The sequence below is a fragment of the Roseofilum sp. genome (genome assembly GCF_982964205.1).
Genome location: NZ_CEZBFX010000007.1, coordinates 1 through 83,813, shown reverse-complemented (window position 1 = coordinate 83,813; position 83,813 = coordinate 1). Strand labels below are relative to the sequence as shown.

Here is an 83,813-nt window from a genome sequence, read left to right as displayed (position 1 = left end):
CTGGTGGCAGTGGTAGTGACACAATAACTGTTAGCGGTGGTGGATTCAATTCTATCTCTGGTGGCAGTGGTAGTGACACAATAACTGTTAGCGGTGGTGGATTCAATTCTATTTCTGGTGGCAGTGGTAGTGACACAATAACTGTTAGTGGCGGTGGCTTCAATTCTATTTCTGGTGGCAGTGGTAGTGATACCATCGCTGTTAGTGGTGGGGGAAACAATTCTATTTCTGGTGGCAGTGGTAATGATACCATCACTGTTAGTGGTGGGGGAAACAATTATATCTCTGGTGGTATTGGTAATGATGTAAGTATATACAATGGAAATTACAATGACTACTCCATTACTATTGATGGAACAAGGGTCACTGTAACTGGTTCATTAGGAACAGATACCCTAGAAGATATTGAAACGCTGCAATTTCTGGATAGAACGGTTGATCTCGTACAAAATACCAATAAAAATTTATCAACTAATTCCTTCAATGTAGTAGAAAGCTCACTCAATCCTGGCGATAATTTGAATGTTGAGTTGAGCCTTCAAAATACTGAAGCAGGAGAAGCCAGTGCTTTTGATGTAGAGTTTTACCTCTCCAAAGATTCTACGATTGGTAACAATGATGATATTCTTCTGGATACTCGCTCTATTGACGGTCTCACTGGCAATACCACAACAGAACTACTGACGCAAAACTTAACCCTACCCGATGCTAATCATTCCTTCTGGACTGGAGATGGCACTTATCATATTGGTATGGTCATTGATTCGGGTGATGTCATTAGCGAGACCAATGAAAATGATAATACTGATTCTGAAGCCATTGAAATTACTACTCCCATAACTGTGGGTGAAATTCAAGGTTTGAAGTGGAACGACCTTGATGGAGATGGAGTGCGAGACTCGGGAGAACCCGGACTAGCAGATTGGACAATTTATCTCGATGAAAATCAAAATGGTCAACGGGATGCTGGTGAATTATCAACCCTCACGGATGCTAGTGGTAATTATACATTCACCGATCTCGCACCAGGCACGTATTATGTGGCAGAGGAGATGCAGAGTGGTTGGGAACAAACATACCCAGAACCACCTAGCATTTTTCCAGCTCCTATTGAGAACTCTAATACAACTATAGATGCGCGACAACTCAGAGAAAATGTCGATCCTGGCCCTGAAGTCGTATTTTACGATTTTCTGGACAATGGTACTTTAACTGGAGGAATTACTGAGTTAGAGACGGATAACTCAACCCAGAATAACGGTATTCATTCTCCCTTACAACCAACTCCATGGAATGTTTCTACATTACTCGATAATGGCCCCACAGATAATCGAATTGATATTGTCTTTCTTGGAGACGGATATACAAATTCTGAGCTAGGAACATACCAAGATGATGTCAATAATCTTCTCTCTCCATTCTTTGCAGAATTGCCCCTGGATGATTACTCAAAATTCTTCAATGTACATCGAGTAGATGTTATTTCCAATGAATCAGGGGTAGATAACGATCCAAATGGAGTATTGAAAGATACAGCATTGGATATGGGTTTTGGGGGAGGAGGTGTCGATCGAGGATTAATTCTCGATCTCGATAAAGCGAAATTAGCTGCAAACAATGCTCCCGATGTCGATCAGATATTAGCGATCGGTAATTCAACAAAGCATGGCGGTGTTGCTTGGCCAAGTGAAGACGTTGGTACGGCTTCTGCGAGAACTACTTTTGCCAGCGAAATACTTTTGCATGAATTTGGCCATTCATTTGCCAATCTGGCTGACGAATATGACTATGGTGGTCCTGTCAACTATACAGGACCAGAACCCGAAGTAGCTAATGTCAGCATTTATAATGCTAATGAGATGGAAGCATCACAGACCAAATGGTATCGTTGGTTAGATGAACCCAATGTTGGCACATTTGAAGGAGCTAATTACAGCGAACAAGGCATTTATAGACCCACAGAAAACTCTAAAATGCGGAGTCTGGGTCAGCCTTTTGAACAGGTCAATATAGAGCAATTTATCCTAACTGCTTATCAAGTTGTTCAGCCCATTGATAATGCTACTCCATCAGGATTTTATGGTGTAGATGATACGTTTTTTGTCGATCCCGTCGATCCAGTTTCGCACGATCTAGACGTTCAGTGGTTCTTAGATGAAGTGCCTATATCAGGAGCAACAAGCACTACATTCGATCGAGCATCAACTTTGAATTTAACACCAGGAACTTATACGCTCAAGGCAGAAGTTGTAGATAATACAGACCTGGTACGCGATGAAGAAATGCGTGCTCAGTGGATGACCGAAGAGCGTTCTTGGACTCTGAGAGTAGAGGGAGAAGAACCACCAGTTGCCAGAAGCCACGAGGTCATCCTCAACCCCGGCGAAGTTATTACTGATATTAATTTTGGCAACCGCCTAATTGAGGAGACTCCTGATGAGGTTAACTTAGTAAGTAATTCCTTCAATATAGTAGAAAACTCACTTCATCCAAATGAGAACTTCCAAGTTGAGTTTAGTATTCAAAATACTGAAGCAGGAGAAGCCAGTGCTTTTGATGTAGAGTTTTACCTCTCCAAAGATTCTACGATTGGTAACAATGATGATATTCTTCTGGATACTCGCTCTATTGACGGTCTCACTGGCAATACCACAACAGAACTACTGACGCAAAACTTAACCCTACCCGATGCTAATCATTCTTTCTGGACTGGAGATGGCACTTATCATATTGGTGCGGTCATTGATTCAGGTGATGTCATTAGCGAGACCAATGAAAATGACAACACTGATGCTGAAGCCATTGAAATCACTACTCCCGTAACTCTGGGTGAAATTCGAGGCTTGAAATGGAACGACCTTGATGGAGATGGAGTTCGAGACACAGGAGAACCCGGGCTAGCAGATTGGACAATCTATCTAGATGAGAATCAAAATGGTCAACGGGATGCTGGTGAATTATCAACCATCACGGATGCTAGTGGTAATTATGCATTCACCGATCTGGCACCAGGCACGTACTATGTGGCAGAAGAGATGCAGAGGGGTTGGAAGCAAACATCTCCAGGTAATATCGGACTTCCTACACCTAGATTGCAGAACAAGGGTTTCAGCTCAACAGAATTAGCAATTGCTAGAGCCTCTAATCTAGAAACTTATGAATCGAATAAACTAAGTTCTGTAACTGAATGGGTGGTAAGTTTGGAGCCTAATCAATCTCCAGATGACTTAGCTAGAAGTTTAGGAGCAACTAATCTAGGGGCAACAGGATTTATCCCCAATACTTACCGTTTTGAATTCCCCGAACACTCTCATGGACTTCAAATACAGGATGAGTTGAATTCCTTATCAAATATAACCTTCTTCTTCCCACTGGTAGAGCAACAACTCAAAAAACAATTCATTCCAAATGACCCTCTTTTTAGCGATCAGTGGCACTTAGTGAATACAGGTCAAATGGGTGGAACTGTTGGAGCTGATACGAACATAGAAACAGCTTGGGATTTGGCTCAAGGAACGGGTGTAGTTATCGGAATTGTTGATGACGGACTGCAATATGCACACCCCGATCTTAACTCCCGTTATCGACAAGACTTAAGCTACGATTTCAATGATAACGATGCCGATCCATCACCAGTTTTTAGCTCTGAAGTTCATGGAACAGCCGTGGCAGGAGTAGCAGCAGCTAGTGGCAATAATGGTATTGGAGTGAGTGGTTCAGCACCAGAAGCGTCCCTCGCTGGACTGCGGTTAAATGCTGGCCCTTCCAATGATTGGATGAATGCAAATGCTTTGTCCTACATGAATCAAGACATTGATATATATAACAACAGTTGGAAACCAGGAGCCTCTTTTTTGAGTCCCGGCCCATTAACTCTAGCAGCAATGGAAGATGGAGTGATTAATGGTCGAGATGGATTGGGAAGTATTTATTTATTTGCCGGAGGAAACGATCGACAAGATGGCTTAAACGTCAACTACAATGGCTTGGCTAATTCTCGTTACACTATTGCTGTTGCAGCAATCGATCATAATGGGAAACAAGCTATTTATAGTGAATCAGGAGCACCACTTCTAATCTCTGGTTATTCTAGTGCAGGTTTGCCAGATACTCCAGGGATTGCAACGACTGATTTGTTAGGCTCTTATGGATATTTTTCTGGCGACTATACAGATAACAGTGCCAATGGATTTGGTGGGACATCATCAGCCACTCCTTTAGTTGCTGGTGTTATTGCTCAACTATTAGACATCAATCCAAATTTGAGTTGGCGAGACGTACAACATATATTGGTAGAAACAGCCGAACACAACGATCCATCTGATTTAGATTGGACGACCAATGGAGCTGGACATCTGGTTAATCATAAATATGGTTTTGGCGCAATTGATGCCACAGCAGCAGTAAAGGCTGCTACTGATTGGGTGACTGTAGGACAAGAAATCTCAACAACTTCTGGACGACTCGATGTTAATCAAGACATTCCGGATAATAACCCCACTGGAATTTCTTCAACTTTTACCATCAATGATGACATTGATATTGAGTGGGTTGAAATTGTATTCGATGCGACTCACTCGGCACGAGGAGACTTAGAAATTGTTCTTATTTCTCCAGACGGTACTGAATCAGTTCTAGCGGAATCTCACAAAGACTCACAAGATAACTACTCAAATTGGGTATTAACTTCTGCTCGCCATTGGGGAGAGTCCTCTCTAGGAGAATGGACTTTGAAGGTCTCAGATGAACAGTCTGTAGACATTGGTACTTGGAACTCTTGGCAGTTAAATATCTATGGAACTTCCAATAATGTACACATTGAAGGTACACATACAGTAACGCTAAATTCTGGTGAAATTGTTACTGGTATCGATTTTGGCAACCATAATGAAGAGCCAGAAGAACCCGTCAACCCCGCAGCCATTGAAACTCAAGACCAATCCTGGACGGTTGCTACTACGGCTGACTTCAACGCTGACAACAAAGACGATGTGCTGTGGCGCAATAGTTCTGGAGATAACGAACTCTGGCTCATGGATGGCAGTAGTGTCTCCTCCACCGTTAACCTCAGTAACTCAACTCTAGAACTGGTCGGAGCCAATGACTTCGATGGCGATAATGATGCGGACTTAATGTGGCGCAATACCTCTACCGGAGCCAATGAACTGTGGACGATGGATGGTGGTAGTGTCACTAGCACTGATGCCATCCGCTCTGCTGCCACGAATTGGGAAGTGCAAGGTACGGAAGACTTTAATGGGGATGGCAATGCCGATATCTTCTGGCGCGACCCCATCACGGGACAAAACGCTATCTGGTTCATGGATGGTAGCTCTCGCGTCAATAGCGGTAACTTCCGCTCTGTCGGAACCAACTGGGAAGTTGCAGCTCTCGATGACTTCAACGCTGATGGCAAAACTGACATTCTCTGGAATGACTCCAGCAATGGAGCTAATGCTATCTGGCTGATGGATGGACTGTCTCTGGTCTCTGGTAGGCGTATCAGGCGTACCAATGCCGGATGGGAATTGCAAGGTACAGAGGACTTCAATGGGGACAATAAAGCCGATCTTCTGTGGCGTAATGGCTCTGGAAGCAATGCGGTGTGGTTCATTGATGATACCACGATCGCCTCTGGACAGAACCTCAGTGGGGCGATCGCCCGATGGGATGTGCAGGGGCTAGGAGATTTCGATAACAACGGTTCCCCAGATATCTTCTGGCGCGACAGTGCCACGGGGGATAACGCTCTCTGGTTAATGGATGGTACGACCCATTCCGGTGGCGCGATGTTGGTATAAACCGATTTCAGGCAGCAAAGGGAGTTCCTCTGCTGCCTGTTGATTTTTGTTGTTGACTTAAATTATTAGAGCCTAAACTCTGACCCATAATAACTAGGCTGTTTTTACAAAAAGAACAATTAAATGTGGGCTATATGACTCGCTTTTTATTTGATAAATTACGGTATCTAACTTGAGCTAAACTTCATTTTATTTCGCTAATTAAAGCGATGTTTTGCTACAAGAGAACAATTGACTTGACCTTTACTCATAGATTAATGGTGTCATCATGAATTCTTTTCCGAAGTCTGTCACTGTAGTTATTCCTGCCTTTAACGAAGAGGGAAACCTGAAACGACTGTTTCAATTTCTAGAGGAAACTTTTCACCAACTCGGCTATCAGTTCCCTGTCTTATTGGTCGATGATGGCAGTGAGGATAACACCCCCTTAATTGTTGAAGATCTCAAACAGCGCTATGATTTTCTCACCGTTGTGCGCCACCCCCATCGACGAGGTGTTGCCGAAGTCTGGAAAACCGCCTTAACCCGCGTCAAAACGGATTGGATTTTTTGGGGACAGGCTGACCTAGAAAGTGACCCACGCAGCGATATTCCTTTGCTTCTCTCTGCTTGGTCTCCAGGAGTAGATGGAGTAGCGGGTTGGCGACAAAACCGCCAAGACGGAAAGCTCTTCACTTCCAAAATTGCTAACAAAGTCTGTCGCTCTTTCTTAGGCTTAAAAATTCACGACATGAACTGGATTAAATTAGTGCGACGAGATTTAATTTCTCCTGAACTCTTAGACCTAACCACCCATCGTTATCTGCTGGCTGCCTTAGCTGGATTTGGACATACCATCATTGAAGTGCCTACTCCCTGGCATACCCGATATTCTGGAACTACTAAGTTTGGTAAAGGTCGATTATTGACTTCTGCTCTAGATTTCATCAAGCTACTGAGTTGGTTTATTCAGTTTAAGATACAAGAAAAAATCAAGTTATCAGTAGATCAATTGATTCCCATTAAAGTTGATGATATCCACTAATGATGATACACGATCTAGAGAAAAAAAGAATTCTCGTCGTTTCCTCGGTTTATCCCCTGACTGCTGATGGCAATCATGGAGCCTTTATTCGTGAAGTGATTCTCAAACTTCAACCCACAGGAGCTAACTTTTATGTGTTTGCCCCTGCCTATGAAGGTTGCCCTCACTATACCCTGGATAATGTACTCGTCTATCGATTCCGCTATTGCCCTAAACCCTTAGAAAACTTAGTCCGAGATGGTGCGCCCACCAAGATTCAGCGCCAACCCTGGTATCTGATTCCAGCCGCTCTTTATATCCTCTTGGGAACCGTGCAACTCTTTGGGTTGTGCTGGAAACTGAAACCCGATTTATTGCACATTAACTGGCCATTTCCCCATGGTTTAATGGCTTTCCCAGTAGCTAAACTCTTGGGAATTCCCATGGTGTTTAGTTTTCATGGAGGAGAATTGCTGTTAGCAAAAAAATTTGGGTTTGTTGCCCGTATTTTGCGTCAGTTAATTCCCGAAAGTCAAGGGGTAACAGCTAATTCTTCCTTTACTCAAGCCTTGATTGGTAACCTCAGTTCTGAACCGGTGACGGTAATTCCTTATGGGATTACTATCACGCCTCAACTAGAGTCAGAAATCCCAGCTAACCCGATTCCGCAACTGCTGTTTGTGGGACGTTTGGATGAACGCAAAGGGGTTACTTATCTATTGCAAGCCTTGCCCCTAATTTTACGAGATCGTCGAGTGCAATTACACATTGTCGGTCAAGGAATCTTAGAAAGTGAACTTAAGGAAGAGTGCAAAGCGCTAGGGTTAGAAGCGCAAGTTAAGTTTTTAGGGGTACTCTCTAAAGAAGCCTTAGCCCAGGAATATGCCACTTGCGATATTTTTGTCTTGCCTGCCATTGTCGATCGCAAAGGAGATACGGAAGGATTAGGAATTGTGATGATTGAAGCCTTAGCCCATGGTAAACCGGTAGTCGCGAGTGATGTGGGAGGGATTAAAGATGTAATTATTGATGGCGTTACCGGCCGGTTAGTCCCGGAAAAAGATCCCCATCAATTAGCAGAGGTAATTACAGATTTACTAAATTGCCCCGAAGAAAGACAACGACTAGGTTGCCAAGGATTAAAGCATATCCAAACCCAGTTTAACTGGAGCCGAATTACCCATCAGTGGTCTCAGGTTTTCGCTCAAGCCCTAAGCAACAGTAACTCCTCAGAGATCATAGCAGATGACTCTCTTATTTTCTAGCTATGACTTCTCCGAATTTGCCTTCCCAAATGTATCGCACAATTATCTGGGGACTTGTGATTACCATTCCTTTAGTCATCATGATTAGTTTAGGGTTTACTGTCCTATTACCAGCTCTGAATAATCCCCAATCTCGTATTTACTTCTCTCAATTTGGGGTTCCCAGTCGCTACCGAAGTCAAGGAAAACCGATTCCAGTGGAAACCGTTTCTGTTCAAAGTATTCCTTTAGAAACTCGTTTAGCTGGGCCAGGGGAATTTGTGCCTTTGCAACAAGTGGATGTGCGTCCGTTAGTTTCTGGGCCGGTGGAAAAAGTCTATGTGGTGGAAGGGCAAAGGGTGAAAAAAGGCGATCGCCTCGTTGAGCTGTATTCTATTCCCTTTGAAGAACGAGTCAATCAAATTCGTAACCAATTGGCGATCGCCGCAAAAAGACAACAAACCCTAGAACTCTCGGCTCCAGAGCGCATACAAGAGTTAGAAGCAGATGTGGCCATTGCGCGATCGCGGCTGCAAGAAGCCCAAGAGAGAGTCGAACAAATCCAAACCCTTGCCCAGCAAGAAATTGAGGAAAACGTAGAAAAGGCTCGCGAGCGCATGAAGGTGGCCGAACAAAAGCTCAAACAAATGGAAGAGTTGTTTCTAGAAGGGGCAATTTATGAATTTCAAGTCCTGGAAATGCAAGACCTCTATGCTCTACGTCAACAGGAATGGTTAGAAGCCCAACGGGGACAAGTGATCGCCCAAGACCGCCAGTTTAGTAATCAGGATTTCTATCTGGATCGGGAAAACCAACTAATCGCAGCCCAAAAAGCCCTCAATCAAGCCAGGCGCGACTTTGACGAGCAATTTGCCGTCAATCAACTGGAAATTGAAACCTTGCAACTGGAACTGCAAGAGGCGTTGAGAACCTTAGATCGCTCTGTTATTTATGCCGAGACCGATGGCTTAGTCAGTCGGATGTATATCCATCCCGGAGAAATTGCTGAACCTCAAGCTCCTGACCCTTTAATGACCCTAGCAGAAGATATGGTCTTTAAGGCATTTATTGACCAAGCCCAACTCAATGCCATTGAAATCGGCGATCGCGCCCAAATGAATTTTACTGCCTATCCAGGAAAAACCTATACAGGAGAAGTCATTCGCGTCAATCCCACCATTGAAACCCAGGCCATTACCCCAGTAAAAATTGGCATCGATCGCCAGTATACCTATTCCGTTTGGATTGCCGTGGATGAGGCGCAAATGCCACCAGGGTTACAAGGAGTCGCCAGTTTTCAGTCCAGTGACTCCAGTTTGGTGATTCCAGAGAGCGCAGTTAGCGAACTTTCTGGAGCTAGAGGGATGGTGATGGTGGTGGAGTCAGGACAAGCTATTCTGCGTTCTATCGAGTTGGGACGCACCTATGGCAATCAGCGCGAAGTCCTGGATGGTCTGACTGCTGGGGAAATCATTGTGGTCTATCCCCAAGGTTTACAACCGGGCGATCTTCTCGAACCCATCCCCACCAGCCAACCCATGCTTTAATTACCCATTTGTAATTCTTACGGAGGATAAAACCTATGTTGCAAAATTTAGAACGTCTGACCAAGGGACTGTATAAATGGGCGATCGCGCCCTGGATTTATGGTCAAAATGGGGATTATGATGCCCAGCGCTATTGGGGCGATCGCCTGACGCGCTATGGTTTATCGTTACAGGGAGTCGGCCATGAGGGGCGATCGGAACTTGAAAACCAGGAAGAATACACTCAAGCGGGTCAACTTTTTATTCAAGCTTGTACTCAAGCCAACATAAACATTTCCCAAGCTCGTATTCTAGAAGTTGGCTGTGGCACAGGATTTTACACCCAAATCTTGGCAGATTTAGGAGCAAGAAACTATCTAGGCATTGATATTACTGATGTCTTATTTACAGACTTGAGAGATAAATTTCCTCAGTTCTCATTTCAGAGACAAGATATCACTCAATATCAAGAAATAGGTCGATTTGACTTAATCGTTATGATAGATGTGATTGAGCATATCGTTATTGAAAAGAAAATAAAAGATACTCTGTGGAATCTCCAAAACTATCTTAATCCACAGGGCAAGATAATCATTGCGCCTCTTGTGCTTCAAGAAAAGAGGTCTTTGTTTCATGTCAATTTCTGGTCAGTCAAAACCCTTCAAGAAATCATGGAGACTTGTAAAACAACCTATGCCTTAAATTTCAGGAATGGACAATTAATGATTCTGGAAAAACTCTAGTGTTTAATTAATAGTGTAATCCTATGGAGAAGAAGTCAAACTTTTGAGAGGTATAGAAATGGAGCAGATCAGGCTAATATTAGCTCAGATACAGCGAAGTCACTTGTTGATGGCGATCGCCACTTTATTCCTGCTCAAAAGTATTCTCAACCTGTGGTATACCCTGCCCCCAGAAACCTTAAGCGCCTTTGATGTTGATCTAGCCAATCTCAATCAATGGCGTTATTTAGGGTTGATTCCCCTAGGATTGATGCTTTCTGTCCTATTGGGATGGCACAATACCCAATTGCATCAACGGCTGACTTGGATGTTACTGATCTTAGTATTATTGTATCCTTACTATACGATCACTTGGTCGCCGCGTATCTTCTTTTTAGCTAAATCTCTCTACCAACAACGGCAACCCATTACTCTGCACGTAGAGCAAAACTTTCCTGAAATTAAATCTCAATGGAAACAGAACATCGAATTGGGAATTTATCAACCAGTTCCCTCTATCTTTGAAAGTCGAGTTAGAGACCGTTATGTGTTTCAACCCTCCTCTTGGGAATGGATGGTCAAATCAATCTTTGGTTATAGCGATGCCTTTTTTAACTCCATTGGGCGCGGTTGGAGCTTGGCCATTCTGGGATTAAGCTTTAGCCTTTTAGCCTATTATCTCCAGTTAGGCGATCGAAGATTATCTGCTTGGATTGATGATATTCGCAGCTTATCCCCCTGGATAATCTCGATATTCCTGCTCATTCTTGGCTCCACATTAACTGTTAACTTGCTCAACCATCACCTAGAGACCGAGTTTGCTAAGGGACACTACAAGCAAGTCATGGTGCAATCCCAACGTTTAGCCCGTTGGTATCCCCTCGTGGAAGGAGATCGATCCTTTCTAGAGCGATGGGCAAAAGCTGGATGGTACAGTAAGCAACCCAATCCTGCTCTGATTGCCTTTACCCAAGGATTAGAACGGTATCGTTTAGATAATTATACCCAAGCCATTTCTTACTTTCAACAAGCCTTGCGCCTCAATCCCCATTTTTATTTAGCCCAAGGGTATTTAGCTACTACTCAACTCAATCAAGGGATCGATCAATTCAAGCAACCTGTTGTGCCTAAAAGACAACGGGATAAGCCCTTTCCCTATACCTACGACCTCTTAGATAGCCCCAATTATCAAAACCGAGCTAGACAACCCAATAATGCCAAGCCAATGTTAACAGCTCAATACTGCGAAGAAAGTTTAAAATCTTTTCCTAATCATTTAGAGGCTTTATATACTTTGATGGTCATTCGAGTAGTTAATTGGGACTTTCCTGGATCGGCCCAAATTGCCAAAAAGCTAATCAATTTACAACCTTATTTTCAGCAACCCATGTTAGCAGTCGTTGGCCAGGCCTATTTACATTTATCTTGGGAAAATTATCACGACCAAGACCTGGATCAAGCTTGGCAACGCTATCGTCAATCGGTCGATCGCAAAATTTGGGAAAAATTCATCGATCCTACCTCATGAAACATTCCTTTTCTTGGCTCTCTATCATTTCAATTGCCATTACCGGTTATCTGGTGGGAATGTTGGGGTTCTCTATTTGGGATCAGCCTCCAATGCTACCCACTCCGGTCAATTGGTCTCCTCAAGTGACCTGGATAGGCTTACCCAACCCTAGCTATCGTCTCTACACTCGTCAAACCCTTAATTTACCCGATCGCGTCAAAAGAGGGTGGTTGCGCCTGAGCGCGGATAATGATTTTCGGCTATATGTGAATGGAAAGGTATTGACTCAAGAAGTGAGTATCCTACGCAATACGCTAGGATTAGGGGGATTGGTGCAAGACTGGCCGCAAAAACTGAATGATTTCCGTCCATTTCCCTCCCTACGTCCGGAATGGGTTTATTTACGGGCCCCCAAAGATTGGAAAGTCACGTATTATGTCGATCTGACCCACTATCTGCAACCGGGAAAAAATGCGATCGCCGTTGAAGTGCAAAGTTCCCAACAGCATCCCCGTTTACTCTTAGAAGGGAAAATTTATCCAGTGGGGGATCTGGAAAAGGCGATCGATATCAGCACGGGAACCAGTGCCTGGAAAGTGTCTGAACGGTTCCAGAGTCGGCAACGGCTACACTGGTTTGATGCTGACTTTCCCGATCAAACCTGGCCTCTAGCCACCACTCTCGATCCCCCCAATGAAGCCACCTATAGCCGCTTAAGCCCCCTGGTATTTGACCGTCCCTTAACAGGACATTGGATTACCAGTTCTCTGAGTCCCTCTGGCGAAACCTGGCTGAGAACCTCTTGGTCAGTTTCCGTTAAACCCCAACAGGCTTGGATGCGATGGGTCGCTCAGAATGAATGTTCACTCCTGATTAATGGGTTGCTGGTTCAGCATTATCCGACTGAAGATAGCCAAACCCTGCATTTATCAGAGGTGAGTCGTTTTTTACATCCGGGAATCAATACCCTAGCAGTTCATTTAACGCCACCATTAACGGAAGATTGGCATGTAGCTTTTAATGAACCCCCCCAACGGAAAATTGTCTCTCAATTTTGGCTCGATGGATGGGTGGAAAATGCTCAAGGAACCCCTGAATCGATTATTCAGACGGATTCGAGTTGGCAGAGTCTGGAGTCCCCCATTAGGGGTTGGGAACAAGGAATAGGCGCTGCTGAAGCGGCCATTCAACTCAATTTACCAAATCCTGACCAATTTTCGCGATCGCTTGAGGGAGATAGCTATGCTCTCAACTATCCCCATTGGTTATGGCATCAAAGTATATGGTGGGGCTTAGGATGTCTATTCATCTCTATTTATAGCTTCGTTCTGGGAGTGTTTTGGCGAGATACAGCAGGAATAAAAGGAGCAACGTTAGACATTGGTACAGGTTTGCTCTTTCCCGGAACAATGTTTTTAAGCGTAATGGAATTGCTTAAACATCGCTATGGCATTTCCGAACGATGGCTAATATTTGCCCAACCCCATAGTGATGTGCTGATTTTACTGGGATTTGTGGGAGTGGTTTGCTTAACCTTACTCTGGAGTTGTATTGTTAATCGCCATCTAGGGTTATCTCCTACACCCATCAGTGGGGTCATCCTATGGAGTCTGTGGTTTATCTTAACCTGGATTGGGGCGATCGCCTTGGGTTTAGCTTTAGCAGACAATACAGCTCAATGGCCCATGGTGTGGATAGTCGCTAGTGGATTCATTTTATGGGGTCTAGCTCTACTGTTTTGGCAACAGACTCAGCGCATCTGGACTGATGGCATTACCTTCTGGCAACAACACTGGCCTCAATGGGGATATTACATAATAGTAGTGGCCATTACCCTAGGAGGGTTCATCCTCAGAGCTTACCGTCTTGATGCCATGGATTTAGAAGCCGATGAATATACCTCCTTAGATGCTACCAGAGGCATTTTAGCCACTGGCGCACCCGTAACCACTTCTGGCATTTGGTATACCAGAGGCCCCATCTTTCACTATCTTTTGGCTCTCTGGTTACGGTGGGTGGGGGACTCTGCGATGAATGCCCGGTTTTTGTCCGTACTATTTGGTACTGCCACTTTAGTCGTTGTCTTTTTTCTGACTCGTGCCATTACCGGAAAAACCGGGTTAGCCTTAGTGGTGACGGCCATTTTGGCGATCGATCCTTGGGAATTATGGTACTCGCGCTTTATCCGATTTTATCAAGTGTTGCAATTTGTAACCCTCATCAACATTTGGTTCTTAATTAAAGGTTTTATTGAAGGAAAACAGAAACGCTACCAATATCTATTTTATGTTGGAGTAATCATCATGTTACTCATTCAGGAAGGTAGTTTAACCCTACTTCCTGGATTGTTTCTCTGCTTTCTGTGTAGTTACTTTCCCTTGGAATGGCGTGAAGATAAGTCCATTGCGATCGGCTGTTTTGCAGTCATGGGAGTGTATGCTTACAACATTGGCTTTTTTATAGTTAAATGCTTAACACCAGTCGTTGCTATTTCCACAACCACAGATTCTTACTTGAAACCGAGATTATCAGACGTAACGGGATTTTTTACCAATTTCTTCATTGGCCCGAATTGGATGAATTTGATTTATACTGTTTTATTCATAGCTGGGCTAGTGTATTTTCTCCAATATCCCCAGAAAGTAATCCTGTGTTTGTATACTGTAATTGGCGTTAATCTTCTCTGTCAAACCCTTCTCGTCTATGTAGTGGCTGCCCGATATTTTTATCCCATCTATCCTCTATGTATCATCCTCTCTCTCTATGGCGCAACTTGTTTGATTGGGACTATCAGTCAACCCTGGAATCAACAATTAAGCAGTCAGCGTGTAATTCAGAAAATGACCTGGATTTTTCTAGCCATTCTACTCCTAGGAAATCTAGAGGTCGAAAAAGTTGTGGGTGCTTATTCAGATGCGATCGCCATCCGCAACACAGAAATACTTGATTATATTCAATCCCACAAACAACCTGGAGATATCATTATATCCAACACTTCTGCTGTATATACCTCCATTGGTGGATTAGATTATTATATTCCCCATCGTCTTTCTATTTTTGATGCAGTATATGCTCGCAATGGAGAAGTCATTGACCGTTGGGGAGGGGGTAAACTCTTAACCGATCTCGATCAACTCAACAGTATATTATCCAATCACAATAGAGTATGGATTCATCAATTCGATCGCTTGCAACCGCCTAAAAGTTTTCTTCATGCAAAAGAGCATAATCTTTATAAGACTTTGGGTGACTCTCAGTTTGAAACCTTCGGCGCTCAGGTGAAATTATGGAAACCAGAGAATTAAAACTTTCCTATACTCCAAAATGAATAATTATGAATAAAATCAAACAGACTGCGATTAAGGCTCTGATTAGCCTATCCATAATTGTTGCGATCTTTAGTCTAGTTAATCTGGAACAGATCTGGGCAAAAATCAGTGATTTATCGATTGGGTTTATTATATTTTGTTTATTCTATTATACCCTATTACAATGGATTAGTTGCTTGCGTTGGCAAGTTATTTTGAAGTCGAGTGGCTATAAACTCCCGATTATTTATTTACTCAAGAGTTATTTTTGTGGCATGTTTCTCAACTTGTTTCTTCCCGGATCTTTCGGGGGAGATGTCTATAGAACTTTTCAAGTCTCTAGAGAAACACAAAATGCCGAAGTCGCAGCAGCTTCGGTACTGCTGGAGAGATTTACAGGTCTCATCGCTCTTTGTTTTTTAGCCATGCTGGGGTTGCCTTTTGCTTGGAGGCTGATCGATCAATGGGATATCCTTTTAGTGTTTATGATTACTACAGGTTTTTTATGTATGGTATGGTTAACACTTACCAGCCCTAGGTTGTTTAACATAACTAAAAGAGTATTTACATTATTTCCTCTTGAAAATCTAGGCAATCGTTTAAGCAAAATTCAACAAGCTGGTATTTCTTTTCAGCGCAACTCACGAGTGTTTAATTTATCCCTATTTTATGCGACATTATTCATTTTAGGTGTAATTTATTATCATTATCTAGTCGCTCAACAACTCAACATTGAGATTTCTTATTTTGAGCTTCTAGTTTTCATTCCAATGATTACCATCGTTAGTCTCTTACCTTTTTCATTAGGCGGATTAGGAATAAAAGAAGGATTCTGGGTCTATCTATTTCTACGCATTGACTTAACCGCAGAATCTGCCGTAATCCTTTCTTTAACAATTACGGTTTTAGCTTGGATTATTTCATTACCCGGTGGTCTGCTGCTGATATTTTCAAAAAAATTACCCTTGTTAGATTAAGCTCAAGAGGAAAACCCATGAATAAAAATTCCGTATTATCCATTTATGAACAGTTACTCAGAAAGCGGTCTTTGTTCTTTAAGATCGTTTCCCCTATCCTGAAAGTATCAGCACTCTGGTATGCAGGCGATCGCGTATTGTGTCCGTGCTGCGAACAGCAGTTTCGGACGTTTCTACCTTTTGGAGCAAATAAACGCCCGAATGCCTTGTGTCCTGGATGTCTATCTCTAGAAAGACATCGATTGATGTGGCTGTATTTGCAGAATAAAACCTCTTTGCTTTCAGAGCAGTTAAAGGTTCTGCACATTGCTCCAGAATATTGGTTGCAAAGACGATTAAAAACTGTGCCTAACTTAACCTATTGGACTGCGGATATCCAACCTGGAGAAGCGATGCTGCAAATGGATATCACTAAGATTGATTATCCAGATAGCTCCTTTGATGTTATTTTATGTAGTCATGTCTTAGAGCATATTCCAGATGATACTCAAGCAATGCGTGAACTATGCAGAGTGTTGAAACCTGGGGGATGGGCAATTTTACAAGTCCCTCTCGATCGCGATCGAGAAGAAACGGTTGAAGGAACCCGTGACTTAACTCTCAAGGAGCGGAGACAACGCTTTGGTCATCACGATCATGTCAGAATGTATGGTCAGGATTATCAAACTAAATTGGAACAAGCGGGTTTCTCTGTTTTTGTCGATCGCTATCCGGAGGAGTTAGGTATCAATCAGATTGAATACTATGGATTAATGCCTAGTGAAGATATTTATCTGTGTACACTTAGTAGAAGAAAAGCAAGAAATTGTGGATTTAGGGCAACGAGTATTTCCTTTATAAAAGACGCTCGACCATTTGTTTAATTGCCTATGTTATTGACAGTTTCCAGACCGATAATTTGGGTCGTGCCATTGTCGGATTTATGGTTTGGGGTATTCCTTCGGGTTATTTAGCAGTCATGGGTAAATATCCATCCTGGGGAGCAGCATCAGCAGGATTGAATCCTAAAGACGACCAGAGCAAAATTGAGAAAGTATTTAATTATACTAATTTATCAAAGCGCTATACATAAAAAAATCGGTACAGCCTAGAGACTATCAGGCTGTACCGATAACTAATGGAATTATCCATTACCAGCGCGTAGCGCTAAATCTAGTTGAGGGCTTCGGCTCCACCGACAACTTCTAGGAGTTCTTGGGTAATGGCAGCTTGCCGAGCCTTGTTATAGGATAGGGTGAGCGTGTTGATCATTTGACTTGCATTATCCGAAGCACTACTCATCGCTGTCATCCGAGCAGCTAATTCACTAGCGGCTGATTCTTGCAGGGCGCGTAGGAATTGATTTTTAACGAATAGGGGTAAGAGGGCTTCCAGGATTTGTACAGGATCTTGCTCAAAGATCATATCTCTGGGGAAACTCTCTTCAGAGGAAGACGTAACTTTTTCTCTGGCAACATTGAAGCTACCATTGGCTGTGGTTAAGCGAAAGACTTCATCATCAACGACTTCTAACCCTTGGGGAGTTAAGGGAAGTAGGGTTTGAATAACGGGTCTGGAGCTAATTAAGGAGACGAATTTGGTATAGATGAGTTCTACCCGGTCTACCTTACCAGAGATAAACCATCCGAGAATGTTATCTACAATTTCGTCTGCTTCTTCAGCACTGGGTATTTGTCCTAGGTCTGTGCGGGTAGTAGCAATGGGGACATCCCGACGCTGGAAGTATTGAACAGATTTACGGCCTAAGAGGGCATATTCGTAGTTGAGGCCTTCTTGTTCGAGTTCTTTGGCTCGCATTTCGGCGCGACGGATGACGTTACCATTGTATGCGCCACAGAGGCCGCGATCGCCGGAAAAGACAATTAAGCCAACAGTTTTTACATCCCGATTTTTGAGCAGTTCGAGGTCAACATCTTCAAACTGAAGGCGACTTTGCAGGCGATACAGGACTTGAGCCAAACGGTCAGCAAAGGGACGGGTGGCTAACACTTGTTCTTGGGCGCGACGCACTTTTGCTGCGGCCACCAAACGCATAGCTTCCGTAATTTTGCGAGTATTTTTAACGGATTTGATGCGATCGCGGATCGCTTTAAGATTTGGCATAGGAAAGACAAGGAGATAGGGACAGGGAATAGTGGATAGGGATCGACTATCCACTATCTGAAGACTAGGCAGACACCAAGAAGGTTTGCTTATATTCAGCGATCGCTTCTTTTAACAAGCCTTCTGCTTCATCGGTGAGTTTCTTCTCACTCTGAATCACTTCGCCAAACTTGGGTTTGCTCGATTTCAAATAATCCCGCAATCCTTGGGCAAACGTTGCGACTTTTTCTACCGCAATATCATCAAGATATCCATTTAATCCTGCATATACACTAGCCACCTGTTCGGGTACACTCAATGGTGAATTTTGGGGCTGTTTGAGTAACTCTTGCAGGCGCTGTCCCCGTGCCAATTGGTCTTGGGTTGCCTTATCTAAGTCAGACGCAAACTGGGCAAAAGCTCGCAGGTCATCATACTGAGCTAATTCCAGTTTCAGTTTCCCAGCCACTTTTTTCATGGCTTTGGTTTGAGCTGCCGATCCCACACGGGATACGGAGATACCGGCGTTAATCGCTGGGCGTAAGCCAGAATTGAATAGGTCAGCCGATAAGAAGATTTGACCATCGGTAATCGAAATTACATTGGTGGGAATGTAAGCCGAAACATCCCCAGCTTGGGTTTCGATAATCGGTAGAGCCGTCATACTACCGCTACCCAGCTCGCTATTGAGTTTAGCTGCCCGCTCGAGCAGACGGGAGTGGAGATAGAATACATCTCCAGGATAGGCTTCACGACCGGGAGGACGACGCAAGAGCAGGGACATTTGACGGTAGGCTTGGGCTTGCTTACTCAAGTCATCGTAGATTACGAGAGTATGTTTGCCTTTGTACATGAAGTATTCCGCCATACTTGCTCCAGTATAGGGAGCAATATATTGTAGGGTGGCGGGGTCACTGGCGTTAGCGGCAACCACGATGGTGTAGTCCATGGCTCCCTTTTCTTCCAGGGTAGCAACGACTTGAGCTACCGTAGAAGCTTTTTGACCGATCGCCACATAAACGCAAACTACATCCTCGGACTTCTGATTGATAATCGTATCAATAGCAACGGTGGTTTTTCCGGTTTGGCGATCGCCAATAATCAGCTCCCGTTGGCCGCGACCGACGGGAATCATGGCATCAATTGCCGTAATTCCCGTTTGCAGGGGTTCGCAAACCGATTGACGGGCAATAATTCCAGGAGCAGGAGATTCAATCAACCGACTTTCGCTAGTATTGATGTCGCCTTTCCCATCGATCGCTTCACCCAGGGGATTGACCACCCGGCCAATCATGGCATCACCAACGGGGACTTGGGCAATCCGGCCGGTAGCGCGAACGGAGCTACCTTCTTGGATATTGGTTCCATCACCCATCAATACCGCCCCCACATTGTCCTCTTCCAGGTTGAGGACAATACCAACGGTTCCGTCTTCAAATTCTACAAGTTCTGCGGCCATGGCGTTGTCTAAGCCATAAATCCGCGCAATACCATCACCAACTTGAAGAACTGTACCGACTTCAGAGACTTTTACATCTTGGTCGTACTGTTCAATTTGTTGTTGGATAATACTGCTAATTTCGTCTGGTCTGATAGCTACCATATGCGTCTATTTTGGGATATAAGAGGTGCTGTGTGTACTTCAGATTTTGAGCTTTAGGACGCTCAAGTCTCCAGGGAGGAGACCCTAGGCCAGAGCTAAACCAATGCGCCGCAGTTGGCCTCGCAGACTGGCATCAATCACTTGAGATCCCACTTGGATGATTACGCCACCAATCAGGTCTGGATCGATGCGAGTTTCGATTTCTACATGCCTAGCGTTGGTCATCGCTTGAGTGCGCTCGGCGATCGCTGTGCGTTCTTCTTCCCTCAGTTCTACGGCTGAGGTCACCTGGGCCAACACGGTTTGATTCAGTTTCCGCAATAGGGCCAGGTAGGTTTGGCAAACGCCATCTAAAAATTGGATGCGTCCGCGATCGACCAGCAGGAAGAGGAACCGTTGAACATAAGCATCCGTTCCCTCTTCTGTAATTTGTCTGAGAACCCCTTTTTTTGCATCGGGGTTCACTAAGGGATTACCTAAAAACGAGCGGAGCTGTTCGCTGCTCTCCCACATTTCTAAGATCAGACGCACATCATCACCAAACTTATCGGTCAGGTCATGATTTTGGGCGATGGACATTAGCGCTTGGGCATAAGGTTCTACAATTGAACCTATCATGGAACTATTTGCCATTAGTTTCCTCCTACCCTAGCAATGCTGCGATCGATCAGTTGATGCTGAAGATCGTCATTTAATTCATCTCTAATTTGGGATTCCACCCGTTGCATCGCTAAAGCTACCACCCGTTTCCTAAGTTCAGCAATCACTCGACTTTGTTCAGCGTCTAGATCTTGGGCGGCTGTTTCTTGTAATCTTTGGATGTCTTCATCCGATTTAGCCAAGATGGTGGCTTTTACCGATGCGGCTCGTTCACCCGCCTGTTGACGGATTTTTTCCGCTTGAGCTTGAGCCTGAGCGAGATTTTGTTCTTGTTCTTTGAGCGCAGATGCCGCTTTTTGTTGTCGCTCTTCGGCATCTTTAATGGCGTTTTCAATGGCTTCGCGCCGGTCGGCTAAGGTTTTACCCACTGCCGAGCGACCGAAGTACACCAGCACTCCGATAATAATACCGAGGTTAATGAGGTTCGTCTCAAGTACATCAAAATTGAGTCCGAATCCACCTTTTGTTGCTTCTGTTGCCAGCAACCACAAATTACCCATGCTAGGAAAGTCCATTTGAGCGCAGTTTTTCTACAGGTTTTCCTCGTTTTCGACCCAGGATTGGGACACAAACGAAGTCCGAAATGTTATGTGGGTATCGAAGGTTAAGCAGCAAGATCCTTAACAGGTTTTGAGCAGCTTATCGAGGATTTGGCGACTGAGTTGGTCTACCTGTCCTTCTAAAACGCCTAGGGTTTCCTGTTTTTGTCGATCGATTTCTTGCTGGGCTTGTTCGCGTTTGGCTTGAGCTTCTTGCTGGGCCTGAGCCATGTTCTGAGCTGCAATTTTATCGGCTTCAGCTTGAGCTTGAGCAATCACAGCTTGTGATTGTTTACGAGCGCCTGCGAGTTCTTCTTCGTACTGATTCGCGAGCTGTTCAGCTTTGGCTAAACGTTCGCGAGCTTCGGTTAAATTAGAACGGATATAGTCGCTCCGTTCATCTATAGCACTGCCGAGAGGCTTATAAAAAATCTGATTCAGTAGAGCTGCTAAGATAAGGAATTGGATAGCCATTACAGGTAAAGTGGCATCTAGGTCAAAAAGACCTCCTGCTTCCTCAGCCGCTGCTTCTACTGCAAGAAGTATTGTCCCATCGATCATTGGCGATCGTCCCCAGTTTTTAACGATTTGCTCTGGTTTTACACTTATCCTGTTCTTGGTTAACAGAGCAGGGTTTCCCTAGCGTTTCTAGGGAGTTTGGCCTAATCTGTAACGGAACTGACAATCTCGGCGATTGGCTTTCGTTAGATTAGGGTAGAGATAGAAAGCGTTCCTATCTCTACTGTTCGTCAGCGCGATCGCTTACGAGAAGGGGTTAGCAAACAAGAGTACGAGGGCAACAACCAGACCGTAGATGGTTAGCGCTTCCATGAATGCCAAACTCAGCAGGAGAGTGCCTCGGATTTTTCCTTCAGCTTCGGGTTGACGGGCAATACCTTCTACGGCTTGACCAGCAGCGTTTCCTTGTCCAATTCCAGGACCGATAGCAGCTAAACCAACAGCAAGGGCAGCAGCAATAACGGAAGCAGCAGCAATTAGTGAATCCATGATGGGTTCAATCTCCTTTTTTAAATTGAGTACACTTGATAGGATTTTTTCTTTCGGCTTGAGACCGAAGATCGGCAGAGTGAGCTTCTCTCTCTGTTGGGATGGGGATGAGCCTTGTCCCTTGACGGCTAGCTATGTTCTTCTTCGCCATGATGGGGATCTTCTAGAGCTTCCCCAATGTAGGTGGCTGCCAAGGTAGCAAAGATGAGGGCTTGAATGGCACTTAAGAATATTCCCAATGCCATCACAGGTAAGGGAATAAACAAGGGAACCAGTAAGACTAACACCCCAACCACCAGTTCATCAGCCAGAATGTTACCAAATAGACGGAAGCTCAGGGATAGAGGCTTAGTGAAGTCTTCAATTACCTTGAAGGGGAGCATGAAGGGCACTGGCTCAACGTAGTGAGCAAAGTATCCTAAGCCCAGCTTTTTGAGACCGGCGTAAAAATACGCTAGGGAGGTCAAAAGAGCTAGGGCGACCGTGGTATTGATATCGCTGGTTGGCGCAGCTAGTTCACCTTCTGGCAAATGGATGATTTTCCAGGGAACTAAGGCCCCTGACCAATTTGACACAAAGATGAACAAAAATAAAGTACCGACGAAGGGAACCCAGGGTCGATATTCTTTTTCACCCATGGCATTTTTGGCCAGGTCTCGAATAAATTCCAAAGCGTACTCCATGAAGTTTTGCATTCCGCTGGGTACTCTTTGGATGTTTCGAGTGGCGGCGACTGAGGCAATCACAAGCAATCCAATCACAAACCAGGAGGTGATCATGACTTGCCCATGAATTTTGAGATTACCGATTTCCCAATAGAGATGCTTACCGACTTCAAGCTCGGCGAACGGGAGGCTATGATAAGCGTCCAGGAAGTTAAGCATATCCATTATTAAAGAGGGTTCAGAGTTAGGGTACTGATCGAAGTGGCTTGCCTTTTTACAGGATTTTACCGATCATCCATGGGGCGATCGCTCGCTGATTATGGAGTTAAGGTGGTCCTGAGAACATAAGCGATGATCGCAGCTTTGTAGGTTAAAAATCCCAAAAAAATGGGCACGATTTCTAGCTGTTTCCATTGGAAGGCGACAATCATCACGCCAATGAAAATGGCTAAACCGGTATTGCCAAGACGTTGCTTTGCTCGTCCGAGTCCTTCTACGTTTTTAGCCAACAGTCTGAGGTAAACTATCCCCGCACAGGAGCCGATCAGATAACTGAGGGCGGTTCCCAGGGAATAAAAGAACCAGACAGACACGAAGGCAACTCCTGTCATTCCCAATGTCCAACCATACAATTGAGTTTGTAGTTGATAATACTCTTCCATTGCGCCCGGTGAGGCACTGGGGAGAGGGGTTTGGGGCAGGTCTTCTGCTGTTAGCGTTTCCGTTTTCGGAGATTCGTCGGAGGTGTTCACTTCGACTGGTTAACCTGAGTTGTTGGTCTGCGTTTTTCCATCACCGCGTAAAAAGGGATATTCCTTTGCGGGAAAAGGATTCTGTGGAGTTTTCTCCGTCAGGAGAGCCACAGAGGATCTAGCCAAACGTTCTTTCAGGTGACCCTGAGAGGTCTGTTCGTAGACTCCCTGGAAATCATATCACGGAGAGGGATCAGTTTCTGAAGAAAGTGTTAATCCTTTGAGGGCATCAGGAAATAGGGAATTATCCTCAAAGATTTGTGGGGTTATCTTCCGAGATTGGGGGCGTTAAAAGAATCAAGTTTTGCTCTAGGAGAAATCGCATCTGTTCTAGGTTGTGTTGGGTTTCGCTCAGAATCTGTGCAATGGTTTGTTGACCATTACAGGCTTGAAGCAGTTGGAATTGTTCCTCGGATAGGGTAACGGGTTTATAGTCCTGATTGAGAAGGCTTCGGGAGGGCCATCCATGGAGACAGGGATTGGGTTCAGCAATCGCTGCGGCCAGACTTCGATCGTCCGACCAGTCGGTGCGATCCAGGGGAGGACGAGCAAGGAAGAATTCGTAGTGGGTCAGTTCTGGGTCAAGCAGTTCAATCAAGTGATAGCGTTGGCGTTCGCTTAGGCTCTCTACTCGTTTCATCAGGTCTGGGGCTTGCCCAAGCAGGCGTTCAATGGTCCAATACTGGGGATTGGAAAAGCCCACAAAGGCTAATCCGGAAGCATCGATCAATTCAAACAGAGTCTCAATGGTGTAATCAATTTCTTGGGGATGAACGTACATATCGGCAAAACATTCATCTTGATGATTTTCCAAGGCCCAGCGCCGTTTGTCTTCCCGCACGATGCGGTTATCTTCCGGTAATACGGAAAACAGATCGCGTCCAATTTTTACGCCATCCTGGTAATCTCCACGATGTTCTCCTTGCAGCAGAGCGATCGCCTGTTGCATCAGTTGAATTTCAAATCGTCCCAAGTGGGCGTAAACAAAAATATGGAGAATTCCCCCAGGCGCTAACTTACAAGCTAGGGATTGAATGCCACGAATGGGATCGGGGAGGTGGTGTAAGACTCCCACACAGTTGATGAGCTGAAACTGTCCCGGTAATTGGGCCACATCGTACAAACTGAGGTGATGAAACTCCACTCGGTCAGCCCCCGATCGCTGGCAACGCTCCTGAGCCACAGCGATCGCTCCAGCACTCAAGTCAATGCCCACTACAGAGGCTTGGGGATTAAGATGAACCAAATATTCTGTACCGACACCCGTGCCACATCCAGCATCCAGGATACGGATATCTTGACGAGGAGGTTTACGTCCCGTACAAAACTGGTAAGCCGTCAGCCAATTCCAGCGCCAGTTGTATCCCGGAGGAGGTTCATCAAGGAAGGGTTCTGGAGGAAAGGGATAGGTATCGTACAGTTTCGCGACGGCGTTACTAATAGCTTGAGCTTCAGACATAGTGAGGAGCGTATGATTTCTGCCAGATCTGATTATCCAATATTTGGGCCACAGGGATCATGAGAAATTTTGCCCATCAGGAGTAGGATAAGAGCGGCTAGAGCGGGGGAAGAGAGGATTCGATGACTCCTAGAGCTGTTAGAAGTTGTTGATAACGTAACAAAACTTATCTTTTTTCTCAGTCAGGGGACTGGGATCGCCTATGATGTAGAATCGTTACGCTTTTTAATAAACAAGGGGAGTCAACCCAGACTACTCTTAAGATCAAACACCAATAGCTATTCAAGGATCGGTCCAATGGACTGGCCATGGATAGCCAAAAGCTGTTTAACGCATTAATGCAATTGCTGTAAACATCCAAAGGGAGCGAAGAAGAGCGCATGACTATCAAGGCAAGTGGTGGAAGCTCCGTTGCTCGTCCGCAACTGTATCAAACGGTAGCTGTTTCAACAATTTCTGTTGCTGAACAGCAAGACCGTTTCTTAGGACGGACTGAACTCGGTGAACTTTCAACCTATTTCGAGTCGGGTCTCAAACGGTTGGCGATCGCCGAAGTCCTCACCAAAAATTCTGAACTGATTGTTTCACGAGCAGCCAATCGGATCTTTACCGGTGGATCTCCCATGGCTTTCTTGGAAAAGCCTGCCGATCCCGAACCCATGCTCGTTGGAGCAAGCCAACGCACGCAAGGCACAGAAACCTTTATAGAAAGCAAGTCCGGTGGTGGACTCTTTTCTGGATTCGGGTCTTTATTTAGCGGTGCCAGTGCCGGCCCCGTTCCTCCAGGATTCCGTCCCATTAACGTTTCCCGTTATGGGCCGGCAAATATGACCAAATCCCTACGGGATTTAAGTTGGTTCCTGCGTTATATCACTTATGCGATCGTTGCTGGAGACCCCAATATTCTCTCCGTCAATGTCCGAGGACTCAGAGAAATTATTGAAGGCGCTTGTTCTACGGCTGCAACCCTCGTAGCCCTACAGGAAATGCGAGCTGGCGCTTTAGCATATGTTAAAAATGACGCAGAAGCCAGTGATATCGTTGGACAATACTTTGACGTAGTGATCTCAGAATTCAAAGCTTCCACACCGTCAAACAAAATCCGTCAACGCCAGACCTTAGATCAACAAGGACTCACACTCCCTCAAATCTATTTCAATGCGTCTGAGAGTCGGCAAAAATTTGTCATGAAGCCCGGATTGTCCTCTTCCGAAAAACAGGAAGTGGTCAAGGCAGCCTATCGGCAAATCTTTGAACGAGATATTACTCGTGCCTATTCCCAATCCATTTCTTATCTAGAATCTCAGGTGAAAAATGGCGACATCTCCATGAAGGAGTTTGTACGTCGTTTATGTCTGAGTCCCCTCTATCGCCAGCAGTTCTATGAACCGTTTGTCAATAGTCGGGTCGTAGAACTAGCCTTCCGTCATATTCTCGGTCGAGGTCTGTCGAGTCGGGAAGAGTTCCAAAAGTATTTCTCCATTGTTTCTGATGGGGGACTCCCCGCTTTAGTGGGTGCTTTAGTCGATTCCCAAGAATACGCCGATTACTTCGCAGAAGAGACGGTTCCTTACTTGCGCGGTTTAGGACAAGAAGCCCAAGAGTGCCGCAACTGGGGGCCCCAACAGGATCTGTTTAAGTACAGTGCCCCCTTCCGCAAAGTACCCCAATTTATTACCACCTTTGCGGCCTACAACGGTCCCTTACCGGATCGGCATGTGTATGGTTCGGGTAACGATCCTCTAGAAATTCAGTTTGGAGCAATTTTCCCGAAAGAAACCCGCAATCCCAGTAACAGTCCTGCACCCTTTGGTAAGGATACGCGCCGTTTGTTGATTCATCGAGGCGCAGGGATTGATAGCCAGATTTCAGCTCCAGGAGCACGGGGTAAAGCACCCGGTAGTTTAGGGGCGAAGGTCTTTAAGTTGGATCAAGTCCCGGCAACGGTGAGTAAAAAAGCGGGAACTAATATCAAGTTCTCGGAAACTTCCACCCAAGCGGTAATTCGCGCCTGTTATTTACAGGTCTTTGGCCGGGATGTTTATGACGGTCAACGGCTGAAGGCGATGGAGACTCGCCTGGAAAATGGAGAGATTACAGTTCGGGAATTTATCAAAGCGCTGGCTAAGTCAGATGTTTTCCGCAATCTGTACTGGAGTTCTCTGTATGTGGTGAAGGCGATTGAGTATATCCACCGTCGGTTGTTGGGTCGTCCGACCTATGGCCGTCCGGAAATGAATCAGTATTTTGATTTGTGTTCTAAGAAGGGTTTTTATGCTCTGGTAGATGCAATTATTGATTCCGTTGAGTATGCTGAGTCCTTCGGAGAAGATACCGTTCCTTATGAGCGGTATTTGACTCCAGCAGGGTTGTCCTTACGCTCGATGCGGGTAGGTACTCTGCGTGAAGATATGGGTCAACTGGTTAAACCAGAAGAGACTCCACGCTTTATTGAGCTAGGCGCGGTCACTTCACCACGGGGTGAAATCGAGGTACAAGAGCGGATTACTCAAGGGGTTCGCAAACAACGGGAACAACGTAAGGTCTTTAAGTTAACCAATTTGACAGATGTTCCAGCCGTGAAGATCTTGATTGGTGCCGCTTATCGTCAAGTCTTTGAGCGCGATGTAGCACCGTTTGTGGTCAGTAATGAGTTCTCTAGTTTAGAGAGTCGTTTGGGTAATGGTGAGACCACGGTCAAGGAGTTTATTGAAGGGTTAGGTTGTTCCGATCTGTATATCAAGGAGTTCTATACGCCTTTCCCGAATACGAAGGTGATTGAGCTGGGAACCAAACATTTCTTGGGTCGTGCGCCTTTAGATCAAGCGGAGATTCGTAAGTATAACCAGATTTTGTCTAGTGAGGGTATTCGTGCCTTTATTGGGGCAATGGTTAATAGTATGGAATATCTACAAGCCTTTGGTGAAGATGTGGTTCCCTATTGTCGGTACAATACGCTTCCTGCGGCTAACTTCCCGAATACGGAGAAACTTTATAACCAGTTGACGAAGCAAAGTAAGGAGATTGTGATTCCTAGCTTTGAACCGGTCTAACGACAATCGAGGTTGAAATTTGAACTCAATCCCCCTAGAGGGTGAGAGGGATGTCCATTGGGGAAGAGTTAAGGCTCAATCCCTGATGGACTTTATGGTTTATGGGAAAAAACGTGAAGTTTTGTAACAACCGATCGAAGCACAGGTCAATGGTCTTAAATACCTATGCTAACCGGATGAGAGAAGGGGTCAAAATGAGGGTAAATGTTAAAAAATATTAAGAAGTGATTTAGGATGTGAACTCCATGCCTGACAATGAGTTCGGACGGATATAAAACCAATGAGTTATATCGGAGGTTAATGTCCGGCGATCGCTGAGTCAAACTCTGTGTTTTTAAGCTAATTTCCTTGAGCTATGCCAAGGTCTCTTAAAAAAAGCAAGTTCATAACCGAAGTTGCAACACAATTAGACTCAGACCCTTTGGCGCAAGCCATCTATATAAGACCCAATTGGTGACAATTTCTATTTTGGAGGACTCCACAACATGAGTATCGTCACGAAGTCCATCGTGAATGCTGATGCTGAAGCTCGTTATCTCAGCCCAGGCGAACTGGATCGGATCAAAGCTTTTGTAACATCTGGTGAGCAACGTTTACGGATTGCCCAAATCCTCACTGACTCCCGCGAGCGCATTGTTAAGGAAGCTGGTGACCAACTCTTCCAAAAACGCCCGGATGTGGTTTCTCCTGGTGGAAATGCTTATGGCGATGAAATGACCGCAACCTGCCTGCGGGACATGGACTACTACCTGCGTCTAATTACCTATGGAATCGTGGCTGGTGATGTCACCCCCATCGAAGAAATCGGTTTGGTTGGTGCAAAAGAGATGTACAAATCTCTGGGCACTTCCATAGATGCAGTGGCTGAAAGTGTTAGTTGCATGAAAGCTGTCGCAACTTCCCTGATGTCAGGTGAAGATGCAAATGAAGCCGGTTCTTACTTCGATTATGTCAAAGGTGGTCTGACCTAGACTTCACCCAAGTTTTAGCCAAGGCTCAGGTTTTGAGCATTAACTACAACTGACCATTTTAAGTAACTTCATCAAGAACACAACCATGCAAGACGCAATTACTGCTGTTATCAATTCTTCTGACGTTCAAGGTAAGTACCTTGATACTTCCGCTCTAGACAAGCTCAAAGGCTACTTCCAAACAGGTGAGCTGCGGGTTCGTGCAGCTACGGCAATTAGTGCTAATGCTTCTACCATTGTGAAAGAAGCAGTCGCTAAGTCTCTGCTGTACTCTGATACCACTCGTCCTGGTGGTAATATGTACACCACCCGTCGCTACGCTGCTTGTATCCGTGATTTGGATTACTACCTGCGTTATGCCACCTATGCAATGTTGGCTGGAGATCCTTCTATCTTAGATGAGCGGGTTCTCAATGGTTTGAAAGAAACCTACAACTCTTTGGGTGTTCCCATCGGTTCCACGGTTCAAGCCATCCAATCTATGAAAGATGTTACGGCTAGCTTAGTTGGTGTTGACGCTGGTAAAGAAATGGGCGTTTACTTCGATTACATCTGCTCTGGCTTAAGCTAGGCTAAGTGCTTCAACTGAAGGTGGTACTTTATCAACTCCCTTCAGAAGTGGAGTCTGGGAAGTCTAGGGTAAGTCCTAGACCGTTACAAGCCTAATCTATGGAAAGGGTTTGTCTCGGTGATTAATAGCCGATCGCAATGGTCTAGAATTGGCTCTTGACTCCCAGACTTTGGAGGGTAAAGTAAAAAGGTTTTAATACCATTTTTTCTGCATTTTTGAATCACAATTAGGAGAGATTAGCCCATGCGGATGTTTAAGGTAACGGCTTGTGTGCCCAGTTTAAGCAGAATTCGGACGCAACGAGAACTTCAAAATACCTACTTCACAAAGTTGGTTCCTTATGATAATTGGTTTCGCGAACAACAGCGAATTATGAAAATGGGTGGCAAAATCCTCAAAGTGGAGTTGGCTACGGGTAAAGTGGGAACCAACGCTGGTTTGATCTAATTCTGTATCAGTTGCGCTCCGGATGAGGGTTTTCCCTGTTGACAAAACCTGCACAAGAGTTTTCTAACAAAGCAAAAGTAAGGGTTAAAGCTTTACTTTTGCTTTGTTGTTTGTTAGAGTCCAGAGAGAATTGGGTGGATACAGTAGCTTCCTCTACCTGTGGAGTAGGGTCTAATTTTCATTTGTGCCTGTACCCCAAGCTATTCCCTATTCCCAGTTCTTTGTTCCCCAGCACGAAGCTCTATAACAACAGTCCTTGAAGTTCCAACAGTTAATTCTTTTGATTGACCCCTCGGTGAAGGAATGGGCAATAGAAGCCAGACTATTGCGGTGGTTAACATTCCTTTGGTTGTCGGTTGGGTTGATGATTCTGTTTTCTGCATCCTATCCCCTGGCGAATAGCTACTATGAGGATGGGTTTTATTATGTAAAGCGGCAGATGGCTTGGGCTGTTTTGGGCTGTGTGGGGTTTAATTTCATGGTTCATACGCCGTTGAAATCGTTGATGAGAGTTGCCCAATGGTTTCTACTGCTGTTTCTGGGATTGATTGGGGTGACGGTGATTCCTGGATTGGGAATAACGATTAATGGGGCCACTCGTTGGTTATCTTTGGGGGCGTTTCCGATACAACCTTCGGAGTTAATTAAGCCATTTTTGGTTCTGCAAGGGGCGCAAGTGTTTGGTTTATGGCCGTCGTTGAAACCGGCAATTCGCTGGCGATGGTTGGGAATTTTTGGGGCTGTGTTGGTGGGGATTTTGCTGCAACCGAACCTGAGTACGGCGACGTTTTGTGGGATGACGTTGTTTGCGATCGCCGTGGCTTCTGGTTTACCCTATCGCTCCTTGCTCACAACTGGGGGAGTAGGATTGGGTTTGGGGATGTTGAGCTTGAGCATTAATGAGTATCAACGGCAGCGGATTATGACGTTTTTAGATCCTTGGGCCGATCCGATGGAGAATGGTTATCAATTAACTCAAAGTTTGATGGCGATCGGCTCAGGAGGGTTTTGGGGAAGTGGGTTAGGACTCTCTCAACAAAAATGGTTCTATTTACCCATTCAGTACACGGATTTTATTTTTGCGGTTTATGCTGAGGAATTTGGCTTTGTCGGCAGTCTACTGTTGTTACTTATGCTGGGGGTGTATGCCACTCTAGGGTTGGTGGTGGCGCTCAAATGTACGGATAAGTTTCATCGTTTAATTGCGATCGGTGCGACTTTTCTGCTGGTGGGACAATCATTGATTAATATTGGGGTGGCGACTGGAGCATTACCAACGACTGGTTTACCCTTACCGATGTTTAGTTATGGGGGGAATTCGATGATTGCCAGTCTGTTATCTGCGGGGTTATTGGTGCGAGTGGCTAGAGAGAGTCGTCAAGCGCAGGTGGTGTCTCTGGACGATCGCCGTAGGAGACAGACACAGCTCAAATAAGATTAATTTTGGCGAAGGTATTATGTAGAGGTGAGAAAGGGAGCGATCGCCTCACAAATCCGTTCAAACTCAAAGTTATTGACTCGTGTCATTAACCACTGGGAAATTTGTACATCTTCAATTTCACTGGTGAGATCGAGAATAGATTCATGATCGGCTTCAATAGCATGTTGATGAAGGGCCCATAAGCTCTCCGATGATAAGGTTGGCCACGCTAAATCTCCGATTGAGGCGATCGTCGGTGGAGTCGGTTTGGTGTCCATGGGTTCAACCGTTGACTCTAGGGAACCGGTTTCATACAGATACCGAACGCCTAAATGATGAGCAATTTTCTCTAATAGCATATCTCCTTGAAAGGGTTTGCTGATAAAATCATCACATCCAGCCGCTAAAACCTGTTCTCGATCGTCCTGAAAGGCATGAGCGGTAAGTGCCATCACCACGGTGGCTTGACCTTGGATAGTCGCCTTAATCTGATGAGTTGCATCTAAGCCATTAAGGACAGGCATCCGCATATCCATGAGGATCAGATGGGGTTGCCAACTTTGCCAAATGGCGATCGCTTCTTTACCATTTTGGGCAGTCTGAACTTCAAAGCCCACATGACTTAATAAATGCAACATCAATAAGCACTGATCCCGTTCATCATCAACAACTAAGATGCGATAAACCGGTTGATCTGGAGCTAATCCAATGATCGCTTGTAGAGGATGAATAGAAATAATAGATTCAGCTTGTCCTAGCTGCAAGGGAATCTCAAAAAAGAAGGTACTCCCTATCCCCAGAGTCGAGTTTACCTTTAATTGACCTCCCATTAATTCAACAAAGTGTTGACTGATCGCTAATCCTAATCCTGTTCCTTCTTGATCGTTATGCCCAGAATCAGAAATTAGAGTTAATCCCTTACTTTGGACAAACGGTTTAAACAAAACTTCAATATTTTCAGGAGCAATACCGATCCCCGTATCAGCCACACTAAACCGGAGAGTATGTTGATTGGGATCGCTTGCTAATGTATCCGATAGCATGACTTCTAGGGTAACTGAACCTTGAGGGGTAAATTTAATACTATTATCCACCAAATTTAGGAGGACTTGTCCTAATTTATTTTCGTCTCCATACATATATTGAGAGACTTTATCTTCAACTTTTATTTTCAGTTCTAACCCTTTAAGACGAGCTTTAAGCTGTAATATATTTTTAAGCTTCTCTACACTTTTGAGTAAATCAAAATGAGTATAATTCAAGGAGATTTTTCCAGACTCTATTTTAGACATTTGTAAGACATCATTGATTAAGTTAAGTAGATGTTCGCCACTTTGATTAATTATTTTGAGTTGTTCTTGCTGAATAGAAGATAACGATCCATCACGTCCCATAACTTGTGCAAATCCTAAAATTGCATTGAGAGGAGTCCGGAATTCATGACTCATTTTTGCTAAGAAAGAGCTTTTCGCTCGATTAGAAGCATCGGCACGATCTTTAGCAATTTTTAGTTCTTCCGATTTGGTCTGAATTTGATCCACTAATTGCAACTGTTGAATTCCCAGACTAATCTGGTGGGCAATATACATGGCTACTTGAATTTCATCTTCTTGCCATTGACGAGGATTTTTATTTTGATAAATCCCTAATAATCCCCATAGCTTTTGAGAGGAAAATAAGGGAATAATCAGATAAGATCTAGCTTGTATTTTTTCGATAAATTTTAGATACTCAACTTGAAATCCTGCTTGATAAATATCTGTTATACATAGGTATTGATAGTGAGGATAAGGAGGGATATCTGAACCAATCAATCTTAAAGGATGAGGGGATTGACTTGGAGTATCGATCCAGAATTTAATGGCACAACTTTCATCATTAATTAATTCGGAAGAAGCAGAAAACCGATCTCTTATATCAACGATAGAATCCCATTCTGAAGCCACTGAATCAGCAATAAATTGACCGCTCCAATCTGGGTTTAATTGATAAACAGCCACCCGATCGCTATTAAATAGGTTTCGGATTTCATGGGTGGTAGATTTTAATATTTTATCGAGATCTAATAGGGGTTGCATCTGTGCCAATATTTTAGCGATAGACCGTTCTTTCTGAGCTATTTTCTCTAATTTCTCTTCAGAAATCTTTCGTTCTAATTCTGCTTCTGCTCGGGCTGAGAATATATCGAGAATGACTTGCTTTTGGGAGTCTATTTCCAATGGTCTTGTATCTAATATGGCCAGATAACCAATAATTTCTTGGTGGGTATTTCTTAAGGGTAAACCCCAATAGCTTTTGGCTTTTAGTCTAGAAATTAGTGGATGATTTCCAAATTTTTCTTGTAATTCATCTCGATAGTAAACTGATTCTCCAGATAAGATTTGATCGCAAGGGGCATCTAGAGTCTCAAACTCATCAATTTTCTCTAATTCTATGGAATTCCAAAAAGCTAAAATATTTACCTTGCGAAGCTTGGGATCGGAGACTTTGGCCAGTAACGCGTATTTGACTTGTAAAACATTAGCTAAATATTGAGTACAACTATTAAAAAATTCATTGCCAGTAGCAGAAGCAATACCTTCAGCAATCAACTTTAAGCCTAACTCCCGTTGCTTTTGTGCTGTGATATCAACACCAAAGGCTTGAATATCAACTAAAGTTCCCCAACGATCGACAATGGGTTGATTTGTCCACCTTAACCATCGATGTTCTCCGGTCCCTGAGCAATACTTATATTCCCAACTTTTGGGATTTAGAGTAGTTAAGAGTTCGAGAATATTATCTTCAACTTCTTCGACTGACTGGGCATTAACCAACCATGAGTTAAGTTTTTTGCCGATTAAGTCTTCAGCATTATGATTGAAAAAATGACAAAAGTATTGATTGACAAAAGTGAGTTCTGTATCGGGTTTCCAGCGGCAAATTAAAACATCTTTTTGTACTTCAATTAGTTCCCGATATCGCCTTTCACTCTCTTTGAGTGCCCATTCTATTTTATGAGTTTCTGTGATATCTTCTACCATGCCAAAAACAAACTGGATTTCATCTTTATCTTGAATCGATGAAACCGTCAGTCTTCCCCATCTGATCTCCCCATTTTGGTGAATATAGCGTTTTTCGACTTGATAGGATTGAATTCTACCGAGTAATAAATTTTGAAAGTTGGGATCGTTTTGATAGTCATCGGGATGAATAATATCTTTAATTTGAAGGTTTTGAAGGTCTTGTGAAGTATAGTTGAGGAAGGATTCAAAGGCAGCATTGGTTTGTGAAATCTGGCCCTCTAAAGTAGTAATATATATGCCAATACCCGCTTGTTCAAAAATGGCTTGAAACCGGGCTTCACTGTGTTGAAGGGCGGTGGTTATGGTTTCTAGAGGGGTAATATCTCGAACGACTAACAGGACGGTTTGGTGAGATAAGGGGGAAATTTTAGCGGATAACCAAATCCGTCGATCGCCAATCATGAGGTGATATTGAAGGGTTTGGGTTTCTCGGGTGGCGATCGCCTGTCGGATAGCCGTTAAGTGGGCATCTGCTTGGGCTTCGGGTAAACAGTCATACAAGCTTTTATCTAATTTACTTTCCGGCGGTTTCTGGAGAAATAAGGGATTATTGGTCATGAATTTCAGACAAATCCCTTCCTGGTTATACACCATGACTGCATCATCCATAGCCATGAGCATCGCTCTTTGCTCGGCTTCAATCTGTTTTTGGCGGATTACAGTTCCGAGTTGGGAGGCGATTGCCGAAGCAAAGGCCAGTAATTGATGGGATTGATGGTGAAAATCTAAGGTTGAGATTCCCGACAGAAATAGCACCAACACTGCGACAACTTTTTCTTGCTGTTGCTCTGCTGAGACGGAGAGAATGGGAATCCACAACCCTTGCTGGATATGGCACAGAGCGGCTAAATCCTTGTGTTGACAAATGTCCGGCGATTTCTCTGGCACATCCGGCACATATTGTGCCTTTCCCGTTACCCAAACTTTCCCGAGCAAACCCGTTCCACTCCTCCAAATCTGGCCTTGACGAACTAAGCGAAACCGTTCTAAATGACTCAAGACCTCTGGCGGTTCCTGTTTGTGGGAGTACCAAGCTGGACTAAGGGTTAAACTGCGACCCTCATCACTCGGTAGCCAAGCTTCACCGTAGCTCCAACCGCTGGCTTCACAGAGATGTTCCAGGGCAGATTGAAGGGCACTCTCAAAATCCGGCGATCGGCTAATCGCTTGAGTCACCTTGAGTAATAATTGAGTCTCCTCTTCTGCCTGTTGCCGTTTCAGAGCCGTTTGTCGAATCCCAATCCACTTGCCTAACCCTTGAGCCATTAGCTCTAGAATTTCTTGAGCTTGAGTATCTAATGTATTTAGGGCATCATGAGTTGACCCAAATACCAAAACACCATAAAGTTCATCCTGTACCCAAATGGGTGTACCAATAAACGATTCCAAAGTGTAGTTCCCCAAATGGAGGGGTTTGTGTTGTCTAGACCCTTGATTGGGTTGTTCATGGGTTATGGTTTTTTCCCTGCGAATCACCCAATCTAAATAAGTATCTTGAAAGTCGAGTTTCGAGCATCGACTGATACCGTCCAGGGTGGATTCCACAGCATCAATCACATACAGATCCTCTTCTATGTGACCGATCGCGCCAACCGAACATCCTAAAATAGAACATCCCGTTTGCAGATAATCCCGAAACAAAGCTTCAATCGTGCGATAATGGGATGTATCTAAACGGTGGATCTGTTTCAGATGAAAGCTAAAGCGCTCCAGTTTTGCTTCCATCAAATGACGATATTCAATTTCTTCTTGTAGACGTAAATTCTGAGTGAGCAGTTTTTGTCGGGTTTGAGAGGCTCTGACATGATAGTCAATCCGGGCAAGCACCTCAGACTTTAGAAAAGGCTTAGTCACATAATCAACCGCTCCGACTTCAAAGGCTCTCACCTTATCGATTTCTTCTCCTAGGGCACTAATAAAAATAATCGGGATATCCTGGGTTACGGGATCGGCTTTCAGCAAGGAGCAAACTTGATAACCATTAAGTTCTGGCATTAGAATGTCAAGTAAAATTAAGTCAGGGGGTATTGCTTTAGCACCCGATATTGCCAATGCACCTGTGACTGCCGATCGCACCTTATAGCCCTCTTGAGAGAGCATCTTAGCAAACAAATGCAAGTTGGCTGGGATATCATCAACCACAAGGATATTGGGTTTAACTGAGATAGGTTCCTGCTTAATCATCAGCGATCGGTCAGACAATGAATGCCAAAGGGGAACTTGGTTTGAGAGACAGAAACAGAGCGATTGTGAATCTAAAGTTATTTTTGATTCATAACATATCTGTGATTGCCCTCTATTGTAAGTCTCTATGGATATTTTTGCCATAAATTCAGTTGATCCTAGAAGACAAAATAAGAATCCCCCTATAGACGTTCAGAAGTTTCGTTGTTTTTAAAAATTAATCGAGTGCTAAATTTATGACCTCTAATCGAGTTATCCTCTGTGTCGATGATAACCCCATTATTTTAGATAGCTTAAAGCGACAACTGAAAGCATGGTTGACTTACGGTTATTTTATCGAGCAAGCTGAAAGCGGAATGGAAGCTCTAGAAATTGCTGAAGATTGTTTGTTGGATCAAATGGATATTGCTTTAATCATTTCCGATCATATGATGCCGGAAATGTCGGGTGATGAGCTATTAATTAGAATCCATGATTTATCTCCAAAAACATTGAAAATATTATTAACGGGTCAAGCTAGTGCCGATGTTGTGGGACGAGTGGTTAATTATGCTAAATTATATCGATATATTGCCAAACCTTGGGATGAGGAAGATCTGAAGTTGACGGTCCTTGAGGCATTACGAAGTTATGACCAAGATCAAAAATTAGCCCAGCAAAATCAAACCTTACAACTGATCAATACAGAACTCAGGGAACTGAATCAGGATTTGGAGAAAAAAGTTTATCAAAGAACCCAAGAGTTGGAACTGGCAAAACAAGCCGCAGAATTAGCGAATCGGGCTAAAAGTGAGTTTTTGGCTAATATGAGTCATGAGCTGAGATCGCCTTTAAATGTGATTTTAGGCTTTTGTCAATTAATGGGCCGTTCTCCTGTTTTACCAACAGAACATCAAGAGAATGTTCGGATTATGAATCGGAGTGGCCAACATTTGTTGACTTTAATTAATAATGTTTTAGACTTATCTAAAATCGAATCAGGGAGAGTTACTTTAGATGAGGGCTGTTTTGATTTTAGGAGGATGATTGACGATCTGGAGGATATGTTTAAGCTCAAAGCAGAACAAAAAAATATAGAATTAATTTTTGCCATCGATCGAGAGGTTCCAGACTACATTTGTGCAGACCAAGTCAAATTGCGCCAGGTCTTGATTAATTTGCTCAATAATGGAATTAAATTCACCCAAAAAGGGCAAGTCTTTCTCCGTGTTTTAGCGATCGAGAATGAAGAATTAAACCTCTCAAAAAAAGTGGCTCTGCAAGTGGAAGTAGAAGATACTGGTCCTGGAATAGCTCCAGAAGATCGGCAAAAGTTATTTGAGGCATTTGTGCAAAGTGAAACGGGAAAAGTGTCTCAAGAAGGAACGGGTTTAGGCTTGACTATTGCCCAAAAATTTGTTCGGCTGATGAACTCCACAATCACTCTTAAAAGTCAAGTGGGTTATGGGAGTAAATTTCAGTTTACGATTGAAGTCTGTACGGTTGATGCAAATGAAGTCGTCCCGAGCAGTGGAAGTCGTCGAGTAGTGGGTTTAGCACCAGAACAGTCTGTGTACCGAATTTTGATTGTGGACGATCAGTGGGAAAATCAGCAACTTTTGTTACAAATTTTAGAACCGATCGGTTTTGAAGTGAAAATGGCAGAAAATGGACAAGAGGCGATCGCCATTTGGGAAAGTTGGAAACCTCACTTAATTTGGATGGATATCCGGATGCCAGTTATGAATGGAGATCAAGTGACTGAGCATATTAGAGCGAATACACCAGCAACCGATCGATCCCCCATCATTATTGCCTTAACTGCAAGTATTTTAGAGGACGAACTCGAGCGTATAGTCAGGGTAGGGTGTAATGATTGTGTGCGGAAACCCTTCACAGAAGCTCTGATCTTTGAAAAGATTGCCCAATATCTAGATGTACGTTATATTTATGATTATCATTTAGAACAGCCAAGGGAAAAATTAATCACTACTTCTCTATCCCCATTTATTCTCACAGCCCATAGCCTAAATGTTATGCCCAATCAGTGGCTAAAGGCATTATATCAGGCAGCAGATGCCATTGATGACGATCGGCTTTTACAGTTGATTGACCAAATTCCTGAGCCGCATTTTGCTTTAGCTAACGCCCTAACTGATTTAGTAAAAACCTTTCGCTGCGATCAAATCTTAAGTTTGATTGAGGAGAGCGATATTGATATTCTTGATTAAGATGAGGAGCTAGTTTGTAAAAACTGTGGATACTTACAAAGGGAATATTTTAATTGTTGACGATCAACTGGAAAATCTCCAGGTCTTATCTAAAACGTTGTCTGAGGCTGGATATAAAGTTAAAGGAGCGGTGAAAGGAGAAATGGCTCTCAGAGCTTCGCGATCGGGAAATCTGGATTTAATCCTTTTAGATATTAAATTACCGGATATGAATGGCTATGAAATTTGTCAGGAGCTAAAAAAAGACGAACAGACTCAGAATATTCCTATTGTCTTTCTCAGCGCATTAGATGAAGTTTTAGATAAAGTCAGGGCGTTTCAAGTTGGAGGCGTAGATTATATTACTAAACCGTTTCAGGTGGAAGAAGTTTTAGCTCGCATTGAACATCAATTAACGATTCGACGATTGCAAAACCAGCTAGAAGCGCAAAATAAAACTCTGCAACAGGAAATTCAAGAACGTAAGAAAGCTGAAGAAGAGGCCGCAGCAGCGTCTAAGGCTAAAAGTCAATTTTTAGCGAATATGAGCCATGAACTCAGAACCCCTTTAAACTCTATTTTAGGGTTTACTCAAGTGATGCTTCGGGATTACCAAACTAATGATGAACAGCGAGAATATTTAGAAATCATTAATCGAAGTGGCGAACATTTATTAGATTTGATTGATGATATTCTTGATTTATCAAAAATTGAAGCAGGAATTATTCATTTAAATGAAAAAGACTTGGACATCTACTATTTATTAGATGGCTTAGAGGATTTATTTGAAATCAAAGCAGAATCTAAAAATATCCATCTAGAATTTAATGTTGATCCTCAAGTTCCACAATACATCAAATCAGATGAGCAAAAGCTACGGAGTTGCTTGATTAATTTGATCGGCAATGCAATTAAGTTCACAGCACTCGGTCAGGTGAAACTGAGTGTAACGCTCCAACAAAACAGGGGTCATAATGGGAATATTGAATTTATTGAATTTAAAGTGAGTGATACAGGCCCAGGGATTATACAGGAAGAACAACAGGATTTATTTAAGGCTTTTGTGCAAACGTCAACCGGGATAAGTTCTGCTCAAGGAACGGGTTTGGGTTTATCGATTACCGATAAGTTTGTGCGTTTAATGGGAGGAGAAATTTCTGTTAGCAGTGAAGTAGGAAAAGGAACAGTATTTGTGTTTGATATTCCCCTAAAATTAGGCCATCAATCTTTACTTAATTTTAGGGAAACGGATACTCGCCAAGTCGTAGAGTTAAGTCCTAATCAAAAGATGTACCGTGTTTTAGTCGTTGATGATACCCCAGAAAATCGCAAGCTGCTGGTCAAGTTACTTTCCCCTGTCGGTTTTGAAGTAATTGAAGGGACGAATGGTCAAGAAGCGATCGCTCTTTGGCAGAGCTGTAAACCTGACTTGATTTTCATGGATACTCGGATGCCTGTGGTTGATGGCTTAGAAGCGACTCGCATTATTCGGGAGCAAGAACAGCAGCAGGGTCTAAAGTCAACAGTGATTATTGCCTTAACTGCTAGTGCTTTTGAAGAAAGGCGTACAGAAATTATACAGGCTGGTTCCGATAATTTTATTTGTAAACCCTTTAAGAGTCAGGTGATTTTTAATAGTTTATCTCGTTATTTAGAGGCTTCTTACATTTATGAAACGATGCCAAAATCTAAAAGGAAGCTTAAAAAACATCGGGTACGCAGCGATCGCTTCTGGGGAGAACAGTTTACTCAAATGTCACCAACCTGGGTACAGGCTCTCTATTCTACTGCTAGAGAAGTGAATGAAGAACAAGTTGAATTCTTGATCCAATCAATTGCCCCGACTCACCCAGCCCTATCTGAAGCACTGACTGCTTTATTTGATAACTTTCGCTTAGATATTATTATGCAAGTAACCCAGGATTATTTGCAGCGATCGCCCTAACCTATTGACGATCCATAATGCCTCGTCTCGGAAGTGGTGACGAAAGAATAATAGAAGTCGAAGTTTGTCCAAACTCACTCAGTTGATTGATTATCTCCTCTAAGTGCCCCATTGAAGATACCGTCACTTCCATAAAGAAAGAGAAGTTACCCGTTACATGGTGACACGATCGCACTTCTGGCAACATTTCAATCAGGGCTAAGATCTGCGGATACTTCTGAGGAGTCGTGGTGAGGGCAATAATAGCAGCAATAGCATAGCCCACTTTTTCCGGGTTGACCTGGGCTTGATATCCTATAATGATACCCGCTTCTTCCATTCGTTTTACCCGTTCGGCGATCGCTGGAGCAGACAACCCCACCTTTCTCCCTAACTCCGCCAACGATATTCTTGCCTCCTCTTGCAAGATCTCCAGAATCCGCCATCCGGTTCGATCGAGCAGTTTTTCAGAATCAAAAGTCATTACTCAATTTTACCTTATAATTCTCCAAAAATCGCTTCATTTTCCTTCAAATCTCTATTCAATTCCGCTTTAGACTTAGTTATTCTAAAACACAGTAGGAGCAACCCATTTCCCATTCCCTATTCCCCAGCGCATAGCACAATAATTCCCCATGGAACTTTCAGTCATTCTCAAAGGATTAATCATCGGTTTATCCATTGCCGCACCCGTTGGCCCTATTGGCATTTTATGCATTCGTCGCACCTTAAGCCAAGGCAGAATCGCCGGATTAGTCTCCGGTTTAGGGGCAGCCACTGCCGATGGTTTCTATGGCTGTATTGCCGGATTTGGATTAACCTTCATCTCCAATCTTTTCATCGAACATCAAATCGCATTACGCCTCATTGGTGGACTTTTCCTCTGTTATTTAGGTATCCAAACTTTTCGCTCGTCTCCCAGTAAAGAAGAAGCTAAAATTGACGGTAAAAACCTATGGCGAGCTTATATTTCTACCCTCTTTCTAACCTTAACCAATCCCTTAACTATTCTCTCTTTTGCCGCTATCTTTGCCGGATTCGGAGCTGGAAATACTAACGGACACTATGGGTTAGCTCTTATCCTCGTTCTGAGTGTATTTTCTGGGTCAGCTCTGTGGTGGTTCGTCCTGGTTACCGCCGTTGGCTTCATGAAAAATAAAATTACCCCTCATCGCTTGCGCTGGATTAACCGTATTTCTGGAGTCATTTTATCCGGATTTGGCTTAATTGCTCTTCAGGTTAGTATAGTCGAGTTATACATGAAGTAGAAAATATGAATGTCCTTAACCGTCGCCTGGGACTAGAACAGGAATTTTTTCTGATACAGGAAGAAGGAATAGGGACTGAGGTTGAAAGGCGATCGCGGCTGGCATCTTTCCTGTAACTCTTCCAGGGTAATATAAAATGGTGGCGAGATAGCCCTGTGAGGCACAATGATGGTTGTCCAAGCTTCCCCTCAATCTAAACCCCTATGGGTCCAACTTCCCCAAGAATTGACGCTGCATGTGACACCGGAGCAGTTTGCCATGCTGGCTGCGGCCAATCGCGAACTTCGACTGGAGAGAACTACAACAGGAGAATTGATCGTGACCCCACCAACGGGTAGTGAAACGGGCAATCGCAACTTGAAACTCAGTTACTTCCTCGCCCGGTGGATTGAAGAAGAAGGGGGTCATGGTTTGGCTTTTGATTCTTCAAGTGGGTTTGAACTGCCGAATGGGGCGAACCGTTCTCCTGATGCTTCATGGGTACGTCAAGAGCGTTGGGATGCTCTCACCCCAAAGCAACGCAAGGGTTTTGCGCCCCTATGTCCGGACTTTGTGGTTGAATTGCGATCGGAAACTGACACTCTCAAGGAACTGCGGGCAAAGATGCAGGAATATTTGCAGAATGGGGCGCAGTTGGGCTGGTTAATTGACCCGAAAAATAAGCGGGTGGAAATTTATCGTCTAGGTCAAGCTGTTGAGGTGTTAGAGAATCCGAACCAGCTATCAGGAGAGCAGGTTTTGCCGGGGTTTACACTGACGCTGAAGCGGGTTTGGGCATGAAGAAAGTATTCTTTTACCGGGCAAACCCAACATTTCGTCAGAGGAAGAGTGCGGATACGAAATAGAACTGGGACGGGCGATTGAGTGATAAAATAGGGAGATACTCTGCTTTGGTCAGTGGGTTATGACAACAACGAAAGAAACTGTCCGCTCTCTCCTTGAGAGACTCCCAGATGATTGCTCTTTTGAAGAAATCCAATACCATCTTTACGTTCTTGCCAAAGTTCGGCAAGGTTTGGAAGCAGCAGATACTGAAGGAACAATCTCTCAAGCAGATGCAGAAAAACGTTTGAGTCAATGGCTGTAGTAAACTGGTCTTCAAAAGCATTGGATGATGTGGATGCGATCGCTGCATATATTGCTCGTGACTCTACTGCGTATGCTTCTGCTGTCGTCCAAGAAATTATTGACGTTACCCGAAATTTGCAGCAATTTCCTCTGAAATCCTGTCGGATTGCCCAGATTGATGACACGCCCTAATTCATAGACTTAACTCAGCACGCTTTTACCAAGCTTGCATAATCCAGCCATAACGCTCAGCCCTAATAGAGAGATGAAACTGCTAGGTTCAGGAACCGACGTTGGTGCCTTGGGGTCACCATTGACCTCTGCTTGCATGAAAAATGCTGTGAGTTCAACCTCATCCACAGGAAGTGCAGCCGGGTCACCCGTGTTGGTGTTGTTCACGTAAGCGATAAGCTGATTAACACCTCCATAAATAAAGTTTTCGCTCGTCACTAAAGGGTCGCCCTTTAGCCAATTGCTACTGCCTGTGAATTCAAAATCAACCGGACCACGACCATCACCAAAATCATGGACACCTGAGCCGACGCTGCCGAAGATGACAGCGTTGGCTCCAGGAATAACGGTTCCATTCAGACTCAGGACAACACGATCGTCAACGCCAATATCAAAGATGGAGAGCGATACATTCTCAACGTCATCAGGGACAAAGAACTCGAACATTCCTTGCCAAACCCCAGGTGTCCCAAATGGATCGGGCCAAAGGGCATTGCTATCCAACCTTGCAGTCGGTGAAATATACGATGCCCCACCATCGTTAGAAATCTGCCATCCTTCCAGACTTGTACCGGTACCTAAATCAACCATAAACGCTTGTGCTGGAGTTGCCATGCTTGCAACTAACAACGTCGATGCGCCCATGAGTAGAATGTTTCTCATAAAACAAAAATTCAAGAAAAAACTAACTCATCACATAATATACCTCATTCTATCACTCTGGGAAAAGCACCCAAATCCCGCCGCTCATATTGCATTGCCGGAGTCTCTGGCATGAGTTCGTCGGCATAACTCACCGTACTGCCGTGACACGACTAAAATGAGGCAATAGGATAACGATAGCAAACCAATTAAAGCACTGAGATCGGTTATTGATACGGGATATACGGGTGATTTGATGCTGCCAAGGGCGATCTGTTGGGAATTAAACTTTTGAGCAGTTTGGTTATCTCCTAACCCTTCTTTTCTGCTTAGGGTAAAATTTAGGGACAATCTTGCAACCGAGGTTCAGTCTATGGCAGTTCGTCAACCCCGCTATAGCAAAGAAGAGTTTGCTCGGCGTGGCGATGAGATTTATGAGTCTCAGGTGCGTCAACAGGCCGAAGAAGGCAACCAAGGCAAAATTGTGGCGATCGACATCGAAACAGGAGCTTTTGAGATCGCTGACGATCTACTCACAGCATCAAAACAGCTCTCAGCAAGAGTATCAGATGCTCAAACCTGGTTTGTTCGCATTGGACATCCAGCAGTCGATCGTTTTGGGGCACGGAGTTTGAGACCAAAGCAATGATGCAAGGGCGTGTGAATCAGAGTTGTGAAGCAATGTTGGCGATCGCCGTTAGGAATAATCAGACAACGCAAAGGGTAGATGCCGTAATTGATACAGGCTTCTCTGGTTTTTTAACCTTGCCATCAGAGATGATCTCGACATTAGCACTCAGTTGGGAAGGTCGAGATATGGCGACATTAGGCGATGGAACTTTTTGTACTTTTGAAGTTTACCTTGGGCTGGTAATTTGGGACGGGCAATACCGTGAGGTTTATATCAATGAGTCAGAGACGGTTCCTCTGATTGGAATGCAGCTATTGCGAGGTTATGATTTGCGAATCCAAGCAATCGAGGGTGGTCTAGTGACGATCGAGGCTTTGTCTCTCTAATCGCTATCGGTCATTTCTTCTTTTCCATACTGGATTCTAAAGGAAACTGGTATTCATGCAAAAGCAATCTGCCACCGCTCATCTTGGTCGTTTTGCCGCTCACTCCTTGATGGAGATAAAATGCTAAACTTTACACTGCGCTTGAAGCGATCGCTCTCACTCCCTTCCCCACTGAATTTTCTTCAAAAGCATGAGTATCAATATATTCACGACAATAGGCTCGATCGCACGTTGGGTTGCGATCGTCATGACTATTGTCATGGTTGAAGTATTTTGGATTGCCCGTCCAGCAGTACCGCGCGGAGATTTGGCAACCCTCGAAAACTATTTGATCCAAAAACTGAGTCAGCCAGGTAAGCCGAAACTGGGTAGTGCAGCTCTCATTCTGATTCAAAAGGGTGAAGTTGTTGCAGCCCATCCTTTTGGGATTGCAAATGCCGCCAAAAAAATTCCCGTCCAGATCGATCGCACAATCTACCAAATGGCATCCGTGAGTAAGATGGTCACCGCTTGGGGGGTCATGAAGCTCGTAGAAGAAGGACGGATCGCTTTAGATAAGCCTGCCAATCAGTACCTGAAACGCTGGCAATTTCCCGTGAGTCAATATAGCGATAAGGTAACCATTCGACATCTACTCAGTCATACAGGAGGATTAGACGACCTTTTTGGCTACGCTGGTTTTCTGCCCGGTGAATCGATTCAATCCCTTGAAGAGTCGCTGACTTTGACCCAAGATTCTATGTCAGGAAAACCTCGTGGAGTGACAGTTGCTAGAGAGCCTGGAAGAAACTGGCTATATTCTGGCGGTGGTTACACCGTCTTGCAATTATTGATTGAGGACGTCACGCAAGAGTCTTTTTCGGACTATATGAAAAAGGCTATTTTAGAACCTTTGGGTATGAGAGAATCAAGTTTTGACTGGGAGGCGATCGCTGCTTCTGGTCGTACAGATCGGCTAGCAACCAGCTTCGATGAAAAACTTCAACCGAGTCCTCATCGTCGATACACAGCTACAGCAGCGGCATCTCTTTACGCAACGCCTCAAGATATGGCTCGCTTCGTTCAAGCTTATAGCCGAACGAACTTAGTTCTAAAACAAGAAACACTAAAGCAAATGATCAACCCTCAGCCAGGGGCACATCAGGATTGGGGTTTAGGACATACTTTGTATGTTGCTAATGGTGCTGATGAATATACTGTAGGTCATGATGGGGGGAATTTGCCGGCGTTAGGGCATACGGTGCGGGTCAATCCTGCTACAGGCAATGGTATCGTTCTCCTCATTTCAGGAAACTTAGAGTTGGCAAGCCAGTTAGGAGATGACTGGGTTTACTGGGAAACCGGGAAGCTACCGATGAATGCAAAGTGGCGAATTTTGGGCAGCCGTTTAGTGCCAGCGCTTGTTGGAATTGGGTTAGGGGCGCTGGCGATCGCAACTTGGTCTGTTCAGTAATGGTTTGCTAATGAGGTGAGGAAATCAGTAAGATAGGAGTAGTGTAGGAGTGCTTTGAACAAACTGTATCAATATAAGTATAGAGCTACCTCCAGATTTAGAAGATGAACTATCCACTGAGGCATCTCAACTCAAGTTGCCTTTAGTAGAGTATATTTTGCGCGTCCTCTCATTTCGCCCTTTCCTTCAAAATCCTCCTAAAACCGGTGTAGAACTCGTGGCTTACTGGGAAAGCATCGGGGTGGTTGGTTCCCGATCTGATGTCATTGATAGTCAGGAACACGCGCGTAGGTTGCGTAACCAGACAGAAAACCGAGAGCGGGCTTAGGTAGCGAATGTATTTAGTTGATACAGATGTCATGATTGACATCCAGCGAGGTTACGCGCCTGCGCTTGCGTGATTCGCCTCTGTCTCAGAACTGCCAAGCATTCCTGGGTTTGTTGTCATGGAACTGATTCACGATGCTCAGAACAAGCAACAGGTTCGTAAAGCTTTACAGATGGTGGCTCCGTTGCAAATTATTTGGCCTACTGAAACCGATTGCGCTCGTGCTTTGTCTGATTTCACAGCCTATTATCTGTCTCATAAGGTCGGCCTAATTGATGCATTGATTGCCGCTTGTGCCGTTGGCCGAAATGCTACTCTCTGTACTTTCAACGTAAAGCACTATCGAGTCATTCCTGGCTTAAACGTTGATCAGCCATATAGTCGTTGAAGCCGCCTAACATTACGTTGGTGCGGACGCAATAGAGATTATCGGTTAGAGTTAAGGTTGTAAGGGTCGATCGCACTTTATGGGGAGTCACTCAGCATTCAAAGGTCAACCCTGATCGCCCACAAAATTAGGGGTATTGGCATCAGCACGGATGAGGAGATCGTAATCAACATCATGGATTCCATTGAGTCTTGCCTTTAGCGATTTGTTGGATGGCGCAACCAGCGTTTTAATTCAATCATGCTAGGTAGGGTTATCCCTACCTTCATAGTAGTTCTTAGGTACTAACCTAAAGATAAACTAGATCGTTGTGTAGTGTTACTAAACTCAGAAAAAAACTACACATAGAATGAGACACCTGGAGTAAGCTTTACATGCACGCCTATGCAACAAACGCTTCTGAGCGAAAATCGACTCCAATTTGGCTGGCGTTCTTTGCTATAGTGGCTTCTTTAATTTTGAGTTCTGGGTTGCAGTTGACGAAATTGCAAGCTCCTTGGTGGCTTGACTCGCCATCAGTCATGGGGTTTTACGGCCTAATTTATCAGTGGTTTGATAAATATCTGTGGTGTCAACAATTTAAATTCATATCCTTCTCATCGATCCCAAATCTTCAAGGTACTTGGGTAGGTGTTATTCACTCATCTTATAGTGGTGAAACTAATGTTCCAGATACAACAACCGATATCCCAGATGTGATTTTGTATGTTCGGCAAACCTGGACACAGTTAAACGTGCGTTTGACTACTCAAAATTCCAGTTCGTATTCTATTATGGGAACAGTCAATACACATAAATCTTCAGAGCCTTGTTTGAAGTATGAGTATATGAATGAACCATCTGCTCTAAGCATCGATACTATGAATGCTCATCGAGGTACGGCTAATTTACAGCTATCTCCAGACGGTCAGGAATTGGCTGGAGATTACTTCACTGGTCGTGGGAGGCAGAATATCGGAAAAATGGAATTCAAGCGTGTCTCTCGTGAGTATTTGACACGAGTAGAGGCTTTAAGAAGAGTAACTCAGTAATTTTGATGACGATTCTAATCTTATGGCTATATCTCAATCCCAACTTCAAACTTGGTCTCATCAAGGAGCAACTGTATCGGCGAAAAAAACTCATGAGTCTATTAGACATGCCCTACAAAGTTATCAGTGGACTTTAGATATCTATTACACCACCTACTTGCAAGGATCATATAGGAATTCAACCAATATTTATGGTGATAGTGATGTAGATCTTGTAGTAGAACTCACTTCTAGTGTTTACTCAAATTTAACCACAGAAGAGAAATCGAAGTTGGGAATGTTCCCTGTTGGCTATACTTGGTTTGACTTTCAAAAGGATGTAATTTCTGCATTATCCAGATATTATGGTTCTCAATATATTGATACATCAGGTAGTAAGTCAATCAAGTTGCTACCTCATAGTGGGCGGATCAAAGCAGATATTGTTGTGTCGGCAACTTATGAGCATTATGAGAAGATGCAATTAGTCGCAGAAGGTATGACATTTTGGACAAGACCTGGAGAGCAACAAATTTGCAACTTCCCAAAACGCCATTATGATAATGGTGCAAATAAGAACTCCAAGGAACAGACTGGTGGGTGGTATAAGCCTACAGTTCGAGTTTTCAAGAATGCTAGAAATTGTATAAATGCAGGTTTGCATGTTCCAAAGCAATTTCCCTCTTATTTTATTGAGTGTCTTTTATACAATGTCCCAAACCATAAGTTTAGCGGTAGTTTTCAATCGACATTTGAAAATTCACTTAATTGGCTAAGTACCAAGTTAAAGAAGGGTGATTGCCAAGATTTTGTATGCCAAAACGAAATGAGTTATCTATTTGGAAATTCACCAGTTCAATGGAATCCTGATGATGCTCGTGATTATGTACAGAGGTTGATAAACCTTTGAAATACTTAAGTTGATTGGTTCAGAGGATGACAACAGGCTTGAATCTAAGACTAAGCTTGATTATGAGCATTTTAACATGGCGAAAAAATCTCAACGATTTTTCGGGCAAGTAACCCTCTAACCTGATGTTATCGTTATGTGATCTCCACATTTGAGCTGCCTTGTCACCCCTTGAGTAGTCCATTCAGTCTTGGCTTAAGATAGAATTACAGAAAGTAGAATGATAATCATCATCACAAGTGAATTGAACGAGATTAGAAAGTGATGTGTAATTGGAAGACGGCCCCCTCAAATGGAACGGTAGACCAGGTAGATATTGCCATAATTGGTGCGGGCCCCCAGGCGTTAACATTAGTGACGCATCTGCTGCAAAAGAAGGAGTCCATGCGCAACCGCTTTGTGGTACTCGATCCAGCGGGGGATTGGCTACAGCAATGGCAACACCAGTTTGCTGCCTACAATATTCCCCACCTGCGATCGCCGGTAGTCCATCATCCCGACCCCAATCCCCATGCCCTGCGAACCTTTGCTGAATCCCGTTCATCGGAACTCTTTGCTCCCTACGACCTACCGGGAACCCAACTCTTCCATGACTTTTGTCAAGAAGTGATTCGGCGCTGGGAATTACACGAGCGAGTCATTCCAGCTCGGGTACAGCGGATCGAACTGTTTCGTCAGCAAGGATGGCAGCGGTTTCGATTGGAACTCGCCGACGGTGGAGTGCTGACAGCCAAGCGGGTTGTGTTGGCGATCGCCGGCGGTCAAGCCAATATTCCTGCATGGGTACAAGCCTTGCCCTCAACCCCCCCAAAAAATCGCCTCCTGCACTCCAATCAGGTCGATCTGCGCGATTGGCCGCAGTTAACCGGAGAAACGATTTTAATTGTCGGCAGTGGGCTGACGAGCGGACACCTAGCATTGGGGGCGATCGCTCGGGGCGCAAAGGAGATCGTGATGGCGCGGCGCACCTTTTACGAGAAACTCTTCGATGCCGAACCGGGATGGCTCGGCCCCAAATACCTCAAAGGGTTTCACGCCGAACCGGATTGGGAAACGCGCTGGCGGATGATTCAAACTGCCCGTAATGGAGGTTCCCTAACCCCAGCCGTTCTCACCCAATTGCGACGCAAAGAACGACAGGGCAAGCTCTCGTTTTACGAGCAGTGCGAAGTTCAGTCCGCCACGTGGCAAGAGAATGCCTGGAGAGTAACCTGCAACCATCCGGGTATTCATCACTGCATTGCCCAACAAGCGATCGACCGCATTTGGCTGGCAACGGGTAGTACGCTAGATGTGGATCGCTGGCCCCTATTAGCCAATATACGGGCGACTCACCCCTTACCCCTGGTTAATGGCTTACCCGTGTTAGATGCTCGGCTTCGCTGGGCAGGACGCAATCTTTTCATTATGGGGGGAGCCGCAGCATTGCAATTGGGGCCGGTGGCTCGCAACTTATTTGGGGCTAGGCTGGCGAGTCACCGCATTGTCCCAGCATTGATCAAGGACTTTAGTGGGCGATCGTACTCCGCAGTATAACTGTGTTGGTGCAGAGTGATTGCTGGGAGTTCAAGGTTATCGTTACTGCACTGGGACTATTTAGGCTGCTTGGGGGTTATTGTCAAGGTAAAATAAATAGGGTATATTACTCAGGCTCGGTTCTAGCGCCTGATACCCGCTAGAGGTAACGGGGAAAGTCCGGTGTAAATCCGGCGCTGTCCCGCAACTGTGAGGAGAGACGCAACTCTTTAAGTCAGAATGCCCGCCGAGGTGTAAACCCATCACATAAACATCTGCGAGGTACAGATGATGAAGACTTCAAATTTTTGCGATCAGCTTTTTGTCAAACATTTAAGGTTGTAGCGTTCTAAGTTGAACGTCAGGTTGATATTCAATCAAGCTATCTGAGTAAAGGTAGCCAAGTTTTGTGCTGGCGATCGCATCTAGTACCCTCACTATATCTAACTATGGGCTGTTTACCAATCAGAAGACAGCTAGTATTTAGGTTGACTTACAGAATTTTAGGAAGCGATAACTGATGACCATTCAAGCTACAACGCTGGGGTATACCCGCATTGATAAAAATCGTGAAGTTAAAAAGGCATTAGGAGCCTTTTGGAGCTGCCGGGAAGAAGTGATTCCGGCTCTGAAAAACAGGGTGGCTGCCGCAAAATTTATTCAGGAGGAGAGCCATGGGACTCAGGAATGATATATGGCAGGGCGATTGCGGCTACTGGCAAGACCTATTTATTCGGGAAAACCTGTTACCCTTAGGACATGCAGCATGGCAGGGGTTTATCACTGAGGGACGGGGCATGGTAGCTTGCGATGTGGCCGCGATCGATACTGGATCTGTAGATTATAACAGTGACATAGTTGAGCATACTGTCCGGTTTGTTCCCCTGTTGCATGTCTCAGCCTATTTGCAAACGCTCCATCTAAAAACAACAGTTATTGAACGGCTGCTTGATACGGTTCAAACCTATGATCCCGTTCAAGAAATTCTGTTGTTAATTGATGAAGACGGACAGGCAGATATTAACCTACTGCGAAACCTCAAAGTTGCTCCAGTTGATTGTTACCAACAGGTGCAACGGCGTTGGGTAGAGTTCCAACTCGATCAATCCCCTGGAGATTTGTATGAACAAAAATACTGAATAGATCCCAATACCGGCTCATCCCTTTTTTAAATATCAATTTTCCCGTCAACTAAAACCACCGAAATATGCTCAGAAAAGCTAATTTTGTCTTGACTCCATACATCAACAGCAGCAACCTGCGGGCAACTTACCAAATTCTTAATACCGTTGTGCCTTATGTTCTCTTATGGATTTTAGCCATACAGGCTCAATCAATTTCTCTATGGCTATTGCCCCCAATCCTTGTACTCCTAGTTCTCTTTTCACTGCGCTGTTTTTCCTTGATGCATGATTGTGGACACAATTCTCTCTTTCGGTCAAAATCAGCAAACCGTATTATTGGGTTCCTGCTGGGTGCGATCAATGCGATTCCCCAATATGGCTGGTCAAGAGATCATGCCTACCATCACAAAACCAATGGCGACTGGGAGCGATATCGAGGCGTTGCCGATTTCTTGTCCACCGAGGAGTTTTCTCAGCTCGATCCTTTCCATCAAAAACTATATGAAGTCCTGCGACATCCACTTATGGCGATTCCCGGCGGCTTCTTCTATCTTGTCATCAAGCCTAGGCTGATTTTGAGCCTAGGAGTTTATGATTTAATCCATCATATATTTACTGATTTAAAGCAGGGTTCGGAGTTTAAATTAGCGCAAATGATTTCTGCCCACCAGTCCAAATACTGGCAGTCATCTGCTGAATTTTGGGATCTCCTGCTCAACAACATCTTTGTGGTCAGTAGCTGGATTATTTTAAGCTCTTTATGGGGATTTGAATTGTTTTGGAGTATTTACTCTATGGTCATCATTTGTTCTGCCACGATCTTTATCTGGATCTTTTTTGTCCAGCACATTTTTGAAGGTGCTTACGCTCATAAAACGGAAGGCTGGGACTATATTTCAGGTGCAGTTAAGGGCAGCAGTTATTTAAAATTACCAGCTATTCTCAGATGGTTTAGTGCAGACATTGGCTATCACAATATTCATCATCTTTCCGAAAGAATTCCCAATTACTATCTCGCCGCTTGTCATCGTGAAAATAGTCATCTGCTTTCGGATGTCAAGATTCTCCGAATCACAGATTTATTTGACTGTGCCCAATTCATTTTGTGGGACGCAGATTCAAATCGTTTAGTTTCGGTTGCATCCTTTCGTCAAGCTGCGGAGGCTAGGGCAAACTTTAATTGATTCGCCGGACTTGATATTACCCCCTTTTAGGGAAAGTGACAGAAGAGGATAAATATATTTCTTATTATTTTTTGGGTTTAAACTATTGCCTAGTGTGAAGTGCTATAGAGCTATGTCTGTTGTTTAAGTTCCATTTATGAAAAGTTCTCCACTTTTTCGTCACAGTCGCCTTCGTTTAGCGTTTTGGTATGCCTTAGTGATGGGGGCAATTTTAAGTGTATCGGCGTTGGGTATGTATCGTTCCCTGGTGCGATCGAATTGGCAAGCAATGGAACGGGAAATGGAGTCGATCGCGGGAACACTTCACGATAGCTTAGAACCGATGTTGCCTGCCTCAGAAAACCCCACCACTGTGTTAAGGCAGATTTTGCCTGAATTGTGTTTAGTGGGACAACCGTGTAATTTTAATCCGACTTTAATTGAAAGACATACCATTGGTATTAGCGATCGCAGCACCTATTTCCTACGGCTGTTTAATCATCAGGGGCAACTGCTAGCTTTTTCTCCCAATCAACCGGCGAATCTTTCTGGCATCTTAAAGGATACTCCCTGGCAAACTCTCACCAGTGAGGGGATTCGTTATCACCAATTTACGATTATTTTACACAGTGCTTATCCTCATTCCGTTGGCGATCGCCACAAGCACAAATCATCTTGGGGTTATTTGCAACTGGGACGAACTTTACAACCCTTTGATGCTGAAGTTAGACGCATACAAACGATCTTAGCGATCGGGTTTCCCCTAATTTTAGGGATAGTGGTGATGTCGAGTTGGTGGCTTTCCGGGTTAGCCATGCAACCGATTTATCAATCGTATCAACAACAACAACAGTTTACCGCTAATGCCGCCCATGAGTTGCGATCGCCCCTAGCTAATTTGTTAGCAACCATAGAAGCCATGTTAAGAATACCCTCCTCAAAACCCGAAGATTTAACCCCAATGTTGCAAACTCTAGAAAGACAAGGAAGACGCTTAAGCCATCTAATTACAGATTTACTCTTATTAACTCGTCTGGAAGATCGAGTCCCTTCTACCTCTTTTCAGTATTGTTGTTTAAACGATTTAGTTGGGGATCTGGTAGAAGAATTTTCCGAGGTGGCTATGAGGGCTGATATCGATCTCATTGAGCACATCCCCGATCGCCCAATTCAGGTTTTAGGAGACGATTCTCAACTTTACCGTTTAGTCTCTAATTTAATCGCTAATGCCATTCAATATACCCCTAGTCAAGGTCAAGTCGTGGTGAGCTTAACCGTCAAAGAACGTCAGGCTTTGATTCAGGTTCGAGACACGGGAATAGGGATTGCCAAAGAAGAACAACCGCGTATTTTCGATCGCTTTTACCGGGTTGACAGCGATCGCGCTCGAACCACAGGAGGCACAGGTTTAGGATTAGCCATTGCCCGGGCGATCGCCCACTATCATCAAGGCGATCTTACGGTTACCAGTCAACTCGGTCAAGGGAGTCTATTCACTATTGCTCTTACCCTGATTCATTCTTGAGTAACTATCAATGTCCTGGTGAGTTAGTCATTCTTAAAATTCACTTTACCAATAGGCTTTTAAATGCTACGATCATAGCCAATTGATAAGTATGAACAGCATCATATTATTCTCAATCTAAAAGAAGAACCCCATAGTGTAGAAAATTGTCGCGACGGTGAAAATAGAGACTTTATCTACCACAAATTTGAATCCTTTGCACGTATATTTTTAACTAAACTAATTCTCAAATATGCATTACAAGCAGAAGAATATCATTTCTCTAAAAGCCTTATGGCTCAACAGTACAAGCAAGTTCTGAATTATAGGGAATATTTGCCCTGGAAAAAAACTGGAGGAGCCTTTGTTACCGCTTTTTTGGGTCAGCTTAAATACTCACTACCCTTACTCGAGGATTTGTACTACATTTTGTCGTGCAAAATGTGAGTTAAAATGCTATAGCCATTGGGTTGAGGTTACTTCATACTCAATGCCGTCCAGTATAGGTTAAGGAATAGAAAATTTTGATATAATTCAGTGAAGCTCAACACTGAATTCGATCGCATCATGTCTGCTAAAGATGTTTATCATAATACAGTTAAAGTAGCCTTGCAAAAAGAAGGTTGGACAATCACCGACGATCCACTAGTGTTAGAGTTATCTTCTGGTAGGCTGGAAATCGATTTGGGTGCAGAGCAACTGGTTGCTGCTGAAAAAGATAATGTCAAAATTGCTGTTGAAATCAAGAGTTTCTTATCTTCTTCTCCAACTTCAGAATTTCATCGCGCTCTAGGTCAATTTCTCAACTATCGAGTTGCCTTAAAACAGGAAGAGCCAAATCGAGTTCTGTTTTTAGCCGTTCCCGCTAAAATATATTGTAGTTTTTTCTCTGGAGAACTGGCGCAATTGAGTGTTACTGAATACCAGGTGAAAATTCTCGTGTTTGATTCCGAAAAAGAGGTTATTGTACGATGGGAAGATTAGATGAGTACCGCCAAGCTGTTCTGAAAGTCATAGCAGAACATCATAAATATAAATCGTCTTATGGTGACCTAGAACAATTTATTATTAGCGATACGCAAAACGACCATTATCAACTGACAAGTATTGGCTGGAATGGCGATCGCAGAATATTTAGTTCCTTAATTCATATCGATATCAAAGGTGATAAAATTTGGATTCAGCATGATGGTACGGAAATTGGCGTGGCGAATCAACTGATTGAGTTAGGCGTACCCAAAAAAGCGATCGTCCTGGGTTTTCACGACCCCAATGCTCGCAAGTTTACCGAGTTTGCGATCGATTAGGATTGGGGAATAGATTAGGGAATACCAAGAAAAGAATCAACGATCGCAATATCAGCAAACGAGTTATTAACAGATTGGAGGAAGTTGAATTTGGACTGGAACTCCTTACGGAAATCTTGCTTGGAACCCCAAAGCTATCAGACAATCCACTTTTTAGCCGAAGAAGGCAATATTCCGTCGCTGAACATTTATCTGCAATACATAGGAAGTCCCAACATTGCAGTTGGCGGGATAACCCCTTTATATTTAGCAGCACGAGAGGGTCATTTTGAGGTTGTTCGTCTTCTGGTAGAGTATGGAGCCGAGGTTAATCCAAAAGCATCGGATGGTTATCCAGCCTATTCGCCAATTTTTGCAGCGATTTACCACAAGCGCGATCGCATTGTAGAGTTCCTTTTAAAGAATGGAGTAGAACTCGATATCTATTTAGCGGCAGCGTTGGGAGATCTAGAAAACTTAAAACGTTTGCTCGCTGACGAGGACGATATTAATTCTCTCAACATCAAGCGAAATGAACCTTTCTTCGGAGGAGCGAGCTTATTGCATCTGGCAATCTGCCGAGATTCGATGCCAGTCGCCGAATTTTTGCTTGAAAAAGGAGCCGACATTCATATTCGCAATAAATCAGGCGATACTCCTCTCCACCATGCTGCCAAGTATAATGCGCTCGCTGTCGCTCAATTGTTGATAGAAAAAGGAGCCAAGCTTGATGCCGAGCCAGAAAAAGAAGACACGCCGTTACATCGAGCCTGTAGATACGGTCATGTAGAGATGATAGAACTACTATTAGATAATGGAGCTGAGATAAATGCACTCGGTTGGCCTCGTAAGACTCCCATCAATGAGGCTATTCAAGGAAATTACCCAGAAGCAGTGAAGGTGTTAATCGATCGCGGTGTATACTTAGGTAGCATTCGTTATTATACTTTTTATGGCAACGATAATACAGAGCATTCGAGCAAACGTCCGCTAACTTTAGCCAGAGAACTGGGGGATAGGGAAGAAATTATTGAACTACTTATTGCTAATGGAGCTAAGGAATTTGGCGACGATATTTTATCAGCAAACCCTTCCTTAGCCTTATTAGTTGGTGGCGTAATAGTACTCCTAGTCCATCTGTCTATGCATTACTTGTCCGCATTTCTATGCGATATCACAGCAACTCCATGTATACCTCCTCCTTATTAAGTTGGTTAGGAGGAATGGAAAGATTAGACAAGTATCGCCAAGCTATTCTGGAAGTCCTGGCGGAACACCATACAGCGCTTTGCGCTTTCATAGAGAAATGGTATTAGCCGTTACCTGGGCAATTGTCCATCATCATCAAAGCTATCTTACGGTTACCAGTCAACTCGGTCAAGGGAGTTTATTCACCATTGTTCTTAACCTGATTCATTCTTGAGTAACCATCGATTGGAGATCGCCTTGAAAGAAAACATCTCTCCATCAACTGGCTCTAGGGATTTGTATACCAAGCCCTCTCGTCTACTGGCATTTAAAGATGGGCCATCGGCATGAGAGAGCAACTCCTCAAGGGAAGAAAAGTTGCGGAAGACTTGAATCGATTCAGAGACGACGGGCACATGCTGCAAGCCGAGCTGTTGGATAAAAGAGAGCCGCTCTGATGCCGGGAAATATTGCTGGCGATCGATGTCCCAAACATCAAAGACAAACCAAGCTGGTTCTGTCAGCTTCTCGTTATTTTTCTGAATGTTAGGGCCGATCAACTCGCCTTGAATGGCTAGGTTGCGATGTAGTGGAGGCAGCAATTCGAGCAAATTTAGCTTCAGAGCGACTTGCCAGAGAATATTGCGGGGCTTGTCGGGGCGATCGCACTTGAGGTCTAGGTTACGCGAGCAAACTCCAACCTCACCCTCTCGGACGTACACCGTCATGGAAGAGCCATCCAGCTTAACGGTTTCCTCAAAGGCAACATCCTGGAGAGTAGCGGCATAAGATTCCCACAAGTTTTGAATCCGTTCTTGGTCAGTTTTCGGAATAACGCTAGGGAATGCTCCCTTCACCAACCCCGATAGAGAGGCTGGAACTGGAGGCTCGTATTTCTGCACCCCCAATAGCTCAGTGACATCATCCCCTACGGAGCAAGACAGCGCTGCAAGTTCCGGAAATGTCGCCACAGGTAAAACCAAACCTTGGGAAAGTTGTTTGCGCAACTTGACGGTTCGCAAGCGAAACCCTTCTTCTTCTCCCATACGTTTGAAGGAGCTAGATCGGAGAAATTCAAATTCAGGGCGAATGGGGAGAAAAGAGTCAATCTCGAAGTAAACAGCCAGATCCCCCACCTGAAATTCATTGCGCTTGGTTACCACTTGCCAGCCTCGTACCTGAACGACATCCAGCGAATCAGCATTGGGCACAGGCTGCGAAGACTTTATTTGCTCGATTGTTGCCAGTTTTCTCATTGTGTTTTCACCCAGGACAATCTTTGTACATTTACCCTCTTAACCAACAATTATAGCTATTTTACTACAAATCGTATTACTCTAATAAAGTTGCTGTAGCGCTTTAGAAATATGAGCTGCCATAGTACTACAGCACTAAAAGGAAGGGGGTATAATACATGATTTTTGGCCAGTCACGGCACGAGGTTGGGTTTCGGTTCTCAAGTCAACTTATACTGCATGGCGCTGCGAGGGAGAACTCGCTCCACCTCCTCCACCGTCGTTTTACCCAGGGTTACCTTATCAGTGGCTGCTTTGCGAAAGGACATAAAATCTGTGTTTTTCAAATGTCGGCGCAAGTCAGTGACTCCCCCTTCATAAATCAACTCGTGAATGGGATCGTCTACATTAAGCAACTCAATAATGGCCTCTCGTCCTAAATATCCCGACTGAAAACACTTAACACACCCTTGTCCTTTACGCCATTCTTCTGGGTTGGCTTCATGTAAACCAATGCCTAATTTCTTTAAATCCTCTTCACTAGGGCGATAGGGCGCGCCACAATGGGTACAAACACGGCGTACTAAACGCTGGGCAATAATCCCCAGGAGCGCGTCACTAATCAAACCCGGATCGGGTCCGATATCCTTGAGCCGGGGAATGGCTCCCACGGCATCATTGGTATGCAAGGTGGTAAAGACTAAATGACCGGTTAAAGCTGCTCGGACTGCGGTTTCTGCGGTTTCATGGTCGCGAATCTCTCCGACCATAATGATATCGGGGTCTTGGCGCAAAATGGCCCGCAATCCAGCGGCAAAGGTCATGCCTGCTCTTTCGTGGACTTGGGTTTGGGTAATTCCGGGTAAGATGTATTCTACGGGATCTTCAACGGTGACTACATTCACTTGCTCTGTGGCTACGGATTGTAAACTGGTATAAAGAGTACTGGTTTTCCCGGAACCGGTGGGTCCGGTGAGGATAATCATGCCCTGGGGTTGCTTGAGCCAGTTTTGATAGATGGGTTGGGTTTTATGGTTAAAGCCGAGGTCTTCAATTTTACTAAAGGGATTTTTCCGAGGAAGGAGGCGGATCACGGCTTTTTCGCCACTGACACACGGAAGGGTACTAACGCGCATATCCATGCCCAATTCTCGATTATCTTGGGTGGCGTATTTTTCTCCAATCCGTCCATCTTGGGGGCGACGACTTTCGGCAATGTCCATGTTGGACATGACTTTGAGGGCAACGATGACTTTACGGCTGACTTCTGATGAGAGAGTCGTAATATCTCGGAGTACGCCGTCAATGCGATACCGAACCCGCAAGCCGTGGGGTAGGGGTTCAAGGTGGATATCGCTGGCACGGTTGCGGAGAGCGCCGGAGATAATGGTTTTAATGCGGCTAATTTGACCGACGGCTTTGGATAAGTAGAGTTCGGTAACTTCGGTAATATTTTCTTGTTCGAGTTCCCCGGTGATGGGGTTAACGAGGGGCGCAGCACTGATGCGAGTATGGTCAAAATTACGGGTATGATGCCAAGAGCTGTAGCTTTTTGGGGAAATGGGGATGATTTTAATATCGGTGAGGGTACGATCGCTCATTTCTCGGATTCGATTGTCTTCTACCCTCACGGGAGAGCCAAGATAGTAGCAGTTGCGCCACAGCAGTAAGGGAATAATGGGAGGTAGGTTCTGGCGATCGGGGAATTCACGCCAAAACCGAGAACTGACTTCAGAATCAAGTAAGGATAGGTTAAGGTGGCGATCGCTATCGACTAATAGCTGAATGGCTTGATCACAAGTTACACTACCTTGTCGGAGTTGTTGCCAAGCTGAAGGAATCAGATCGCTGGTTTGCATGGGTTTTAGCTTGAGGATAAATGCTTTGTTTCCCAGTATACTGTTTTCCTCTTCGGTTGTTGGCGCTCTAAAAATTCCAAGCGGTATGATTAACGGAATCGAATTCAAACCGCTTGTCCACCTTTGTTTCTCCGTATATATTCAACGTAATCGCGGCTTCATTCCCTAGAGGTTCGACGCTGTGAATGGCATCGGGGAGAAAGGTAATGATTTCTCCAGGAGTTAAAATATAAGAATCTACGGCTTCAATGCGATCCTCGAATTCAGGAGTCGGACTTCTGCGCCAAAATATATTTTTTTCTTCTCCACTTAATAAAGCCACCACTCCCCAACTGCCATGATTATGAATCGGGGAAACATTGCCGGGTAACCAAGCCACAATTTGAATCGTCAGCGTAAACTCTGGTTCGTCATATAGGGATAAAATTGACCATCCTGGATTCGGACTCGGTTCTGAATAATAGGTTTGTAGCCAAGGAGAAGAATCTAATAGTTGACGCAAACAGCGAGCAATTTCCGGTAAACGCTGGCTATCTTCCGGAATCTCCCACAAAATCGTTTCTAAATCCGTCAGAAACCGATATAACCGATACGGTTTATCCCCAGCGTCTGGAGAACTTAAAGACTCTAAGGGATGACGTTCGCCTTGTTCATTCACGAGCCAATCAGCAGCTTGCATGGCATCACTCTTTAGTAAACACTTCTGAGGTCAACCGTAACTTAAAGGGAATCCCAAAGAGAAAATTCTCAGGAAGAGTTCAGATTTCTCTCACAGCTACTTCAGTTGGGTAAGGTTTCATGAAAATGTCAACAGTTACAGCTATCGTTAACTTTATCGGAGTCACTCATGAAACTACATTACATTGCCAGCCTAGCGATCGCCTCTATTTTTACTGTAGGTATTACCGCCCACACTTATGCTCAAGGGGAGTACAAGACCGGAGAAACTTCTACCTCTCTGAAAGCTTGCGCTGGCAATCCCTGTGCGGGTAAAAATCCTTGTGCCGGTGAGAATCCTTGCGCGGGTGACAACCCTTGTGCCGGTAAAAATCCTTGTGCTGGTGACAACCCCTGTGCTGGTAAAAACCCCTGTGCTGGTGACAATCCTTGTGCCGGTAAAAGTAGTGCCCTCAAAGCCTGTGCGGGCAAAAATCCCTGTGCGGGTGAAAATCCCTGTGCTGGCTCCAACCCCTGTGCTGGTAAAAGTAGTGCCCTCAAAGCCTGTGCGGGCAAAAATCCCTGTGCTGGCTCTAATCCCTGCGCCGGAAGCAATCCCTGTGCCGGTGCCAGCAAACGTCCCGCTGTTTTCTCACGCAAAGGCGTAGCCATCAGAGGTGCAGATCCCGTAGCCTATTTTAGTCTCAACGGCGCAGGAGCTGAAGCTGTAATGGGTAAAGATGAATATACAGTTGAGTGGAACGGAACCACCTGGAAGTTTGCCAGTGCTGAAAACCGGGATAAATTCGCTGCGAACCCCGAGCAATACGCTCCTCAATATGGCGGATATTGCGCCAAAGCTATGAGTGAAGGCAACCTTGCCCCAGTCGATCCTGATGCTTGGAAAATCTATGAAGGGAAACTCTACCTCAACTTCAATAAAGATGTACAAGCCCAGTGGGTGCGCGATATCCCTGGCAATATTGCCAAAGCCAATCGCCATTGGCCAGGTATTCTGAATCGATAAGTTATAGGGCTGGACACTGGTAATGGGTAGTAGGTCGTCAATGAAATTCCCTATTGCCTATTACCGATTCCTTACTCCTATCCTTAGCCTTTTTGGAGTCATTCATGAAACACCATTACCTTACCATCCTGGCGATCGCCTCTATTTTTACTCTAGGCATTACCGCCCACACCTATGCCCAAGGGCAATTCAAGACTGGGGAAACCCCAACCTCTTTTAAAGCGAGTGCAACTAAAGTGACGAAACTCCCTCCTGTTTTCTCTCGCCAAGGGGTAGCCATCCGAGGTGCAGATCCCGTAGCCTATTTCAGTCAAAACCAGGGTGCAAATGCCGTGATGGGCAAAGCGGAATACCAACATCAATGGAACGGAACAACCTGGTACTTTGCCAGTGCTGAAAACCGCGATAAATTTGCTGCGAATCCTACCCAATACGCTCCTCAATATGGGGGATACTGCGCCAAAGCCGTGAGTGAAGGATACACTGCTCCAGTCGATCCCAACGCTTGGGCAATCCATGAAGGGAAATTGTACCTGAACTATAGTAAAGGTGTACAAGCCCAATGGAGTCGGGATATACCTGGCAATATTGCTAAAGGAGATCGTAATTGGCCTAGTGTTCTCAACCGATAAATGATGGCGCTGGACAGTGGTAATGGGGAATTGGCTAAAACCTTGTCATCATCACCTTACCAATCTAACTTAACGATCTGACATATTCTCGAAAAATGGGAGATAAGTTAAAGGCGATTCTCTCTGTTTCTATGGAGGTGAGTAAGAAGCGCCGCTTTAAGGAGTCTAATCCGTTAATTAAGTCGGTTGAGGATAAGGATAAGTCGGCTCTTAACTGTTCCCGTGAAATGGGCAGAGCGCTTTGACTTAAGTGGAGGGCAATTTGTTGTTCGGGAGGCGATAAACGGTTAAAACACGTTTTCATCCGAGTCTGCATGGTTTGAGTGAGAATGAGGTGGTCTTCGGCAAACAATTCGGCGATATTGCCGGAGAAAAGGGTTTGAATTAAGCTAGAGATTTGTTTAAGATAAATGGGATGACCTTCATAGTTTTTCAGGATTTGAAGGGCGCTGTCGCTCTCTCCTAAACCGACACCTTTCAATAGTTCTGTGCTGTCAAATCCGCCGAGTTCTAAACATTTGATGGGATAAAGTTCTGCATCTAAAGCCATCATCTGTTGATTTTTTTCTTGACTGATGACAAGAAGGGTGGATTGATGGTCAATTTCGGTAATTTTGGTGAGTAAGGTGTGGTAATCTTGGGCTTCTGGTTTATAGTGTCCGGCAAGTTGACCGGGTATAAAAATGTGTTGGAAGTCATCTAGGACAAGCAAGCATCGGCGATCGCGTAAAAGCTGGAATAATTGAGTCAGCAGAGGATGGGTGAGGAGAGTATCGGGATTAACCGTGGTTAAGATGTCCTCGATAATGGTATTTAAGCTAGGGGAGAATGGGATACTTTTCCAGATAATGGTATCAAATTCTTCTAAGTTTAAGTCAATCCAGCGCTTCACGAGGGTTGTTTTACCAATCCCGGCGATGCCAACTACGGAAATCAGGGGAATGTTTTGGTTACAGAGCCAGTGAGAGAGAGTGCTGAGTTCGGTGGTGCGATCGCAGAATGTCCTGATTTTTGGAGCAAGGCTTAAATCATGATTCGGTCCGGTTGGAGTGGGTTTGGGTGCTTCGGTGCTGGTGGTTTGGCGATCTGGATGAGGACACCACGTCAGATCTCCATTGACTAAACCAACTAATGGGGAATTAACCGCTCGCTCTAACGTCCAGCAAAAATTAGCTTTCTTAACTTCGTCACCTAACGCATCAGATAAGACCTTGAAAAGCTTACGGCTCTCGTCTCCGATATAGTTTTCACTGTAGCGACCGGGAATGTCTTCAGCCATTTGTTGGTAAGTCTTGCCTTCCCACAGGCCTTGAACGATGTTCTTCTGCAAATCGTCTAGATGTTTCCCCGTTTGATTCTCGACTAGGCGATCGATGAACTGCAACATTTCTGTAACATTTATAAAATCAACATAACATAAAGGTTTTTTCTATTATAGCATACTTTTTACCGAGAAAAGCAAAGTTTTTCTGTCCTGTGCTTAACGATTCGTAATAAAGATGACCAAAAAATCTGTTTTTTTCAGTGGTTTTATTGGATAGCTAAGACCTACAATTCTTAGTGGCATTGTTAAAAGACTAACTTCGCAAAACTAATTAACATGGCTAACACAGCGTATTCTTTAATCTCAACCTTAGTCAACTCTATGATTCTGATCTTCGGGTCTTATCTCCAAGTTCTCTTGCTAGAAAAATTCAACATCGAAAGCGATACGTCAAAAATCGTGATATGGGTTGCTTTTGTATTAGCAATGATCCCACTTATCTTTACTAAAGAAGTTTTTCAAGAAACGAGCAGATGGGAAGAAAGCGTTTGGTTTTTCTGGAAAAGACAACATTACTCATATACGGTTAAGGAGCAGTGGCGTGTTATGGGAGTGATCCCTATCGGAGATACTAGAACTGTTAGTTCGGAAAAAACCATTGACCAGCCACCTGCGGCCTTGGTTGCACAAGAAATAGTTGGTATTTTGCCGAGCTTTATCCCCGTCGTTAATTCCTATGTTCACTTAATATCTAATGTGGCAAGGAAGTCTCTACCAGGTCGTTAAGCCCTTATGTCTTCTATTCCTAGATTCGTGTCCTGGCTAATTCCTATTGAGCTTAGTGAAGTTCCAAGCAGTGAAGAGCAGGATTTGCTAAAAGTTCTTCAATGGCTTCTTGCCCAGAACGAATCAGAGCTTCAACCTGTTGAGTGGGTGCATTTCCACATCTTAGCCATACCACTTTTGGGGGAGAACTGTATAGTCGGCTTCTTTCAGCAAAATCTGCATCTTGAGTCACAATGCAGAAATCGTTGAGCTTGGCAAATTCCCAAATCTCTGTATCTGTCTTCTCTGCTAACCCATGAAATTGTATATGGCTAGAATTGGGAAAAATATCAGCCAAGCGAGGGATAAGTTTTCGGCTCAGGTTTTGATCGAAAAGGAGTTTCAAGCGACACTCACCGAAGCAACTAAACGATGTTCGCGATCGGCTGCAAATTCTAAGCAAGCTCTGATATCTGTCTCTGTTAGCTCCGGGAAATCCTCAATAATTTCAGCCATAGACATTCCAGCAGCAAGCCAGCCAAGAATGTCGTAAACCGTAATTCGCATCCGACGAATACAGGGTTTGCCTCCCCGTTTATCCGGCTCAATGGTAATGATGTCGCGATAGCTCATAACAATACAGAGAATGCTTCCATCTACACTTATACCACAGCAAAGCTGCTGGTGATGCCTTGCGTATGGCGATCGCTACAATCTATGGCTTAGACTATTTACTAACATGGAACTGTAAACATATTGCCAACGCTCAAATTCAGAAAAAGCTGGTTCAGATTAGTTGTGATGTTGGGTATGAGCTACCCCCAATTTGTACACCCTACGAGTTAATGGGAATTTAAACAATGTGGAGAGATGAAATTTTAGAAGAAATCTATAGAATTCGGGAGGAACACGCTAGAGCATTCAATTATGACTTGAAAGCGATTTGTGATGACTTGAGGAAACGGCAAGCAACCAGTGATAGGAAAATTATTTCTAAGCCTCTTCGAGAACCTCGATCGCCAAAGCAACTGAACACAAGGAGCGATCGCCAGTAAACTCTAGGCAGAACTTCTGATATCTTTCTCTTCCAGCTCTGGGAAGTCATCAATTTTCTATATTTATAGCACGTTCGGCGATCGCTCAGAATGACGATATAATAGTAGTGTCGAGATCGCCAATTAGCCTATGCAGACTATCCTTTTAAGCCGTGAAGCAGTTGCCCAACGTGCAAAGCATTTGTACGAAAGTCAGATTCGTCAGCAGGTGGAGTTAGACGAGAATATTGGCAAAATGGTCATCATTGACATTGAAACAGGAGACTATAAAGTTGATGAAAATGGCTTGCGTGCTGCTGACGACTTGAGTGAAAAGCACCCCAATGCTCGGCTTGTTGGATTCAAAATCGGATATAACGTCGCAGCATCTTTTGGTGGTGGTGTCATGGAGCGTGCCGTCGAGTGATTTCAGGCATCGTATCTGATGGACATCCAATTATTATCATACCTTTTCGGATTCCGAATCGTGCTGACTTCCCCATTGAGTTTGTAGTAGACACAGGATTTACAGATGAGCTATGTTTACCGCCAGAGGCAGTAGCGTTGCTGAATCTTCCTTTCAAGTATGACATGCTCGTAAGTCTAGCAGATAATAGCCCGGTGATGTTGCCCGTACATAAAGCAATTATTCTTTGGAATAACGAGGAGCGAGAAACTCGTGTGTTTGCAACAGGACGCAGACCCCTAATTGGAACTGCTTTGCTTGCTGAATATGAGCTGGTGATTCAGTTTACGGAAGGTGGATTAGTAACGATTGATGAACTGTAGCTCGATTAAAATTTATTGATAAACTAGGCAGATCTAAATGGTCATGATGTCGCGATCGCTCATAACAACACAGAGAATGATTCTATCTATAATTTTAGCCTAAACCACCTCTGTCCAAAACTCATCGGAAAGAGGATCGTTAAAATCATCACCGATCCAACCCATACCTTACATGTAAACCTAAAACCCGTTTTGGTACGGGAGAGGATTCTGCTTCATTAAGACTAGAAGTTGCCATTGACTGAGTTTGCCGCTCTAGCAGAAACTCGGCAAAAACTAACAACAGTTGCTGATTTTCTGGTATCAGCTTCTGTGATTTTCTTGATAAATCGTCTAGAATATTTAGGGTGCGATCGCTCATAATTGGCTGCTGTTGAGGGTAATTCCATGGTACTTCGCCAACGACGTTACAGCAAAGAAGAATTAGCTAGACGGGGACAAGAACTCTATGAAACCGGTATTCGGCAACAAGTCGAAGCTGGAAATGAAGGCAAAATTGTAGCCATTGACATCGAAACTGGAGATTTTGAGGTAGGTGAAACTCTGATCGCTGCAACCGATCCATTATTTGAACGTCATGCCGATCCTCAACCTTGGACAATTCGCATCGGACACCGTGCCGTCTATCATTTTGGTTCGCGGAGTCTGAAGCAGAGTTAATGATTTATGGAGTTGTGAATTGGCGGCGTGAAGCAACACTTCCTCTTGTAGTGGGTAACTCAAGTGGGCAACGAGAAGTTATTGATACTGTCATTGATACTGGATTTGATGGCTGCCTGTCTTTACCATCGGAAACGATTATTCGTCTTAGGCTACCTTGGAGAACCTCCAATACAGTAACCTTGGGTGATGGCAGCGAAACTGTGTTTGATTTTTACACCGGAACAGTAATTTGGGATGGGCAATACCGCGCAATCGACATTGCAGAATCCGAAACAGAACCCCTGCTTGGAATGGGGATGCTTTATGGTTATCGATTGCAGGTTGATGCAGTTGAGGGTGGTAGAGTTAAAATTGAAGCCTTATAGCAGTGCGAAGCGCTGTAACGCATCCAAGAAGTGAATGGTGATGCTATGTCAGTTCAACTTCAAAAACAGCTTTCTCCTGCTGATGATCAAATCATTTTAGGACAATTGCCCGATCGCATTCGTGAAGCTCTAGTGGCTCGTGCTGTGGAAATAGAGTATCCAGTCGAAGCAGTCGTGGAAATGGCGATAAAACTCCGTTTCGCTTCGCCATCGCCAGTTTCCTTGATAGTAAAGCATTAGGCTTTGCCGATTGTAAACCAGGGCGCGGGCAGTAAGAATGAGATTCAGAACAAAGAAACCGGGTTTCTGTGACAAGTTCCGACTCCCAACCCAAATCTGGCTTCAGAAACCCGGTTTCTAAAGGGTGGCCAGGGGATAGAATAGGAAGATCGCCAAACCTGTTTATATCTGGGAGAAACGATTGAACAGCCCCCATTCAACGCCCCCTATTCCCTCTAGAGCCTTCGATCTTATTGTGGTGGGTTCCGGAGCTGCGGGACTGTATGCCACCCTCTGTTTACCTGCACAGTATCGGATTTTGCTGGTGACGAAAGATAAACTTCGCACAGGCTCGAGTAAATGGGCCCAAGGGGGAATAGCGGCCGCGATCGCCGAGGATGACTCGCCGGAATTGCATCTCGAAGATACATTACATGCAGGGGCAGGTTTGTGCGATCGCCAGGCGGTAGAATTTTTAGTCAATCATGCTCCAGAAGCGATCCATTCTTTACTGGAACTCGGTGTAGCATTCGATCGCAAAAACAATAAACTCGCCACTACCCTAGAAGCCGCCCATTCTCGCTCCAGGGTTCTTCATTCCCAAGATACCACCGGGCGAGCCATTATTGATATTCTGACGGCTCGAGTCTCGGAGCGACCGAATATTCAAGTTCTCTCCCAAGCCTTTGCCCTCAGTTTATGGCAAGATGCACCAGGCGCGGCTATTCAAGGGATTAGTTTATTGTGGGAAAATCAAATTGTCTGGATCGGAGCTAATGCGGTGATTTTAGCGACTGGAGGCGGGGGGCAAATCTTTGCCCAAACGACGAACCCCCCAGTGAGTACAGGGGATGGAGTAGCCCTAGCGTGGCGTGCAGGAGCAGTTCTGAGGGATTTAGAGTTTGTCCAGTTCCATCCCACAGCCCTAAGCAAACCAGGAGCGCCCCATTTTCTGATCAGCGAAGCGGTGCGAGGAGAAGGGGCCCATTTAGTCGATGCCCAGGGGCGTAGGTTTGCCTTTGATTATGACCCCAGAGGGGAGTTAGCGCCCCGTGATGTGGTCAGTCGGGCAATTTTTAATCATTTGGAGAAAACAGCCCCCGATCCCGTCAGAGCGAACGTTTATCTGGATTTGCGGGCGATCGCCCCAGAAAAAGTCCGCTATCGTTTTCCCAATATCATCCAAAAGTGTCAGCAATGGGGCATTGATGTGTTTGCAGAACCCATACCGGTTGCGCCAGCCGCCCATTATTGGATGGGAGGAGTGGCGGTAGATTTGATGGCAGCGACTTCTGTACCCGGATTATATGCGATCGGCGAAACAGCCAGTACAGGAGTCCATGGAGCGAATCGTTTGGCGAGTAATTCCTTATTGGAATGTATTGTATTTGCCGCTCAGTTACAGAAATTAGAGATTGAAACCGTTGCGGATGCTCCCCTTCCCACTCCAAGAACGGAAACTGTAGACTGGGAGGCAGACCAAGGATTTTTTGAGTCCATTCGCCAACAATTACCTGCTCTCATGTGGCATAGTGCGGGCATTTCTCGCCAGCAATCCCTATTAGAGGAAGCAATAGCGACGGTGAGCGCTTGGGGTTCTGAGGTGAGAGAACGTGCGATCGCCCAATACTTAAACCATTTATCTCCCAATGAACCCGTAAAATTCACCTCTGAGCAGGCAGCAACCCAATTAAAATTAGCCGTGGAAACCCTTAATTTATTGGATATTGGCTATTGGATACTCAAAAGTGCAGCCTTTCGCACGGAAAGTCGAGGCGGTCATTATCGCAACGATTATCCCCAACCCTCAGCAGATTGGCAAGCGCATACCTTGATTAAAGGCGATCGGGTTTATTCAGAGTATTGAATTGCTTCTACCTATTGCCAAAAATCGAGTCATTATTACTCCAGATAAACCTTAATCTCGATCGCCAATCAAAAGCCCCCGGCAATATAATAGAAATAGATTTTGGGGAATCATACCATGGCACAGATCGCACCAATACTCAACCAACAGTACAACCAAATCTCCTTCTCGGTCGATGAAGTCGAACAAGCTACAGAGCTTCTCCCCACTCAAGAGGCGAAATCTCAGTTTGAGCGCCAATTGGAAAAACCCGTATTAGCCTTTAGTCATGACGCTAGCTTTCAGATGGTTAGCACTCGATACAATACTTTAGCTCGTGGAATTCATCCCCTAGCATTGGCAGTTCATCTGGCGTTTTCCGAGCATCGTCCCTTATTGCTCACCCCGGATATCATTTGGATAACCATCGCTCAAGGATTTGCTCACCATGTTAACAATCATGCCGAAGAATTGCGCGATCGCTTGGTCTCTCATTCAGGTAAAGAGACTCTAACTATCGAAGTATTGGATATTCCCAAACAAGCAGACGAGTGGAGCAAAGCTGTTCATGAGTGGACGTTGTTGATTCGCGATCGCGTTGGAGCAGAAGTTTATCACCTCTTAGAATGTAACTTTAGCACCACAACCCCTAACGCGCTAACTGCCAGTCGCATCGTCATGATGGATACATTTCGTCAATATTTTGATTATGAAATGCTTTGCATCTGCGGTATTCCCAAGATTACCCTATTGGGAACAGTACAAGATTGGCAGAGTATTTGCGATCGCGTCCGCATGATGGCTGAATATAACCTAAGCTGGTGGACGGATCGATTATTACCCATCTGTGACGAGTTCGTAAAAACCGCATCAGGAAAGCCTTCCTTGTCATTTTGGCAACAGATTTACAAACCGCAAGAAATGTATGGTGGTGACGTAATTACCGGTTGGTTAGCCGATTTATTTCCCTATCTCCGCGATCAAATCACCAATGTACCTTCAAGACGAAATCCTATTTTGGCGATCGCACGTTCTGATATTACAGTTAATAAAGGTATTTCTCCTCGTGTCCTACCTTTAGGTCTTTCTCAAGTTCCCTTTGAACTGATATTCAATCAACAAGAATATTCTCTAGAACTATTGGCTGGCTTGATCGGTGTTTGCCAACATTCAGAGGAAGGAACCTTGAGTCCTGAAGTGGGTTGGGCTGTACGAGAAAGAGATAACTTTCAACGATTATTGGATAATATTGAGCGCGAACATATCACGCAGAAACCGATTGATTGGTCAAACTTTAGATCGATTTACTCTCTTCCTAAAACACACATTCAAATTCTAGAACGATTTGATGGAGCGACGCTTTACCCAAACAGCGGTCATAGTTGGATCTTGACGAAATATGATGTACATAAATATTATAGGTGTAAATATTATGTATTTAATGAAGTCAAAACTTCTACTTCAGTTCAACACTTGATCGAGCTTGAAGATAAACGCTGTATTGGTTACACCCATGAAAATTTAATATTGTTAGGAAAATCTATTATTGGTTATATCGATGAAGGATTAATATTTCATGATAAATCCGTTTCAGCTACCCATCCTTTATTTGAAAATAGAATAATGTATGGTTTAAAAGATACTGTGGTTATCGCCCAAGGAATCGAACAACTCCTAGAGCGCATCTTCCAAGCTGAAGGTCGTTATTATTTTGACAATCCTTCATTTGCAATAATCTCGTAATTCTAGAAATTAGTTAAAGCAATGAAAACTCTAATTGATATCTTTTTCATCCTCAATCTGTTCATACAAAAGTACAATCGTCACCTATGAAGATCATTTGACCTTTACGGAAGAAGAAACCAGCTTCTATCCCAAGATTAGAGGTGAAGATGTATATTTGGTGAGTCGCTGCACTATTATAATATTGTTCCAAGTGCCCATGAGCCTTTAACCATGTAAGCACCTCCTCTTCTGTAAACCCCTGGAGATGCTCTCTAAGCGCTTTTCGTTGGGAAACTAGATCGATTAAGTGGAACTGCTTTGCCATCAGGTTTGCTCTGTTAAGTAATTAAGTCATAAGGTAATACAAATATGGTTAACCTCTCTCAAAAGCAGCAAACCACCCTGCCAACAATGTACGATTTACCCAGTGAAGAAGTAGGAGAATCTGGTTTGCCTGACGAGTTCCATCCCCTACAAGCGACCTTGTTGCGCTTAACCTTTCAACCGTTCACTTATCCCTCTGAACAAGTATTTTCGGGAATGGATCTCAATATCTATTATGACCCAAATAATACGCGGCGATACAAGCGTCCCGACTGGTTTGGAGTCGTGGGAGTCCCCAAATTGTATGAAGAACAGGATTTACGGCTCAGTTATGTAATCTGGCAAGAGGGTGTTAATCCTTTTATTGTTGTAGAACTGCTCTCTCCGAGTACCCAAAAAGAAGACTTGGGAGAAATTGAGGCTGAACCGGATGAACCTCCAACCAAATGGCAAGTGTATGAAGAAATTCTGCAAGTGCCCTATTATGTGGTTTACGATCGCCAAAATTCTTCTTTCCGAACCTTTCACCTGCAAAATCAGCGCTATCAAGAGTTAGAAATACTAGATAATCGCTTATGGTTAGCAGAACTGGGAGTCGGTTTAGGAGTATGGCAAGGCTCGTATCAAAAGGTCGATCGCCTCTGGTTGCGATTTTATGATGCTTCAGGCAACTGGATTCCTACGCCAGAAGAACGGGAGCGACAACGAGCAGAACGATTTCGACGTTTACTTCTGGAGAACGGTATTAACCCTGATGAGGTTTAAAGTGAGGATCGAACAACACAAGTTCAGTCTGCCTAACACTCTTGAATAAGCCCTACGATCATTAACTGTTATGTCATAAAACCACCGTCAATTACTATCGATTGACCTGTGATAAAACTCGCCTCATCCGAACATAACCAAACCACCGCATTCGCTATCTCTTCTGGCAAGCCCATACGTCCGAGGGGATAAAGCTGCTCAATCATAGCCGCTTTGTCTTCCGGATTTGGTACAATGCGATTAACCATGTCTGTTTCTATCGCTCCAGGACAAACGACATTAATCCTGATGCCATCCCGAGCATGTTCAAGAGCAATGGATTTAGTCAACCCAATAATTCCATGTTTGCTGGCACTGTAAATCGCTAAATTGCTTGCCCCCCTCAACCCAAGTGCAGAAGAATTATTAACGATCGCCCCTGTGCCTTGCTTGAGCATCTGAGGAATTTCGTACTTCATAGATAACCAAACTCCTTTCAGATTAGTATTGATAATCAAATCCCAATCTTCTTCCCCCTGTTCGATGGCAAGTCTGACTACGCCTTCAGTCCCAGCATTATTGAACGCATAATCTAAACCTCCGTACATTGCTACCGTTTGAGTGACCAAACTTTCTACCTCGGCAGCCTGAGTAACATCGGTTTTTACGAAAAGCCCCTCACTGCCTGCTTCTTTGATCAGTTCGACTGTTTCTTCCCCTTCTTTCACCTGGGGACTACCAATGACTACTTTTGCTCCCTTGCCAGCAAAAGCCAAGGCTGTAGCGCGTCCAATGCCGGAACTGCCTCCAGTGACGAGGGCAATTTTGTTTTCTAGGGGTTTGGTCATATTTTTAGTTTCAAATGTAGTATGATTAATTCTCAATTAACACCAAGCTTACAGCGCTTCGTGCCCTGCTCAAAAAATAGACCTTTTGCATAAGTGGGTAGAAAATAAATAGCCATGGAATAATTCTGTATTTTTACAGCGCTTTGTGCTGTTATGAGGGACAGTGTTGAATCCTCAAAGCTATGTACCAAAAGCCTATTCCCTATTCCCTATTCCCTATTCCCTAGCGCAAAGCGCTATATCCCTATTCCCTGACTTCTGCAAGAAATCTAATGAATTCAACGAGGTGCCCTTAATTATGATCTGGTTTTCTAAAGGATGGACGATCGCCGTCATCGCGATCGCTCTGTTGATTGCAACTCCCATTCTCTGTGTTGTTGCCAGTAGTTTCACTAACACGGGAGACATTTGGTTGCATCTGATGGAAACAGTGTTACCTCGCTATCTGTTGAACTCGTTTGCTTTAATGGTGGGAGTAGGAACAGGGGTATTACTGATCGGTGTTGGATGTGCCTGGTTAGTGACGATGTGCGAATTTCGCGGAAAGCGGTGGTTTGAGTGGGCGCTGTTGCTCCCTTTAGCTGTCCCCGCCTATGTTTTAGCCTACACCTATACGGAATTCCTGGAATATTACGGTCCGGTGCAAACCACGCTGCGAAGTTTGTTCGGCTGGGAAACGGTGCAAGATTACTGGTTTCCTCCCGTGCGATCGCTCGTTGGCGCTATTATTCTCCTTAGTTTAGTTCTCTATCCCTACGTCTATTTATTAACACGGGTCGCTTTCCTGGAACAAGCCACTTGTACCCTCGAAGCTAGCCGCTCCCTGGGCTGTAATCCCTGGGAAAGTTTCCGTAAAGTGGCGCTCCCTCTGGCTCGACCCGCAATTATGGCGGGATTGTCTTTAGCCCTAATGGAAACTCTGAGTGATTTTGGGACGGTGCAGTATTTCGGTGTAGATACGTTTACGACAGGTATCTATCGCGTCTGGTTTGGTATGGGAGAACATGGAGCTGCCTCCCAGCTCTCCTCTATTTTATTGATGTTTGTTTTCGTCCTAATTATCCTAGAGCGCTGGTCTCGTCAGCAAGCCAAATATTACCAAAATGGCGATCGCTTCCGAGCCATTCAACCCTATCGATTAACTGGAATACGAGGACATTTGGCGGCGATCGCCTGTCTGGTTCCGATGGGCTGTGGATTTCTACTCCCAGGTGGACTACTACTGCAAATGGCGATCGCCAACCCGGATACCCTACAAGGTCGGTTTTGGGAATATGCCCAGAATAGCCTGATTCTTGCTGGTCTGACTGCCCTGTTAGGAGTCATTTTAGCCGTGGCGATCGCCTACGGAGTGCGCTTAAACCCCACCGTCCCCATGAACAGTGCCGCGCGACTCTCCTCCATGGGATACGCCATCCCCGGCTCCGTGATTGCCGTCGGTATTCTCATTCCCCTGGGAATTTTTGATAACACTGTCGATGCTTGGATGCAAGCCACGTTCAGTATATCTACGGGACTACTCCTCAGTGGTACTATTTTTGCCCTGATCTTCGCCTATCTGGTGCGCTTCTTAGCAGTTGCTTTTGGAACCGTAGAGTCGAGTCTCGGCAAAATTACCCCCAATTTAGACTATGCCTCCCGCAGCCTCGGCTACGGAGTCACCCAGACCCTGTGGCGCATCCACGTCCCCCTAATACGCGGTAGTCTATTAACGGCGGCTCTCCTGGTATTTGTGGATGTGATGAAAGAACTCCCCGCCACCTTAATCATCCGTCCCTTTAACTTCGACACCCTTGCTATCCGCACTTATCAACTGGCTGCCGATGAACGCCTCGCCGAAGCAGCCGGCCCAGCTCTAGCATTAGTGGTCGTGGGGATTTTACCCGTGATTTTGCTGAGTCTGAGAATTCGTAGATTTAGCTCCTAATGTAACGTTTTATTACAAAATCAGTGATTTTGCAGAAAATCAGCTCCGAAAAACTGACTAACTTATTAGAGGCTTCGATTGCCTCTGTGGTTGAATACTCAGTATAGGAGTCATAACGTATGAATTTATTTAATATCAAATCCTTACCACTCGGATTAGCTGTAGGCATCAGTACTACTCTGGGTTTGGCTACCGAAATTCCTTCAGCATCTGCTCAAACTATCCTCCTTGAAGATAACTTTAATGCTGAAAATGGTGGTGTTGGAGAACTCAACTATTTTGATTTGGCCAATTGGGATGTAGTTGATGGTTCCGTTGATTTGATTGGTAACGGATTCTTTGATTTCTTTCCTAGTCAAGGACTTTTTCTAGACCTAGATGGTACAACTCGCAATGCAGGGACTGTTGTTTCCAAAACAGCATTTACATTCAATCCAGGTCAAATTGTGGAGTTAAGTTTTGACTTGTTAGGACAAAACCCTGGTAGAACACAAAACAATAATCTGACTGTTTCTTTGGGGACTTTGTTTGAAGAAACTTTTTCTGTACTCGATGCTGGACTGATTACTCGGCAGTTTACTGTAGAACAACTGACAACAGCAAATCTAATTTTCGATCATACTGGAGGAGACAATGGAGGATTAGTCCTTGATGACGTAATGTTGGCAATCCGAAACCCCTCCAAATCTGTACCGGAACCCTCTTCTATTGTAGGATTACTAGCCTTCAGTGGGTTGGGTTTCCGTTCCCTGCGTCAACGGAAACCGTTCTAAAGTAACTCGACTTCTCGGATTTAGAACCTGCTAAATTTGTTGATCTCTGACGCAGTCCGAAAGAGCGATCGCCTAACCTATCCTAATTTAGCAGAAGTGGCGATAAAACTCCGTTTCACTGCGCGATCGCTCATATAATTAAAGGCATCTCTATTTATTCAAATTCTGAAAATCAGTAGACAGGGCAACCATTGAAACAGCATAGGAGATGATTATGGCTCGCAAATTTGCACAACTTGCTTTTACGCCCGAAGTCAAAGCTGTACAAGAACAATAAGGATCTCGCCAAACCTATGAGCGCTATGTTGCCAAAGGCCCCAGTAATGATACGATTACTCCCGAACTAGCCGACTTTATCGTCACCCTAGACGGAATCTATTTAGGAACGGTTAGCTCCAATGGTTATCCCTACATCCAATTTCGCGGAGGGGAACCCGGTTTTCTGAAGGTATTGGATGAAAAAACCCTAGGCTTTGCCGATTTTAGTGGCAATGCTCAATACATCACCGTGGGTAATCTATCGAGCAATGATAAAGCCTTTTTATTTCTAATGGACTATCGTCACCGCAAGCGGGTGAAGGTATGGGGAAGAGCAGAAGTCGTAGAAGGAGATACGGAGCTTACCCAAAAATTACAAGTCCCCAACTATCCAGCAAGCATAGAGCGAGTCATTCTATTCCATGTGGAAGCTTACAGCGAGAACTGTCCCCAACATATTCCGATTCGCTATTCTGAAGGTGAGATTGCCGAACTGGTGGCTCGCAAAGACTGAAACCGAACATATGATAGGGCGCTTTAAATGATAATACTGGGTCTCTCTGGCGCGATCGTCACTATTTATAAAGAATTATACAATAATTGAGAGATCGCGCTTTCATGAATAGATAAACTACGAATCGGGTGTCTTTCACGCTGTTTTGGAAGGTAGATTTCCGGCGATTCTGGTAAGGGCAATTTTCCCAGTTGATATTTAATCATCGCTGCCCACACACAAACTACGCTGAGATAAACTTCGTTATCTTGATTGCTAATAGCATTACGACATCTTTCATCCAGTTAGCGATTGTGCGTAATCAGCCAGAGAAAAATATGAGTATTCAAGAGGATTTTCATGGATTTTCAAACAATTTTATAATTTCTTCAGGAAGGGGATCGTTAAAATCATCAGGCACAATAAATTCACCCTCACATAAACCAATAGGACGAGGTGTTTTCTGAGGTAGGTTGGTTGATATCGGTTGAATTTCAGCAATCGGCCGATCTTCCTGAGTAATGATTAATCGATTACCTTCTTGAATCAATTGGATAAATCCAGATAAATTTTGTTGAATTTCATCTATGTTTAGGCTAATCATGGCTTGTTTGAGTTGGATGATTAGTCAAGGTGGGGAGAGAGTGAGAATACGAGGAGGAATAAACCCATACCCGGCAAATTAAAATAATCAATCTTTATCTTAACTTATGTCCACATCCTCTGAATTGGATAGGCATTAAAAGCCGTGTCAGCACTGACAATCATTAAAGAATTGGTGATTGCTTGAGCAATTAAAATGCGATCGAATGGATCGCGATGATGAAGGGGTAGAGTTCTATAATGCTCAAGATCGGCAAAGGAAATATCTAAAGTTTCAATCCCAGTCTGTGCAAGAAAATCAGCTAATTCCATAAACTCAAAATCTAATTTCAACTTTTTAATTGAAATTTTGATAGCAATTTCCCACACAGTCGCCATACTGACCCTAACCCGATCGGCATTTTCTATGCTACTTTTGACCCTTGATGGCAACTTAGGGTCATCAGCTAGAAACCACAACAACGTATGAGTATCGAGTAGCATTACATATAATCCTTCATATCTTCCAAAGGGGCATCAAAATCTTCTGCCATCCAAATTTTTCCCTTTAACAATCCTGCTCGTCGCTTTTTTTGTTGCACTTCTGGCTCGACTTTTTTCTCTATATACCGTTCTGATAAGAATTCAATATAGTGCAATACCTCGATTTGTAGAGACTCTGGTAATGTCTCTAATTTCTCTAAAATTACCGGTTGAATCATTCTTATCGCTCCAAAATTACGCTAAAACCATTTTATATCAAATCCTTAGATGTGTGCTACAGATGATTGACGCAGGGACACAGGGATGGATGTGTAGCGTGAGTTTTGGGATTTGATATAACAATTTTTTGGTAGGCTTTAGGGTTTTCTTCTGCCCAATGATTAAATTGTTCAAATGCTTGGGGATCAAATACTATATTTCTCATGCCATTCTTGTTCAGTAATGACAACTAAACCCTCTTCCTTTTCTACTCTTTCCATTGCTTCTAATAATTGTTTTTTATTGGCTTCTGTAGAAAATAAATATTCTGTCGTATCTTCAGTGACAGAATCGACTAAAATAATGACCTCTATGTTTTGACCTTCGGGTAATTCAGGAGCATAAACTTCTATTTTTCCTGATTTGCCAACAGCAGTATTGTGTTTAATTGCTTTAATTATTTGTTATGACTTCAATAGCAACAACGGATTAGGGTATGGGTTTATTCCTCCCCATCCTTCTCTAAATGCACTATTTTAGCTGAAACAATGCACTACGATCTATAAAACGTAGAGACAAGGTACGCCTTGTCTCTACCCAATGATTCGCAATTATGCTCAGATGACGTGAGAATTAACCCAATCTAATCATCAATTCCTTCAATGCGGTCTTCTGCTTCCTGATACAACTGGCGCAGACGGTCGAGGTTTTCCTCGCTAGTTTCCCAGTATCCGCGACCATTCACTTCTAGGAGAGTGCTAACCACCTTACGGAAGGAATGGGGATTGAGGTTGAGCAACCGTTGACACATAGCCTCATCCTTAATGAAGGTGTCGTTGGTTTCCTCATACACCCAGTTGTCCACCGCTCCCGCAGTCGCACTCCATCCCGAAGTATTCACCAGGCGCTTGGACAACTCGCGCACCCCTTCATAGCCGTGGGAGAGCATTCCCTCGTACCATTTGGGATTGAGCAGTTTTGTCCGCGCATCCAGGCGCACGGTTTCGGACAAGGAGCGCACTTGACCTTTAGCGGTAGTAGTATCGGCAATGTAGGCAGCAGGTTGCTTACCATCTTTCCGCAGGGAACTCACCACCTTGGTGGGGTCGCTGTCGAAATAGTGGGAAACATCGGTCAAGCTAATCTCAGAAGAGTCTAAGTTCTGGAACGTGACTTCCGCACTCTTGAGGGAAGACTCGAACACCTGACGGCTTTCCTTCATGATGCCAGGATTATCGGCATCAAAGGCGAAGGATTTCCGGTTGAGATACATCTCTTGCAGTTCAGTTTCTTCTTCCCACGAGGAGTTTTCTACCGCCAGGTTGACGTTGGAGGAGTAGGAACCACTGGCATTCGAGTAAACCCGACTGGCCGCTTGACGCAGGTTAATGCCTAATTCGTCGGCTTGCTGCATGGCATGTTTGCGGACAAAGTTCATTTCTGGGTGTTCGTCCGCTTCAGCAGCCATTTTCACGGCTTTATCCATCAGCGCCATTTGATTGACAAACAGATCCCGGAAGACTCCAGAACAGTTGACCACGACATCGATCCGAGGTCGTCCCAATTCTTCTAGGGAAAGTAACTCTAGCTTATTCACCCGTCCCAAGGCATCGGGAACCGGTTTAGCGCCGACAAACCAGAGGATTTGCGCTAGAGATTCGCCAAAGGTTTTGATGTTGTCGGTTCCCCAGAGAACGGTGGCAATGGTTTCGGGGAGTTGACCGTTGTTGGTGGCTTTATGGCGCTCCAGGAGTTGATCCACCACTTTTTTGGCTGACTTGATGGCTGCTTCAGTGGGAATGGACTGGGGATCGAGGGCGTGAATATTTTTACCGGTGGGCAGTACGTCGGGGTTACGGATGGGGTCACCACCGGGCCCAGGGAGGATATATTGACCTTCGAGAGCGGACAAGAGACCACCCAGTTCGTTATCGGCGCAGACCTGTTCGAGACAGAATTCTAGATATTCCATCAGGGTCTTGAGGGCCGGTTCGTCCACGTTGGTGTAACCCAAGTCATGGAGTTTGGCAATCCATGGTGCTTTTTTACCCATGTTGAAGAAGTTCAACCGAGAAACTAAGGAGACCCGACCTTCAGCGTTGGTTTGTTCTTCCACCAGGGCAGTGACGGCGGCGCGGGTGGCTTGAACAATGTTGTTATAGAGTTCTACGTCTTCGAGTACCCCTAAATCGCTGCTTTCATAGATTTGGTCGATGTCGCGGTCGATACTGCGGGCGACGATCCGGGGCAGGCTTTCGATGCCGTCTTCGGGGCGATCGATGTTGGCGATATTGACCAAAGTGGCGATCGCCTCGGTCGCTGTCGGAGGTTTCCCAACTACATGCAAGCCACAAGGTAACAAGCGCGACTCAATCTCCATCAGTTTGTTGTACACCTGACCCACGAGATTATCCCGTTCTTCCAACGATAGGGCGGGGGCGGGTTCTGCAATTGTTTGGTCTTGTCCCCCAGATGTTGGTGAACCCGCCCCTACCAGGGCTGGGATATCCTGATCCAGGTTCACTTGACGACATTTCTCGATAATTGTCAGCACAATTTGTTCGCCCCTGGGGGTGTCCTTAAGCTGTTGATAGGAACCGATCAACTCGCTCAGTTCGGCTAACCCTTTATACAAGCCTGCATTTTCCGCTGGAGGCGTGAGATAGGAAATAGTGGCCGCATAACCTCGGCGTTTGGCGATCGTAGCCTCGGAAGGATTATTCGCCGCGTAGTAATAGAGGTTAGGAATCGAACCAATCAGATTATCGGGGTAGCATTCGCCTGACATCCCCATCTGTTTCCCAGGCATGAATTCTAGGGAGCCATGGGTTCCGAAGTGCAGCACTGCATCCGCGCCCCAAATTCTCTCCAGATAAGTGTAGTAAGCCGCAAAGCCATGGTGGGGAGACGCAGAGCGCGAGAACAGCAACCGCATGGGGTCACCTTCATAACCAAACGTAGGCTGTACTCCGATAAACAGGTTCCCGAAGTGTTTCCCATATACCAACAGATTTTGACCATCGCTATTGAGATGTCCCGGAGGCGGGCCCCAATTTTCCTCTAGACGCTCGGAGTAGGGAGTCAGGCGCTCGTATTCCGCCACGGACATGCGATGGGCAATATTCAACTCTGGGGAAGCATATTGGGCGCTGGCATCGTGGATCACTGCTTCCATCAGATCTTTGGGCGATTCGGGCAGTTCGCCAATATCATAGCCATTATCTCGCAGGGCGCGAACCACTTCGTAGATACTGCCAAATACATCTAAATAAGCTGCTGTTCCCACATTACCCTTATCGGGGGGGAAGCTAAAAACCGTGATGGCGATTTTCTTATCCAGTTTGGGTTTGCGCCGCAGGTTAGCCCATTTGAGGGCACGAGCAGCAACCGACTCGATCCTATCTTGGAGGGCGATCGCCTTTCCAGTGGCTGCATCTCTTCCCGATAAAATAATCGGTTCAATAGCTCCATCCAGTTCAGGAATGGCAATCTGAAGGGCCACTTGTACCGGGTGCAGTCCCAGCTCGGAGGCTTCCCACTCTTCCGTCGTTTGGAAAACCAAGGGTAGAGCCACCATGTAAGGCCGGTTGAGGCGCTTGAGGCTCTCTACCGCTTTCGGATGGTCTTGCCGAGCTGGCCCGCCGACGAGGGCAAACCCGGTTAAGGAAATTACCGTATCAACGATGGGTTTTTCCGTGCGTTGATTCCAGAAATAAGCATCCACCGGTTTGGAGAAGTCGAGACCACCGGCGAATGTCCCAATGACTCTGGCTCCTCTAGATTCGAGTTCTTGAACAATAGCCACATAATGGGCATCATCCCCGGTCACCAGGTGGCTGCGCTGCAAGACAATACCGACACAGGGAGCGAGGGGGTCTTTGAGGTCGTCAGAAATATCATCCCGGCTGTTGTACCAGTCAAAATAGTCCTGTTGGTCTTCAAACATTTTTGGGGCCATGGGATGCCAGATGCCCAGGTCTGGATAGACCACCGGGTCAGAGTAGCTCAGTTTCTGCTCGCTATCGAGAACATATTTATCCGCCAACATCAGCACGAAGTTGGTCAGGTTTTCCGGAGAGCCACCCAGCCAATATTGGAACGAGAGCATGAAGTTGCGTGCATCCTGAGCCTTTTCGATGGGCATGTATTTCAGGACTTTGGGCAGGGTACGCAGGAGTTTGAGCATTCCGTCTTGGAAGGAGGAACCGCTCGATTCCTTACGTTTTTTCATGAACGAGGCGATCGCGCTCTTCGATTGCCCCAATTGCGCCATGCTAAAGCTACCGAGCTTATTCAGGCGCATTACTTGGGGCATGGAGGGAAAGATCACCGCGGCATCCAGGCGATCGCGATGGGGGGCAACTGTAGCTACAATGCGATCGGCCAAATCTTCAATGAAAATCAAGGAGCCAATGAAGATATTAGCCGTCTTCATATCCCGCTCAAACTCGGCATAGTTTTCCGGGTTGCGTAGCTCTTCAATTAAGTACCCGCTCAGTTCTATACCCACTTGATTTTGATGTTTCGCTGCACTGCGGTTAATCGTTTGAGCCGCTTGGGTAAGGGCACTTTGGTATTGTGCCTCCATGACGATGTACACAATTTTAATAATTTTCCGCCCCTCGCCCCCTTTCTCAATGACTGGGGGAGCAGACGATAGGTCTGGAGAATCCATCTCTTGGGTGACCAGTTCTGCGGCGATCGCCTTCAGGGTTTCCCCATCTATGCCATTAGCTGGCTCTGTTTCTGGTACAGTGACACGACGAATGTTGGATTTAACCTGGGTGTACATATTGGAGGTTCCTCTACGATCCTTATTCCCTTGGGTATGTATTTCGGCTATCGCCGACATGAATATGATTCCGACTAGGGGGGAGGTTTCCCGTATCCGCTCTAGGGCGGGAAACACCAAATAGATATTGTAAGATACCCCTACTCTATTACCCCATTATCTGGGAAATGGGTCATTTTTTTTAACCCTAACTGGTTAGGGTAACGTGGATAAGAGCTTTTGAGCAATTTTAACCCTTCTGGAGTCCCACAAAGGTCTGGCTCTCTGCTGGCAAAGGGTTCTGATTTCTGAGTAAGGGAGGTCGCGATCGGGCGATCAGTAGATTTTTTGATCAAAGAAGACATAAACTCTAACTCAATTAGGGTTGACCCAAGCCAACTGGATAACATCCTACAGTAGTCTTATCAATTCTTTTGAGTTATCATGAAGAAAATTAGGTTATTTTTTTATTAAAATGAGTCCAAAAATGGAAGCAGTTATGCAAGCGATTAATCGGTTATCATTGCAAGAACAAGAGCAGCTTCTAAGCCGGTTACAAGCTCATTACAGGTCTTCTGATGAGATCAGCGATCTGGAAAACAAGAATGCTGAGTTTTGGCAAGGAGTATCTCTATCTCAGTTAATGAAACATCAACATCCGAGAACATTTCAGGATGCCCAGGAATGGGTAGCTGAGTTTTGGCCAGAAGAAGATACAGTTGAAGATTTTTTAAAGTTTCTTAGGGAACAAAGGGAAAGAAATTCGGATAGTTAATCCCAGAAACACACAGAGTTAAAAAGGTATCGTATGACGGTGATTTTAATTGATATAGATATCAGTTCTTTTATCTTCAAGGGTAGTGATTATGCCCAACCCTATATGCCGCTTTTGATGGGTCATCAATTAGCTCTTTCTTTTATGACTGTAGCTGAACTGTTTCAATGGGCCATACTTCGTCAGTGGGGCGATCGCCGACAGCTACAATTAGAATCGTATTTGTCTAATTACTTGGTCATTCCCAGCGATCAACTCCTGTGTCTTCAGTGGGCAAAGATTCGGGGAAATCGCCAAAGAATAGGAAAGCCGATTTCGCCCCAAGATGCCTGGGTTGCAGCAACTGCGTTACGCCACGATCTGCCCTTGGTTACTCACAATGTGAAAGATTTTTTAGATATTCCCAATCTACGCTTGCTCACTCCAACTTAACATTTCCTAGGTTTTCTCAATTTCCACCCAACGACTTAAAAATTACTCATGCTTTACTGATTTTCTCCACTCCCAATCTAGCCCATGTCACATTATTTGAACCTCAAAAAATGAGCCATTTTTGGCCTCAATGGCAAGCGCGAGTCGCTCAATTTTGGCAAATACAAAATTCTTCAATCTCAGCTTAGAATTCAGTGCCAGATTTAAAACGACCAATTTTTGCTCTGAGAAACTGTAGCTCGATCGTGGTATCCTAAACAATTGGAGACTTTCCCATCCTGTGTACAACGTCCTGTAATTCCTATGACCCTGGCAGAAGAGAAAAA

76 protein-coding genes, 4 pseudogenes and 1 riboswitch are annotated in these 83,813 nt (G+C 44.6%); of the genes and pseudogenes, 55 read left to right on the top strand and 25 right to left on the bottom strand.

All coding sequences use genetic code 11. The features are described from left to right. The 10 genes from AC3A14_RS03810 to AC3A14_RS03765 form a co-directional block, all read left to right on the top strand. Positions 1-5,801, top strand: a 5,801-nt coding sequence (locus AC3A14_RS03810; protein ID WP_487778911.1) for a S8 family serine peptidase, incomplete at its 5' end; no start/stop codon positions are given. A gap of 268 nt (positions 5,802-6,069) precedes the next feature. After that, entirely contained in the window at positions 6,070-6,825 is a 756-nt protein-coding gene (locus AC3A14_RS03805) for a glycosyltransferase family 2 protein (protein WP_318731207.1), read from the top strand. Then, positions 6,825-8,069: a glycosyltransferase family 4 protein gene (locus AC3A14_RS03800; protein WP_318731208.1), complete on the top strand. Its 1,245-nt coding sequence runs from the start codon at positions 6,825-6,827 to the stop codon at positions 8,067-8,069. Before AC3A14_RS03805 ends, AC3A14_RS03800 begins: the two co-directional genes overlap by 1 nt. Positions 8,070-8,071: 2 nt before the next feature. Next, positions 8,072-9,595, top strand: coding sequence for an HlyD family secretion protein (locus AC3A14_RS03795; protein WP_318731209.1), 1,524 nt, complete (start codon positions 8,072-8,074; stop codon positions 9,593-9,595). Between the two features lie 35 nt (positions 9,596-9,630). Then, positions 9,631-10,317 (top strand): class I SAM-dependent methyltransferase, encoded by a 687-nt coding sequence (locus AC3A14_RS03790; RefSeq protein WP_318731210.1) that lies wholly within the window; start codon positions 9,631-9,633, stop codon positions 10,315-10,317. 58 nt (positions 10,318-10,375) lie between these two features. Continuing rightward, positions 10,376-11,824: a tetratricopeptide repeat protein gene (locus AC3A14_RS03785; protein WP_318731211.1), complete on the top strand. Its 1,449-nt coding sequence runs from the start codon at positions 10,376-10,378 to the stop codon at positions 11,822-11,824. Beyond that, positions 11,821-15,111, top strand: a complete 3,291-nt coding sequence (locus AC3A14_RS03780; RefSeq protein WP_318731212.1) for a glycosyltransferase family 39 protein — start codon at positions 11,821-11,823, stop codon at positions 15,109-15,111. The genes AC3A14_RS03785 and AC3A14_RS03780 overlap by 4 nt, the downstream gene beginning before the upstream one ends. A gap of 29 nt (positions 15,112-15,140) precedes the next feature. Continuing rightward, positions 15,141-16,091 (top strand): lysylphosphatidylglycerol synthase transmembrane domain-containing protein, encoded by a 951-nt coding sequence (locus AC3A14_RS03775; protein WP_318731213.1) that lies wholly within the window; start codon positions 15,141-15,143, stop codon positions 16,089-16,091. 17 nt (positions 16,092-16,108) lie between these two features. Next, entirely contained in the window at positions 16,109-16,954 is an 846-nt protein-coding gene (locus AC3A14_RS03770) for a methyltransferase domain-containing protein (RefSeq protein ID WP_318731214.1), read from the top strand. Positions 16,955-16,989: 35 nt separating this feature from the next. Beyond that, positions 16,990-17,163: a hypothetical protein gene (locus tag AC3A14_RS03765; RefSeq protein ID WP_318731215.1), complete on the top strand. Its 174-nt coding sequence runs from the start codon at positions 16,990-16,992 to the stop codon at positions 17,161-17,163. Between the two features lie 80 nt (positions 17,164-17,243). Here AC3A14_RS03765 and AC3A14_RS03760 read toward each other — a convergent pair whose 3' ends face one another. The 9 genes from AC3A14_RS03760 to AC3A14_RS03720 form a co-directional block, all read right to left on the bottom strand. Then, complete coding sequence (locus tag AC3A14_RS03760; protein ID WP_318731216.1) at positions 17,244-18,194, bottom strand: F0F1 ATP synthase subunit gamma; 951 nt, start codon at positions 18,192-18,194, stop codon at positions 17,244-17,246. 64 nt (positions 18,195-18,258) lie between these two features. Next, positions 18,259-19,776, bottom strand: coding sequence for a F0F1 ATP synthase subunit alpha (gene atpA / locus AC3A14_RS03755; protein ID WP_271936098.1), 1,518 nt, complete (start codon positions 19,774-19,776; stop codon positions 18,259-18,261). A gap of 84 nt (positions 19,777-19,860) precedes the next feature. Further along, entirely contained in the window at positions 19,861-20,409 is a 549-nt protein-coding gene (gene atpH / locus AC3A14_RS03750) for an ATP synthase F1 subunit delta (RefSeq protein WP_318719782.1), read from the bottom strand. Further along, positions 20,409-20,936, bottom strand: a complete 528-nt coding sequence (locus tag AC3A14_RS03745; RefSeq protein ID WP_318719783.1) for a F0F1 ATP synthase subunit B — start codon at positions 20,934-20,936, stop codon at positions 20,409-20,411. The genes atpH and AC3A14_RS03745 overlap by 1 nt, the downstream gene beginning before the upstream one ends. Positions 20,937-21,056: 120 nt before the next feature. Further along, positions 21,057-21,536: a F0F1 ATP synthase subunit B' gene (locus AC3A14_RS03740; RefSeq protein WP_318719784.1), complete on the bottom strand. Its 480-nt coding sequence runs from the start codon at positions 21,534-21,536 to the stop codon at positions 21,057-21,059. Positions 21,537-21,737: 201 nt separating this feature from the next. Further along, complete coding sequence (gene atpE, locus AC3A14_RS03735; protein ID WP_271936094.1) at positions 21,738-21,983, bottom strand: ATP synthase F0 subunit C; 246 nt, start codon at positions 21,981-21,983, stop codon at positions 21,738-21,740. A gap of 128 nt (positions 21,984-22,111) precedes the next feature. Beyond that, a complete protein-coding gene (gene atpB, locus AC3A14_RS03730; protein WP_318719785.1) occupies positions 22,112-22,867 on the bottom strand; it encodes a F0F1 ATP synthase subunit A in 756 nt (251 codons plus the stop codon). Between the two features lie 98 nt (positions 22,868-22,965). Beyond that, entirely contained in the window at positions 22,966-23,400 is a 435-nt protein-coding gene (locus tag AC3A14_RS03725) for an ATP synthase subunit I (protein ID WP_318719786.1), read from the bottom strand. 250 nt (positions 23,401-23,650) lie between these two features. Continuing rightward, positions 23,651-24,859: a class I SAM-dependent methyltransferase gene (locus AC3A14_RS03720; protein ID WP_318731218.1), complete on the bottom strand. Its 1,209-nt coding sequence runs from the start codon at positions 24,857-24,859 to the stop codon at positions 23,651-23,653. Between the two features lie 380 nt (positions 24,860-25,239). Between AC3A14_RS03720 and AC3A14_RS03715 the strand changes: the two genes are divergently transcribed. The 5 genes from AC3A14_RS03715 (at position 25,240) to AC3A14_RS03695 (ending at position 31,336) form a co-directional block, all read left to right on the top strand. Then, complete coding sequence (locus tag AC3A14_RS03715; RefSeq protein WP_318731219.1) at positions 25,240-27,912, top strand: phycobilisome rod-core linker polypeptide; 2,673 nt, start codon at positions 25,240-25,242, stop codon at positions 27,910-27,912. Between the two features lie 485 nt (positions 27,913-28,397). Next, positions 28,398-28,883, top strand: coding sequence for an allophycocyanin subunit alpha (gene apcA / locus AC3A14_RS03710; RefSeq protein ID WP_271936087.1), 486 nt, complete (start codon positions 28,398-28,400; stop codon positions 28,881-28,883). 85 nt (positions 28,884-28,968) lie between these two features. Beyond that, positions 28,969-29,454 carry an allophycocyanin subunit beta gene (gene apcB / locus AC3A14_RS03705; RefSeq protein ID WP_271936085.1) on the top strand — a complete coding sequence of 162 codons (486 nt, stop codon included), beginning with the start codon at positions 28,969-28,971 and terminating at the stop codon, positions 29,452-29,454. Between the two features lie 243 nt (positions 29,455-29,697). Then, on the top strand, positions 29,698-29,901 hold the full coding sequence (locus tag AC3A14_RS03700; RefSeq protein WP_271936083.1) for a rod-capping linker protein CpcD domain-containing protein: 204 nt from the start codon (positions 29,698-29,700) through the stop codon (positions 29,899-29,901). 256 nt (positions 29,902-30,157) lie between these two features. Then, positions 30,158-31,336 carry an FtsW/RodA/SpoVE family cell cycle protein gene (locus AC3A14_RS03695; protein WP_318731220.1) on the top strand — a complete coding sequence of 393 codons (1,179 nt, stop codon included), beginning with the start codon at positions 30,158-30,160 and terminating at the stop codon, positions 31,334-31,336. 20 nt (positions 31,337-31,356) lie between these two features. Here AC3A14_RS03695 and AC3A14_RS03690 read toward each other — a convergent pair whose 3' ends face one another. After that, positions 31,357-36,570 (bottom strand): response regulator, encoded by a 5,214-nt coding sequence (locus AC3A14_RS03690; protein ID WP_318731221.1) that lies wholly within the window; start codon positions 36,568-36,570, stop codon positions 31,357-31,359. Positions 36,571-36,806: 236 nt separating this feature from the next. Between AC3A14_RS03690 and AC3A14_RS03685 the strand changes: the two genes are divergently transcribed. Further along, on the top strand, positions 36,807-38,780 hold the full coding sequence (locus AC3A14_RS03685; RefSeq protein ID WP_318731222.1) for a response regulator: 1,974 nt from the start codon (positions 36,807-36,809) through the stop codon (positions 38,778-38,780). Positions 38,781-38,805: 25 nt separating this feature from the next. Beyond that, positions 38,806-40,704 (top strand): response regulator, encoded by a 1,899-nt coding sequence (locus AC3A14_RS03680; protein WP_318731223.1) that lies wholly within the window; start codon positions 38,806-38,808, stop codon positions 40,702-40,704. A gap of 1 nt (position 40,705) precedes the next feature. Here the strand turns inward: AC3A14_RS03680 and AC3A14_RS03675 are convergent, their stop codons facing one another. Continuing rightward, positions 40,706-41,167, bottom strand: coding sequence for an Lrp/AsnC family transcriptional regulator (locus AC3A14_RS03675; RefSeq protein ID WP_318719794.1), 462 nt, complete (start codon positions 41,165-41,167; stop codon positions 40,706-40,708). Positions 41,168-41,318: 151 nt separating this feature from the next. On the opposite strand from AC3A14_RS03675, the gene AC3A14_RS03670 reads away from it, so the two are divergent. The 4 genes from AC3A14_RS03670 (at position 41,319) to AC3A14_RS03655 (ending at position 43,211) form a co-directional block, all read left to right on the top strand. Next, a complete protein-coding gene (locus AC3A14_RS03670) occupies positions 41,319-41,951 on the top strand; it encodes a LysE family translocator (RefSeq protein WP_318719795.1) in 633 nt (210 codons plus the stop codon). A gap of 165 nt (positions 41,952-42,116) precedes the next feature. Then, positions 42,117-42,731, top strand: a complete 615-nt coding sequence (locus tag AC3A14_RS03665) for a Uma2 family endonuclease (RefSeq protein ID WP_318719797.1) — start codon at positions 42,117-42,119, stop codon at positions 42,729-42,731. A 124-nt stretch (positions 42,732-42,855) separates the two neighbouring features. Then, positions 42,856-43,038, top strand: coding sequence for a hypothetical protein (locus AC3A14_RS03660; RefSeq protein WP_318719798.1), 183 nt, complete (start codon positions 42,856-42,858; stop codon positions 43,036-43,038). Then, the gene (locus AC3A14_RS03655; RefSeq protein WP_318719800.1) at positions 43,029-43,211 is read left to right on the top strand and encodes a type II toxin-antitoxin system RelE/ParE family toxin; all 183 of its coding nucleotides are present in this window, start codon (positions 43,029-43,031) and stop codon (positions 43,209-43,211) included. The genes AC3A14_RS03660 and AC3A14_RS03655 overlap by 10 nt, the downstream gene beginning before the upstream one ends. Before the next feature lie 9 nt (positions 43,212-43,220). Here AC3A14_RS03655 and AC3A14_RS03650 read toward each other — a convergent pair whose 3' ends face one another. Continuing rightward, positions 43,221-43,895 carry a hypothetical protein gene (locus AC3A14_RS03650; RefSeq protein ID WP_318731224.1) on the bottom strand — a complete coding sequence of 225 codons (675 nt, stop codon included), beginning with the start codon at positions 43,893-43,895 and terminating at the stop codon, positions 43,221-43,223. A 370-nt stretch (positions 43,896-44,265) separates the two neighbouring features. Between AC3A14_RS03650 and AC3A14_RS03645 the strand changes: the two genes are divergently transcribed. The 16 genes and pseudogenes from AC3A14_RS03645 (at position 44,266) to AC3A14_RS03570 (ending at position 56,799) form a co-directional block, all read left to right on the top strand. Further along, positions 44,266-44,541 carry a hypothetical protein gene (locus tag AC3A14_RS03645; RefSeq protein WP_318719802.1) on the top strand — a complete coding sequence of 92 codons (276 nt, stop codon included), beginning with the start codon at positions 44,266-44,268 and terminating at the stop codon, positions 44,539-44,541. After that, the gene (locus tag AC3A14_RS03640) at positions 44,538-44,909 is read left to right on the top strand and encodes a hypothetical protein (protein WP_318731226.1); all 372 of its coding nucleotides are present in this window, start codon (positions 44,538-44,540) and stop codon (positions 44,907-44,909) included. Before AC3A14_RS03645 ends, AC3A14_RS03640 begins: the two co-directional genes overlap by 4 nt. Before the next feature lie 120 nt (positions 44,910-45,029). After that, on the top strand, positions 45,030-45,176 hold the full coding sequence (locus tag AC3A14_RS03635; RefSeq protein WP_318731227.1) for a hypothetical protein: 147 nt from the start codon (positions 45,030-45,032) through the stop codon (positions 45,174-45,176). Continuing rightward, positions 45,157-46,362 carry a serine hydrolase domain-containing protein gene (locus tag AC3A14_RS03630; RefSeq protein WP_318731228.1) on the top strand — a complete coding sequence of 402 codons (1,206 nt, stop codon included), beginning with the start codon at positions 45,157-45,159 and terminating at the stop codon, positions 46,360-46,362. The genes AC3A14_RS03635 and AC3A14_RS03630 overlap by 20 nt, the downstream gene beginning before the upstream one ends. Before the next feature lie 67 nt (positions 46,363-46,429). Beyond that, a complete protein-coding gene (locus AC3A14_RS03625; protein ID WP_413039045.1) occupies positions 46,430-46,690 on the top strand; it encodes a hypothetical protein in 261 nt (86 codons plus the stop codon). A 7-nt stretch (positions 46,691-46,697) separates the two neighbouring features. Next, positions 46,698-47,078 (top strand): annotated as a pseudogene (locus AC3A14_RS03620) (PIN domain-containing protein). A gap of 374 nt (positions 47,079-47,452) precedes the next feature. Beyond that, a complete protein-coding gene (locus AC3A14_RS03615) occupies positions 47,453-48,109 on the top strand; it encodes a Cap15 family cyclic dinucleotide receptor domain-containing protein (RefSeq protein ID WP_318719807.1) in 657 nt (218 codons plus the stop codon). A 22-nt stretch (positions 48,110-48,131) separates the two neighbouring features. Continuing rightward, positions 48,132-48,998, top strand: coding sequence for a nucleotidyltransferase domain-containing protein (locus tag AC3A14_RS03610; RefSeq protein WP_318719808.1), 867 nt, complete (start codon positions 48,132-48,134; stop codon positions 48,996-48,998). 264 nt (positions 48,999-49,262) lie between these two features. Next, the gene (locus AC3A14_RS03605) at positions 49,263-50,534 is read left to right on the top strand and encodes an FAD/NAD(P)-binding protein (protein ID WP_318719809.1); all 1,272 of its coding nucleotides are present in this window, start codon (positions 49,263-49,265) and stop codon (positions 50,532-50,534) included. A 100-nt stretch (positions 50,535-50,634) separates the two neighbouring features. Then, a riboswitch (cobalamin riboswitch) is annotated at positions 50,635-50,779 on the top strand. A 254-nt stretch (positions 50,780-51,033) separates the two neighbouring features. Then, a complete protein-coding gene (locus tag AC3A14_RS03600) occupies positions 51,034-51,204 on the top strand; it encodes a hypothetical protein (protein WP_318731230.1) in 171 nt (56 codons plus the stop codon). After that, positions 51,188-51,652, top strand: coding sequence for a hypothetical protein (locus AC3A14_RS03595; RefSeq protein WP_318731231.1), 465 nt, complete (start codon positions 51,188-51,190; stop codon positions 51,650-51,652). The genes AC3A14_RS03600 and AC3A14_RS03595 overlap by 17 nt, the downstream gene beginning before the upstream one ends. A gap of 68 nt (positions 51,653-51,720) precedes the next feature. Further along, a complete protein-coding gene (locus AC3A14_RS03590; RefSeq protein WP_318731232.1) occupies positions 51,721-52,821 on the top strand; it encodes a fatty acid desaturase in 1,101 nt (366 codons plus the stop codon). 136 nt (positions 52,822-52,957) lie between these two features. Continuing rightward, positions 52,958-54,325: a two-component system sensor histidine kinase RppB gene (gene rppB / locus AC3A14_RS03585; protein ID WP_318731233.1), complete on the top strand. Its 1,368-nt coding sequence runs from the start codon at positions 52,958-52,960 to the stop codon at positions 54,323-54,325. A 546-nt stretch (positions 54,326-54,871) separates the two neighbouring features. Next, positions 54,872-55,288: an element excision factor XisH family protein gene (locus AC3A14_RS03580; protein WP_413038559.1), complete on the top strand. Its 417-nt coding sequence runs from the start codon at positions 54,872-54,874 to the stop codon at positions 55,286-55,288. Then, the gene (locus tag AC3A14_RS03575) at positions 55,276-55,611 is read left to right on the top strand and encodes a XisI protein (RefSeq protein ID WP_318731234.1); all 336 of its coding nucleotides are present in this window, start codon (positions 55,276-55,278) and stop codon (positions 55,609-55,611) included. Before AC3A14_RS03580 ends, AC3A14_RS03575 begins: the two co-directional genes overlap by 13 nt. A gap of 90 nt (positions 55,612-55,701) precedes the next feature. Then, positions 55,702-56,799, top strand: a complete 1,098-nt coding sequence (locus tag AC3A14_RS03570; RefSeq protein WP_318731235.1) for an ankyrin repeat domain-containing protein — start codon at positions 55,702-55,704, stop codon at positions 56,797-56,799. A gap of 194 nt (positions 56,800-56,993) precedes the next feature. Here the strand turns inward: AC3A14_RS03570 and AC3A14_RS03565 are convergent, their stop codons facing one another. The 3 genes from AC3A14_RS03565 to AC3A14_RS03555 all read right to left on the bottom strand — a co-directional run bounded on the left by AC3A14_RS03565 (position 56,994) and on the right by AC3A14_RS03555 (position 60,551). Next, the gene (locus tag AC3A14_RS03565; RefSeq protein ID WP_318734659.1) at positions 56,994-58,034 is read right to left on the bottom strand and encodes an RNA ligase (ATP); all 1,041 of its coding nucleotides are present in this window, start codon (positions 58,032-58,034) and stop codon (positions 56,994-56,996) included. A gap of 200 nt (positions 58,035-58,234) precedes the next feature. After that, a complete protein-coding gene (locus AC3A14_RS03560; RefSeq protein ID WP_318731237.1) occupies positions 58,235-59,872 on the bottom strand; it encodes a GspE/PulE family protein in 1,638 nt (545 codons plus the stop codon). A gap of 67 nt (positions 59,873-59,939) precedes the next feature. Then, entirely contained in the window at positions 59,940-60,551 is a 612-nt protein-coding gene (locus AC3A14_RS03555) for a cysteine dioxygenase family protein (protein WP_318731238.1), read from the bottom strand. A gap of 168 nt (positions 60,552-60,719) precedes the next feature. On the opposite strand from AC3A14_RS03555, the gene AC3A14_RS03550 reads away from it, so the two are divergent. Beyond that, on the top strand, positions 60,720-61,556 hold the full coding sequence (locus AC3A14_RS03550; RefSeq protein ID WP_318731240.1) for a YHS domain-containing (seleno)protein: 837 nt from the start codon (positions 60,720-60,722) through the stop codon (positions 61,554-61,556). Between the two features lie 53 nt (positions 61,557-61,609). Further along, positions 61,610-62,188 carry a YHS domain-containing (seleno)protein gene (locus AC3A14_RS03545; protein WP_487778910.1) on the top strand — a complete coding sequence of 193 codons (579 nt, stop codon included), beginning with the start codon at positions 61,610-61,612 and terminating at the stop codon, positions 62,186-62,188. A gap of 64 nt (positions 62,189-62,252) precedes the next feature. Here AC3A14_RS03545 and AC3A14_RS03540 read toward each other — a convergent pair whose 3' ends face one another. Then, positions 62,253-63,575, bottom strand: coding sequence for an ATP-binding protein (locus tag AC3A14_RS03540; protein ID WP_318731242.1), 1,323 nt, complete (start codon positions 63,573-63,575; stop codon positions 62,253-62,255). A gap of 213 nt (positions 63,576-63,788) precedes the next feature. Between AC3A14_RS03540 and AC3A14_RS03535 the strand changes: the two genes are divergently transcribed. After that, entirely contained in the window at positions 63,789-64,238 is a 450-nt protein-coding gene (locus tag AC3A14_RS03535; RefSeq protein WP_318731243.1) for a hypothetical protein, read from the top strand. 52 nt (positions 64,239-64,290) lie between these two features. Here AC3A14_RS03535 and AC3A14_RS03530 read toward each other — a convergent pair whose 3' ends face one another. Beyond that, positions 64,291-64,623 (bottom strand): DUF5615 family PIN-like protein, encoded by a 333-nt coding sequence (locus tag AC3A14_RS03530; RefSeq protein WP_318731244.1) that lies wholly within the window; start codon positions 64,621-64,623, stop codon positions 64,291-64,293. Then, the gene (locus AC3A14_RS03525; protein WP_318731245.1) at positions 64,620-64,850 is read right to left on the bottom strand and encodes a DUF433 domain-containing protein; all 231 of its coding nucleotides are present in this window, start codon (positions 64,848-64,850) and stop codon (positions 64,620-64,622) included. The genes AC3A14_RS03530 and AC3A14_RS03525 overlap by 4 nt, the downstream gene beginning before the upstream one ends. A 41-nt stretch (positions 64,851-64,891) precedes the next feature. Here AC3A14_RS03525 and AC3A14_RS03520 point away from each other — a divergent pair. The 4 genes and pseudogenes from AC3A14_RS03520 to AC3A14_RS03505 all read left to right on the top strand — a co-directional run. Continuing rightward, positions 64,892-65,074, top strand: a pseudogene (locus AC3A14_RS03520) (type II toxin-antitoxin system VapC family toxin); the annotation flags it as partial. 3 nt (positions 65,075-65,077) lie between these two features. Next, positions 65,078-65,272 (top strand): hypothetical protein, encoded by a 195-nt coding sequence (locus AC3A14_RS03515; protein WP_318731246.1) that lies wholly within the window; start codon positions 65,078-65,080, stop codon positions 65,270-65,272. 130 nt (positions 65,273-65,402) lie between these two features. After that, positions 65,403-65,678: a hypothetical protein gene (locus AC3A14_RS03510; RefSeq protein ID WP_318731247.1), complete on the top strand. Its 276-nt coding sequence runs from the start codon at positions 65,403-65,405 to the stop codon at positions 65,676-65,678. After that, complete coding sequence (locus AC3A14_RS03505) at positions 65,675-66,040, top strand: clan AA aspartic protease (RefSeq protein ID WP_318731248.1); 366 nt, start codon at positions 65,675-65,677, stop codon at positions 66,038-66,040. The genes AC3A14_RS03510 and AC3A14_RS03505 overlap by 4 nt, the downstream gene beginning before the upstream one ends. A 148-nt stretch (positions 66,041-66,188) precedes the next feature. On the opposite strand, the gene AC3A14_RS03500 is transcribed toward AC3A14_RS03505, so the two are convergent. Continuing rightward, a complete protein-coding gene (locus tag AC3A14_RS03500) occupies positions 66,189-66,401 on the bottom strand; it encodes a hypothetical protein (protein WP_318731249.1) in 213 nt (70 codons plus the stop codon). A gap of 26 nt (positions 66,402-66,427) precedes the next feature. Between AC3A14_RS03500 and AC3A14_RS03495 the strand changes: the two genes are divergently transcribed. The 6 genes and pseudogenes from AC3A14_RS03495 to AC3A14_RS03470 all read left to right on the top strand — a co-directional run bounded on the left by AC3A14_RS03495 (position 66,428) and on the right by AC3A14_RS03470 (position 71,947). Then, positions 66,428-66,700: a hypothetical protein gene (locus AC3A14_RS03495; protein WP_318701812.1), complete on the top strand. Its 273-nt coding sequence runs from the start codon at positions 66,428-66,430 to the stop codon at positions 66,698-66,700. Further along, entirely contained in the window at positions 66,700-67,068 is a 369-nt protein-coding gene (locus AC3A14_RS03490) for a clan AA aspartic protease (protein ID WP_413039044.1), read from the top strand. The genes AC3A14_RS03495 and AC3A14_RS03490 overlap by 1 nt, the downstream gene beginning before the upstream one ends. 45 nt (positions 67,069-67,113) lie before the next feature. Further along, positions 67,114-67,343 (top strand): annotated as a pseudogene (locus tag AC3A14_RS03485) (hypothetical protein). 146 nt (positions 67,344-67,489) lie between these two features. Next, entirely contained in the window at positions 67,490-69,154 is a 1,665-nt protein-coding gene (gene nadB / locus AC3A14_RS03480; protein ID WP_487778909.1) for an L-aspartate oxidase, read from the top strand. Between the two features lie 117 nt (positions 69,155-69,271). After that, entirely contained in the window at positions 69,272-70,876 is a 1,605-nt protein-coding gene (locus AC3A14_RS03475) for a DUF4419 domain-containing protein (RefSeq protein WP_318731253.1), read from the top strand. Between the two features lie 393 nt (positions 70,877-71,269). Continuing rightward, on the top strand, positions 71,270-71,947 hold the full coding sequence (locus tag AC3A14_RS03470) for a Uma2 family endonuclease (RefSeq protein WP_413039046.1): 678 nt from the start codon (positions 71,270-71,272) through the stop codon (positions 71,945-71,947). 68 nt (positions 71,948-72,015) lie between these two features. Here the strand turns inward: AC3A14_RS03470 and AC3A14_RS03465 are convergent, their stop codons facing one another. Beyond that, entirely contained in the window at positions 72,016-72,774 is a 759-nt protein-coding gene (locus AC3A14_RS03465; protein ID WP_318734676.1) for an SDR family oxidoreductase, read from the bottom strand. 298 nt (positions 72,775-73,072) lie between these two features. Here AC3A14_RS03465 and AC3A14_RS03460 point away from each other — a divergent pair, with 298 nt between their 5' ends. The 3 genes and pseudogenes from AC3A14_RS03460 to AC3A14_RS03450 all read left to right on the top strand — a co-directional run bounded on the left by AC3A14_RS03460 (position 73,073) and on the right by AC3A14_RS03450 (position 76,246). Further along, entirely contained in the window at positions 73,073-74,701 is a 1,629-nt protein-coding gene (locus AC3A14_RS03460; protein WP_318734679.1) for an ABC transporter permease, read from the top strand. Positions 74,702-74,820: 119 nt separating this feature from the next. Further along, complete coding sequence (locus tag AC3A14_RS03455; RefSeq protein ID WP_318734682.1) at positions 74,821-75,474, top strand: PEP-CTERM sorting domain-containing protein; 654 nt, start codon at positions 74,821-74,823, stop codon at positions 75,472-75,474. 214 nt (positions 75,475-75,688) lie between these two features. Further along, positions 75,689-76,246: pseudogene (locus tag AC3A14_RS03450) on the top strand (pyridoxamine 5'-phosphate oxidase family protein). Positions 76,247-76,583: 337 nt separating this feature from the next. Here the strand turns inward: AC3A14_RS03450 and AC3A14_RS03445 are convergent. The 5 genes from AC3A14_RS03445 to AC3A14_RS03425 all read right to left on the bottom strand — a co-directional run bounded on the left by AC3A14_RS03445 (position 76,584) and on the right by AC3A14_RS03425 (position 82,645). Next, positions 76,584-76,829 carry a type II toxin-antitoxin system Phd/YefM family antitoxin gene (locus AC3A14_RS03445; protein WP_318734685.1) on the bottom strand — a complete coding sequence of 82 codons (246 nt, stop codon included), beginning with the start codon at positions 76,827-76,829 and terminating at the stop codon, positions 76,584-76,586. Positions 76,830-76,933: 104 nt separating this feature from the next. Continuing rightward, positions 76,934-77,311 (bottom strand): type II toxin-antitoxin system VapC family toxin, encoded by a 378-nt coding sequence (locus AC3A14_RS03440; RefSeq protein ID WP_318734688.1) that lies wholly within the window; start codon positions 77,309-77,311, stop codon positions 76,934-76,936. After that, positions 77,311-77,529, bottom strand: coding sequence for a type II toxin-antitoxin system VapB family antitoxin (gene vapB, locus AC3A14_RS03435; protein ID WP_318734690.1), 219 nt, complete (start codon positions 77,527-77,529; stop codon positions 77,311-77,313). The genes AC3A14_RS03440 and vapB overlap by 1 nt, the downstream gene beginning before the upstream one ends. A gap of 623 nt (positions 77,530-78,152) precedes the next feature. Continuing rightward, a complete protein-coding gene (locus tag AC3A14_RS03430; RefSeq protein WP_413039256.1) occupies positions 78,153-82,184 on the bottom strand; it encodes a magnesium chelatase subunit H in 4,032 nt (1,343 codons plus the stop codon). A 257-nt stretch (positions 82,185-82,441) separates the two neighbouring features. Continuing rightward, positions 82,442-82,645, bottom strand: coding sequence for a hypothetical protein (locus AC3A14_RS03425; protein ID WP_318734696.1), 204 nt, complete (start codon positions 82,643-82,645; stop codon positions 82,442-82,444). Positions 82,646-82,755: 110 nt separating this feature from the next. Between AC3A14_RS03425 and AC3A14_RS03420 the strand changes: the two genes are divergently transcribed. Both AC3A14_RS03420 and AC3A14_RS03415 read left to right on the top strand, forming a co-directional pair. Next, positions 82,756-83,055, top strand: a complete 300-nt coding sequence (locus AC3A14_RS03420; RefSeq protein ID WP_318734699.1) for a hypothetical protein — start codon at positions 82,756-82,758, stop codon at positions 83,053-83,055. Positions 83,056-83,088: 33 nt separating this feature from the next. After that, a complete protein-coding gene (locus tag AC3A14_RS03415; RefSeq protein ID WP_318735218.1) occupies positions 83,089-83,487 on the top strand; it encodes a type II toxin-antitoxin system VapC family toxin in 399 nt (132 codons plus the stop codon). The last annotated feature ends 326 nt before the right edge of the window (positions 83,488-83,813 follow it).

Excerpts from the sequence above, each read along its gene's own strand:
- AC3A14_RS03610 (WP_318719808.1), top strand. The coding sequence starts at position 48,132 with ATGGCTATATCTCAATCCCAACTTCAAACTTGGTCTCATCAAGGAGCA.
- AC3A14_RS03675 (WP_318719794.1), bottom strand. The coding sequence starts at position 41,167 with ATGACTTTTGATTCTGAAAAACTGCTCGATCGAACCGGATGGCGGATT.
- AC3A14_RS03575 (WP_318731234.1), top strand. The coding sequence starts at position 55,276 with ATGGGAAGATTAGATGAGTACCGCCAAGCTGTTCTGAAAGTCATAGCA.
- AC3A14_RS03775 (WP_318731213.1), top strand. The coding sequence starts at position 15,141 with ATGAATAAAATCAAACAGACTGCGATTAAGGCTCTGATTAGCCTATCC.
- AC3A14_RS03660 (WP_318719798.1), top strand. The coding sequence starts at position 42,856 with ATGACAACAACGAAAGAAACTGTCCGCTCTCTCCTTGAGAGACTCCCA.
- AC3A14_RS03770 (WP_318731214.1), top strand. The coding sequence starts at position 16,109 with ATGAATAAAAATTCCGTATTATCCATTTATGAACAGTTACTCAGAAAG.
- atpH (WP_318719782.1), bottom strand. The coding sequence starts at position 20,409 with ATGGCAAATAGTTCCATGATAGGTTCAATTGTAGAACCTTATGCCCAA.
- AC3A14_RS03685 (WP_318731222.1), top strand. The coding sequence starts at position 36,807 with ATGACCTCTAATCGAGTTATCCTCTGTGTCGATGATAACCCCATTATT.
- AC3A14_RS03445 (WP_318734685.1), bottom strand. The coding sequence starts at position 76,829 with ATGATTAGCCTAAACATAGATGAAATTCAACAAAATTTATCTGGATTT.
- AC3A14_RS03475 (WP_318731253.1), top strand. The coding sequence starts at position 69,272 with ATGGCACAGATCGCACCAATACTCAACCAACAGTACAACCAAATCTCC.
- AC3A14_RS03420 (WP_318734699.1), top strand. The coding sequence starts at position 82,756 with ATGAGTCCAAAAATGGAAGCAGTTATGCAAGCGATTAATCGGTTATCA.
- AC3A14_RS03645 (WP_318719802.1), top strand. The coding sequence starts at position 44,266 with ATGGCAGTTCGTCAACCCCGCTATAGCAAAGAAGAGTTTGCTCGGCGT.
- atpE (WP_271936094.1), bottom strand. The coding sequence starts at position 21,983 with ATGGATTCACTAATTGCTGCTGCTTCCGTTATTGCTGCTGCCCTTGCT.
- AC3A14_RS03715 (WP_318731219.1), top strand. The coding sequence starts at position 25,240 with ATGACTATCAAGGCAAGTGGTGGAAGCTCCGTTGCTCGTCCGCAACTG.
- AC3A14_RS03615 (WP_318719807.1), top strand. The coding sequence starts at position 47,453 with ATGCACGCCTATGCAACAAACGCTTCTGAGCGAAAATCGACTCCAATT.
- apcB (WP_271936085.1), top strand. The coding sequence starts at position 28,969 with ATGCAAGACGCAATTACTGCTGTTATCAATTCTTCTGACGTTCAAGGT.
- AC3A14_RS03780 (WP_318731212.1), top strand. The coding sequence starts at position 11,821 with ATGAAACATTCCTTTTCTTGGCTCTCTATCATTTCAATTGCCATTACC.
- vapB (WP_318734690.1), bottom strand. The coding sequence starts at position 77,529 with ATGATTCAACCGGTAATTTTAGAGAAATTAGAGACATTACCAGAGTCT.
- AC3A14_RS03430 (WP_413039256.1), bottom strand. The coding sequence starts at position 82,184 with ATGGATTCTCCAGACCTATCGTCTGCTCCCCCAGTCATTGAGAAAGGG.
- AC3A14_RS03790 (WP_318731210.1), top strand. The coding sequence starts at position 9,631 with ATGTTGCAAAATTTAGAACGTCTGACCAAGGGACTGTATAAATGGGCG.
- AC3A14_RS03740 (WP_318719784.1), bottom strand. The coding sequence starts at position 21,536 with ATGATCGATGGGACAATACTTCTTGCAGTAGAAGCAGCGGCTGAGGAA.
- AC3A14_RS03540 (WP_318731242.1), bottom strand. The coding sequence starts at position 63,575 with ATGTTGCAGTTCATCGATCGCCTAGTCGAGAATCAAACGGGGAAACAT.
- AC3A14_RS03650 (WP_318731224.1), bottom strand. The coding sequence starts at position 43,895 with ATGGGCGCATCGACGTTGTTAGTTGCAAGCATGGCAACTCCAGCACAA.
- AC3A14_RS03720 (WP_318731218.1), bottom strand. The coding sequence starts at position 24,859 with ATGTCTGAAGCTCAAGCTATTAGTAACGCCGTCGCGAAACTGTACGAT.
- AC3A14_RS03700 (WP_271936083.1), top strand. The coding sequence starts at position 29,698 with ATGCGGATGTTTAAGGTAACGGCTTGTGTGCCCAGTTTAAGCAGAATT.
- AC3A14_RS03470 (WP_413039046.1), top strand. The coding sequence starts at position 71,270 with ATGTACGATTTACCCAGTGAAGAAGTAGGAGAATCTGGTTTGCCTGAC.
- AC3A14_RS03690 (WP_318731221.1), bottom strand. The coding sequence starts at position 36,570 with ATGATTAAGCAGGAACCTATCTCAGTTAAACCCAATATCCTTGTGGTT.
- atpA (WP_271936098.1), bottom strand. The coding sequence starts at position 19,776 with ATGGTAGCTATCAGACCAGACGAAATTAGCAGTATTATCCAACAACAA.
- apcA (WP_271936087.1), top strand. The coding sequence starts at position 28,398 with ATGAGTATCGTCACGAAGTCCATCGTGAATGCTGATGCTGAAGCTCGT.
- AC3A14_RS03800 (WP_318731208.1), top strand. The coding sequence starts at position 6,825 with ATGATGATACACGATCTAGAGAAAAAAAGAATTCTCGTCGTTTCCTCG.
- AC3A14_RS03805 (WP_318731207.1), top strand. The coding sequence starts at position 6,070 with ATGAATTCTTTTCCGAAGTCTGTCACTGTAGTTATTCCTGCCTTTAAC.
- AC3A14_RS03515 (WP_318731246.1), top strand. The coding sequence starts at position 65,078 with ATGTGGAGAGATGAAATTTTAGAAGAAATCTATAGAATTCGGGAGGAA.
- AC3A14_RS03510 (WP_318731247.1), top strand. The coding sequence starts at position 65,403 with ATGCAGACTATCCTTTTAAGCCGTGAAGCAGTTGCCCAACGTGCAAAG.
- AC3A14_RS03590 (WP_318731232.1), top strand. The coding sequence starts at position 51,721 with ATGCTCAGAAAAGCTAATTTTGTCTTGACTCCATACATCAACAGCAGC.
- AC3A14_RS03795 (WP_318731209.1), top strand. The coding sequence starts at position 8,072 with ATGACTTCTCCGAATTTGCCTTCCCAAATGTATCGCACAATTATCTGG.
- AC3A14_RS03600 (WP_318731230.1), top strand. The coding sequence starts at position 51,034 with ATGACCATTCAAGCTACAACGCTGGGGTATACCCGCATTGATAAAAAT.
- AC3A14_RS03455 (WP_318734682.1), top strand. The coding sequence starts at position 74,821 with ATGAATTTATTTAATATCAAATCCTTACCACTCGGATTAGCTGTAGGC.
- atpB (WP_318719785.1), bottom strand. The coding sequence starts at position 22,867 with ATGCTTAACTTCCTGGACGCTTATCATAGCCTCCCGTTCGCCGAGCTT.
- AC3A14_RS03535 (WP_318731243.1), top strand. The coding sequence starts at position 63,789 with ATGGCTAACACAGCGTATTCTTTAATCTCAACCTTAGTCAACTCTATG.
- AC3A14_RS03495 (WP_318701812.1), top strand. The coding sequence starts at position 66,428 with ATGGTACTTCGCCAACGACGTTACAGCAAAGAAGAATTAGCTAGACGG.
- AC3A14_RS03415 (WP_318735218.1), top strand. The coding sequence starts at position 83,089 with ATGACGGTGATTTTAATTGATATAGATATCAGTTCTTTTATCTTCAAG.
- AC3A14_RS03635 (WP_318731227.1), top strand. The coding sequence starts at position 45,030 with ATGCTAAACTTTACACTGCGCTTGAAGCGATCGCTCTCACTCCCTTCC.
- AC3A14_RS03460 (WP_318734679.1), top strand. The coding sequence starts at position 73,073 with ATGATCTGGTTTTCTAAAGGATGGACGATCGCCGTCATCGCGATCGCT.
- AC3A14_RS03565 (WP_318734659.1), bottom strand. The coding sequence starts at position 58,034 with ATGAGAAAACTGGCAACAATCGAGCAAATAAAGTCTTCGCAGCCTGTG.
- AC3A14_RS03560 (WP_318731237.1), bottom strand. The coding sequence starts at position 59,872 with ATGCAAACCAGCGATCTGATTCCTTCAGCTTGGCAACAACTCCGACAA.
- AC3A14_RS03640 (WP_318731226.1), top strand. The coding sequence starts at position 44,538 with ATGATGCAAGGGCGTGTGAATCAGAGTTGTGAAGCAATGTTGGCGATC.
- AC3A14_RS03665 (WP_318719797.1), top strand. The coding sequence starts at position 42,117 with ATGATGGTTGTCCAAGCTTCCCCTCAATCTAAACCCCTATGGGTCCAA.
- AC3A14_RS03670 (WP_318719795.1), top strand. The coding sequence starts at position 41,319 with ATGGAACTTTCAGTCATTCTCAAAGGATTAATCATCGGTTTATCCATT.
- AC3A14_RS03555 (WP_318731238.1), bottom strand. The coding sequence starts at position 60,551 with ATGCAAGCTGCTGATTGGCTCGTGAATGAACAAGGCGAACGTCATCCC.
- AC3A14_RS03605 (WP_318719809.1), top strand. The coding sequence starts at position 49,263 with ATGTGTAATTGGAAGACGGCCCCCTCAAATGGAACGGTAGACCAGGTA.
- AC3A14_RS03425 (WP_318734696.1), bottom strand. The coding sequence starts at position 82,645 with ATGTCTTCTTTGATCAAAAAATCTACTGATCGCCCGATCGCGACCTCC.
- AC3A14_RS03760 (WP_318731216.1), bottom strand. The coding sequence starts at position 18,194 with ATGCCAAATCTTAAAGCGATCCGCGATCGCATCAAATCCGTTAAAAAT.
- AC3A14_RS03490 (WP_413039044.1), top strand. The coding sequence starts at position 66,700 with ATGATTTATGGAGTTGTGAATTGGCGGCGTGAAGCAACACTTCCTCTT.
- rppB (WP_318731233.1), top strand. The coding sequence starts at position 52,958 with ATGAAAAGTTCTCCACTTTTTCGTCACAGTCGCCTTCGTTTAGCGTTT.
- AC3A14_RS03525 (WP_318731245.1), bottom strand. The coding sequence starts at position 64,850 with ATGAGCTATCGCGACATCATTACCATTGAGCCGGATAAACGGGGAGGC.
- AC3A14_RS03630 (WP_318731228.1), top strand. The coding sequence starts at position 45,157 with ATGACTATTGTCATGGTTGAAGTATTTTGGATTGCCCGTCCAGCAGTA.
- AC3A14_RS03440 (WP_318734688.1), bottom strand. The coding sequence starts at position 77,311 with ATGCTACTCGATACTCATACGTTGTTGTGGTTTCTAGCTGATGACCCT.
- AC3A14_RS03595 (WP_318731231.1), top strand. The coding sequence starts at position 51,188 with ATGGGACTCAGGAATGATATATGGCAGGGCGATTGCGGCTACTGGCAA.
- AC3A14_RS03550 (WP_318731240.1), top strand. The coding sequence starts at position 60,720 with ATGAAACTACATTACATTGCCAGCCTAGCGATCGCCTCTATTTTTACT.
- AC3A14_RS03500 (WP_318731249.1), bottom strand. The coding sequence starts at position 66,401 with ATGAGCGATCGCACCCTAAATATTCTAGACGATTTATCAAGAAAATCA.
- AC3A14_RS03785 (WP_318731211.1), top strand. The coding sequence starts at position 10,376 with ATGGAGCAGATCAGGCTAATATTAGCTCAGATACAGCGAAGTCACTTG.
- AC3A14_RS03465 (WP_318734676.1), bottom strand. The coding sequence starts at position 72,774 with ATGACCAAACCCCTAGAAAACAAAATTGCCCTCGTCACTGGAGGCAGT.
- AC3A14_RS03745 (WP_318719783.1), bottom strand. The coding sequence starts at position 20,936 with ATGGGTAATTTGTGGTTGCTGGCAACAGAAGCAACAAAAGGTGGATTC.
- AC3A14_RS03655 (WP_318719800.1), top strand. The coding sequence starts at position 43,029 with ATGGCTGTAGTAAACTGGTCTTCAAAAGCATTGGATGATGTGGATGCG.
- AC3A14_RS03580 (WP_413038559.1), top strand. The coding sequence starts at position 54,872 with ATGTCTGCTAAAGATGTTTATCATAATACAGTTAAAGTAGCCTTGCAA.